Here is a 112717-nt window from a genome sequence, read left to right on the forward strand (position 1 = left end):
TTACATTCCGAACCCGGAAGCTAAGCCTTTCAGCGCCGATGGTACTGCAGGGGGGACCCTGTGGGAGAGTAGGACGCCGCCGAACAATCTTTGAAAAGCTCCGGGCGAAACCATTGGGTTCCGCCCGGAGCTTTTGTCGTATACAGGGCCCCGTGCCAGACCCCCGATACGTTACGGGTAAGGTCATGGAGCATCTGTCAGCACCGTTCCCACAGGAGGCTCCCGGGTGGAGGTCCAGGAGACACGCGTCCAGACCGACCGCGTGCTCACCATCCCGAACATCCTGAGCGCCGCGCGTCTGGCCGGCGTTCCGCTTTTCCTGTGGCTGATCCTGCGGCCCGAGTTCGGTGGGCCGAAGAGTGATCAATGGGCACTCCTCGTGCTGGCGCTCAGCGGTGTGAGCGACTATCTGGACGGGAAGCTGGCCCGTCGCTGGAACCAGGTCAGCAGCCTTGGCCGGATTCTGGATCCGGCGGCCGACCGTCTCTACATTCTGTCTACACTCGTCGGTCTGACCTGGCGCGACATCCTGCCGATCTGGCTGACCGCGGTGCTTCTCGCGCGGGAGCTGGTGCTGCTGGTCATGGTCGGCATCCTGCGGCGCCATGGCTATCCTCCGCCCCAGGTCAACTTCCTCGGCAAGGCCGCGACCTTCAACCTGATGTACGCCTTCCCGTTGCTCCTTCTGAGTGATGGAAGTGGCCCACTTCACACCATCGCTGCTATTTTCGGATGGGCGTTCGCAGGATGGGGTACAACGCTCTATTGGTGGGCAGGAGTCCTCTACGTGGTTCAGGTCCGCCGACTCGTCAAGGCGGACGCTGCGGCCGACTGAGCTCGCTGATGTGGCAGCCCGTAGTGGCGGGGTGCCCGTAATGCGATAGGTGTGGGCCATCGGGGTGCGTCAGTCGGCATGACCGTCGTCTCTTCAAGGAGGACGCTTCCGACATGAAGGCCGTCGTGATGGCGGGTGGCGAGGGTACTCGCCTGCGCCCGATGACCTCGACCATGCCCAAGCCGCTGCTGCCGGTGGCCAACCGGCCGATCATGGAGCATGTGCTGCGGCTGCTCAAGCGGCATGGTCTGTGCGAGACCGTGGTGACCGTCCAGTTCCTCGCATCGCTGGTCAAGAACTATTTTGGGGACGGCGAGGAGCTCGGCATGGAGCTCACGTACGCCAATGAGGAAAAGCCACTCGGCACCGCCGGCAGCGTCAAGAACGCGGAAGAGGCACTCAAGGACGATGCCTTTCTCGTGATTTCGGGTGATGCCCTGACGGATTTCGACCTCACCGAGCTGATCAATTTTCACAAGGAGAAGGGCGCGCTGGTCACGGTCTGTCTGACCCGTGTGCCCAATCCCCTCGAGTTCGGGATCACCATCGTCGACGAGGGCGGCCGGGTCGAGCGCTTTCTTGAGAAGCCAACCTGGGGCCAGGTCTTCTCCGACACGGTGAACACCGGCATCTATGTGATGGAGCCGGAGGTGTTCGACTACGTCGAGCCGGATGTGCCCGTCGACTGGTCCGGTGATGTCTTCCCTCAGCTGATGAAGGAAGGCAAGCCCATTTACGGCTATGTCGCCGAGGGCTACTGGGAGGACGTCGGCACCCACGAGAGCTATGTGAAGGCCCAGGCCGATGTGCTGGAGGGCAAGGTCGACGTCGAAATCGACGGCTTCGAGATCTCCCCGGGGGTGTGGGTCGCCGAGGGCGCCGAGGTGCACCAGGACGCCGAGCTGCGCGGCCCGCTCTACATCGGCGACTACGCGAAGGTGGAAGCGGACGCGGAGATCCGCGAGCACACCGTCGTGGGGTCCAACGTCGTGGTGAAGAGCGGGTCCTTTCTGCACAGAGCCGTGGTTCACGACAATGTGTACGTTGGCCAGCAGGCGAATCTGCGCGGCTGCGTCATCGGGAAGAACACCGATGTCATGCGTGCCGCCCGGATCGAGGACGGCGCGGTCATCGGTGATGAGTGCCTGATCGGCGAGGAGTCGATCGTCCAGGGCAATGTCCGGGTGTACCCGTTCAAGACAATCGAGGCGGGCGCTTTCGTCAACACCTCGGTCATCTGGGAGTCACGCGGCCAGGCCCATCTCTTCGGGGCCCGCGGGGTGTCCGGGATCCTGAATGTGGAGATCACCCCGGAGCTCGCTGTGCGGCTCGCCGGGGCCTATGCGACGACCCTCAAGAAGGGCTCCACGGTCACCACCGCGCGTGACCACTCCCGTGGTGCGCGGGCGCTCAAACGGGCGGTGATTTCGGCGCTCCAGACCAGCGCCATCGATGTGCGCGATCTGGAGAATGTGCCGCTGCCCGTGGCGCGCCAGCAGACGGCGCGCGGCAGCGCCGGCGGCATCATGATCCGTACCTCGCCCGGAGTGCCCGACTCCGTGGACATCATGTTCTTCGACGAGCGTGGGGCCGACCTGTCCGCCGCCGGCCAGCGGAAGCTGGACCGGGTGTACGCGCGCCAGGAGTACCGGCGGGCGTTCCCCGGCGAGATCGGCGACCTCAGCTTCCCCTCGAGCGTCTTCGACTCGTACACCGGGTCGCTGCTGCGCGCCGTGGACACCAGCGGCATCGCCGAGTCCGGCCTCAAGGTCGTCGTGGACGCCACGAACGGCAGCGCCGGGCTCGTTCTGCCCAGTCTCCTTGGCCGGCTCGGTGTCGACGCGCTGACCATCAATCCAGGCCTGAACGAGTCGCGTCCGACCGAGACGGCGGAGGCGCGCCGCTCCGGCCTGGTCCGGCTCGGTGAGATCGTCGCCTCGGCCCGCGCTGCCTTCGGTGTGCGCTTCGACCCGGTGGGTGAGCGGCTCTCGCTGGTGGACGAGCGGGGGCGCATCGTCGAGGACGACCGCGCCCTGCTGGTCATGCTGGACCTGGTGGCCGCGGAGCGGCGCAGCGGGCGGGTGGCGCTGCCCGTGACCACCACGCGCATCGCCGAACAGGTGGCGGCGTACCACGGCACGCAGGTGGAGTGGACGACGACCGCGGCCGACGACCTCACCCGGGTCGCCAGGGCCGAGGGCACCATTTACGGCGGGGACGGGCGCGGCGGGTTCATCATCCCCGAGTTCAGCAGCGTCTTCGACGGCACCGCGGCCTTTGTGCGCCTCATCGGGCTGGTGGCCCGTACCCAGCTCACCCTCAGCCAGATCGACGCCCGCATTCCGCGCGCCCATGTGCTGCGCCGCGATCTGGCCACGCCATGGGCGGTCAAGGGGCTGGTCATGCGCCGCGTGGTGGAGGCGGCGGCCGACCGGTCCGTCGACACCACCGACGGCGTCCGTGTGGTCGAGGCGGACGGGCGCTGGGTCATGGTGCTGCCCGACCCCGCCGAGGCGGTCACCCATCTGTGGGCGGAGGGGCCGGACGACGCGTCCGCGCAGGCGCTCCTCGACGAGTGGTCCGCCGCGGTGGAGAGCGCCGGCCGCTGATCCGTTTCCGCAGGTGAGGAGCGTTTGACAGGGTGTGGCGGGCCCCCGGGGCTACCCGGGGGCCGCGCCGCCCCCGGCCCGCGCCCGGCGCGCCGGTGGGGCCATTCGGCGGCTGCGCCCCCGACGTGCGACGATGTGCGGCATGCCGCAGCAGCCCCCCGTTCGGAGCACAGCTCCGCCGAGCCCTCGTCCACGTCTCGACGCGTCCATGTCGCTGCTGACGAATGTGATGGACCACAGCCTCGACGACGGGTACGCCGAGGCCGCCGCGCGCCATGGCACGGAGGGCCGCCGGGGGCTGCCGCGCTCCCTGCGCGGCAGGCTGGTGCTGGCCGCAGGGCTGGTGCTGGCGGCGGGCGTGGTGACCCTCGGTGCGGCTGAGGCCCGGATGGCGGCGCCGAAGCTGGCCAAGGACCGGGAAAAGCTGATCGCCCGCATCGAGTCGGGGAACGCGAAGGCGGACGACCTCCAGAAGAGCCTGGACCGGCTCCGCAAGGAGGTCGGCGACAGACAGCAGCAGGCGCTGGAGAAACACGGCGGGGCCAAGGGCGAGCTGGTCGCGCTGCTGTCCGGGGCGACCGAGGTGAACGGCCCCGGGGTCAAGCTGGTGGTCAACGACGCCAAGGAGGCCGACCAGGGCGGTGGCGGGGGGCCGCGGGAGAGCGCGGACTTCTCCGACACCGGCCGGGTGCGCGACCGCGATATGCAGCGGGTGGTCAACGGGCTGTGGCAGTCGGGCGCGGAGGCCGTCTCGATCAATGGGCAGCGGCTGACCGCCCTGTCGGCGATCAGGGCCGCGGGAGACGCCATACTGGTCGACAACAAGCCGCTGGCGCCTCCGTATACGGTGCTCGCGGTGGGGGACGGACGGCGGCTGAGCACGGCATTCCAGGACAGTGCCGACGGACAGTACCTGCATGTGCTGCACGAGAACTATGGGATCCGCACCAACATCTCCGTCGAGGACGAGGTGCGGCTTCCGGCCGCGCCGAGTCTGATCGTACGAACCGCAGAACCGATAGCCGGTGGCGCCGGGAAGCGCGGCACCGACACAGGGAAGGGCACATCGTGATCGCCGTATTGGGCCTCATCGTGGGAGTCGTGGTCGGACTTGTCGTCCGACCCGTGGTGCCGACGGTGGTCGAGCCCTACCTGCCGATCGCCGTCGTCGCCGCGCTCGACGCGGTGTTCGGAGGCCTTCGGGCGATGCTCGACGGGATCTTCGACGACAAGGTCTTCGTCGTCTCGTTCCTGTCCAATGTGGTGGTCGCCGCGCTGATCGTCTTCCTCGGCGACAAGCTCGGGGTCGGTGCCCAGCTGTCCACCGGTGTCGTGGTCGTGCTCGGCATCCGGATCTTCTCCAACGCCGCCGCCATCCGCCGCCATGTCTTCCGGGCGTGAGCCGATGACGACCGACGACGCCCCGGAGCAGCCCCAGCGGGCGACCCGCGAGCCGGATGAGACCCGTGAGCCGGGGACGGTTCCCCAGGCGCGACGGGAGGAGCCCCGCAGGCCCGAGAGGCCTGAGAAGCCCGAGAGGCCCGAGAAGTCCGGGCGGGACACCACACCGGACGGTGAGCCGGGCGAGGGCTCCGGCGCGGAGCCCGGTGAGGGGCCCGGAGACGGTGCTGAGGACCGGGGGAGCCCCTCGGCGGCCTCGACGCCCCAGGAGCCGTCCACCGGCCGTCAGCGGCTGGTGAAGGGCCTGTGGCCGCCACGGCTGACGCGGGCTCAACTCATCGTGGCGCTCCTGCTGTTCGGCCTCGGGCTCGGTCTGGCCATCCAGGTGCGCTCGACCAATGAGAACAGCGTGCTGCGCGGCGCGCGGCAGGAGGACCTGGTCCGCATCCTCGACGAGCTGGACAACCGCACCCAGCGGCTCCAGGAGGAGAAGCAGCGGCTGGAGAACCAGCGGAACGACCTGGAGAACAGTTCGGACCAGGCCGAGGAGGCCCGTAAGCAGACGGCCCAGAAGGAGCGGCAGCTCGGGGTGCTCGCGGGCACGGTCGCCGCTGAGGGTCCGGGCATCACCATGAAGATCGACGCGTCGAAGGGCACCGTGGAGTCGGACATGCTGCTCGACGCGGTCCAGGAACTGCGCGCCGCCGGGGCCGAGGCCATTCAGATCGGCGAGGTGCGGGTGGTCGCGAGCACGTACTTCGCGGACGTCGGCGGCGCGGTGGAAATCGATGGACGGAAAGTGACACAGCCGTACGTGATCAAGGTCATCGGCAAGCCGGAGGACTTGGAGCCGGCCCTGAACATTCCGGGCGGAGTGGTGCAGAGCCTGGAGAAGGAGCAGGCCACCGTGTCCATCGAGCGCTCGAAGAAGATCGTCGTCGACGCCTTGCGGTCGGCGAAGCGGCCTGACTACGCTCGGTCGTCGTCGCGGTGAGGCGGTTCGGTATGGGAGTCTCGCGGCGGGACAATGAGGCCGCGGGGGGTCGGCGCACCGGAAGAGTGGCGCGTGATGGAAACTGTCTGGTGGTCACGGACGTTGTGATGGTGTCCGGACCGTCTGGTGTGTGCATCGAGGGTTTGCCCTGCCCCACGGGCGGGTCTGTTTCAGTCAAGGGGAATCGCCCGTGAAGTTGTTCGGGAAGTTGTTCGGCAAGAGCGCACGCCAGGACGGCGGCAGCAGCACTGCCCGCCACCGTGCCCCGCGTGCCGCGGAGGAGAGCGGGGTGAGCGAGGAGCGTCCGCTGTTCCGGGACGGTGGAGGCATTCCGGGTGGTCAGGGCGCGTCTTCTGTTGACCCTTCCGCGTCCGGACGCATAGGTTTCGGGGAGCCATCGACCGCGAACACGGGCGGAGGGGTCGGCTTGCAGGTATGCACGAGGTGCGGCCATCAGAACGCCGTGGCCAGCCGGTTCTGCTCCAACTGCGGTGCGCCGCTGCGGGGCCAGGCGCCGTCCGAGCGTGCCTCGGAGACCACCTCCACCATCTCGATCTCCGGGCTGGAGGCGTACGACTCCGAGGTGACCGGGCAGACTCCGCTGCCCTCGCTCTCGCCGGAGGCCCAGGCCGCTGTCGAGGCGCTGCCCCCGGGGTCGGCGCTGCTGGTGGTCCGCCGCGGGCCCAACTCGGGCAGCCGCTTCCTGCTGGACAGCGATGTGACCACGGCCGGGCGTCATCCGCAGAGCGACATCTTCCTGGACGACGTGACGGTTTCGCGCCGCCATGTGGAGTTCCGGCGCGGCCAGGACGGCTCCTTCACGGTCGCCGACGTCGGCAGCCTGAACGGGACGTATGTCAACCGCGAGCCGATCGACTCGGCCATTCTCAACAATGGTGACGAGGTCCAGATCGGCAAGTACCGGATGGTCTTCTACCCGAGTCTGCGGGGCTTCGGCATCTGACCCGTCAGGGGAGGTCCATGCTTCAGACACCGTCGGGCGGTGCCGACACCGGCACCGCCCCCACGGGCAGCCGGTCGATGAGCATCGGCACCGTGCTGAATCTGCTGCGGGACGAATTCCCCGAGGTCACCGTCTCCAAGATCCGTTTCCTGGAGGCCGAGGGCCTGGTCGAGCCGCGGCGCACGCCCTCCGGCTATCGCAAATTCAGTCCGGAGGACGTGGCGCGGCTCGGCCATGTCCTGCGGATGCAGCGTGACCACTATTTGCCACTGAAGGTCATTCGGGAGCATCTCGACGCCCTGGAGCGCGGCGAGCGGCCACAGCTGCCCGTCGCGGCCTCCGGCTCCCGGCTGCCCGCCTCGGTCGAGGAGGGCCCGGAGAGGGGCGTGGAGCGCCCCACGGCCGCCCGCGTGGGCCGGGCCGAGCTGCTGGCCGCGGCCGGGATCGACGAGGGGAGACTGGCCGAGTGGGAGTCGTTCGGGCTGATCGGGCCGGGAGCGGACGGCGGATACGACATCGAGGCGGTGACGGTCGCCAGGCTCGTCGCGGACCTGGGTCGTTTCGGTCTGGAACCACGTCATTTGCGGATCATGAAAGCCGCCGCGGAGCGCGAGGCGGGGCTGGTCGAGCAGGTGGTGGCGCCCCTGCGACAACACCGAAATCCGCAGACCAGAGCGCATGCGGAGGCCAGCGCCCGGGAGCTGGCCGAGCTGTCCGTGCGGCTTCACGCGGCCTTTGTCCAGTCCGCTCTGCGGGCCGGTTCGCGGTGACCGGCGCGGTCCCGACTATCCAAACCGGCCGGGCACGTCCTAGGGTTGCTGTGTGAACGAGCTCGACGTCGTGGGTGTCCGGGTGGAGATGCCCTCCAACCAACCGATCGTGCTCCTGCGCGAGGTAGGAGGCGACCGCTACCTCCCCATTTGGATCGGACCGGGGGAGGCGACGGCGATTGCCTTCGCCCAGCAGGGCATGGCTCCGGCGCGCCCGCTGACCCACGACCTCTTCAAGGACGTGCTCGACGCGGTCGGCCAGCAGCTCACGGAGGTCCGGATCACGGATCTGCGCGAGGGAGTCTTCTACGCGGAGCTGGTGTTCGCCAGCGGCGTGGAGGTCAGCGCCCGGCCGTCCGACGCCATAGCGCTGGCGCTGCGCACCGGCACGCCGATCTACGGCAGTGACGGGGTGCTGGACGACGCGGGGATCGCCATCCCGGACGAGCAGGAGGACGAGGTGGAGAAGTTCCGCGAGTTCCTCGACCAGATCTCGCCCGAGGACTTCGGCACCAGCAGTCAGTGAGCCGTCGGAGGCGCTGAGGCCGAGTGCGGCCGCCGAGCCGGCAGTGGCCGGTAAGCGGCGGGCATTGAGCTGTCCGCCGATCTTCGCCAGCGCATTCGAGTAGCCTTTCCCGCAAGAGGGGCACGGGAAACCACCCGTAGGGTGATTATCACTCGGCGTGCCGAGTGTGGCGATCGTTGACGCACCCCGGGTGACTGCCTACCGTCGAGATGGCAGGTCGAGGACGGAGGTCGGCGTGAGAAGCAGCGGCGACGGCACGGCGGCAGGCGGTCCGTATGCGCTCCAGGGGAGCGCACCGGCCGAACCGGCACTGAAGGCTCGGGTGGCGGCACAGGCCGCACCGCCGCGCGAAGGCGCCGTGGCGAAGCCCGAGAAGGTGGGGTATCGCGGTCCGACCGCGTGCGCTGCCGCGGGCATCACCTACCGCCAGCTGGACTACTGGGCGCGCACCGGGCTCGTGGAGCCCAGCGTGCGGCCCGCCTACGGCTCGGGCAGCCAGCGGCTCTACAGCTTCCGGGACGTCGTCGTCCTCAAGATCGTCAAGCGGTTGCTGGACACCGGCGTGTCCCTCCAGAACATCAGGGCCGCCGTTCAGCACCTGCGCTCGCGCGGCCTGGACGACCTCGCCCAGATGACGCTGATGAGCGACGGCGCGACGGTATATGAGTGCACCTCGCCCGACGAGGTGGTCGACCTCCTCCAGGGCGGCCAGGGCGTCTTCGGGATCGCCGTGGGCGTGGTGTGGCGGGACGTGGAGAGCGCGCTCGCCCAGCTGCACGGCGAGCGGGTGGACACCGGCGAGACGCTGGTGGGCCACAACCCCACCGACGAACTGGCGCGGCGCCGCAACCGCGCGGGCTGAGACCGTCCGGCCCGGGCCGCGCGCCCGGGCCGCGAGTGTCAGTGGCATGCGGCAGCATCGGTAGGTGTGAGGGGTGCGCCGACCATTCTGCATCTGGACATGGATGCCTTTTACGCCGCGGCGGAGCAGGCGGCCAAGCCCAGCCTGCGCGGCAAGCCGGTGATCGTCGGCGGCCTCGGGCCGCGCGGCGTGGTGGCCACGGCCTCCTATGAGGCGCGGGTGTTCGGGGTCCACTCGGCCATGGCGATGGCCCAGGCCCGCCGCCTCTGTCCGAACGCGGCGTATCTCACCCCCCGCTTCTCCCTGTACCGCCAGGTGAGTGACACCGTCATGGGCCTGCTGGGCGCGCTGTCCCCGCTGGTCGAGCCGCTGAGCCTGGACGAGGCGTTCGTGGATCTGGAGGCGGGCGGTGTTCCGGCCACCTCCGCGGCGGCGCGGGCCGTGGGGGAGCGGCTGCGGGCGGACATAGCGGCGGCGACCGGGCTGACCGGCTCGGTGGGCCTGGCCGGGTCCAAGATGCTCGCCAAGATCGCCTCCGAGCAGGCCAAGCCCGATGGACTGACGCTCATCCAGCCGGGGACCGAGCGGGAGCTGCTGGGGCCGATGCCGGTGCGGACCCTCCCCGGGGTGGGTCCGGCCACCGGGGAGGCGCTGCGCCGGGCCGGGATCCACACGGTCGCCGAGACCCGGGAGGCGGGGGAGGAGGAGCTGGTGCGGCTGCTGGGCAAGGCCCATGGCGCGTCGCTGTACGGCATGGCCTGGGGGCGGGACGACCGGCCGGTGGTCGCCGAGCGGGACGCCAAGTCCGTATCGGTGGAGGACACCTTCGACGTCGACCTCACCGACCGCACGCGGGTGCAGGTGGAGGTGGCGCGGCTCGCCGACCGGTGTGTGCGGCGGCTGCGCGGGGCCGGCCGCTCGGGGCGCACGGTCGTGCTCAAGGTGCGGCGTTACGACTTCTCCACGCTGACCCGGTCCGAGACGCTGCGCGGGCCGACGGATGACCCCACGGTGGTGCGGGAGGCTGCGGCGCGGCTGCTGGAGGGCGTGGACACCACGGCGGGGGTGCGGCTGCTGGGAGTGGGCGTGAGCGGTCTGGCGGACTACACCCAGGAGGATCTGTTCGCCCAGGCCGCGCAGGCCGCCCACGAGGCACAGGAGGACGCGGAGGGGGCGCGGGAGGCCGGAGGGACACCCGAGCCCGCCCCGGCGGTCCTGGAGGGGAGCGACGAGCCCGACGACACCGCCAGGCCGCGCCGCTGGCTGCCCGGCCTCGATGTGCGACACGCCGAGTACGGGGCGGGGTGGGTGCAGGGCAGCGGGGTCGGCCGGGTGACCGTGCGGTTCGAGGAGCCCTGGTCGCGGCCGGGCCGGGTGCGGACGTTCGCGGTCGACGACCCGGCGTTGGAGCCGGGCGAGCCGCTGCCGCTGATCCGGCCCGCCGTGAGCGACGCCCCCGAGGCCGACCCGGCCGAAAGCCAGGTCCAGGGCCAGGGCCCGGGCCGGGGTCAGCCGCTCACGTCGAGACCGTAGTGGTGGTAGAGCTGCAACTCCTGCTCGGGCGACAGATGGCGGCCGACTCCGAAGTCCGGCGCGTCCTTGATCAGCGCCCGCTCGTACGGCACCCGCAGCGTGTCGTCGACGATCTCGCTCGGTTCGAGTGGCACGAACACGTCCCGGCTGAACAGCCCGGTGCGTACCGCGGCCCACTCCGGCTCGCCGGTCGCGTCGTCGAGGTAGACCTCGTCCACGGTGCCGATCTTCGCGCCGTCGCGGTCCAAGGCCTTCCGGCCGATGAGGGTCCGCGGATCGATGTCGGTCTGCACACTCTCTCCCATAGGTGACTGTTTCATCGTCAATGCCGTGATATCTAAGAAAAGCCACAATTCCGTGCCCGTCCACTCGAGCGCTCGCCCAAAACCCCTGGCGGCAGGCTCGCTGGTAGGCTGACGGTGGCTGCAGACCCCGTGCGGGAGAGCTCTTCGACGATGTCGTCGGAGGCGCCGAAGGAGCAAATCCTCCCCGGAAACTCTCAGGCACACGTACCGTGCGGGTGAGGTCACTCTGGAAAGCAGGGTGGGCCACGGGCGAGTACAGCACCGGAACCCCTCCTCACCGACGGTGAAAGCCGGATCGCCGCCCGCGAACCGGTGAAGCTCTCAGGTTGAGATGACAGAGGGGGAGGCCGTTCGGGCACCCCGCGCCGTGGTGCCCCTCGTCGGTCGTACAGACCAGGAGGCCTCGCAGATGACTGCCAACCGCACCTCGCTGACCGAGCTGGAACGCGGTACTCCGTTTGAGCAGCGCCATATCGGACCCGACGCCGAGGCCCAGGCCAAGATGCTCGCGCAGGTCGGCTTCGGCTCGCTCGACGAGCTCACCCAGGCCGCCGTGCCGGACGTCATCAAGAGCGCCGAGGGGCTGGGGCTGCCCCCGGCCCGCACCGAGGCCGAGGTGCTGGCCGAGCTGCGCGGTCTGGCCGAGCGCAACCAGCTGCTCGCCCCGATGATCGGCCTCGGCTACTACGGCACGTTCACCCCGCCGGTGATCCTGCGCAATGTGCTGGAGAGCCCCGCCTGGTACACCGCGTACACGCCCTACCAGCCGGAGATCTCCCAGGGCCGGCTGGAGGCGCTGCTCAACTTCCAGACCGTCGTCGCGGACCTCACCGGGCTGCCCACGGCCGGCGCCTCGCTGCTGGACGAGGCCACCGCCGCCGCCGAGGCCATGGCGCTGTCGCGGCGGGTGGGCAAGGTCAAGCAGGGCGTGTTCCTGATCGACGCCGACACTCTGCCGCAGACCGTCGCGGTCATCCGGACCCGCGCCGAGCCCACCGGCGTCGAGGTGGTCGTCGCCGACCTCTCGGCGGGCATACCGGCCGAGGTGGCCGAGCGCGGGGTGTTCGGCGTGCTGCTCCAGTACCCGGGCGCCTCCGGCGCCGTGCGCGACCCGCGCCCGGTCATCGAGCGGGCCCATGAGCTCGGCGCCGTGGTCACCGTCGCCGCCGATCTGCTCGCCCTCACCCTCCTCACCTCGCCCGGCGAGCTGGGCGCCGACATCGCGGTCGGCAACAGCCAGCGGTTCGGGGTGCCGATGGGCTTCGGCGGCCCGCACGCCGGGTTCATGGCCGTCCGCGAGGTCTACGCCCGCAGCCTGCCCGGCCGCCTGGTCGGCGTCTCCGTCGACGCCGACGGCGACAAGGCGTACCGCCTGGCCCTTCAGACCCGCGAGCAGCACATCCGCCGCGAGAAGGCCACCAGCAACATCTGCACCGCCCAGGTCCTGCTCGCCGTGATGGCCGGCATGTACGCCGTCTACCACGGCCCGGAAGGGCTTTCGACCATCGCCCGGCGCACCCACCGCTACGCGGCCGTGCTCGCCGAGGGGCTGCGGGCCGGGGGCGTCGAGACCGTGCACGGCGCGTTCTTCGACACCCTGACCGCGTATGTCCCGGGCCGGGCCGCCGAGGTCGTCACCGCGGCCCGCGAGGCCGGGGTCAACCTGCGCCTGACCGACGCCGACCATGTGGGCATCGCCTGCGACGAGACCACCGGGCGCGCCCAGCTCGCCGCCGTCTGGTCGGCCTTCGGCGTGGACGGCGGCCTGCCCGCCATCGACGAGCTCGACGCCGCCGCGGCCGACGCGCTCCCCGCCGAACTGCTGCGCACCGACACGTATCTGACCCACCCGGTCTTCCACAAGTACCGCTCCGAGACCGCGATGCTGCGCTATCTGCGGCGCCTGGCCGACCGCGACTACGCGCTGGACCGGGGCATGATCCCGCTCGGCTCCTGCACCATGAAGCTCAACGCCACCACGGAGATGGAGCCGGTCACCTGGCCGGAGTTCGGCGCGCTGCATCCGTTCGCGCCGGTCGAGCAGGCCCAGGGCTATCTGACGCTGATCCGCGAGCTGGAGGAGCGGCTGGCCGAGGTCACCGGCTACGACCAGGTCTCCCTCCAGCCGAACGCCGGGTCGCAGGGCGAGCTGGCCGGGCTGCTGGCCGTGCGCGCCTACCACCGCGCCAACGGCGAGGAGCGGCGCACCGTCTGCCTCATCCCGTCCTCCGCGCACGGCACCAACGCCGCCAGCGCGGTGATGGCGGGCATGAAGGTCGTCGTGGTCAGGACCGGCGAGGACGGCGAGGTGGACGCCGACGACCTGCGCGCCAAGATCGAGCAGTACGGCGACGAACTGGCCGTCCTGATGGTCACCTACCCCTCCACCCACGGCGTGTTCGAGGAGCACATCAGCGAGATCTGCGCGGCCGTGCACGACGCGGGCGGCCAGGTCTATGTGGACGGCGCGAACCTCAACGCGCTGGTGGGGCTGGCCCGGCCGGGCAGGTTCGGCGGTGATGTCTCCCATCTGAACCTGCACAAGACCTTCTGCATCCCGCACGGCGGCGGCGGTCCCGGCGTGGGCCCTGTCGCGGTGCGCGAACACCTCGCGCCGTACCTCCCCAACCACCCGCTCCAGCCGGCGGCGGGCCCGGCGACCGGCGTGGGGCCGGTCGCGGCCGCGCCCTGGGGCTCGGCGGGCATCCTGCCCATCTCCTGGGCGTACGTCCGGCTGATGGGCGCCGAGGGGCTGCGCCGGGCCACCCAGGTGGCGGTGCTCGGCGCCAACTACGTCGCCAAGCGCCTGGAGCCGCACTACCCGGTGCTCTACACCGGCCCCGGGGGTCTCGTCGCCCACGAGTGCATCATCGATCTGCGGCCGCTGACCAAGGCGACCGGCGTGAGCGTCGACGATGTGGCCAAGCGGCTGGTCGACTACGGGTTCCACGCGCCCACGATGTCGTTCCCGGTGGCCGGCACGCTGATGATCGAGCCGACGGAGAGCGAGGACCTGGCGGAGCTGGACCGGTTCTGCGAGGCGATGATCGCCATCCGGGCGGAGATCGAGAAGGTGGGCTCGGGGGAGTGGCCCAAGGACGACAACCCGCTGCGGAACGCCCCGCACACGGCGGCCGCGCTGAGCGGGGAGTGGGAGCACCCCTACACCCGCGCGGAGGCGGCGTTCCCGGCCGGGGTGTCGGCGGCGGACAAGTACTGGCCGCCGGTGCGGCGCATCGACGGCGCCTTCGGGGACCGCAACCTGGTCTGCTCCTGCCCGCCGCTGGAGTCGTACGAGAGCTGACCCGCCGGGCGCGGTCGGGTACGGGGCCGGTGCGGCGGACACGCCGGCCGGCCCCTGATGGAGCGCGGGCCCGGTCGGAGCGCCGGGCCGTGGTGGTCAGACCGCGAGGGTCAGACCGCGATGGTCAGGCCGCGGTGGCGACGCGCTCGGCGCCCAGCGGCCGGCGCGGGGCGATGATCTGTCCGTCCGGCAGCAGCTCGCCGGTGTCCTCGAAGAGCAGGACGCCATTGCACAGCAGGCTCCAGCCCTGCTCGGGGTGGTGCGCCACGAGGTGGGCGGCCTCCCGGTCGGCGGAGTCGGCTGACGGGCACGCGGGCTGATGCTGGCACATGGAAGAGATCTCTCGCTGCGATGTGGAAAGTGTCCTGTGGCTTGCTGCGGCAGTCATGGCCGCCCCCCGTTGGTCAGTCGGTCGGATGCTCCAAGTGTTGCCCTACGGGCCGGTTTCCGCAGGGATTTCACGGCACCGGTACTCGCTTGATAATGACGCATCACACGAGTGGACGGTTCATCCTGACGGGACTGTTACGAGCCCGCAGCGGAGCGCCCCGTGATCCTCGGATCACGGGGCGCTCGGGCGCGGGGCGGCGGCGGGCGCCGCGGGCCGTCAGGCCGACGAGCCGAGCAGCGGCGTCCGCGTCAGCCGGAGCGTGAGCACCGGCAGCAGATCCGCCGCGCGGTACGCGCGGTGGGCGGCGATGCCCGGCGGGGCGGGGGTCAGCGGCACCAGCAGGTCTTCCGCGGCGAGGTGGCCTTCGGAGGCGTCGGCGGTCGGGTCGCCGCGCAGCCACAGCGTCAGCATGTACAGCTCCGGGATGGACAGCAGCCTGGGCTGATGGACCGAGGACAGCGACTCGGCCTGGCTCAGCGCCAGTTCGGCCGACGACACGTACGGGCCTTCGGAGAAGTGCGAGAAGACCCAGCCGTCGGCGGTCAGCATCGCCTCGGCGGAGGCCACCGTCCGCTCGGTGTCGCGGATCAGGAACCGCCATCCGGTGAGCCGCGCCGTCGGCGGGCCGTCGGGGGCGGTGATGTCGTCCAGGACGTGGACGGGGAGCGGGAGTTCGAGCTCGAACGGTCCGTCCAGGGAGCCGAGGAGCGGGGTACGGACGGCGGTGGGAGAGCCAAGGGCCGTGCGGATGCTGTTCAGAGCAGGCGCTGGAGCCGGAGGGACGTGCAGCGGCATGGTGGGTCGCCTCTCACTTCGGAGACACGGTGGAGCGCTGGCGTGCCAGGTGCGGATGGCGCTGTCGGAGTGTGCGGGTCAGAGGGGCCTGACGGGACATCAGGGCGTTGTCTCTCTGCCTCGGTTGCCGAGTTTATACGACAAGTGTTCCCGTCTTGTTTCACGTACCTGTCCCCGGTATTGCGGACAAGCACTTATCCGGCCCGCCGGGGCGAGGGGATTTTCGCCGATTCTCTGCCATATGCACGGATATGACCTGGCATTTTAACCCAGCCGGGGTAGGCTTGAAGTCGCCAGTGTTTTTCATCACGGCAATGCGGGGCTGTGCAGAGCCTATCGGCTGAGGGGTCGGCGCGTGGCGTTATCGATCACATTGGCTGGGCATCATCGAGCGTGATGTACGCGGCCGGGGGCCGTTGATCCACTCGAGGAAGGACGCTTCGATGGGGGAGAAGGTCATAGCCGGGGAGTTCGATCCGTCCGGACGGCAGCGGCAGCGCGTGAGGCTCCGACAGGGTCTCGAAGCGCTGGCCCGGCTCCTGGCCGAGAAGCGATTCGACCGTCCGAAGAATCTCATGGGGCTGGAGATCGAGCTGAATCTCGCGGGCGCCGACGGGATGCCGAGGATGTTGAACGCGGAGGTTCTGGAGAGAATCGCCAGCCATGATTTCCAGACCGAACTCGGGCAGTGCAATCTTGAAGTAAACATCGTGCCCCACCGATTGCACGGAAGGGTTCTCGACCAGTTGGCGGAAGAGCTCCGAACGGGGTTGTCATATGCCGATCGCAAGGCGGGGGAAGTGGCCTCCGAGATCGTTATGATCGGAATTCTCCCCACCCTCGCCGCCCATGACCTGGGCTCCACGAACCTCTCCTACGACGACCGCTACAAACTCCTCAACGAACAGATGCTGGCCGCCCGCGGCGAGGATTTCCTCATCGACATCGAAGGGGAGGAGAGGTTCCGCTACGCCTCCGGCTCGATCGCCCCGGAGGCCGCCTGCACCTCGGTCCAACTGCATCTCCAGGTGACCCCCGGCCGGTTCGCGGCCGTGTGGAACGCGGCCCAGGCGGTGGCCGCCGCGCAGATCGCGGTGGGTGCCAACTCCCCCTTCCTGTTCGGCCGGGAGGTGTGGAGCGAGTCCCGGCCACCGCTGTTCCTCCAGGCCACCGACGTCCGCCCGCCGGAGTTCGCGGCCCAGGGCGTGCGTCCCCGCACCTGGTTCGGCGAGCGCTGGATCAGCGACGCGTATGAGCTCTTCGAGGAGAATCTGCGCTTCTTCCCGCCGCTGCTGTCGACCGCGGGGGACGAGGACCCGCTGCGGGAGCTGGACGACGGCAGGGTGCCGCGGCTGAACGAACTGGTGCTGCACAACGGCACCATCTACCGCTGGAACCGCCCCGTGTACGCGGTCGCCGACGGCGTGCCGCATCTGAGGGTGGAGAACCGGGTGCTGCCCGCCGGGCCCACCGTCGCCGATGTCATCGCCAACGCCGCCTTCTACTACGGCCTGGTGCGGGCGCTCGCCGAGGAGCCGCGCCCGGTGTGGAAGCGGCTGCCGTTCGAGGCCGCGGCGGCCAACTTCGACACCGCCTGCCGCCATGGCATCGACGCGGTCCTGCGGTGGCCCAAGCCGGGCGGCCGCTCCTCGTCGACCGTGCGCATCCCCGCCGTCCGGCTGGTCCAGGAGGAGCTGCTGCCGCTGGCCGCCGCCGGGCTCGACGCCTGGGGCGTCGAGCCGGCCGACCGCGAGCGCTATCTGGGGATCATCGAGGAGCGCTGCCGACTGCGGGTCAACGGCGCGTCCTGGCAGGCCGCCACGTATCACCGGGCGAGGGGGAGGGGGCTCGACCGGGACGGCGCGCTGGCGGCGATGACCCGCCGCTACTGCGAGCTGATGCGCACCGGCGAGCCGGTCCACACCTGGCCGGTCGGCCTCGCCGACTGACCACGGACGCGGTGGACGGGCGGGCGCGTCCCCGCCCGCCTGCTCACCTCGTCCCGGTGCCCGCCTGGCTCGCCGACACGATCGCCTTGAGGATCACCGCGTTGATCTGCGCCGGGTCGGCCACCTGCTGCGCCGATCCGCCCGTCGCCTTCGCGATCTCCTCGCACGCCGACAGATCGGCGTCCGGACCGACGGCGATGGTGATCAGCGGCACCGGGCGGTCCGGGTCGGTGAGCCGGTCCAGCTCTTTGACCAGCGCCCCGAGCGAGATGCTGCCCTCGTCCTGGTTGGACCCGTCGGTGAGGATCACGACGGCGTTGAACTTGCCCTCCGCATAGCCGTCGCGTGCCTTCCGATACGCCGCGAGCGTCGTGTCGTACAGCCCGGTCGCCCCGCCCGCCACCGGCTCCAGGGCGCCGAAGGCGGCCGTCAGCCGATCGCGCTGGGTGGACCCGTCCGCGCTGCTCAGGCCGAGCCTGCGGGTCGGGACCAGCTCGCGGTAGTCCCGGGCGCCGTCGAGCCGCCTGGAGAACTCCCACAGCCCGATCTCGTCCTCCGGCGTGAACTGCGACAGCGCCTGGAGCAGGGACGCCTTGGTGACGTCCATCCGGGACTCGCCGCGCCGCCCGGGCACCGGGGCCGACATGGAGGCCGAGGCGTCCACGACCGTGTTCAGCCGGGCGCTCTGCACGGTGATCGTCCACATGCCCAGCGCGGTGTCCAGCTCCGCGCTCGACGGCCCCGAGCCCGGGACCGCCCGGTACGGCTGGGGCGCCTTGCCGCCGGCCGTACGGGCCACCTCCTCGACCGCCTTGCCGCTCGCCGACCGGAAGCCGTGTCCGGAGAGGATCCGGCGGCTCTCGGCGTCGGCCAGGAAGGTCATGAAGCGGGTGGCGGCCCGGGCGCGCGCGGTGGTGACAGAGTCGCCGCCGCGCACCGTGTACGGGTAGTCGAGCTCGGCGGTGCCGTCCGCGGGGTAGAACAGCCGCAGCCGAGGGGCGTCGCCGGCCCGCGTGTTGTGGCGGTACGCGGCCTGCTCGGACAGGAACAGCGCCTGATTGCGCCGCGGATTCCCCTCCTCCGCGCCCGAGCCGTCACGCGGCAGCGTGGTCAGGACCTGGTCGTCGCTGTCGGAGGTGCGCTCGGAGAGCAGCTTCGCGGCGGCCGCGGCCCGCGTGTCGGCCGGGCCGCCCTTTCCGGGGCCGCCGCCCTCCTCGGCTATTGAGGCGTTGACGCGGGCGAGGGCGAGCAGCCCGGTGGCGCTGCGCGCCGGGTCAGCCGCTCCGAGCCGCAGATCCGTGCTGCCGGTCGCGGCCCCGGCCAGCCGGGCCCAGCTGTACCTCTTCTCGGGCCAGCCGAGCCGCTCCGCGGCCGGCGGGGTCGCCGCCACGCCGACCGGCGAGGACGCGACGCCGCCGAGCGTGTCCAGCGGGACGGCCTTGGGGGCGGAGGACGACACGCGGTCGACCCACACGCTGGAGTCCGGCAGCCACACCTGGAATCCCGGGTCGCGGCCGTCCTTGACGAGCGCGCCGGCTACGTCCCCGGATGCCCGGCTGGTGACCTTCACATCGAGACAGCGGCCGTCGGACCGGACCTGGGCGGACCGGGCGCGCTCGGCGACCTCGCGCACCGCCGGGGCGATGTCCGGGGAGGCGGCCACTCCGAGGCGGACGGCGTCGCTCGCGCAGGACTTCATCGGGGTCAGTAATGCGCCGCGCAGGACCAGCGCGGCACCGATGGCCAGGGCCAGCACGACCGCGGTGCAGATCGCGACGGCCCGGCGGCGGGCTGCGGACCGGGACCCCGTAGGGTCCTGCCGTGGCGAGTGGTCAGGGCCGGTTGAGTCCTCGGGCAGACTGTGACGTCCCATGTGCTGCGTCTCCTGTGAGGATGAAGCTGTCAGGAGTGAGGCGCGCAAGGAGGACAGCGCCCCTTCCCGACGGCCGCGCGCTGTCTTCGGAACTGTTTTCGAGACCCTAGCGGCACACGACCACCCATGAGGCGAAAAAGCGGAATTGGAGGCACGGGTGCAGTCACACGCGCGTGACATGGAGCTTTCCCCGCCCGGGGGCGGCCTCTCGGAACGCACCCTGCGCCAGGAGACGCTCCTGGTCCTGGCGCTGTCGCTGGGCGCGAGCGGTGTGTCGGCGCTGATCAGCTTCATCGGCTCGGTGACCGCGCCCGGCGGGCTGAAGGACAAGGCGGCCACGCTCAACGCCTCACAGGCGCCGGGCCGGCCCTGGCTGGATCTGGCCTGGCAGCTCTTCGGGATCTCCACCGCGCTGGTGCCGGTCGCGCTGGTGGCCCATCTGCTGCTGCGGGAGGGCGCCGGGCTGCGCGCCATCGGCTTCGACCGGCGGCGGCCGGCCTTCGACCTGGGCCGGGGCGCCGCGCTGGCCGCCGCGATAGGCGGCACCGGGCTGCTGCTCTACCTCGGGGCGCGGGCGGCCGGGGCCAATCTGACGGTGGTGCCCGAGGCGCTGCCCGACGTGTGGTGGAAGATGCCCGTGCTGATCGCCTCCGCCGTGCAGAACTCCGTGCTGGAGGAGGTGATCGTCGTCGGCTATCTGCTGCGCAGGCTCGGGCAGTTGGGCTGGACGCCGATGGCCGCGCTGCTGGCGAGCTCGGTGCTGCGCGGCTCGTACCACCTCTATCAGGGCATCGGCGGCTTCTTCGGCAATGTGGCGATGGGCGTGGTGTTCGTGCTGCTCTACCGCCGCTGGGGGCGGGTCGGGCCGCTGGTGGCCGCGCACGCCCTGATCGACATCGTGGCCTTCGTCGGATACGCCCTGTTGGCGGGCAGGGTCGACTGGCTGCCGACGGCCTGACCCGCCCCGCGGGACGACGTTCCGCCCGGGCCTCGTTCAGGCTCCGACGTAGGCGGCGAGGTGCTCGCCGGTGAGGGTGGAGCGGTCGGCGACGAGGTCGGCGGGGGCGCCCTCGAAGACGATCCGGCCGCCGTCGTGTCCGGCGCCGGGGCCGAGGTCGATGATCCAGTCGGCGTGCGCCATGACCGCCGGGTGGTGCTCGACCACGATGACCGACTTGCCGGAGCCGACGAGCCGGTCGAGCAGGCCGAGCAACTGCTCGACGTCGGCGAGGTGCAGGCCGGCGGTCGGCTCGTCGAGCACGTAGACGCCGCCCTTCTCGGCCATGTGGGTGGCCAGCTTGAGCCGCTGCCGCTCGCCGCCGGACAGCGTGGTCAGCGGCTGGCCGAGGGTGAGATAGCCGAGCCCGACGTCGGCGAGCCGGCCGAGGACGCGCTGCGCGGCCGGGCTGCGCGCATCCCCGGCGCCGAAGAACTCCTCGGCCTCGGCCACCGACATCGCGAGCACCTCGCTGATGTCGCGGCCGCCGAGGTGGTACTCCAGCACCGATGCCTCGAACCGCTTCCCCTCGCAGTCCTCGCAGGTGGTGGAGACACCGGCCATCATCGCCAGGTCGGTGTAGACGACGCCGGCGCCGTTGCAGGTGGGGCAGGCGCCCTCGGAGTTGGCGCTGAACAGCGCCGGCTTCACGCCGTTGGCCTGCGCGAACGCCTTGCGGATCGGGTCGAGCAGCCCGGTGTACGTCGCCGGGTTGCTCCGCCTGGAGCCGCGGATCGCGCTCTGGTCGACGGAGACGACGCCCTGGTCGGTGGCCCCCGGCTGTTGCCGCAGCGAGTCGTGTACGAGGGAGCTCTTGCCGGAGCCCGCCACTCCGGTGACCACGCAGAGCACCCCGAGCGGGATGTCGACGTCCACGTTCCGCAGGTTGTGCGTCGTCGCGCCGCGGATCGGAAGTCGGCCCTTGGGCGTCCGCACCGTCTCCTTGAGGCCGGTCCGGTCGTCGAGGTGGCGGCCGGTGACGGTGCCGCCGGCCCGCAGCCCCTCGACGGTGCCCTCGAAGCAGACGGTGCCGCCCGCCGTACCGGCGCCGGGGCCGAGGTCGACGACGTGGTCGGCGATCGCGATGGTCTGCGGTTTGTGCTCCACGACGAGCACCGTGTTGCCCTTGTTCCGCAGCCGCAGCAGCAGGTCGTTCATCCGCTGGATGTCATGGGGGTGCAGGCCCGTGGTGGGCTCGTCGAAGACATAGGTGACATCGGTGAGCGAGGAGCCGAGGTGGCGGATCATCTTGGTGCGCTGTGCCTCGCCGCCCGAGAGGGTGCCCGCCGGGCGGTCGAGGGAGAGATAGCCCAGTCCGATCTCCACGAACGAGTCGAGGGTCTGCCGCAGCGCGGTGAGCAGCGGCGCCACCGACGGTTCCTTGATGCCGCGCACCCATTCCGCCAGGTCGCTGATCTGCATCGCGCAGGCGTCGGCGATGCTGATCTTCTTGATCTTCGACGAGCGGGCGCCCTCGCTGAGCCGGGTGCCGTCGCACTCGGGGCAGGTGGTGAAGGTGACCGCCCGGTCCACGAACTCCCGGATGTGCGGCTGCATCGCCTCCTTGTCCTTGGAGAGCATCGACTTCTGGATCCGCGGGATCAGCCCTTCGTAGGTCATGTTGATCCCCGCGATCTTCATCCGGGTCGGCTCGCGGTGGAGGAAGTCGTGCAGCTCCTTCTTGGTGAACGTGCGGATCGGTTTGTCCGGGGAGAAGAAGCCCGACTCGGCGTAGAGCCGGGAGTTCCAGCCGCCCCCCTTGTAGCCGGGGACAGTGATCGCGCCTTCGGCGAGTGACTTCGTGTCGTCGTAGAGCTGGGTGAGGTCGAGATCGGTGACCGAGCCCCGGCCTTCGCAGCGCGTGCACATGCCGCCGGTGCGGCTGAAGGTCGCCTTCACCGCCTTCTTGGCGCCGCGCTCGACGGTGATCGCCCCGCTCGCCCGGACCGAGGGGACGTTGAAGGCGTACGCGCTGGGCGGGCCGATGTGCGGCTTCCCGAGCCGGCTGAAGAGGATGCGCAGCATCGCGTTGGCGTCGGTGGCGGTGCCGACCGTGGAGCGGGGGTCGGCGCCCATCCGCTGCTGGTCGACGGTGATCACGGTGGTCAGCCCGTCGAGGACGTCGACCTCGGGCCGCGCCGACGTCGGCATGAAGCCCTGCACGAACGCGCTGTACGTCTCGTTGATCAGCCGCTGGGACTCCCCGGCGATCGTGTTGAAGACCAGCGAGCTCTTGCCCGAGCCGGAGACGCCGGTGAACACCGTCAGCCGGCGCTTCGGGATCTCGATGCTGACGTCCTTGAGGTTGTTCTCGCGCGCGCCGTGCACGCGGATCAGATCGTGGCTGTCGGCGATGTGCGGCGCGGGTGACTGCGTGTCCGTCCTCGTGGTCGTGCTCATCGTGTCTCCATCTGTGAGGCGGGGCCGCCTGCGCGAGCTTTGGGTGGTACGTCTGGTTCGTCGGTGCGGTCGCGGCAACGGTACGGCGTTCGTGTGCCGTACGGCTGCTCGATCCGTGGTGGCCAGGCTAGGCGTGGCTCGATGACCGGCGCTTCTTGATTCCTGATCGGTCCGGCCGGTCGCATGGGCCTTGCCATACGATCGGTTCCGATATATCGTCGAAGCATCGTGACAGTTCGACGATGAAAGGAAACGTCATGCGTCACCATGGACATGAACACTTCGGACCGGGCCAGCGCGGACAGCGCGGCCGGGCTGAGTTCGAGGGACGGCGTGCGGCCTTCGGCCCGTTCGGCCCGCCCTTCGGCGGCCCCCCGTTCGGCGGCCGCGGCCGGGGCGGCCCGCGCGGGAGGGCGCGGCGCGGCGATGTGCGCGCCTCGATCCTGGCGCTGCTGCGGGACCGCCCGATGCACGGCTACGAGATGATCCAGGAGATCGCCGAGCGCAGCGCCGGCGCCTGGCGGCCGAGCCCCGGGTCCGTCTATCCGACGCTCCAGCTGCTCGAGGACGAGGGGCTGATCAGCAGCGCGAGCGAGGGCGGGAAGAAGCTGTTCGCCCTCACCGACGAGGGCCGGGTCGAGGCCGAGTCCGGGGCGCAGGCCCCCTGGGAGGAGGTCGGGCGCGGCGTCGACTGGGAGTCGATGCAGGAGATCCGGCAGGCGGGCTTCGGGCTGATGGAGGCGTTCGCGCAGGTCTGGAAGACCGGCTCGCCCGAGCAGCGGCAGAAGGCCGTCGCGGTGATCAACGACTCCCGCAAGCGGCTGTATCTGATCCTCGCCGACCAGGACGACCAGAGCGACGAGAGTTGAGCGGGGGGAGCGGGCCGGGGGTGCGGGGGTGTCTCAGGCGACCAGTCCGCCGAGCTTGCGCAGCGACTCGTTGAGCGCGGCGGTCGCCGAGTCCCTGAGCTTTCCGGCCATGAGGGAGACCGCGGGGCCGGTGAACTCGCCGTCGACGCGGACCGTCGTGGTCTCGCCCTCCGGCGTCAGCGCATAGCGCATGGTCAGATTCACCCCCATGGGGCCCTTGCCCCGGGTGGCGAACACCCGGCCCGGCTCACAGGCCTCGACGGTCCAGGCCACCTCCGCCGGAAAGCCCATCAGCTTCATGTTCTCCTGATAGACCGCCCCCGCTTCGAGGGTGGCGGGGCCGCCCTCCGGGAAGCCGGTGTGGGTGGCGTTCCACCGGCCCCACGAGGTGAAGTCCGTCAGCTGGGCCCACACCTTCTCGGCCGATGCCTCGATGCGCGCCTGGGCGCTGACCTCGGCCATGGGGCCACCCCTTCCGTGGAGTTCCGCGACGCTCGGATCGCCTGGATCGCCCGGGTCGGGCGCTGTGGCCCGGGAGCCCCGGCGGTGTCGCGCAACGTAGCCCCGGCGCCGTCAACATTCAATACTGACGGACCGTCAGGAATATGGTGTGCTCCTCCGCGAGGAGGAGATCCGGCCGTCGATACCCAACTATGGTGGGAGGCCCACATGCTTCCCGGCGGGGATGCTCCGGACTCCGGGGACTGATGGGGTGAGAGCGTGCGAAAAAGTACCCCTGAGACCGGCACCACCCGCGACACCGGCCCCACCGGCCAGGTCGGCGCCGGATTCGAGGGCCGGCTCGGCGAGGAGCTGGCCGCGGTGGTCGCGGGGGCGCGCAGACGGGCGTTCCGCGATGGCGACCGGCAGGTCGACACGGCCCATCTGCTGCACACCCTGCTCGAGGCGGACCCCCGGGCGCGGGCCGCGATAGCCGGCGGCCCGCCGCAGGTCGCGCGGTTGCTCGGCTATCTGGCGCAGCGCGCCATCGGCTACGGCGTGCAGTGGAGCGGGTCGGTGGAGGACTCCGGTGCGGTGCCCCGGATGTGCCCCCGGGATGGTGACGGGGGCGACGGCAGGCTCGGCGGCGGGGCCCTGTCCGGCTGGTCGCCCGCCGCCGCGGCGGCCATGGGCGGAGCGATCGCCCGGGCCGGGGCCCGCGGCGCGTCCCGGGCCGAGGGGCCCGATCTCCTCGCCGCCCTCGCCGGCGACCCGGAGTGTCGCGCGGTGGAGGTGCTGCGACGGGCGGGCGTCGACGCGGAACTGCTGGTCGCGGCCCTGAACGGCGAGATGCGCCAGGAGTCAACGACATGACGGTCATGTCCTGAAGCTGACATGATGATCCGATGCACGACACTCAGGGGCAGGGTCCGGGACGGACGAGAAACGCGGGGCTGGGGCTCGCGCTCACGTCGGCACTCGCGTTCGGCGGGTCGGGGGTGGCGGCCAAACCGCTGATCGAGGCGGGTCTCGAACCGCTCCAGGCCACCTGGTTGCGGGTGGCGGGCGCCGCCTTGATCATGCTGCCGGTCGCCTGGAACCACCGCGCCCTGCCCGCCCGCCGCCCCGCGCTGCTGGTGGGGTTCGGCCTGCTGGCCGTCGCGGGGGTGCAGGCGTGCTACTTCGGCGCGATATCGCGGATCCCGGTCGGTGTCGCGCTCCTCGTCGAATATCTGGCCCCCGCCATGGTCCTCGGCTGGGTGCGGTTCGTTCAGCGGCGTCCGGTGAGCCGCGCTGCGGCGGTGGGGGTCGTGCTCGCGGTCGGCGGGCTGGCCTGTGTGGTCGAGGTGTGGTCGGGGCTGAGCTTCGACGCCGTCGGGCTGTTGCTCGCCCTGGCCGCTGCCTGCTGCCAGGTCGGCTACTTCGTCCTGGCCGACCACGGCGGCGACGGAGAGAACGCCGCCGATCCGCTGGGCGTCATCGCGCATGGGCTGCTCGTCGGCACGGTGGCGCTGACCGTGGTGGCGCGCCCCTGGAATCTGGACTGGTCGGTGCTGGCCGGCCGGGCCGATCTGGCCGGCGCGCGGGTGCCGGCCGTGCTGCTGCTCGGGTGGATCGTCCTGGTCGCGACGGTGGTCGCCTATCTCACCGGGGTCGTCTCGGTGCGCAGGCTGTCGCCGCAGGTGGCCGGGGTGGTCGCTTGTCTGGAGGCGGTCGTGGCCACGGTGCTGGCCTGGGTGCTGCTGGACGAACACCTGTCGCTGCCGCAGCTCGTGGGCGGCGGGGTGGTGCTGGCCGGCGCGTTCATCGCGCAGACCTCGGCGCCGAAGGCGGCCGTGGTGGCCGAGCCGGTGGCAGGGTCGGTGGCGGGGTCGGCGGCCGGATCGGCGCCGGCCGAAGCCGGTGACCGGCGGGCGGCCACCGGCCGGTCGGCGGACTCGGCGACCGCCTGCTGACCGGCCGGGCGTTCGCCGCGGGCGTGCCGGGTTCCGTCAGAGGCGGGTGAGGTAGTCGGGCACCGGCGTGTCGGCCGCCAGGTCGGCCGCGGGCACCGGCGCGCCGTAGGTCCGCGCAACCGGCAGCACCCCGCTCCAGTAGGGGAGCGCCAGGTCCTCGGGGTCGTCGTTCGGGCCACCGGTGCGGATCTTCGCGGAGACCTCGGCGAGGTCCAGACGGAGCACGGCGGTGGCGGCCAGCTCCTTGGCGTTGGCGGGCCGGGAGTCGGCCGCCCGGCCGGGCACCACATGGTCGACCAGGGCGTCGAGGGCCTCGGCGCGCTCGGTCTCGTCGGTCACCTGGCGGGCGGCGCCGTGCACCACCACCGAGCGGTAGTTGATGGAGTGGTGGAAGGCGGAGCGGGCCAGGACCAGCCCGTCGACATGGGTGACGGTCAGACACACCGGCATCCCCGGGTCCTGCGCGCCGCTCGCCATCCGCAGCGGGCGGGAGCCGGTCGAGCCGTGCACATACAGCCGCTCGCCCACCCGCGCGTACAGCGTTGGCAGGACAATAGGGGCGCCGTCGCGGATGAAGCCCAGATGGCAGAGGTAGCCCTCGTCGAGTATCGAGTGCACCACCTCGCGGTCGTACGAGGCGCGCTCGCGGGACCGGGTGGGCACCGTCCGGTCGGTCGGCTCGTAGGCGTCCGGGGCGGGGCTCGCGACGGTCATTTGCCCTCTCCTTTGAACTAGTGCAAAATAGGTTTTGTGCTAGGAGAGTATCGGATCGAAGGGCGTGGCGCAGCCGAGATCGCGGCGAGCGTGGAGCGTGCGGTGGGCGCCGGTGACCTGGAGCCCGGCCAACTTCTGCCCCCCATGCGCGAGTTGGCCGCGACGCTGGGCGTCAATCCCAATACCGTCGCCGCCGCCTATCGCTCGCTGCGCGACCGGGGAGTGATCGAGACCGCGGGCCGCAGGGGGAGCCGGGTGCGCTCGCGCCCCGCCACCACCCCCCGTGAGCAGATCCGCGTCGAACCCCCCGACGGCGTGCGCGACCTCGGGGACGGCAACCCCGACACCGCCCTGCTGCCGCCGCTCGGTGAGGCGCTCGCCGCGGCCGCCGCGCTGGGCGCCGAGCGCCCGGCGCTGTACGGCACGCCCGAGGTCTCCCCGGAACTCGCCCGACGGGCCCGCGCCGCCCTCGACGCGGACGGGGTGCCCGGCGGCCCCGTCGCCGTCACCTCCGGATCGCTGGACGCCGTCGAGCGGGTGCTCGCCGCCCACCTGCGGCCCGGCGACGCCGTCGCGGTCGAGGACCCGGGCTGGGGCAGCCTGCTCGACCTGATCCCCGCCCTCGGGCTGCGCGCCGTCCCCGTCGCGATCGACGACGACGGGCCGCTGCCCGGGCGGGTCGAGGAGGCGCTGCGGGACGGGGCGCGGGCGCTGATCGTCACCTGCCGGGCGCAGAACCCGACCGGCGCGGCGATCGGCGCCGTGCGCGCCCGCGAGCTGCGCGCGGTGCTGGGCCGCCATCCGCACACGCTGCTGATCGAGGACGACCATGGGCACGGCATCGTCGACCTGCCGCTCCACCCGCTGGCGGGCGGCACGGAGCACTGGGCGCTGGTCCGCTCCGTGGCCAAGGCGTACGGCCCCGATCTGCGGCTCGCCGTGCTGACCGGCGATGTCGTCACCCTGGACCGGCTGCGCGGCCGGCAGCGGCTGGGCCCCGGCTGGGTCAGCCATCTGCTCCAGGACGCGGTGGCGTGGCTGTGGCGCACCGGGGCGGTGGACCTCGCGGCGGTGGCCGCCTCGTACGGCGAGCGGCGCGACGCGCTGGTGCGGGCCCTGCGCGAGCGGGGGATCGCCGCCCATGGGCGCAGCGGGATGAACGTATGGGTGCCGGTGTCCGACGAGACCGGTGCCGTCGCCCGGCTGCTCCAGGCCGGGTGGGCGGTCGCGCCCGGGGCCCGGTTCAGGATCGCCTCGCCGCCGGGGGTGCGGTTGACCGTCTCCGCGCTGGGCGCGGACGACATCGGCCCCCTCGCGGACGCGTTCGCGGCGGCGACGGGGCCGATGTCGGCGGGGCGCTATGGCTGAGGCGGCGGGGCCTGGTCGCTCAGGCCCGAGGGGCCTTGGCGCGGGGCCGGGTCTGGGTCAGCGCCGCGCCCACGAGCACGATCAGCGCGCCGACCGGCGTGTTCCAGTCGAGGTGCTCGCCGAGGATCGCCACCCCCGCCGTGGTGGCGATGACCGGGACGAAGTACGTCACCATCATGGCGGTGGTCGGGCCGACCTCCTCGACCAGGCCGTACTGCACCAGGAAGGCGAAGCCGGTGCCGAGCGCGCCCAGCGCGATCACCGACAGCAGCGGCAGCACCGGGAAGGAGTCGGGGGCCGGGGCGAACAGCGGGGCGACGACCGCCAGCTGGGCCGTGCCCAGCAGCAACTGGGCGCCGGACATCGCCAGGTGGGAGTGGCCGGTGCCGGCCAGCGTGCGCCGGACGTACTGCCAGCCGACCGCGTAGCTGAGCGAGGCGGCCAGCGCCATCGCGGTGCCCGCCGGGTCCTGGCCGGAGAAGCCCTGCCACGCGCCGAGCACCACCAGCACCCCGGCGAAGCCGATGCCCAGGCCCGCGACGCGCCGCCGGGTCGGCCGGTCGTCGGAGGCGGCGACCACGGCGAGCAGCATGCCCCACAGCGGGGAGGACGCGTTGCAGATGCCGGCCAGGGTGGAGGGGATGGTCAGCTCGGCGTACGCGAACAGCGAGAAGGGGAGGGCGTTGAGGAAGAAGGCCGCCACGGCCAGATGGCCCCAGACCCGGGCGCCCCGCGGCAGCCGCTCCCGCTTCGCCACCAGGAACGCGACCAGGACGGCGGTGCCGAACACCATCCGCCCCAGCGTGACGTACAGGGGCGCGAACGCCTCGTTGCCGACCTTGATGAACAGGAAGCTGAAGCCCCAGATCAGGGAGAGCGCACCGAAGCGGATCCGCCAGTCCAGGCGCGGGCGGTCGGCGGTCGTGGTGGGGGTGGGGGCGAGAGCGGCCGGGGCGGCGGCCGTGTTGGCGCTGGTAGCGGTGGCGCGCGAGGCGGTCCCTGTGGTCATGGCCCCACCATGGCTCCTCCCGACCGCTTAGGACAAGCGAGAATTTCTGTGCCCTATCGCGTAGCATTGCTTATATGTTGAACCTGGACCGCCTCCGTACGCTGTACGCCGTGTCCCGCCACGGCTCCGTGAGCGGCGCCGCCGAAGGGCTGCACGTCACGACCTCGGCCGTCTCTCAGCAGCTGGCCAAACTGGAGCGCGAGACCGGGCAGCAGCTGCTCGCCAAGAACGGCCGCGGGGTGCGTCTCACCGACGCCGGACGGCTGCTCGCCGACCACGCCGCCCGCATCCTCTCCCAGGTCGAACTCGCCCAGGCCGACCTCGAGGCGCAGCGCGGCCAGGCGGTCGGCGAGCTGCTGATGGGCGCCTTCCCCACCGCCGTCCGCGGCATCTTCCCCGCCGCGCTGGGCAGGCTGCGCGTCGACCACCCCCAGCTGCGCCCCCGGCTCCAGGAGATGGAGCCCGACGAGTCGGTGCCCGCGGTGGTGCGCGGCGACATCGACCTGGCCGTCGTCCTGGACTGGTACAACAAGCCGCTGCCGATGCCCGACGGGCTGGTGAAGGCGCCACTGCTGGACGACCCCGTGGACCTGGCCATGCCCGTCGGCCACCGGCTGGCCGACCGGGACGCGGTGGATCCGGAGGAGTTCGCCGACGACGAGTGGATCTCCTGGCCCCAGGGAGGGTTCTGCTTCGACTGGCTGATGATCACCCTGCGCGGCAAGGGTCTGGAACCGCGGATCTGCCACACCGCGCGGGAGCACCACACCCAGCTCGCGCTCATCGCCGCCGGGCTCGGCGTCGCCGTGGTACCCCGGCTCGGCCGCGGCGCGGTGCCCGAGGGGGTGCGGGTGGTGCCGCTGCGCCAGCACACGATGCGGCGCCACGTCTACGCCATCTGGCGCGCGGACGCCGACCGCAGGCCCTCGATCCGGGCGGCGGTCGACGTCCTGCGGGCGGCGGGCGAGCGGACCGGCGGCTGAGCCGTGACCGCCCCCCGGACACGACCTAGGGGAGCTTGCGGAAGTCCCAGGAGCTGATCGTGTCGGGCGTCAGGCGCAGCCATGCGTGACGGCCGTCGTGCGGCATGGCGGACAGCCCGAAGTACTTGGCCGCGAACAGCCGCTCGGGCGTGTCGAGCTCGGGGCACGGCTCGCCGATGCGCGGCGCCTCGCCGACGATCGACACCCGGCCGGCCAGTTCGACGCCGCGCAGCTCCCCGTACTCGTGCCCGTCGTCGATCACCACGGCGACCCACGGGTCCCGCAGCAGCTGGGCCCAGCGGCGGCTGCGGGTGATGGAGTACAGCCACAGCGAGCCGCCGTCCCAGCCGAACCACAGCGGGCTGATGTGCGGCCGCCCCTCCGCGGACACCGTCGCCACCCGGCAGGTGCGCTGCTCGGTGAGGTAGGAGTCCAGCTCCGCCTGGGTCATCATGACGCGGCGGCCTCGTCGTTGAGTGATGGACATCGGTTCCCGCACCTCCCGGTGACTGATGTGTGTCGCACAGGATGAGGTCTCTTCCACAACACCGCAATGGCCACTAGCCTGCGCGGCCGGACCGGACCGGATCGGACCGCCGCCCGCAGGAGGCCACCATGCCCTCGCCCGCCCGCGAAACCCTGTCCGAGCTGCTGACCCCCGCGAGTTGTGCGCTGCTCACCGTGGAGTGCCAGCGCGGCGTGGTCGGCCCGCGCGGCGCCCTGCCCGAGCTGGCCGCCGCCGCCCGGGACTCGGGCGCGCTCGACACGGTCGCCCGCCTGGTGTCGGCGGCGCACGACACGCCCGTACAGGTCCTGCACGCGGTGGCCGAGCGGCGCCCCGACGGGCGCGGCTCGAACCGGAACGCGCGGCTGTTCCGGGCCGCCGGGCGGCTGCCGGTCCGGCAGCTGACCGGCAGCGACGCGGTACGGATCGCCGAGCCGATCCCGATCGCGCCCGAGGACCTGATCGTGCGGCGGCTGCACGGACTCTCGCCGCTCGCCGGGACGGACGTGGACGCGCTGCTGCGCAACCTGGGCTGCCGCACGCTCGTCATCACCGGCGTGTCGGCCAATGTGGCGATACCCAACGCCGTCTTCGACGCGGTCAACCTCGGCTATACGGCCGTGGTCCCCGTCGACGCCATCGCCGGGGTGCCCGTCGACTACACCCCGGCGATGGTCCGCAACACCCTCGCCCTCGTCGCCACCGTCACCACGGCCGAGGACGTCATCGCCTGCTGGCGCGGGTCCCGGCCGCGGTGAGCCGCACGGCGCCTCAGGCCATCGAGATGGTGTCGCCCTCCACCTTGATCTGCGCGGGGGGCAGCGGCTTGGTCGACGGGCCGCTCTTCACGCTGCCGTCGGCGATGTTGAACTTGCTGTTGTGGAACGGACAGTTGATGGTGCCGCCGGAGACGTCCCCGACCGGGTTTCCCGCGTGCGGGCACACGGAGGAGAACGCCTTGAACTCGCCGGCCTCGGGCTGGGTCACCACGACCTTGTGTTCCTTGAAGACCTTTCCGCCGCCCTCGGGGATGTCGGAGGTCTTCGCCAGCTCCATGCCGCCGCCCCCGCCGGTCTGGTCCGAGGAGCCGGATCCGCTGGTCTTCGACGAGTCCGCGGAGCTCGAGTCGCCGCCGCCGCACGCCGCGAGCGCGGCGGCCAGCCCGGCCGCGCCACACGCGGTGAGAACGGCGCGGCGGGTGGTGCCGCGCCCGGTGGTTGCCGGTTCCGCCATGGTGGTGCCTCCTGATGAGGGTACGTTTGCCAAGACCATACGTGCGCGGCGCCCGCAGCGTTCAGCCGTGGTGTCGAGCCGCCGCGTAAGGCGCTTGCGCACCTCAATAAGCTGGGCGAATGCTCCCTGAAGTCACCGCCACCCGGTATGTCACACCGCTGCGTGAGGGCGGATCGCTGCCCGGCATCGTCGAGGCCGACGACCTCGGCACGTACGTCATGAAGTTCATCGGCGCCGGGCAGGGCCGCAAGACCCTGGTCGCCGAGGTCATCTGCGGACAGCTGGGCCGCCGGCTCGGGCTCCGCGTCCCGGACCTGGTGCGGATCCAGCTGGACCCGGTGATCGGCCTGGGCGAGCCGGACGAGGAGGTCCAGGACCTGCTCAAGGCCAGCGGTGGGCTCAACCTCGGCATGGACTACCTCCCCGGCTCGCTCGGCTTCGACCCGCTGGCCTTCGGGGTGGGCCCCGAGGAGGCCGGGCACGTGGTGTGGTTCGACGCGCTGATCGGCAACGTCGACAGGTCCTGGCGCAACCCGAACATGCTGGTCTGGCACGGCCGGCTGTGGCTCATCGACCACGGCGCCACCATGATCTGGCACCACAGCTGGCGCGGCGCCGAGGCGGTGGCCGCCAAGCCGTACGACGCCTCCGACCACGTCCTGGCGTCCTTCGGCCCCGATCTCACGGCCGCCGCCGAGGCGCTGGCGCCGCGGATCACCGAGGAGCTGCTGACCGAGGTCGCGGCCGACGTCCCCGACGAGTGGCTGGTCGACGAGCCCGGCTTCGACGGCCCGGACGCGGTGCGCCGCCGGTATGTCGAACTGCTGCTGGAGCGCGCCGCTACGATCAGCGACCGGATCACCCTCGGCGAGCAGCGGCCGCCGGAGGGGGACAAGCCGTCCCGGGCCCCGGAGTGGCTGCGGATCTGGGTCGAGGGAAAGGCGTCGAAGTGAGCGGGCGGACAGACGGCCGCGAGGTCTTCGAGTACGCGCTGCTGCGCGTGGTTCCGAGGGTCGAGCGCGGCGAGCAGATCAACGCGGGCGTCGTGGTGTACTGCCGCGCCCAGTCCTTCGTGGCGGCCCGTACCCACCTGGACGAGGCCCGGCTGCTCGCGCTCGACCCCGACGCGGACGTGGCGGGCGTACGGGCGGCCCTCGCGGCCGTGGAGAACGTGTGCTGCGGCGGGGAGCGGGCCGGGCAGGCCGCGGTCGACGACGCGGGGCGCCGCTTCCGCTGGCTGGTCGCCCCGCGTTCCACGGTCGTCCAGCCGGGCCCGGTGCACACCGGCCTGACCAGTGACGCCGAGGCGGAGACCGGGCGCCTGCTGGAGCTGCTGGTGCGCTGACGCCCCTCAGTGGGTCGTTGACATGGCGTAGTGGGGCTTCTAGCGTCTCGTCTGCTGGAGAGACTAAGCGGTCGCTCATCGCCCTCGTCGTCCGGGCGGTGAGCCCCCACCGAGGCGAGGAGAACCCGCATGTCCACCACCGAGCAGCGCGTCGCCATCGTGACGGGCGCCGCCCGCGGCATCGGCGCGGCCACCGCCGTGCGCCTGGCGCGGGAGGGCCGCGCCGTCGCCGTGCTCGACCTTGACGAGGCGTCCTGCGCGGACACCGTGAAGAAGATCACCGAGGCGGGCGGCACGGCCATCGCCGTGGGCTGCGATGTGTCCGACGCGGCCCAGGTGGAAACCGCGGTCGGGCGTGTCGCCGAAGAGCTCGGCGCGCCGGTGATCCTTGTCAACAACGCGGGCGTGCTCCGCGACAACCTGCTGTTCAAGATGAGCGACAGCGACTGGGACACCGTCATCGGCGTCCATCTGCGGGGCGCCTTCCTGATGTCGCGCGCCTGCCAGAAGTACATGGTGGACGCGGCGTTCGGCCGGATCGTCAACCTCTCCAGCAGCTCGGCGCTCGGCAACCGCGGACAGGTCAACTACTCCGCCGCCAAGGCCGGGCTCCAGGGCTTCACCAAGACCCTGGCCATCGAACTCGGCAAGTTCGGCGTCACCGCCAACGCCGTGGCACCCGGCTTCATCGCCACCGACATGACCGCCGCCACGGCCGAGCGCGTCGGCATGGGCTTCGAGGACTTCCAGGAGGCCGCCGCGAGCCAGATCCCGGTGCGCCGGGTCGGACAGCCCGACGACATCGCCAACGCCATCGCCTTCTTCGCCGGTGACGCGGCCGGGTTCGTCTCCGGCCAGATCATGTACGTGGCCGGCGGCCCGCTCAACTGACGGGAGACACCGACCACATGACTGCGGGAACTTCCGACAGCGGCCGCGCCGCGCTCGTCACGGGCGCCAGCCGCGGCATCGGCTACGCCATCGCCGAGGCCCTGGTGGCACGCGGCGACCGGGTGTGTATCACCGGGCGCAACGAGGACGCCCTCAAGGAGGCCGTCGAGCGGCTCGGTGCCGACCGGGTGATCGGCGTGGCCGGCAAGGCCCATGACGAGGCGCACCAGGCGGTGGCCGTCGAGCGGGCGATGGAGGCCTTCGGGCGGCTGGACTTCCTCGTCAACAACGCCGGCACCAATCCGGTCTTCGGGCCGATCGCCGATCTCGACCTGGGCGTGCTGCGCAAGGTCTTCGAGACGAACGTCGTCTCGGCGCTCGGCCTCGCCCAGCGGGTCTGGAAGGCGTGGCAGAAGGACAACGGCGGGGCGATCGTCAACATAGCCTCGGTCGCCGGCCTGTCGACCTCGCCCTTCATAGCGGCGTACGGCGTGAGCAAGGCCGCCATGATCAACCTCACCGCGCAGCTCGCCCACGAGTTCGCGCCCGGGGTGCGGGTCAACGCCATCGCCCCGGCCGTGGTGAAGACCAAGTTCGCCGCGGCGCTGTACGAGGGGCGCGAGGAGGAGGCCGCCGCCGCGTACCCGCTGGGGCGCCTCGGCGTGCCCGAGGACATCGGCGGCGTGGCCGCGTTCCTCACCTCCGACCAGGCGGCCTGGATGACCGGGCAGACGCTCGTCGTCGACGGCGGCATATTCCTCAACGCCGGAGTCGGCTGAGGGCTTGCGTTGGCGCGCACTCCAAGGAGCACAGTCTCAGGTGTCGGATCCGACCGGGTCCGGCACCTGAGACTTCTGCTGACTTCTGTGTGAGGAGAGATGCGTACGATGCGCCATCTGACTCTGGCGGGCGGTACCGGGCCCGAGGTGAGCGCCCTGTGCCTGGGCATTCTCCCGTTCGGCAGCACCGTCGACGAGAAGACGTCCTTCGCGGTGCTCGACCGGTTCGCCGAGGCGGGCGGGACGTTCGTCGACACCGCCAACAACTACTCGATCTGGGCGCCGGGCGGCACGGGGAACGAGAGCGAGGAACTGCTCGGCCGCTGGCTGCGCAGCCGCGGCCGGCGGGAGACCACCGTCGTCGCCACCAAGGTCGGCGCCCGGCCCGACCCCGCGCGGGGGAGCGAGTGGCCGGCCAACTGGCAGGGGCTGGGCGCGGGCACGGTGCGCTCCGGCGTCGAGGACAGCCTGCGACGTCTTGGCACCGACCGCGTCGACCTGTACTACGCGCACATCGAGGACCGCACGGTGCCGATGGCGGAGACCGTCGGCGCGTTCGCCGAGCTCGTCGCGGAGGGCTCCGTCGGGGTCCTCGGATGCAGCAACCACGCCTCCTGGGCGGTGGCGACCGCCCGGCAGTACGCCGCCGACCACGGCCTGGCCCGCTACGCTTGCGTCCAGCAGCGCTACACCTACCTCCGACCGCGGCCCGGGGCCGACTTCGGCACCCAGGGCTTTGCGGGCATCGACCTCGTCGAGTACATCGGCACCCAGGAGGACATGACGCTGCTGGCGTACGGCTCGCTGATCCACGGCGCGTACACCCGCGACGACAAGCGCATCCTGGAGCAGTACGACCACCCGGGGACCGAGCGGCGGCTGAGCGCGCTGCGCGAGGTCGCCAAGGAGACCGGCGCGACCCCGAACCAGGTGGTGCTGGCCTGGCTCATCGGGGCCGAGAAGCCGGTGATCCCGGTGCTGGGGGTGAGCTCCGTGGCCCAGCTGGAGGAGGCGCTGGGCGCCGTCGACCTGGAACTCGACCCCGGGCTGCGGGCGAAGCTGGACGCCGCCTGAGCCGTTGTCGGTGGTCGCCGGTAGGTTCTGGGGCACGTCAAGAGAACGAACACCGGAGGTTGTTGACGTGACCCACATGCTGCCCGAGTCCTGGCGCGGCGTCCTCGGCGAGGAGCTGGACAAGCCCTACTTCAAGGAGCTCACCGAGTTCGTCGAGGAGGAGCGGGCCAGGGGTCCCGTCTACCCGCCGCGCGACGAGGTCTTCGCCGCGCTGGAGGCGACCCCGTACGACCAGGTCAAGGTGTTGGTCCTCGGGCAGGACCCGTACCACGGCGAGGGCCAGGGGCACGGGCTGTGCTTCTCCGTGCGCCCCGGCGTCAGGACCCCGCCGTCGCTGCGGAACATCTACAAGGAGATGCAGGCGGAGCTCGGCCACCCGATCCCGGACAACGGCTATCTGATGCCGTGGGCCCGGCAGGGCGTGCTGCTGCTCAACGCGGTGCTGACGGTCCGGGCCGGCGAGGCCAACTCCCACAAGAGCAAGGGGTGGGAGAAGTTCACCGACGCGGTGATCCGCGCAGTGGCCTCCCGCCCCGACCCGGCCGTCTTCGTGCTGTGGGGGAACTACGCGCAGAAGAAGCTGCCGCTGATCGACGAGGAGCGGCACGCCGTGGTCAAGGGCGCGCACCCCTCGCCGCTGTCGGCCAAGAAGTTCTTCGGCTCGCGCCCCTTCACCCAGATCGACGAGGCGGTCAAGGCGCAGGGGCACGCGCCCATCGACTGGCGGATCCCGAACCTGGGCGCCCAGGCCGGGTGACCGTCCGCACGGGATTCACGGCGTTCACGGCATTCACGGGATGACCGGCATCAGCCCAGGTCGTACTCGAAGCTGTACGGGGTGGTGGACTGGCCGGTCATGGCCACGAAGCCGCCCTTGCCGGTGAGCCCGGCCAGCTCGCCGGTGCCGGAGCCGGGCACCACCTCGAGCGAGCAGTGGATCTTGCCGTCCTCGCCGAAGGTGCCGTGCTGTACGAAGACGAAGCTGCCGGTGCGCCCGTCGAGGGTGCCGGTCACCAGCTCGTAGCCGGTGCAGACGCCCGTCTTGTCGGTGAAGTAGGTGATCGCGTACTCGCAGGTGGTGCGCTCCGCCTCCAAGGTCCCCGAGTAGCTGTTGGTGACCGTGGCGCGGGCCAGCTTCGTGCCGTCACCGGCCTCGCCGACGGTGTTCTCGTCCCAGTTGGCAAAGGCGAAGGTGCCGGTGGCGTGCGTGGTCATGCGGTGTCCTTCCAAGGGTTCCGGGGGCTCCGCGCGATCCGTGCCGCGCGGGCCGAGGAGTACGTTGCCCGCCGTACCTGACATCTTTTGTCAGGTACGGCGGCACAATGGGAGCCATGCGCGCCGACCGCCTGCTCTCACTGCTCCTGCTGCTCCAGAACCGGGGCCGGATGACCGCGCCGGAGCTTGCCGCGGAGCTGGAGGTGTCGGTCCGTACGGTCTACCGGGACATCGACGCGCTCGGCGCGTCCGGCATCCCGGTCTACGCCGACCGCGGCCCGGCCGGCGGCTACCGGCTGCTCGACGGCTACCGCACCCGGCTGACCGGGCTCACCGGCGACGAGGCCGACTCCCTCTCCCTGGCCGGGATGCCCGGCCCGGCCACCCAGCTGGGCCTGGGCGCCGACCTGGCCACCGCCCAGCTCAAACTGCGGGCCGCGCTCCCGGCAGAGCTGGGGGAGCGGTCCCGGCGCATCCAGGAGCGCTTCCACCTGGACGCGCCCGGCTGGTTCCGCGACGCCGAGGAGGTGCCCCACCTCGGCGCGGTCGCCGAGGCGGTGTGGCGGCCGAGCGTGCTGCGCGTGCACTACCGCCGCTGGCGCGGCGAGGTGCGGCGGGACCTCCATCCGCTGGGCCTCGTCCTCAAGGGCGGCATCTGGTACCTGGTGGCACGCGTGGAGAGCGCAGAGGGGGCGGAGGGCGTCCGCACCTATCGCGTGTCACGGATGCTGGCCGCCGAGGTCCTGGAGGAGACCTTCGAGCGGCCCACCGGGTTCGACCTGGCCGCCTACTGGGAGGAGTCGTCCCGGCGGCTGGAGGAGATGCGCTTCCAGGGTGAGGCGGAACTGCTGCTCACCCCGCGCGGACTGCGGCTGCTTCCGATGAGGTTCGGCGCGGCCGGAGAGGCCGCGGCCGCCGCCGCGGGCCCGCCCGACGCGGACGGCCGGGTGCGGGTGGTGCTGCCCGTGGAGTCGCTGCCCGTCGCGACCCACGACGTGCTGTGGCTGGGCGCGGAGGCCGATGTACTCGGCCCGCCCGAGCTGCGCGAGGCGGTCGCCCGCACCGTCACCGAACTGGCCCAGCGCTACGCCCCGTCGGGCTGAGCGCCCGAGCGCGCTGCCCTCGATCGGCGCCGGCCATGGTTAGTTTCGAGGGGAGGGTCGGAACGGCGGGAGGCCGCGATGGCGGGAGCACGGCGCGAGGCGCCCGAGGACGACGCGGTGCCGACCAGGATCGGCCAGGCCGTGATGCTGCACCGCGGCGGCGACCGGGAGGAGGCGCGCAACCGCCTGGCCGAGCTGTGGCGAGAACTCCACGACGGTGGGGTCGGCGGCGACCCCTTCCACCGCTGCGCACTCGCCCACTACATCGCCGACACCCAGGACGACCCGGCCGACGAGCTGATGTGGGACCTGCTGGCGCTCGCCGCGGCCGACCGGATCGCCGGCGCGGACGGCCGCCCCACCGCCACGCGGGTGCGCGCCTTCTACCCCAGCCTTCACCTCAACCTCGCGGCCGACTACGCCAAGCTCGGCCGGCGGGAGGCGGCCCGCGGACAGCTCGCCCTGGCGCGGGCCAGCGCCCGGGGGGCCGGTGACGGCCCGTACGGCGTCGGCGTGCGCGCCGCCATCCACCGGCTCGCGCTGCGGCTGGGCGGGTGAGGACGGGCGCAGCGCACAGCTACGGGTCGTCAAGGACGCGTCGGAGAACCGGAGCCCCGACGGCGCCTGAGCGCGCCCGCGCCCTCCACCGCGCCGAAGCCCGCGAGCGCGCCCAGCGAGCCGTACACGATCCACGGTCCGGTGTGCACATACGGGCTGGTGCCCCGGGCCAGCGGCACCTCGTAGACCATGGCCGCGCTGGTGTCGGTGCCCATCCGGCCGCCCACCGGCTCGCCGCGCGGCCCGAAGACCGCGCTCACCCCGGACAGGGTCGCGTGCACCATCGGCCGCCAGGTCTCCGCGGAGCGCAGCGCGGCCAGCGAGGCGTGCTGCGCGGGCGCCCAGCTGTGCTGGAAGGTGGAGGTCGCGGACTGCACGACCAGCACCTGCGCCCCGTCCCGCGCCAGATTGCGGCTCATGTCGGGGAACGCCGACTCGAAGCAGACCAGCGGCCCGATCCGCAGCCCGTCCGGGAGCCGCATCACCACCTGCTCCATGCCCCGCCTGCGGTCCTCGGGCGCCGCCTTGCCCACCGAGGTGACCCAGCCCAGCACCGAACGGGCCGGGATGTACTCGCCGAACGGCACCAGCCGCATCTTGTCGTACCGCTGATTGGTGGGGCCGTGCGGCCCTATCAGCACCGAGCTCTTGTAGATCCCCGGCTGGTCGCTGCGCCGCGCGTCCACGTTGACCAGCAGGTCGGCGCCGACCTTCCGGGACAGCGCGGCCAGCCGCCGGCTCAGGTCCGGGCGCGCGGCCAGGTCCTGGCCCACGCTGCTCTCGCCCCAGACGACGAGGTCGAGGTGGCGGCCCGCCAGCCGCCGGGTCAGCTGCTCGCTGCGGTCGAAGCGCGGCCCGGGGACGTTGATCACCCCCGGCTGCACCACGGCGATCCGCACCGTGCCGGCCGGCCTGGGCACCGGCGCCCAGCTCCACACCCCGGCGGCCACCGCGGCGCACGCCGTGAGCCCGGCCAGCGCCACCCGGCGCGCCCCGGCCACCGCGACCAGCAGCGCGAACGAGACGTTGACCAGCACGATCAGGAAGCTGAGCAGCCACACCCCGCCCACCGAGGCCAGCCGCAGCGCCGGCGGCACCTGCCACTGGCTGGCGCCGAGCAGACCCCACGGCCCGCCCAGGTACTGCCAGGACCGCACCAGCTCCGCCAGCAGCCACGCCGCGGGCAGCAGCACCAGGGCCGCGGCCGCCCGGCCCGGACCCGGCCGACCGTGCAGCAGCCGGTACGTCAGCCAGCCCCAGGGCAGCCACAACAGCCCGAGCAGCGCCGCGAGCACCACGATGAACACATGCAGGCTCGGCATCAGCCAGTGGTGCACCGCGAGCAGGAAGCCCGTCCCGCCCAGCCAGCCGTCCAGGGCCGCCCGCCGACCGGTGGGGGCCGAGCGGGCCAGCAGGATCCACGGCACCAGGGCCCCGTACGCCAGCCACCACAGCGACGGCTCGGGGAACGCCAGCGCGGGCAGCGCCCCCGCGAGCAGCAGCACGGCGCCGCGGATCCACCGGGAGGCGAGCCCGGAGCGCCACCGGCACTGCGACCGGCTTCGCCACCGGCCGCCGCGGCCGGACGACTTCCGCACGCCGTCCCCCCTCCCGGTGTCCGACCCGCCAGGGCCCGAGGCCCAGTGTGGGACAGGGACACGATCAGGAACAGGGCGCGGGTGCGCCGGGGTGCGCCTCATGACGGAGCCGGAAGGTCCTGCTCGGCCCAGATGAGCTTGCCGCCCTCGGTGTAGCGGGTGCCCCAGCGGCGGGTCAGCTGGGCGACGAGGAACAGCCCGCGGCCGCCCTCGTCGGTGGTGCGGGCGTGGCGCAGCCGCGGCGAGGTGTTGCTGGCGTCGGCGACCTCGCAGATCAGCACGTCGTGCCGGATCAGGCGCAGCCGGATGGGGCCGGTGCCGTGGCGGATGGCGTTGGTGACCAGCTCGCTGACGATCAGCTCCGTGGTGGGCATCAGCTCCTCCAGCCCCCACCCGGCGAGCTGGCGGACCGCCAGGGAGCGCGCGCTGGCGACCACGGCCGGGTCGGTGGGCAGGTCCCAGGAGGCGACATGGCCGGGGCGCAGCGAGTGCGTACGGGCCAGCAGCAGGGCGACGTCGTCGGACGGCGGGCGGGTCAGCAGGGCGTCGACCACCGTGGAGCAGAGGTCCTCCAGGGGCAGCCCGGGCTGGGCGAGCGCGTTGCTCAGGCGGGCCAGGCCAACATCGATGTCCTGGTCGCAGGTCTCGATCAGGCCGTCGGTGTAGAGGGCGATCAGACTGCCCTCGGGCAGCTCCAGCTCCGCGGACTCGAAGGGCAGCGACCCCAGGCCCAGCGGCGGCCCGGCGGGCAGGCTGAGGAAGGTGACCTCGCCGTCCGGGGCGACGACCGCGGGCGCCGGGTGCCCGGCCCGGGCCATGGTGCACCGCCGGGTGACCGGGTCGTAGATCGCGTACAGGAAGGTGGCGCCCAGCAGCGCGGCGGCGATGTTCTCCTCGCCCACCCGTTCCTCGCCGAGCCGCATGATCAGGTCGTCGAGGTGGGCCAGCAGCTCCTCGGGCGGCAGATCCATGTCCGCGAGCGTGTGCACCGCGGTACGCAGCCGGCCCATGCTGGCCGCGGCGTTGATGCCGTGGCCGACCACATCGCCGATGGCCAGGGCCACCCGGGCCCCGGACAGCGGGATCACATCGAACCAGTCGCCGCCCACGCCGTTGCGGATGTCGGTCGGCAGATAGCGCGACGCCACTTCCAGGACCGGGCTGTCGGGCAGGTTGTGCGGCATCAGGCTCCGCTGGAGGGCCAGGGCCGCGGTGTGCTCGCGGGTGTAGCGGCGGGCGTTGTCCACGCACAGCGCGGCCCGGGCGACCAGCTCCTCGGCCAGCAGCAGGTCGTCCTCCTCGAACGGGTCCGGGTGGCGGGAGCGGACGAACGACGCCACGCCCAGGATGGTGCCGCGCGCGCGGATCGGCACGACCATCAGGGAGCGCATCCCGAACTCGCGGACCTTCCGGGCCCGGTCCGGGTCGTCGCCGGTCCACGCGGTGACGGCGACGTCCATCACCGGGTCCAGCAGGGCCCGTCCGGAGAAGAAGCAGGACGCGAAGGGCGAGTCGGGGGAGATGGTGACGGGCTCCCCGGGCGCGGCGACGGACTCGGGGGTGCCCTCGTGGATGGAGGTCTGTCCGGCCCGCCGGAACGCGGGCAGCGTCCGCTGCGCCGGGGGCACCGGCTCCTCGCCGCGCACCACCGACTCCAGCAGGTCGACGGTCACGAAGTCGGCCAGCCGCGGCACCGCGAAGTCGGCCACCTCCTGGGAGGTCCGCATGACGTCCAGGGTGCTGCCGATGTGCGCCCCGGCCTCGTTCAGCAGCGCCAGGCGCTCGCGCGCCCGCCACCGGTCGGTTACGTCCATGCCCATGTAGCACACGCCCACCGGGTGGCCGTCGGAGTTGTCGAGCCGGAAGAACGAGGTCGAGTACGCGTGCTCGCGATACGGATCGGCCATGGTCCAGCCCCGGTACTCGTAGTCGATCACCGGCTTGCCGGTCTCCAGCACCTTGCGCATCTGCCGTTCGAGCGCGTCCGTGTCCAAGCCGGGCAGGGACTCCGCCATCCGGCGGCCCAGCCGCTGATCGCGCGGCACCCCGCCGTAGCGCTCCAGCATGTCGTTCATCCATACGTACCGCAGGTCCGGGCTGAGGACGGCCATGCCGATCGGCGAGCGGACGAGAAACGCCTCCAGCAGCGATCCGCTCAGCGCCCATGAGGGGATCTTGGACAGATCGATCGCGGAGACCAGCCAGCACCCGCTGCCGCTCCACTCGGACGTCCCGGAGAGCCCTTCGATCCCCGAGACCCGCAGGCCGACCTCGACCGGGTGCCCCGAGCGGTGCCGCAGCGTCACCAGACCGCCCCAACTGCCCTGGTCGCGGCACTGCTCCACGATGCTCAGCGCGTTCTGTGCATCCTCGGGCGCCGCCATCAGCTTCGCGGCAGGCTCGTTCAGCACCTCGGCCGCCGGGTAGCCGAGGAGGCGCTCCGTGGCGGCGGTCCACCCGACTACGGTGCCCGCCGCGTCGACCACCGCGGTCGCCGCGTCGGCCATGTCGAACGGGACGTGCGCTTCGGTTGGAACGATTCCCTCGGGGCTGGTCATCGCCCGTCCCATCTGCGGAGAGATTTCCCTTAATACTATGACTCCTGTGCCTCGCCGGTGGTGAGCCTGGCGACGATCAGAGCGAGCAGGATGATGCCGCCGTAGATCGCCTCGATCCAGAACGACGACACCTGGGCGAGGGTGAGCAGGTTCTCCAGCATCCCCAGCAGCAGCGTGCCCAGCAGGGCGCCGAGCAGGGAGCCGCGGCCGCCCCGGAGGCTGATCCCGCCGATCACCGCGGCCGCGAAGACGGTGAAGATCATGCCGCTGCCCTGGTTGGCGTCGACCGCGCCGACCCGTCCGGCGATGACCAGTCCCGCGACGGCCGACAGCGCCCCGCCGACCACCAGCACCGACCAGCCCACCCGCGCCACGCGGATGCCCGCCGCGCGGGCGGCCGGGGCGTTGCCGCCGACCGCGTACACCGCGCGGCCGAAGCGGTGGTAGCGCAGACAGAATCCGGCCACGGCGAAGCACCCGGCGGTCACCCAGACACAGAGCGGCAGGCCCAGCCAGTTCTCGGAGCCCAGAGCGAAGAACGCGGGCGGGGCGTCGAACAGCGTCTTGCCCGAGACCACGCCGATCAGGACCCCGCGCAGCACGATGTTCATGGCGAGCGTGACGATGAAGCCGTTGAGCCCGAGCCCCACGATCAGGGCGGCGTTGACCGCGCCGACCACCGCCCCGGCCACGGGGATGATCAGCAGACCCAGCCACGTCGGCCAGCGGGTGCCGAAGCCGCCGGAGGCGGCGGGGATCACGACCAGGAAGCCGAGCGCGGGTGCCAGGCCCGCGATGGACTCCAGGGACAGATCCATCCGGCCGCTGATCAGGATCATCGCCTCGGCGAGCACCAGCAGCCCGAGCGCCGAGGAGGCGCCCAGGATGTTGATCAGGTTCTCCCGCTCCAGGAAGGTGTCGTTGGTCAGCGCGCCGATCACCAGCAGCAGCACCACCGCGGGCAGCAGCGCGAGGTCGCGGACCCGGAACAGCGCGGCGCGGCGGGCCGGGCCGGGCTGTGAAGCGGCGGGGCCGGGCTGTGAAGCGGCCGGGTCACCCATGGCCGGCCGTCACCCCCTCGACGGCGGCGAGCAGTTCACCGTCCCGCCAGCCCGCCGGGTACTCGGCCGAGACGAAGCCGTTGAACATGACCAGGACGCGGTCGCAGACGCGCAGGTCCTCGAGCTGGTCGGAGACGATCAGCACCGCACGCCCCTCGGCCCCGGCCCGGAGCGCCGCCGTCAGCAGGGTGCGCTCGGCCCGTACGTCCACCCCGGCCGTCGGGTCGATGAGCACCAGCACCCTGGGGTCGGTGGCCAGGGCGCGCGCCAGGACCACCTTCTGCTGATTGCCGCCGGACAGCGCGCCGATCGGCTGGGCGGGCCCCCGGGTGCCGATGCCGAGGCCTGCGATCGCCCGCCGGGCCACGGCGTCCCGCGCCCCGGGCCTGATCAGGCCCAGCGGGCCGAGCCGTCCGCCGATCGGCAGGGTGATGTTCTCGGCCACCGACAGCTGCGGGACCAGCCCCTCGTGATGCCGGTCGCGCGGCAGACAGCCGACCCCGGCGGCCAGGGCCGCGGGCACGCTCCCGGTGCGCAGCGGGCGGCCGAAGATCCAAACGCGGCCGCCGGAGGTCCGGTGCAGACCGGCCACCGCGGCCCCCAGCTGATGACTGCCGGAGCCGGCCAGCCCGGCCAGGCCCACCACCTCACCGGCCCCGACGGTCAGGGAGACGTCGTGGAAGCTCGGACTGCTGAGGTGGTCCAGGCGTACGGCGGCGGGGGCGGTCTGTGTGGGCCGCGGTGGTGCGGTGTGGGGGACCGGCAGACCGCCGCGCTCGCCCGTCATCGCCTCGATCAGCTTTCCCGGGGACATCGCGCCGACCGGCGCGGTGACGATCCGGCGGGCGTCGCGGAGGACGGTGACGGCCTGGCAGACCTCGTACACCTCCCGCAGGTGGTGGGAGATGTAGAGGAAGGTGACCCCGGCCTCCTGGAGCCGCCGCATATGGGCGAAGAGCCGGCCGGTCGCCCGGCTGTCCAGCTGGGCCGTCGGCTCGTCCAGGACGATGAAGCGGGTGCCGAGCGAGAGCGCCCGCGCGATCTCCACCAGCTTGGTCTCCTCGACGCTCAGTCCGCCGGCCCGGGCTGTCTCGTCCACCGGCACGCCCCACTCGTCCAGGAGCGCGCGGGCCTCCCGCCGCATCCGCCGCCGGCTGATCACTCGGGCGCGCGGGGTGACCGGCTGACGCCCCAGGAACAGGTTCTCCGCCACCGACAGCTCGCCGATGGTCGTCGACCGCTGGTAGACGCAGGCCACCCGGCGGCGCCAGGCCGCCCGGTCGGCGACGGCGGGCGCGGGCTCGCCGTCGTAGCGCACGGTGCCGCGCTCCGGCCTCGTCAGCCCGGTGAGGACCGACACCAGCGTCGACTTGCCCGCCCCGTTCCGGCCGACCAGGGCGTGCGACTCGCCCCCCGCGACGGCGATCCCCGCGTCCAGCAGGGCCACCGTGGGCCCGTACCGCTTGGTGATCCCGAGGGCCTCGACGAGCGGCGGCCGGGCGGTGTTCATCGGCGGTTGCCCCACAGCGCCGGGTCGTCGACGTTGTGCCGGGTCACCAGCGGCGCGGGGAGCTGGTCCTGGAGGATGCCCCCGGGCAGCTCGACGACGGTGCTGCCGTGGTCGGTGCGGCCGGTGTGGAAGGTCTTTCCGGCCATCGCCCGCTTGATGTAGTACATGGCGTACTTCGCGTACAGGTCGGCGGGCTGGGAGACGGTGGCGTCGATGAAACCCCGGCGGATCGCGGTCAGCTCCTGCGGGATGCCGTCGTTCGACACGATGGTGATGTGGCGGGGGCTGCCCGCGCGGACCAGCGCGTTGTGGCGCTGGAGGGTCCGCAGGGTGGGCGCCAGATACACCCCGCCGGCCTGGAGATAGATGCCCTTGATGCCGGGGTTGGCGGTGTACAGGGCCTCAAGGCCGGCCGCGGCCTTGTCCGCCTGCCACCGGGCGGGGATGTTCAGCACCTTGATCGCCGGGTAGTGCCGCGCCATGCACCCGGAGAAGGAGGACGTGCGGTCCCGGCCGTTGACCGAGGCCAGATCGCCCTGGATCTGCACCACCTTGCCGGTCTTCACGGCCCGGCCCAGGACCTGGCAGGCCTTGCGGCCGTACGCCCGGTTGTCGGCCCTGACCACCATCGCCACCTTGCCGCTCCGCGGGGCCACGTCGACCGCGACCACCGGGACGTGTGCGCGCTGGGCGGCCCGCAGGCCCGGGACGATGGCGGCGGAGTCGATGGGCGAGACGACCAGGCCCTTGACGCCCTCGGACAGCAGCGTCTGGACGTCGGTGATCTGCTGGCCCGCGTCGCCGTTGGAGTTCACGGTGGGGAGCACACGGACGCCCTGGGCCGCGGCCTGCCGGGGGATGTCCTGGTTGTACGCCTGCCAGAACGGCGAGGTCAGAAACGGGACGACCACACCGACCCGGCCGCCGCCCCGACCACCGGCCGGCCGCCCGCCACAGCCCGCGGCGGCCGGCCCCAGGGCCACGGCGAGGACCGTGGCGACGGCGGCCGCGCGGTGACGCGTGGCGCTCATGCCGTTCTCCAGATCGCGCCGTCCGGGTAGGCGTACGCGCGCAGCGACTCGGGCCGCAGGGTGGAGCTGAACCCGGGGACGGAGGGGGCCGTGTACCGCCCCCGGGCGATCACCGCGGGATCGGTGAAGTGCTCGTGCAAATGGTCGACGTATTCGACGGTCCGGTCCGCGAGCCTGCCGGAGACCGCCACATAGTCGAAGGCGGCCAGGTGACGCACCAGCTCACAGAGCCCGACGCCGCCCGCGTGCGGGCACACCGGAACCCCGAAATCCGCGGCGAGCAGCAGGATCGACAGCAGTTCCGGGATCCCGCCGACGCGGCAGGCGTCCAGCTGGACAACGTCCAGGGCCTGCGCCTGAAGGAGTTGTTTGAAGACCACCCGGTTGGCCGTGTGCTCACCCGCGGCAACCTTCACAGGTGCAACGGCGCGGCGGATCGCGGCGAGGCCCAGGATCTCGTCGGGGGAGGTGGGCTCCTCGATCCAGTACGGGTCGAACCCGGCCAGCGCGCGGGTCCACTCGACCGCCTCGCCCAGCTCCCACCGCTGATTGGCGTCCAGGGCGATCCGCACCCCTGGGCCGACCGCCTCGCGGGCGATCCGGCAGCGCCGGATGTCGTCCTCCAGATCGGCCCCGACCTTCAGCTTGATCTGGGTGAAGCCGTCGGCGACGGCCCGGCGGGCGGCCGAGGCGACGTGGGCGTCGGAGTTGCCGAGCCAGCCGGGGGAGGAGGCGTAGGCCGGATAGCCCTCGGCGCGCAGCCGGGCCTCGCGCTCCGCCCTGCCGGGCTCCGCGCGGCGCAGGATCAGCAGCGCCTCGTCGGGGGGCAGCGCGTCGGCGAGGTAGCGGAGGTCCGCGACGGCCACCAGCTCCTCGGGGGTGAGGTCGGCCAGCAGCTTCCACAGCGGCTTCCCCCGCCGCTTGGCGTACAGGTCCCACAGGGCGTTCACCACGGCGCCGAGGGCCATGTGGGTGACGCCCTTCTCCGGGCCCAGCCAGCGCAGCTGGCTGTCGCCCGCCAATGCGCGGTAGCGGGCGTCCAGGCCGGCCGGGGTTTCGTCGAGCTCCGTCCCGGCCAGGTGGGGGCGCAGGGCGTCGATCGCCGCGACCGCCACCTCGTTGCCCCGGCCGATGGTGAAGCAGAGGCCGTGGCCCTCCAGTCCGTCCGGGGCGTCGGTGCGGATGGCCACATAGGCGGCCGAGTAGTCGGGGTCGGGGTTCATGGCGTCCGAGCCCCAGCCCCACCGCGAGGTGGGGAAACGGATGTCGTGCGTGTCGACGGCCGTGATACGCGCCTTCGTCAGCTGCTGCGTCATGGCTGATCACGCACCTGTCGCTCGTGCCCTCGGCCGGAGCCTCCCGGACGGCGGGGATCGCGCCAAGAAACTCCACATAGAGCATAAGCCGGACAAAAGGCACATTCCGTGGAGTCGGGTGCTCTTTGTTGCGGAACTATTGACAACGCTTCCGTGGCCAGCCGAATATCTGCCCGTGAACTTGTCAGACAGCCAGACAGGCCAGGTCCCGGCAGTCCCGTCAGTCCCTCGCCGTGTGAGCGCCATGGAAGCGGTGCTTGCGCACCTTCGCCGCGCCATTGAGCGGGGTGAATACGCGGTCGGGGACAAGCTTCCGTCCGAGGCGGAACTCTGCCGCCGGCTGGAGGTGAGCCGACCGGTACTCCGGGAGGCGCTCCGGGCCCTTCAGACGATGGGGCTCACCGCCTCGCGTACCGGCAAGGGTACGTTCGTCATCTCGAACGGCCCGGTGGAGGACCCCACCTTCGGCGACTACACGGCGAGCGACCTGCTCGAGGTGCGTCGGCACATCGAGATCCCGGTCGCCGGGTACGCGGCCGTCCGCCGCACCGCCGAGGACCTGGACCACCTGAGCCATCTGCTGGAGCGGATGGAGCGGGAGACCGACACCACCGCCTGGGTGGCGATGGACACACTTTTCCATCTGACCATTGCCCAGGCAGCCCGGAATCCTGTATTCCGCAAGGTGATCGAGGAGATCCGCGACGCCCTGGCACGGCAGTCCGCGTTCCTCAACGAGCTCGGTGGCCGGCGGGAGCAGGCGAACCGGGAACACCGGGCGATCGTCGAGGCGCTGTCCGACGGTTCGGAGCCCGACGCGACGGCGGCGATGTCACATCACCTCCAGCGCGTCGAAACAACCCTCACCTCCATCGTGCGACCAGGCCCCGAGGCCGGGCGCGCGACAGGAGTCATGCAATCCCCAATGGAAGGCCAGCAGGAGTGAGCGAGCAGTCCCTCCGGCAGGATGAACGCCGTCAAGAGCCCCACCCGAAGACGCAGTCCCCCGCGCATGTCGACGCGGGGGACGCCGGGTACAGCAAGTCCCTCAAGGCCCGGCACGTCAACATGATCGCCATCGGTGGCGCCATCGGCACCGGGCTCTTCCTCGGAGCCGGAGGCCGGCTCCACAACGCCGGACCCTCGCTGTTCATCGCCTACGCGGTCTGCGGCGTCTTCGCCTTCCTGGTGGTGCGGGCCCTGGGCGAGCTGGTGCTGCACCGCCCCTCCTCGGGCGCCTTCGTCTCGTACGCCCGTGAGTTCCTCGGCGAGAAGGGTGCCTTCGTCGCCGGCTGGATGTACTTCCTGAACTGGGCCACCACCGGTATCGCCGACATCACGGCGGTCGCGACCTACACGCACTACTGGGGCATGTTCACCGACATCCCGCAGTGGGTGATCGCCCTGATCGCGCTCGCCGTCGTGCTGGCGGTGAACCTCATCTCGGTCAAGTTCTTCGGCGAGATGGAGTTCTGGTTCGCGATCATCAAGGTCGGCGCGCTCGTCACCTTCATGGCGATCGGCATCTTCCTGCTGGTCACCCGCCACCCGATCGACGGCAACACCCCCGGCCCCGGGATGATCTTCGACCACGGCGGCGTCTTCCCGCACGGGGTGCTCCCGATGCTCCTGGTCGTCCAGGGTGTCGTCTTCGCCTACGCGTCCGTGGAGCTGGTCGGCGTGGCGGCGGGGGAGACCGAGAACCCCGAGAAGATCATGCCCAAGGCGATCAACTCCATCATGTGGCGCGTCGCCCTCTTCTACGTCGGCTCCGTGGTGCTGCTCTCCATGCTGATGCCGTACACCTCCTACGCGGACGGCCAGAGCCCGTTCGTGACCGTGCTGTCCAACATCGGCGTGCCCTCGGCGGGCGCGGTGATGAACCTGGTCGTGCTCACCGCCGCGATGTCCAGCCTCAACTCCGGGCTCTACTCCACCGGCCGCATCCTGCGCTCGATGGCCAAGTCCGGCTCCGCGCCCAGGTTCACCGGCGTCATGAGCCGCACCCACGTCCCCTACGGCGGGATCCTGCTCACCGCCTTCTTCTGCGTGCTGGGCGTCGTCCTGAACTACGCGGCGCCGAGCAAGGCCTTCGAGATCGTGCTCAACTTCGCGGCGATCGGCATCCTCTCCACCTGGGCCATGATCATGCTGTGCCACCTGGTCTTCTGGCGGAAGGCCAAGGCCGGTCTGGTCCGGCGACCCGGCTACCGGCTCCCCGGATCGCCGTTCACCGAGATCATCACCATCGCCTTCCTCACCTCCGTCCTGGTCCTGATGTGGGCCGACGGCGGACCCAGCCGGCTGACCGTCATGGCGCTCCCCGCGATCGTGCTGGCGCTGGTCCTCGGCTGGTACGCCGTACGCGGCCGGGTGAACGGCCGGCGATGACCGCGACCGACCGCGACAACACCCCCACCACCCTGAACACCTCTCCGGACGCCTTCCCCTTGAACACCTCCTCCGTGAACACCTCCCCCCACACGTATCCCGACGGCCACCGTCCGCTGCCCGCCGAGGCGCCCGAGATCCGCGAGCCGCGCCATGTGCCGCTCGTCCAGGTGATACGCGGCGGGCTCATCGAAGGCGTCCACCACGGGTCGGCCGTGGTGCTGGCCGCCGACGGCCAGGTGCTCCTCCAGGCCGGCGACCCCGACGTCGCGTTCTACCCCCGCTCGGCACTCAAGCCCGTCCAGGCCGTCGCCCTGGTGCGCGCCGGGCTGCCGCTGGACGGCGAGCTGCTGGCGCTCACCGCGGCCAGCCACTCCGGCCAGCAGCGCCACCTGGCCGGGGCCCGGCGCATCCTCGCGCACGGCCCGATCTCCGAGGACCTGCTGCGCAACGTCCCCGACCTGCCCTACGGCGCCCCCGAGCGCGAGGCGTGGCTGCGCGCCGGGCACGGCCCCTCCCGGCTCGCCCAGAACTGCTCGGGCAAGCACGCCGCGATGCTGCTCACCGCCCAGCTGCGCGGCTGGCCCCTGGAGGGCTATCTCGACCCGGCGCACCCGCTCCAGCAGCTGATCGCCGAGACCGTCGAGGACCTGACCGGCCGGCGCGTCGCCCAGGTGACGGTCGACGGATGCGGCGCCCCGCTGTTCGCCGTCTCGCCGCGCGGGCTGGCCCGCGCCCTCGCGCGGATCGCCGCCGCCCCGGCGGACACCCCCGAGGGCCGGGTCGCGGCCGCCATGCGCGAGCACCCCGAGATGGTCGCCGGGACCGGGCGGGACGTCGCCCGGCTGATGCGCGCGGTGCCCGGCCTCGTGGCCAAGGACGGCTTCGAGGGCGTCCAGGTGGCCGCGCTGCCCGACGGGCGGGCGCTCGCCGTGAAGATCGCCGACGGGGCGGACCGCGCCCGGATGCCGGTGACCGCCGCCGCCCTCGCCCACCTGGGCGTCGACCCCGGGCTGCTCGCCGAGTTCGCCGAGGCCCCGGTGCTCGGCGGCGGCCGGCCCGTCGGTAGCCTGCGCGCGGTGGACTTGCTCCGCCCCACGTCACCCCCCACCCTCAACCCTCACCCCGCCTCACCAAGGGACACCGCACACCGATGACTGCCACCGGCTTTCGCCGAGAACACGACCTTCTGGGCGACCGTGACGTGCCGGCCGACGCGTACTGGGGCATCCACACCCTGCGCGCCACCGAGAACTTCCCCATCACCGGCACCACCATCGCGGCCTACCCGCACCTGATCGGCGCGCTGGCCGCCGTCAAGGAGGCCGCGGCCCGGGCCAACCAGGACCTCGGGCTGCTCGAGGCGCGCAAGGCCGACGCCATCGCGGCCGCCTGCCAGGAGATCCGGGAAGGCCGGCTGCACGACCAGTTCGTGGTCGACGTGATCCAGGGCGGCGCGGGGACCTCGACCAACATGAACGCCAACGAGGTGATAGCCAACCGGGCGCTGGAGCTCCTCGGCCACGCCAAGGGCGACTACACCGAGATCCACCCCAACGAGGACGTCAACCTCAGCCAGTCCACCAACGACGCCTACCCGACCGCGGTCAAGGTCTCCACCATCCTCGCCGTGCAGGGGCTGCTCGCCGCGATGGAGATCCTGCGCCAGGCGTTCGCCGACAAGGCCGAGGAGTTCCGCGACATCCTGAAGATGGGGCGCACCCAGCTTCAGGACGCGGTGCCGATGACCCTGGGCCAGGAGTTCTCCGCGTACGCGGTGATGCTGGAGGAGGACCAGAGCCGGCTGCTGGAGGCCCAGAGCCTCGTACACGAGATCAACCTCGGCGCCACCGCGATCGGCACCGGCCTCAACGCCCCCGCCGGCTACGCCGAGGCCGTGCGCCACCACCTCGCCGACATCACCGGCCTGCCCGTGGTCACCGCCGCCAACCTGGTCGAGGCCACGCAGGACTGCGGCGCGTTCGTCCATCTGTCCGGCGTCCTCAAGCGCATCGCCGTCAAGCTCTCCAAGAGCTGCAACGACCTGCGGCTGCTCTCCTCCGGCCCGCGTGCCGGGCTGAACGAGATCAACCTGCCGCCGGTCCAGGCCGGGTCCAGCATCATGCCCGGCAAGGTCAACCCGGTCATTCCCGAGGTGGTCAACCAGGTCGCCTTCGAGGTGATCGGCAACGACGTCACCATCACCATGGCCGCGGAGGCCGGGCAGCTCCAGCTCAACGCCTTCGAGCCGATCATCCTGCACTCCCTGTCGGAGAGCATCACGCACCTGCGCGCGGCCTGCCTGACGCTCGCCGAGCGCTGTGTCTCCGGCATCACCGCGAACGCCGAGCACCTGCGGGCGACGGTCGAGAACTCCATCGGCCTGGTCACCGCGCTCAACCCGCACATCGGCTACAGCGCGGCCACGACGATCGCGCAGGAGGCGCTGGCCACGGGGCGTGGCGTGGCCGAACTGGTCCTGGAGAAGGGGCTGCTGCCGGCGGACCGGCTCGCGGCGGTGCTCCGTCCGGAGGAGGTCGCCGGCCGCGGCTGATCCGGCCCGGAGCCCGGTCCTCAAGCTCCCCGGCTACCGCTGGGCGGTGCCCCCCGACACGCTAGATATCGGCGTCGCGGAGGCGCGCCACTCCTGGTGCGGCGCTGAAGGGGAGCAGGTCCTGGAGGCGTTCCGGGTGGCGTACGTCGACGTGGAGCCGGTCGGCGATGCGGTAGGGGCGGTGCGCGAGCACCGCCCCGAAGCTGCGGCGCAGCCGGGACATGGCCGCGCGCACGGTCACCGTCCGCGTCGGGTCGCCGAACAGGTCGTCGGCCAGCTGCGCCGCCGTCCGCCCCTCGGGGGACGCGGCGAGAACCAGCAGCATCTCGGCGTGGCGCGCGCTGAGCTGGTGGGTCCAGGTGCCCGAGGGCCCCGAGAAGGTCAGCGACCACTCGTGCGGACGGCGGACGTCCAGCACCAGCCGGCCCGCGCCGCCCGGCCCGTACGCCCCGCCGGGCTCGTCCGGACCGCCGGGCTCGGAGCCGAGTACCCGCAGCAGATGCCCGCCTGGCAGCGGTTCCACCGTGCACGCCCCGAGCGCGGGCAGCCACACCGGCCCGTCGTGCAGCGCCTTGGGCAGCAGCAGCCGGCGGTCCCGCGGGGTGACGCCGGTGACCCCGGCGATCCAGCCGTGCGGGTCGACCACGGCCGCCTTGCCGTGGATCCGCGCGAGCACCGGGGCCGCGACGGCGCGCAGCCGGTCCAGCTCCCAGCTGTGGGCCAGGCGCAGTTCGCCCTCCGCCCACCGGGCCGTCGCGGTGACCAGGGACAGCACGGTCGGGTGGGCGCTGGCGGCCGGGCCGCTGATGTCCACGATGCCCAGCAGCCGTCCGTCCCGGGGGTCGTGGACCGGGGCCGCGGCGCAGCTCCAGGTGTGGAAGGCGCGTACGAAGTGCTCGGAGGAGTGCACCCGGACGGGCGCCCGGACGGCAAGCGCGGTGCCGATGCCGCTGGTGCCGGCGACGTCCTCGGCCCAGTGGGCGCCCTCGGTGAGCGCGATGCCGTCGGCGTGTCTGCGCACCCCGCGGTGGCCGTCGATCCACAGCACCCGGCCGTCGGCATCGGTGATGATCATGATGTGTCCCGCCGCCTCCGCCGCCTCCAGCAGACCGGTGTGCAGGGTGGGCAGCACCTCGACCAGCCGGGTCTGGCGCCGGCGCCGCTCCAGCTCCTCGATGCCCAGCAGCCGCGGGGCGCTGCCGCGCTCCGGGTCCAGGCCCAGCCGCAGCATGCGGTCCCAGGACTGTCCGATCACCGGGCGCGCGGGCAGCGGAAGCCGGCCCCGGCTCAGGGCGGCCTCGCGCATGACGGCCATGAGCCGGGCCGATTCGGCGGGGCTCAGGCCGGCCAGCGGGCCGGCGCCGAGCGAGGCTTGAGTTCGCATGGAGATGCGGCCTTCCGTTCCTTGGGTGCCACGCGCCCCGGCCGAACCGGCTTTGTTTCCTTGGCGATTGTAACGACCTGGGGGCGACAGGGATCGGCGTCGCGACGCCGATCCCTGTCGCCCCCAGGTCGTAAGGGCCGACCTCATTCGGAGGGACCAGGCAGGCCCTGCTCGGCCCAGATCGTCTTGCCGGTGGGACCGTGCCGGGTGCCCCAGCGCCGTGTGAGCTGAGCCACCAGCAGCAGCCCCCGGCCGCCCTCGTCGAACACCCGCGCCCGGCGCAGATGCGGGGCGGTGTCGCTGCCGTCGGAGACCTCGCAGATGAGGCTGCGGTCGTGGATCAGGCGCAGCTGGACGGGGCCTTGGGCGTGCCGGATGGCGTTGGTGACCAGTTCGCTGACCACCAGTTCGGTGGTGAAGACCACCTCGTCCAGGCCCCAGGCCAGCAGCTGGTCGGTGGCGTACTTCCGGGCCCGGGCCACCACGGCCGGATCGGAGGGCAGATCCCAGGTGGCCACCTGGCTCGCGTCCAGCGCCCGGGTACGGGCCATCAGCAGGGCCACATCGTCGGCGGGGCGGCCGGGGACCAGCGTGCCCAGCACGGTGCCGCACAGCTCGTCCAGGGACTCGGCGGGCCGGGTGAGCAGCGCGCGCAGCGCCTCCGCCGCCTCGTCCACATCGCGGTCGGGGGCCTGGATCAGGCCGTTGGTGTAGAGGGACAGGACGCTGCCCTCCGCCAGCTCCACCTCGCGGGATTCGAAGGGCAGGCTGCCCAGGCCCAGCGGCGGCCCGCTGGGCAGGTCCAGGTAGTCCGCGGTGCCGTCGGGCCGGGTCAGCACGGGCTGTGGATGGCCGGCGCGGGCGAGCGAGCAGCGCCGCGAGACCGGGTCGTACACCGCGTACAGGCAGGTGGCGCCGGTGACCCCGGTGACCTCGCCGCCTGGCTCGCCCCCCGCCTCGGCGGACACCCGGGTGACGAGGTCGTCGAGATGGGTGAGCAGCTCGTCCGGGGGCAGATCGACATCGGCGAGCGTGCGCACCGCCGTACGCAGCCGGCCCATGGCGGCGGACGCCTGGACGCCGTGGCCGACCACATCGCCCACCACCAGCGCCACCCGGGCGCCGGACAGCGGGATCACATCGAACCAGTCGCCCCCGATCCCCGCCCGCGACCCGGCCGGCAGATAGCGGAAGGCGGTCTCGACCGCGGCGTGGCGCGGCAGGCTTCGCGGCAGCAGGCTGCGCTGAAGGGCCAGGGCGGCCTCGCGCTGGCGGGTGTAGCGGTGGGCGTTGTCGATGCACACCGCGGCCCTGGCCGTGATCTCCTCGGCGAAGAGCAGATCGTCCTCCCCGAACGGCTCCGGGCTCCGGTGGCGGGCGAAGGCGGCGACGCCCAGCGTCGCCCCGCGGGCGCGCAGGGGGACCGCGATCGTGGAGTGGAAGCCGAATTCACGCAGCCGCGCGGCCCGTGCGGGGTCGTCCTCCTCCCACCGGGCGATGGCCTCGGGCGTCACCTCGAGCAGCAACCCCCGCCCCGCGGCCAGGCACTCGGCCGCGGGCGAGTGCTCCGGGTAGACGGCCAGCTTCCCGAGCTCGATCACCACGTCCGGCCTGCCTTCGAGCGCCGACCGCGCGGCGACGCGGCGCAGTACGACGGTGCCGGGCACCGGACCGGGGGGCGGCCCGTCGCCACCGGGGTGGATCGAGGGGAGCAGATCCACCACCGCGAAGTCCGCGAAGCCCGGGGCGGCCACATCGGTCAGCTCCTGCGCGGTGCGCGCGACGTCCAGGGTGGTGCCGATCCGCACGCCGGCCTCGTTGAGCAGCGCCAGCCGCCGCTGCGCCTCGTACCGCACGGTGACATCGTGACCTGACAGGACCACGCCCAGCACCCGGCCGTCGGCGCCGCGCACCGGGGCCAGCAGGGTCGTCCAGGCCGCCTTGCCGCGCGACGGCAGCAGGCTCATCCGCTGCGGCCGGCCCGTCTCCAGCGCCTCGCGCATCTGCCGCTCGATCTCGGCGCCGCGCCCGTCGGCCACGATCTCCGACATGCGCAGCCCGCGCATCTGGTCCTGGCCGAGCCCGACCACGCGCTCCATGTCCGCGTTCGCCCAGCGCAGGAGCAGCCGTTGGTCGAAGACCGCCGTCGTGCAAGGACCCTGCGCGAACGCGGCCCTGATCAGCCCGTCGTCGTCGGTGGCCGGCTCCGTACGGCCCAGCGGGGAGACCACCAGCCACTCGGCGCCGCCGTCGGCCGTCGTCCTGTGGTGGGCCAGCAGGCCGACCCGCAGCGCACTGCCGTCGTGGCGGAGCAGCGTCAGCTTCCCGCTCCACCTGCCCAGCCGCTCCAGGGAACCGGGCAGGTCCGCGACCGCCCCGTCGGCGAGCAGCAGGGCGGCGGGCCTGCCCACCACCGCCGCGCTCGGGTGGCCGAGGAGCCTGCGGGCCCCCTCGCTCCACCCCGTGACGATGCCCCGCTCGTCGATGGTGGCTCGGGCCGTGGCCGCCTCGTCAAAGAGGTCGGCCGACCGGACGGGCCGATCCCGTGTGGTGTCCGGTCGCCTCATGGTCGTTCATCCCACGCTGCCTGGTACATCCGGGCCGGATACATCCGGCCGAGGTCGTGAGAGCAGGCGCGCCGCCACCTGACCGCGGCGGAAGAGCGCCTGGATACTCACATGTTCAAGTATGCATCGGCTGCTCATCTGGCCATCTGCCCATCCACCGCTCTCTCCAGTGAATACCCGCTCGGAGGAAATACCGACCGCCGGCCCTCAGGGGGCGACCGGAAACTCGTACACCAGCTGATAGCGCCCGGCCGTGACCACGATGTCGGCGGTCTCCACCGCCCGGTCACCGCTGTAGTACGTGCGCTCCAGGGCCTCGACCACCGAGCCCGCCGCGATCTCCAGCAGCCCGGCCTCCTCCGCCGAGGCCGTGCGCGCCACCACCGCCTCCACCGCCCGGTCCACCGGCATCCCGATATACGCCATCCGCGCCACGACCCCCCGCCCGGCCAGCGGGCCCGCCTCCGGCAGCACGACCGGCGTCCCACCGGTCAGCTCCAGCGGCTCCCAGCTGGTGGAGACCATGCTGCGGGCGCTGTCCGTCCAGAAGACATACGCGCTGCGCACCACCTGCGCGCCCGCCGCGAGCCCCAGCCGCTCCGCGATCCCCGGCGGCGCGGCCACCGTGGTGGAGGTGCACTCGCGCCGCCCCGCGCCATGGTCCGGCAGGTCCAGCACATACGGAGCGCCGCTGAGCCTCCCGTCGTGCCAGGAGCGCACCATCCGCCGCAGCGCCGCGGGCTCGCGTACGTACACCCCGCTGCCGGCGCGCCCGTAGACCAGGCCCTCGGCCATCAGCACCCGCACCGCGGCCACCGCCACATTGGGTCCGACGCCGTACTCCTCGGCGAGGCGGGCGCGGGAGGGCAGCCGCTCCCCGGCGGGCAGCAGGCCGTCCTCGATCTGGCGGCGCAGATCCCGGGCCACGCGAAGGTAGGCGGGTGGTTCGGTCATCGCGGTTCTTCCGTCTCCTCCGGGCTCGGGCGGGCCGGTGTGACGGACCACACAGCCGCCTACCTGGTGCACCAGGTGCGTCCGCGCGGCGGCCGACACAACGTCGAAAGCCTGGGCCGTCGCGTCATTCCCGGCGGCCGGGAAATCTGATGCATCAGATTAGCGCGCGTTCTCCCAGGGTTTTCCCGGCGGGCCCCAAGTCAGCATTTGAGATTGCCCAAGCGGGCGTTTGACGTGGCGGTGTGCCGACCGCAAAATTCCCTGGCCTGCCGCCTTTCATCAACAGCCCCTGAAATGTGACATCTTTATGAACGATTCCGCCGCACCGCAGCCGGGGCCCGCCCGCGCCACGGCCGACGCCGTGGTGCTCGGGGCCGGCCCGCGCGGTGTCTCGGTGCTGGAACGGCTGGTGGCGCGGGCCCCGGTGACCGGCCCCGCGCTGCGGGTGACGCTGGTCGACCCGTATCCGCCCGGCGCCGGACGGGTGTGGTGGCGCGGCCAGCCGCCGCAACTCCTGATGAACACCATGGTCGCCGACAACACCGTCTTCCCCGATGGATCGGTGCGTCTCGACGCGCCCGTCGCCACCGGGCCGACGTTCTCCGAATGGCTCCGTGACATCGCCGCGCGGGGCCATCTGGATTCCGCCGCCGCGGAATTCGCCGCGCATGCGGATGACCGCGACTACGCGCCCCGCCGGGTCTACGGCAGCTATCTCATGGACGCCCTGGAGCGGATACGCGCCCTCGGCGGGGACCGGGTGCGGATCGAGGTGCGCACCGCCGCGGCGCGGAGCGTGACCCCCGTGCCGGGCCCGCCGAAATCCGCGGATTCCGGCGGCGGTTACGACATCGCGCTCGACGACGGCACCCGGATCACCGCGCGCGCCGCCGTCCTGGCCACCGGCCACCTCGAGGCGCCGTATCCGGCCCCCGAGGGCCCGTCGCCCGAGGTGCTCCAGCTGCCCGGCGGCCACCCCGCCGACTACGCCGTCGACACCATCGCCCCCGGCGCCGAGGTGCTGCTGCGCGGCGGCGGCCTCAACGCTTTTGACGTTCTGGCCCTGCTGACCCTGGGCCGCGGCGGACGCTTCGACGAACACGGTTACACCCCCAGCGGCCGCGAACCGCACATCTGGATCACCACCCGGCGCGGTGTCCCCTTCCATGCCCGCGTGGACACCCCCGGCGTCCGGGTCCCCAGCGCCTTCCTCACCCCCGAGCGGGTCGCCGCCCTTGCCGCCCGCGAGCGCCTCGACTTCCACGCCGACGTCGTGCCCTGGCTGACCGCCGACCTCGAACTCGCCTGGTACGACCGGGTGCTGACGCTGCACGCAGACGCCCTGCCCGACCCCGACGCGCTGCGCCGCGACCTGACCGCCCTGCCGCCAGGCCCGGACCGCGGCCACGTTCTGCGCGCCGCCGTGCCCGAGCCGCTGCGCCTGGACCTGGACGCGATCGCCGAACCGCTGCGCGACCGCCACTTCGCCGACCCCGCGGAGCTGAACGCCTGGTGGGCCGGGCACCTGGACGCCGACCTGGCCGCCGCCACCGATCCCCGGCTGCCGCCCAGGGCCGCCCTCGCCGTCGCCGTACGCCAGGCGCGCCCCGCCCTGCGCACCCTGATCACCGCCGGAAACCTCAGCGGCGAGTCCTACCGGCGCGATGTGCTCGGCTGGTTCAACGGCTTCGCCAACTTCGTCTCCGGCGGCCCGCCCGCGCTGCGCGTCCGCCAGCTGCGCGCGCTGCTCGCGGCGGGCGTGGTCGCCCTGCTCGGCCCGGTCCGCCCGGGCACCCGCTCGGCATCCGCGGTCGTCGAGGACCTCACCGTGCGGCCCGACGCCGTGATCGACGCCTGGCTGCCGGGCACCGACGTCGGCGCCGACGGGCCCGGACTCGTCCGCCGCCTGATCGCGGACGGCCTCGGCCGGGCCCACCGGCTGCCCGCGGCCGCGCCCGGTGCCGCGCCGCTGCCCACCGGCGCGCTCGACGTCCGGGCCCGCGACGGCCGGATACGGCGCCCCGACGGCACCGTGCACCACGCGCTGTTCGCCGTCGGAGTGCCGCTGGAGGGGGTCCGCTGGACCACCGCCATCGGCGCCCGCCCCGGCACCGACGCCGACTTCTTCCACGAGACCGACCGCGTCGCACGGGAGCTGCTGCGCGGCCTCACCCCGCCCCCGCCCGCTCCCGCGGACGTCGGTGTGAGTGGCACCGCACGCCGAGGCCGCGCATCGGCCGCCCCCGCCGGACACCCCCGACACCCCCACAGTGAGGAGAGCCAGCCGTGACCCGCGCAGCCGCAGCCGTCCCCGCCGCCCACCCCGGCCGCTGGCAGGAGTGGGGCCTGGCCCCGGGGTCGGCCACCGCCGCGGCCGACCCCGCCTATCTCGACCTGGCGGGCGACGCCGCCGAACAGGGCCGGCAGCACGGGCGCGCCGCCCGGGACGCGATCGCCGCCAACATCGCCGCCGTGCGCCGCGACATCGCCGAGCTGTGCGCCGACGAGGCGTCCGTCGCCCGCTACCGCCAGTGCCTGGAGGCCAACGCCGACTTCGTCCGCCACACCGACCCCGAGCAGTGGGCCGAGCTGCTCGGCATCGCCGAGGGCGCCGACGCCCCGCTCGACGACATCCTCGCCCTCAACCTCCCCGCCCACATGGTGCTGCGCTGGGTCCCCCAGGAGTGCAGCCAGCTGGTGGCCGCCGGGGACCGCGCCGCGGCCGGCCACACCCTGCTCGCCAAGACCCGGGACATGGCCGGCCACTTCGTGGAACACGTCGTGCTGCGCCGCCGCTACCCCGACGGGCGGCGGCTGGTCGAGGTCACCGTGGCCGGCAGCGTGCTGTGGCCGGGCAGCGGCGTCAACGACTCGGGGCTCGCGATGTCCACCTCCGGCGTGTGGAGCGAGCGCACGAACGTCGACTGGCGGGCCTCGGCCACCGGATGGATCCTCATCAACTCCCACGACCTGCTGCGCCGGGCCCGCACCGCCGAGGAGTTCGCCGGTCTGCTCCGCGCCCAGCCCAGGCTCAGCGGACTCAACATCGCGCTCGCCGACCCGCGGAGCCGGCTCGCGCTGGAGGCCACCGCCACGGGGGTGACGGTGCGCGACGACGCGGACCACCATGTGCTCACCAACCACTACGAGTGTCCGGCCACCGCCCCGCTCGCGCCCGGCCCGGACGAGAACTCGTCCTCGTACCACCGCGCCGACACCGCGGGCCGGGCCCTGCACGCCGCCCGCGGGCTGACCCCCGGCGCCCTGGCCGAGCTGCTCGCCGACCACGACGGCTATCCGCAGGACTCGCTGTGCCGCCACCAGATCGACGGGGCCGGGTCCGAGACCACCTACGCGTCGATCGCGGTGCTGCCCGACCGCGCCTTCTATGTGACCCTCGGCAACCCCTGCGCCTCCGACCGCACGGTCTTCGCACACCAGGAGGGTGCGATATGAACGCCGCCGTACCGCACCCGCCCACCCCGAGCCCGTCCACCCCGAACCTGTCCGCACCGCACCCGTGGCGCCTCACCCGGCGCGGCGCGCTCGGCCTCGGCGCCGGGCTCGCACTCACCCCCGCCCTGGCCGGCTGTCTGCCCGGCGACACCCCGCGCGGCCGGGCCGGCGCCTCGCGCGTCACCATCGGTCTGTCGGCGGCCGTCACCACCCTCGACCCGATGAACACCACCTCGGTGGGCACCGATCTGTCCGTGCTCTCCAGCGTGTACTCCTCGCTGGTCACCCGCCGCCCCGACCTCACCATCGGCCCGGACGCCGCCACCTCCTGGCGGCGCGCCGAACCCACCCGCTGGCGTTTCACGCTCCACCGGAAGGCCACCTTCGCCGACGGCAGCCCGCTGGACGCCGACGTGGTGGTCTGGAACGTCGAGCGGCTGCTCGACGCCGCCAACGCGCTGCGGATGACCTCCAACTTCCCCAGCCTGAAGGCGGCGCGCAAGGTCGACCGGCACACCGTCGACCTCATCACCGCCACCCCGGACGCCGACCTGCTCGGCGCGCTCTCGTTCCTCTACCTGCTCAGCCCCCGCTGGGCGGCCCGCCACCAGCCCGCCACCCAGGCCATGGGCTCCGGCCCGTACGAGATCACCGACTACAGCCCCGGTGGCACCGTCGAGCTGCGCGCCCGCGACGACTACTGGGGCCGCAAGCCCGCCATCCGGCGTGTCACCTTCCGGATCACCCCGTCCGAGCCCGCCCGCGTCTCCGGCCTGCTCTCCGGCGAACTCGACGCCGTCGCCGGGCTCGACCCCCAGGACCTGGACCGGCTGCGCGCCGACCGGGCGCTGCGCACCCAGCGCCTGGACACCACCCGGATGGCGTTCATCAAGCTCAACACTCTCAAGGGCCCGATGCGGGACGTGCGGGTGCGGCGGGCCGTCAACTACGCGGTGGACAAGGCGGCGATCACCGCGAGCCTGCTCAAGAACACCGTCAGGCCCAGCCCCGGCCAGCTGCTGACCGACTACTACTCCGGCTACACCCAGGGCCTGAACGGCTACCCCCACGACCCGGACCGGGCCAGGGCGCTGCTGCGCGAGGCCGGCTACGGCAGGGGCAACCCGCTGAAGGTGACCCTCCGCGTGCCCAGCGGCCAGTACGTGGCGGGCGAGCTGGTCGTCCAGGCGGTGGCGCAGCAGCTGAGCGAGACCGGGGTGAGCGTGAAGATCGACAGCGTGCCGTTCACCGTCTACATGCAGAAGTATCTGCAGGACAAGGCGATGCCCGACATGCAGTACATCACCCAGGCCTGGCCCACCCTCGCGGCCGGCGGCCTCTACGGCCTGTTCGTCTCCGACAGCCCGTATGCCTACTGGGACGACCGGGAGTTCACCGCCGCCGTCGCCGAGGCCCGCCGCACCGAGGGGCGCGCGGCGCGCGACGCCCTGTACGCGCGGGCCGCCCGGCGCGCCCGCGACCAGGCCCCGGTGCTCTTCCTGTTCCCGCAGCCCGGCGTGTCCGCCACCGCCGAGCGCCTCGACTGGCGCGCCCGGCCCGACGACTGGGTGCGCCCCGCCGACATGTCCTGGAAGGGGGCCGCGGGATGATCCGCTTCCTCACCCGCCGCCTGTCCCTGACGCTGCTGGCCGTCTGGGGCGCGCTGTCCGCCGTCTTCCTGGTGCTGCACTCCTCCGGCGACCCGGCCGTCATGATGGCCCCGATCGGCGCCCCGCCCGAGAAGGTGGCGCAGCTCAGCCACGCCCTCGGCTACGACCGGCCGCTCGCCGAGCAGTACCTCTCCTTCTTCGGCGACGCGCTGCGCGGCCACTTCCCCGACTCGCTGACCTTCCAGCAGCCCGCCATGGAGGTGGTCCTCCAACGGCTCGGCGCCACCACGCTGCTGGCCGGCGTCGCGCTCGCCGCTGCCGCGCTCCTGGCCCTGGCCGTCGGCGTCTGGACGGGGTCGCGGGAAGACGGCGGGGCGCGCCGCGAGTGGCCCATGTGGCTGGTGTTCCTCGCCCAGTCGGTGCCCGGCTTCTACGTCGGCGTCCTGCTGGTGTGGATCTTCGGGGTGCGGCTGCACTGGCTGCCCACCTCCGGCGCCACCACCGCCGCGAGCATCGTGCTGCCCGCCGCCACCCTCGCGTGCGGCGTCCTTCCGCCGCTCGCCCGGGTGTTCCGCAACAACCTGCGCGGCGAACTCGCCCGCCCGTACTCCCGCACCGGCACCGCGCTCGGCATGAGCCGCGCCCGGGTGGTGCGCCACGCCGCGTACGGCTCGCTGCTGCCCACCGTCACCGTCCTCGGCCTGGAGGCGGGCGCGCTGCTGGGCGGCACCGTGATCGTGGAGAGCGTGTTCTCCTGGCCCGGCGTCGGCCAGCTCGCCGTCACCGCGCTCCAGAACCAGGACTACCCGCTGGTCCTCGCCGACCTGACGTTCCTGATCCTCGCCTTCGTCCTGGTCAACCTGATCGTGGACCTGCTCTACGGCGTGCTCGACCCCAGGGTCCGCCACCAGGGAAGGGGCAATCGATGAAGCCGCCGCCACCGCAGACCCCGCCCGCGGCCCGCGGCCGCCGCGCCCGACGCCTGCGTCTCGGCGGCGCCGGGGCGGTCGGCGCCGCGCTGCTCGGACTCGTCGTCCTGCTCGCCGTGTGCGCGCCGCTGCTCGCCCCGCACGACCCCCTCGCCCAGGACCTGGCGCACACCAACGCCGCGCCCGGCGAACACGGCTATCTGCTGGGCACCGACCAGCTCGGCCGCGACCTGCTCAGCCGGCTGCTGTACGGCGCCCGCACCCCGCTGCTGGTCGGCGTGGTCGCCGTGGTGTGCGGCGGCGTCTTCGGCACCCTCCTCGGGCTGGTGTCCGGCTTCGCCCGCGGCTGGGCCGACCAGGTCCTCTCCCGCCTCGCCGACATCCAACTCGCCCTGCCCTCGATCCTGCTGGCCCTGCTGGTGCTGACCTTCGGCGGGCAGAGCACCGCCGTGCTGGTGCTGGTGATCGCGCTCACCGGCTGGCCCGCCTACTTCCGGCTGGTCCGCTCGCGCGTGCTCAGCCTGCGCACCATGCCGTACGTCGAGGCCTCCCTCACCCAGTCCATGCCCACCTGGCGGGTGCTGCTGTACGACCTGCTGCCCGGCGTGCGCGGGCTGGTCGCGGTGACCGCCACCCTCGATCTGTCCCGGGCCGTGCTCATGGAGGCCGGCCTCACCTACCTGGGCCTCGGCGCCCAGGCGCCCGCAGCCGACTGGGGGCTGATGGTGGCCGAGGGCCAGGGTCAGCTGCTGGGCGCCTGGTGGGTCGCCGTGCTGCCGGGCCTGGGCCTGGTGGCGCTGGTGATCGGCGCCAATCTGCTCGGCGAGCGGCTCGCCGGGCGCGGACCGGGGCGCCGCCCGGTCAGGACCGTGAAGAACACCGCGACGGCGAACCCGGCTTTGGAAAAGAGGAGCACCACCGCATGACCCCCGACACCCACACCGTCCGCGCCCGCTGGGCCCGCGTCCAGGCCAATCTGCGCGCCGAGGGCGTCGACGCCATGGTCGTCGTCAAGCCGCAGAACACCTTCTACCTCTCCGGCTATACGCCGATGATCTACTCCCACCCGGTGCTCGTCGTGCTGCCCGCCGAGGGCGAACCGGTCTTCGTGCTGCACGCCCTGCGCGCCCACAGCTCCCGCAAGGTGTCCGCCATCACCGACATCCGCCCCTACGGGCGCTGGGCCAAGGAGATCGGCCCCGACCACTGGTGGCAGGTGCTCGCCGAGGTGATGGCCGAGCGCGGGCTCACCGAGGCCAGGATCGGCATCGAGGGCGAGTTCCTGCCGTACAACTACCAGCGCAGGCTCGCCGAGACGCTCCCCGCCGCCACCTTCACCGACACCGGCCGGGCCCTGATGCGCGCCCGCTACGTCAAGGACGCCGCCGAACTGGAGTCGCTGCGCGTCGCGAGCGAGATCGCCGACGCGGGCATGGACGCGGCGCTGGAGGCGGTCGCCGCGCGCCGCAGCGAGGTCGAGGTCGCCTCGGCGGCCATGCGCACCATGCAGGAGGTCTGGAGCAGCCTCTACCCCGACCGGCTCGCCATGGACTTCGGCAACCTCGAGGGCGGCGTCTTCAACGCCTTGTGGTCCTACTCCCTGATCGGCGACCGGGTCCCGATGAACTCCGCCCCGCCCACCGCCCGCCGCCCGGTCGACGGCGAGATCCAGTGGACCGTCATCTGGACGGCCATCGACGGCATGCACGCCGAGAACGAGCGCAGCGTCGCCGTCGGCCGGCTCCCCGCCGAGCGGCAGCGCGCCTTCGAGGCGCTGCTGGCCATCCGCGAGGAGGTCCAGCCGTATCTGCGGCCCGGCCTGAGCTGCGCCGAGGTGTACGAGGCGGCCCGCGAGAGCTATGTGCGCCACGGTTACGGCGACTACCTCCCCGGCCGCATCGGCCACGGCCTGGGCCTCGGCCCCCACGAGCAGCCGAGCCTGGGCCCGCACGACGACCTGGTCCTCGCCCCCGGCATGGCCCTCACCTTCGAACCGAACCTGCGCATCCCCAGCTTCGGCGGGCTCCAGCACTCGGACAGCCTGGTGATCACCGAGGACGGCCATGAGTTCCTCACCCACACCCGACGCGACCTGATCCAGGTCTGAGCCCAACCCACAGAGAGGACGGCACTGGTGAACCCGCTGCTGGAGGTCTCCGGCCTGAGCGTCGCCTTCCCGGGCGCCGGAGTCCAGGCCGTGCGCGACGTGTCCTGGGAGGTGCACCCCGGCGAGACCATCGGCCTGGTGGGGGAGTCCGGCTCCGGCAAGAGCGCCACCGGACTCGCCGTCCTGGGCCTGCACGGGCCGGGCGCGCGGATCACCGGCAGCATCCGGCTCGACGGACGGGAACTGGTCGGCGCCGGCGAACGGGAGCTGCGCCGGATCCGCGGCCGCCGGGTCTCGATGATCTTCCAGGACGCGCTCGACGCGCTCAACCCGTACCGTCCGGTGGGCGCCCAGATCGCCGAGGCCTACCGGCTGCACCACGACGCCTCCCGGGCCGCCGCCCGCACCCGCGCGGTGGAACTGCTCGAACGCGTCGGCATCGACCGCGCCGAGCGGCGCGCGAAGGACTATCCGCACCAGTTCTCCGGCGGCATGCGGCAGCGCGTCATGATCGCCGCCGCGCTGGTCAACGAGCCGGACCTGGTCATCGCCGACGAACCCACCACCGCCCTTGACGCCACCGTCCAGGCCCAGGTCCTGCGGCTGCTCACCGAGCTCCAGCGGGAGATGGGCATGGCGGTGGTGCTGGTCACCCACGACTTCGGGGTGGTGGGCCAGATGTGCTCGCGCGTCGTGGTCATGTACCGGGGCCGCGTCGTCGAACAGGGCCCCACCGACCGAATCCTGACCGCCGCCCACCACCCGTACGCCCGCGCCCTCGTCGCCTCCGTCCCCCGCATGGACGACCCCCCCGGCAGCCGCCTGCCCACCGTCCCCGAAACGGTGGCGTCCCTGATCGGCCCGATAGACGAAGAGTCCCTGGCCGACCCCGCCCTCCGCATCCCGCAGGCACGGCAGGTAGCGCCCCCGGCCGACGGCCCGGCGCCGGCTCCGGCGGGCGGTGCGCCGTCCCCGGCGGCGGACACCGAGGTGTCGGCCGCTGCGGCCGAACTCTCGGTGGCCGACGCTTCGTCCGCCGCTGACGTCGCGCCGTCAGCGGCTCCCGTGGCACCCGGCGTGGCCGCCATTGAAGGTCCGGCCGATGCGGCTGGCGCCTCGTCGGGGGACGCTGCGGTGGATGCCGCGGTGGGTCCGGTGGCTGGCGCTTCGTCCTCCGTTGACGGCGTGCTGCCTTCGGCGCCGGTGGCACCCGGTACGGCGGCCATCGAGGGTCTGGCTGCTGTGGCTGGCGCCTCGTCGGGGGGTTCTGCGGTGGATGCCGCGCCGGGGCAGGTGGCTGATCCTTCGTCCTCCGCCGACGGCGCCGTCGCCCCGGCACGGGTGGCAGCCGTCGCCGTCGGAGGTCCGGGCGATGCGGCCGGCGCCTCCTCGGAGGGCTCCGCGGCCGACGCCGCGCCGATGTCGGCGGGGGGTGAGACGAACCCGGCGGGTGACGCCGAGCCCTCGGCGTCCGCTGACGGTGCGCCGTCCTCGGCGCCGGTGACAGACGTCGGGGCCGTCGCCGCAGGGGGTCCGGGCGATGTGGCCGGCGCCCGGCCGGGGCGTGCTGTGGCCGCTGCGGCCGAGCCCCCGGCGGCTGACGCTTCGTCCTCCGCAGACGGCGCGCCGTCTGCGGCGCCCGTGACGGCTGGCGCGATCACGGCGTCGCCCGCCGCGCCCGCCGCCTCTGGCGGCCGGGCGGGGGAGGCCCGCTCCGGCGGGGCGGAGGGCGCGGCCGAGAGCGACGGGGGGTCTCGGGGCGGAGCCCCGGGGAGTGGGGAGGGGCGGGGCGGGGAGAACACCCCCACCCCCCTCCTCCGCGTGCGCGACCTCACCGTCACCTTCCCCGGCGGCCTCGGCCGCACCCCCCACCGCGCCGTGGACGGCGTCAGCTTCGACATCGCCCCCGGCGAGTCCTTCGGCCTCGTGGGCGAGTCCGGCTCCGGCAAGAGCACCATCTCCCGCGTACTCCTGGGCCTGCGCCGCCCCGACGACGGCAGCGTCGTCTTCGACGGCGAGGACATCACCCGCCCCGCCCGCCGCCGCGGCCGGGCCCCCGCCGTCCAGATGGTCTTCCAGGACCCGTACGGCTCGCTCAACCCCGACCGCCGCATCGGCCACACCATCGGCGCCCCCCTCGCCCTGCACACCGACCTCTCGCGCGCCGGGCGCCGCGAGCGCGTCGCGTCCCTGCTCAGCGAGGTCGGTCTCGAGCCCGCGCTGGCCGACGCCTACCCCGACGAACTCTCCGGCGGCATGCGCCAGCGCGTCGGCATCGCCCGTGCGCTGGCGCTGGAGCCCCGGCTGCTGGTCGCCGACGAGCCGGTCTCCGCGCTGGACGTCTCAGTCCAGGCGCAGGTGCTCAACCTGCTCACCGAGCTGCGCCGCAGCCGGGGCCTGGCGATGCTGTTCGTGTCCCACGACCTGACCGTCGTACGGCACATGTGCTCACGCATCGCGGTGCTGCACCGGGGCCGGATCGTCGAGGTCGGGGAGCGGGACCAGATCATGGAGCGCCCGGGCAGCGACCACACCCGCGCGCTGCTGGACGCGATGCCCGCCCCGGCCCACCGCGCGTCATGAGAGGCACAGCCATGTCCATTCCGGTCACGCGTGGCCACGACGTCCTGGACCGGTTCGCCGGCGCCGCGCCGGAGGTGACCCGGCTGCGCGCGCTGCGCCCCGAACTGGTGGGCCTGGAGCAGCGCGCGTACGACGAGCTGTTCCATCCGCCGGGTCCCGGCACCGGCGTGTCGGCCGCCGAACGCGCCGCCGCGGCGCTCGCGGTGGCCGTCGAACACCGCCGCGCCCCGGCCGTGTCCCACTACCGGGCGCTGCTCACCGAGGCGACGCAGGACCCGGGCGTGGCGGAGCGGATCGTGGCCCGCGCCCCGCTGGAGGGGCACGCGTCACCACGGACCGCCGCCGCCGTCGCACACGCCCGGCAGCTCACCCGCGCCCCCGCCGAGGCGCGCCTGGACGCCCTGCGGGCCGCCGGGTTCACGGACCCGCAGATCGTCACCGTCTCCCAGGCCGCCGCCTTCGCCCACCACCAGATGCAGCTGGCCGCCGGGCTCCAGCTGCTCGCCACCGGCGACTCGGGCACCGGCACCGACCCCGGCGCGCCGTCCACGACGGTGGACGGCGGGCCGCGGTTCACGACCGACGTGCTGACCTGGCGCCCCGCCATCCGCCCGCTGGCCCGCGAGGAGCTGACCGAGGCGCACCGCACCGCGCTGGCGGGCAAGCGGCCCGACACGCCGTACTTCCGCACCCTGGGCCACGACCTCGGCATCTTGGCCGTCCGCACCGCGATCGACCTGGCCGCCTTCACCGCCGAGGGCGGACTGCCGCGCGCCGAGCGGGAGTTGGCCGCCACCGCCGTGTCGCTGCACAGCGGCTGTGTGTACTGCGTCTCGGTGCACGCCCGGCGCGCCGCCCAGCTGCACGGCGACCCGGAGCCCGTGGACCGCCTTCTGAAGTACGGCAGCACGGCCGTCCTGGGCCGCCGCTGGAAGCTGATCGTCCGCCTGGCCGCCGGACTTGCCCCGGTCCCGGCCACGGCCGCCGACGCCGATGTCCAGGCGCTGCGCGAGCTGGGGCTCTCCGAGCCGGCCCTGGTCGACCTCGTACACTGCGCGTCGTTCTTCGGCTGGGCCAACCGCCTGATGCTGAGCCTCGGGACGGTCGACGGAGAGGCAGGGTGAGGGGAGCGTGACGAAGCGCCCGCCACACAACGGCCACGGTGGGCACAGCGCCCACGCCGCGCCCGGCGTGCCCCGCCCGCACAGCTCCCACTGGGGCGCCTTCACCGCCGCCGCCCGCCCCGGCGGCGGCCTGGAGGTCACCCCGGACCCCGGCGACCCCGAGCCCTCGCCACTGCTGCGCAACCTCCCCGCCGCCCTCGACCCCCGCGCCCGGGTGCTGCGCCCGCACATCCGCCGTGGCTGGCTGGAGCGCGGCCCCGGGCCCGACCCGGCCCGCGGGGCCGACACCTTTGTGCCGGCCTCCTGGGACACCGTGATTCCCCTGCTGGCCGGGGAGTTCGAGCGGGTCCGCGCCGGGCACGGCAACTCGGCGATCTTCGGCGGCTCGTACGGCTGGGGCAGCGCGGGCCGCTTCCATCACGCGCAGAGCCAGATCCACCGGTTCCTGAACTGCCTGGGCGGCTACACCCGGTCCGTCAACACCTACAGCCTGGGCGCCTCCCGTACGCTGCTGCGCCATGTCGTCGGCGACGACGCCCCGATCTCCGCCCCCACCACCTTCCCGGTGCTCGCCGAGCACACCGGCCTGTTCCTCTGCTTCGGCGGGATGCCCGCCAAGAACTCCCAGGTCAACGCGGGGGGCATCAGCCGCCACTCCACCGCGGCGGCGCTGCGCGCGGCCCGCGCCCGCGGCGCGCGCTTCGTCCTGGTCAGCCCGCTGCGCGACGACCTGGCGGCGGAGCTGGACGCCGACTGGCTGGCCCCGGTGCCGGGCACCGACGCCGCGCTGATGCTGGCGCTCGCCCATGTGCTGATCGACGAGGGACGGTACGACGAGGCGTTCTGCCGCCGCTACTGCGCGGGATTCGACACCTTCCGCCGCCATGTCCTGGGCCTGGACGGGTCACCCGCCAAGACGCCGCGCTGGGCCGAGGAGATCTGCGGCATCCCGGCCGCCCGCATCGCCGACCTCGCCCGTGAGCTGCCCCGCCACCGCACCATGATCTCGCTCAGCTGGTCGCTCCAGCGCGCCCACCGGGGCGAGCAGCCGCTGTGGGCGGGCATCGCCCTGGCCTGTCTGCTGGGCCAGATCGGCCTGCCCGGCGGCGGCTTCGGCCATGGATACGGGGCGACCGCCGGGATCGGCGCCGGCAGCCTGCCGTACAAGCTGCCGACCCTGCCCCAGGGCGACAACCCGGTCGCCGACTTCATCCCGGTCGCCAGAATCGCCGATCTGCTGCTCCACCCCGGCTCCATCTGCGACTACGACGGGCAGCGGCTGGTCCACCCGGACATCCGCCTCGTCCACTGGGCCGGCGGCAACCCGTTCCACCACCACCAGGACCTGGCCCGGCTGCGCCGCGCCTTCACCCGCCCGGACACGGTCGTGGTCCATGAGCCGCACTGGACGGCCACCGCCCGCCACGCCGACATCGTCTTGCCCGCCACCACCACCCTGGAGCGGGACGACCTCGGCGGCGCCAGGGAGGACGCGGCGCTGATCGCCATGCACAGGATCGCCGAACCGGTGGGGGAGTCCCGCGACGACTACCGGATCCTCGGCGATCTGGCCCATGAGCTGGGCGTCGGCGCCGCCTTCACCGAGGGCCGCGACGAGCGCGCCTGGCTCGAACACCTCTATGAGAGCTGGCGCGCCGAGCTCGACCCGCGCTACGCGCCCGAGGAGGACTTCGCCGCCTTCTGGCGGGCCGGCCGCATCGCGCTGCGCGGCCGGCGCGAACGCCACACGCTGTACGCCGACTTCCGCGCCGACCCGGACGCCCGCCCGCTGCCCACCCCCAGCGGCCGGATCGAGCTGCACTCCACCACCATCGCCGCCTACGGCTACGACGACTGCCCCGGCCACCCCACCTGGCTGCCGCCCGAGCCGGAGGACGACGACGCCCATCCGCTGCACCTGATCGCCAACAACCCGGCGACCCGGCTGCACAGCCAGCTCGACCACGGCGCGCTGAGCGCCGGCTCCAAGGTCGCCGGGCGCGAACCGCTGCGTCTCCACCCCGACGACGCCGCGGCGCGCGGGCTCCGGGAGGGCGATGTGGCGCGGGTGCGCAGCGCCGTGGGCAGCCTGCTGGCCGGGGTGGTGATCAGCGACGCGCTGCGCCCCGGCGTGGCGCAGCTGGCCACCGGCGCGTGGTTCGACCCGTCCGCCCCCGAGGTGGCCACCTGCGTGCACGGCAACCCCAACGCGCTGACCCGCGACATCGGCACCTCGCGGCTGGCCCAGGGGTGTACCGGCCAGCTGGCCCGGGTGGAGGTCGAGCCGTACGACGGGCCCGAGCCCCCGCCGCCGGTCCGTGCGCACCTGCCGCCCGACTCCTGAGGTACCGTGGGGAGAACGATGGTTCTCTTGCGGTAGGGGCGGATGACGGTGGATCTCGAAGCGACGAAGGAGCGGGTCCTCGACGCGGCCGAGGAGCTCTACTACGGCCGCGGCGTACAGGCGGTCGGCATGGACGCGGTACGGACGGCCTCCGGCGTCTCCCTCAAGCGGCTCTACCAGCTCTACCCCTCGAAGTCCGCCCTGGTCGAGGCGTATCTGCGGCGCCGCGACGCCCGCCTGCTCGACGGGCTCGCGCGGTATGTCGAGGCGGTCCCCGGGCCGCCCGAGAAGCGGTTGGCGCGGTTGTCCGCGGTCTTCGACTGGCTGTACGAGTGGTTCGGCGAGCCCGACTACCGGGGCTGCGCGTTCATCAACTCCTACGGCGAGCTGGGCGCCACCACACCGGAGGTCGCCGCGGCCGCCCGCGCCCACAAGGAGGCCTTCCGGCAGTACGTGGCGGGCCTCGTCGCGGCCGCCGGGCTGCCCGCCCCGCTGGCCGCCCACCTCGCCCTGCTGGCCGAGGGCGCGATCACCACGGCCGCCATATCGGGCTCCCCCGAACCGGCTCGCGAGGCCCGCGAGGCCGCCAGGGTGCTGATGGACGCCGCCCGCGCCTGAGGCGCGGGCGGCGTGATGACCGCCAGGCGTCAGCCGGCCGCGATCGCGGGGTCGCTGATCCCCGCCCGCCCCGTCTCCACGTGGCCGGCCAGCCGGCGCAGGAAGCCGCGGTCGTGGTCGGAGGCGACCGACAGGTCGTACCACTGGTGGCTGCGGCGGAGGCCAGCCGTGTGGACGGCGTGCGCGCCGGGCCGCAGCCGGTAAGCGGCCGGCGCGGCCTTGCCGTACGCGTCGGTCACCGTCAGCGTCACGGTCGTGTCGCCCCCGTTGGTGAGGGTCAGCCGCACCTGCCCGGTCTTCCGGTCGTGGCGCGCGCTCACCTCGGGCCCCCGGCGGCCGGCGGCGGTGTGGCCCGTGAAGCGCCGCAGGAAGCCGCCGGGGCCGTGGACCGTGAAGTCGTAGGCCCCCTGCTCCCGTTCCGCGGTGGACCAGCTGCCGGACAGCCGCTTGCCCGCCTCGACCGTGTAGCCCCAGGGGCCGTCGGCGTCGGTGGCGGAGGTGACGTGGAAGTGCGCGCCCGCCCGGCCCGGGTTGGCGAAGCCGATCCGCAGGGCGTCGCCGACGGCCGTGGCGTCGGCGGCCAGGTCGTACGGCAGCGGCCTGGCGTGACGGGTGCCGGGCTCCTGCGCGGGGAGCGAGCCGTGCGCCGGGGGCTTGGGCTTGTAGTCGGGGTGGCGCTCGCGGTCCGGGGGCAGATAGCCGCTGGTGTCCGGGAAGGCCGGGAGGCCGGGGTCGGTCCGCGCGAAGTCGAACGCCGCGGTCAGGTCGCCGCACACCGCCCGCCGCCACGGCGAGATGTTCGGCTCGGCCACCCCGAAGCGCCGCTCGATGAACCGGATGATCGAGGTGTGGTCGAGGGTCTGGGAGCAGACCCAGCCGCCGGTGCTCCACGGCGACACCACGAGCATCGGCACCCGCTGCCCCAAGCCGTAGGGGCCCACGACCTTCGACGAGGAGCCCGGGAACAGCTCCCCGGTGGTCTCCACGGTCGACGCGCCCTTCTGCGGGGAGGACGGCGGGTACGGGGGCACGAGGTGGTCGAAGAAGCCGTCGTTCTCGTCGTAGGTGATCAGCAGCGCGGTCTTGCTCCACACCTCAGGGTTCGAGGTCAGCGCGTCCAGGACCTGGGCGATGTACCAGGCGCCGTAGTTCGGCGGCCAGTTGGGGTGCTCGCTGAACGCCTCGGGCGCCGCGATCCAGGAGACCTGCGGGAGCCGGCCGGCCTTGACGTCGGCCCGCAGGATGTCGAAGTACCCGTCGCCGTTCTTGGCGTCGGTGCCGGTGCGGGCCTTGTCGTAGAGCGGATCGCCGGGCGCGGCGCCGCGGTACTGATGGAAGTACAGCAGCGAGTTGTCGCCGTAGTTGCCCCGGTAGGCGTCCTCGATCCAGCCCCAGCCGCCCGCGGCGTCGAGGCCGTCGCCGATGTCCTGGTAGATCTTCCAGGAGATCCCGGCCTTCTCCAGGCGCTCGGGGTACGTCGTCCAGGAGTAGCCGGCCTCCGCGTTGTCGAGGACCGGACCGCCGCCGACGCCGTCGTTGCCCGTGTAGCCGGTCCACATGTAGTAGCGGTTGGGATCCGTGTTGCCTATGAACGAGCAGTGGTACGCGTCGCAGACGGTGAAGGCGTCGGCCAGCGCGTAGTGGAACGGGATGTCCTCGCGGGTGAGGTACGCCATGGTGGTGGCGGTCTTGGCCGGGATCCAGTTGTCGTAGGCACCCTGGTGGAAGGCGGATTGGCCGCCGTTCCAGTCGTGGTTGAGGCCCTGGAGGAACTGGAGGCCGAGGTCTTTCGCGTCGGGCCGGAAGGGCAGCACGTCCTTCGCGCCGTCCGGCTGGTACCACACCGGCTTGCCGTTGGGCAGGGACACCGGGTGCGGGTCGCCGAACCCCCGTACCCCGCGCAGGGTGCCGAAGTAGTGGTCGAAGGAGCGGTTCTCCTGCATCAGGACCACGACGTGTTCCACGTCCCGCAGGGTGCCGGTGCGGCGGTTCGCGGGGATCTCCGCGGCCCGCGCGATGCTGTCGGACAGCAGGGACATCGCGGCGGCACTGCCGCCGGCCAACTGCATGAACTGTCTACGGTCCAGGGAAGACATGAACGGCCACTCTCCTCGGCGTCCGGGTGGAGCAGGGGACCGGGGCAGTCTCGCCCGCCCCGGCGGGACCGCGCCACGGGGGACGGCGGAATCCGGAAAGAACCCTGTGTGAACGCCGACCGCCGGAGTGTCGGTGGCGCGCAGTAGGGTTTTCGAGCAAGAACGTTCGAGCAAGAACGTTTCGAGCAAGGACGGGAGACCCGGGGCGGCACCGCGCCGGGGCGGCACGGGGGTTGCATGGCAGCGGCGGTTATCAGGGTCCCGGAGAGCGAGTCGCATCCGGCGATCACCCACGAGGCGACGCGGCGGTGGCTGAGCGAGACGGGCCTGCCGGGCGACAGCGACCTGATGCGGTTCCGGCCGCTCGCCGAGGGGCGGCCGGTGCCCGTCCCGCGGCTGCTCGCCGGCTCCGCCGACCCGGCCGAGCTCGACGAGCACATCGGCGGCCTGCTGGCCATCGGCCACCTCCTCATCGAGGGCGAGGAGGCCGAGCACGTCCTGCTGGACGGGGCCACCGGGCGGGTCTTCAGCATGCTGCTCTTCGAGAAGGACCCCGGCCTGCTCGAGGTCCTGCCCCTGGCGCCGTCGGTGGAGGCCCTCACCCGCTTCCTCGACGCGGCGGCCGAACTGGCCGGGCTCCGGGGCCGGTTCGCCCCCTTCGCCGTGCGCTTCGGCGCGCGGGCGGTGGCGGACGCCTCCGCGCTGTACCTGTCGGTCCTCGAAGAGGCGGACTGGGACGGCGGCGGCTGGGGCAGCGCGGGCGACCCGGAGGAGTGGGAGCACGCCCTCCCCGCGCTCTGGCGCATCGTCGCGCTCGTCCGTCCGCTCGCGCTGATCGCGGGGCCGGGCGGCGGCCTGCTGCTCGACCTGCCCGAGGGGCTGCTGGAGGAGGAGTTCGGGCCGGAGGAGATCGTGCGCTTCGACGCGGCCGAGCTGCCCGCCACCCTCGTCCACGAGCCGACGCGGCGCTTCCTGGCCAGGACCGGGCTTCCCAAGGACGGCCTCATGTTCCACCCGGACACCGACGCGCCGCGGCTGCCCACGCTCGCCCAGTGCCGCGAGGACGGCGAGCGGGGAGAGGAGTTCTACGGCTTCCCGGAGGACATGGCCGTCGCCCCCGACCGGCTGCTGCGCCTGGGATACCTCGTCGAGGACACGGACGTCGTCATCGACGCGGACACCGGCGCGATCCACGCGTGGTTCATCCCCGACGCCGCCCTGCGACCGCTGAACGCGGACATCTCCACGCTGGCCTTCACGACATGGCTGCTGCGCCGCGAGGCCGCGATCGACGAGGAACACGACCTGACCGACGACATGTACCAGCCACTGGCCGACACCATGGCGGCCGTGCTGGCCTCGGTGGACCCGGTGGCCTGCCGCCCGACGGGCGAGGCCGACGACTGGCGCTACTGGCCGGAGGTCTTCCACGACGAGGCGGGCGGGGTGCTGTAAACGGGGAAGCCTGTGACGTACGACGCCACGTACCGCGCGTAGGCCGCGTGAGCCGCGTGGGCCGCGTTCAACGAGAGGGAGAGTGACCCCCGGGTGCCGAACGACGACGACCTCTGCTTCCTGCCCGCGCTGGACCTCGCCGGCCTGCTGCGCCGCCGCGAACTGTCCGCGCGCGAGCTGCTGCTGGCCCACCTCGACCGGATCGAGCGGGTCAACCCCGCGGTCAACGCGATCGTCACCCTCGTCGCGGACCGCGCGCTCGAAGCCGCCCAGGAGGCCGACGAGCGGCTGGCGGCCGGGGCGGACCCGGCCGCGCTGGGGCCCCTGCACGGGCTGCCGATCGCCCACAAGGACACCCACAACACCGCGGGCATCCGCACCAGCCACGGATCGCGGCTCGCCGACGGCGTGCCCGAGCAGGACGACCTGATCATCGAGCGGATCAAGGCCGCCGGGGCGATCACCCTGGGCAAGACCAACGTGCCCGAGTTCGCGGCCGGTTCGCACACCTTCAACCCCATCTTCGGCGCCACCCACAACCCGTACGACCTGGGCCGCAGCGCGGGCGGCAGCAGCGGCGGCGCGGCCGCCGCGCTGGCCTCCGGCATGGTCCCGCTCGCGGACGGCAGCGACACCGGCGGCTCGCTGCGCAACCCGGCCTCGTTCTGCAATGTCGTCGGCCTGCGCCCGTCGCCGGGCCGCGTCCCCACCTGGCCCGCCTCGGCGGCCTGGAGCACGCTCCCGGTCAAGGGCCCCATGGCCCGTACGGTGAGCGACGCCGCGCTGCTGCTGTCCGCCATGGCGGGGCCCGACCCGCGCTCGCCCATCGCCCTGGAAGAACCCGGTTCCCGCTTCGCCCGCCCGCTCGACCGCGATCTGCGCGGGCTGCGGGTGGCCTGGTCGCCCGACCTGGGCGGGCTGGTCCCGGTGGAGCCCGCCGTGGCCCGCGCCGTGGAGTCGGCGGCGAAGGTCTTCGAGGACCTCGGGTGTGCGGTGGAGGAGGCGTGCCCGGACCTCACCGAGGGCGAGGAGGTGTTCCGTACGCTGCGCGCCTGGCTGTTCGAGATCTCCTTCGGCTCCCTGATGGACGGCTGCCCCGAGGACCACCCCGACGCGCTGAAGCGCACCATCCGGGAGAACACGGAGGAGGGGCGGCGGCTGACCGGTCCCGCCCTCGGCCGGGCCGAGGTGGCGCACACCACGCTCTTCCACCGGGTGCGCGCGTTCTTCGAGCGGTACGACGTACTGCTGCTGCCGGTCAGCCAGGTGGCGCCGTTCGATGTGACGGCCGAATACCCGACCGAGGTGGCCGGTGTGCCCATGACGGACTACCTGGACTGGATGCGCTCGGCCTACCTGGTCACCTCGACCGGCAGCCCGGCGCTGTCCGTACCGGCCGGATTCACCCCCGAGGGGCTGCCGGTCGGCCTCCAGATCGTGGGACCGCACCGGGCTGACTTCGCCGTCCTCCAGATCGGCCACGCCTTCGAGCAGGCCACCCAGCACTGGCGCCGCCGCCCGCCCGGCGCGGACACCGACTCAGGTCACTAGTGACCTGTCCGGCGGACGCGATCAGGCGCACCGGCCGCACAGGTATCCACGCCGCACAGCGGACCGAGACCCGGCCAGCCCCGGCACAGGCGCCCACCGGCCGCGGTGTGTCCGGTGCGGCGGCGGACCGTACGGCGACTGCCAGGCCGGCCGGTCGGTTCGACCCGGGCCGCCCATGTCGCGGCGCCGTACGACCGGGTCCTGGAGCAGTTCGGCTATCGGCAGGCAGATGGGTATGAACGCCCAGTTCTTGGACACAGAGTTACACCGTTCCAGTGAGAAGATCGCAGCGAGAAGGAGCACGGCGCACAGGTGCGACGCGCGACGGATCAGCGCTTGGGGAGTCTCACTTGGTGTACAACGGCATGTCCTTGACAGGGTGACTGCGGGCGACAGCACGGTAACGGCACACGGGAGTGCGGTTCCACCGATTTTGTCGAGCGTGACGCCGTGCGGGCCGACGTCACGGCGGCGACTCAGGCTTCGGAGATGGCGCGGCCGTAGGCGGCGAGGGTCACGGCTTCGGGCTCGGGGCCGCCGCGTCGGCCGGTCTCCAGGGCGTCGATGGTGGCGAGTTCGTCGGCGGTGAGCTCGAAGTCGAAGACGTCGATGTTCTCGGCGATCCGCTCACGCTTGGTCGACTTCGGGATGACCGAGCGTCCCCGCTGGAGCCCCCAGCGCAGCAGCACCTGGGCCGGGCTCTTGCCGTGGGCGTCGGCGATGGCGGTGACAGCCGGGTCCTGGAGGACGCTCCTGCGGTTCTCGCCGTAGCCGGGGTAGAAGGTGATGCCTCCGATAGGTGACCAGGCCTGGTTGAGGATGCTGTGCTGGTCGTCGAAGTCGAGGACGGCGCGCTGCTGGAAGTAGGGGTGGATCTCCAGCTGGTTGACCGCGGGGACGACGGAGGCCGCGGCGAGCAGTGCGGTCAGGTGGTCGACCATGAAGTTGCTGACGCCGATGGCGCGGACCTTGCCGTCGGCCAGGAGCTTTTCCAGGGCGCGGTAGGCCGCGAGAGTCCGGTCGAAGTCCGACGGCAGCGCCTGGTGAAGGATCAGCAGGTCGATCTGGTCGACCCCGAGCTTCGCGGCGCTCTTGTCGAAGCCGTGCAGGGTCTCCTCGTACCCGTAGTCGCTGATCCAGATCTTGGTCTCGATGAAGATCTCGTCGCGGGGGACCCCGGAGTCTCGGATGGCCTGACCGACCTCGCGCTCGTTGCGGTAGGCCGCGGCGGTGTCGATGTGCCGGTAGCCGAGTTCAAGCGCGGCGGTGACCGCGGCCCGGGTCTCCTCGGGCGGGGTCTGGAAGACACCGAGTCCGAGGGCGGGCATCTCGACGCCGTTGTTGAGGGTGAGGATCTGCATCACAGAGACCTTTCGATGTGGGCTGCCCGTGAGGGCAGGATGAGCGTGACGACCGCCACGACGGCCAGCGCCAGCAGGACGGCGGAGCCGGTCAGGGCCGCACCCGAGCGGGCCGCGATATCGGCGGCCGCGTGGCCGGCGGAGACGGCGGCGGCTACGGCGGTCAGGATGCTCAGGCTCAGCGCGCTGCCGATCTGATGGACGGTGTTGACCAGGCCCGAGCCGGCCCCCGCGTCTGCGGGGGCGACGCCGTCGACACCGCTGGAGGTCAGCGGCGCCAGCGCGAGCCCCTGGCCGGCGCCGATGAGCTGTGCGGTAATGGTCATCGCGTCACCAGCCTCATCGTCGAATGCCCCGCGCCGGCTCTGGTGATCGCCCCGATGGTGGACGACGCGTCGCTGGGACGCGCCGGAACGACCACCTTGTTGATCTCAGATTGCCTGGTCACGGTCGTACCAGCACCTTCAGGGCCGCGCGCGCGTCCATGGCCCGGTAGCCCTCGGGCGTGCCGTCGAGGTCGACGGTGCGGTCGAAGACCCGGCCGGGCTCGATACGGCCCTCCAGGATGTCGGGGAGCAGCTCGTCGATGTAGGCGCGGGCCGGGGCGGGGCCTCCGGGCAGGGTGATGTTGTGGCCGAAGAGGCTGCCGAAGCCGATCGGGGCTTCCTCGTACTGGGGTGCGCCCACGCGGCTGATGGTGCCGCCGGGGCGGACCACTCCGTAGGCCTGCTCGTAGGCGGGGCGGTGCCCGACCGCTTCGATGACGATGAGGCTGCCGCCGCCGGTGCGGTCGCGAACCTTCTCGATGCCCTCGGTGCCGCGCTCGGCGACCACGTCGGTCGCTCCGAACGCGCGACCGAGGTCGGTTCGGGCGGTGTGCCGGCCCATGAGGACGATCTGCTCGGCCCCGAGCCGCTTGGCGGCGAGCACGGCGAGCAGGCCGACGGCGCCGTCCCCGATCACGGTGACGGTGCTGCCCTGCCGCACCCCACCGCGGACGGCGGCATGGTGGCCGGTGCCCAGGACATCGGAGAGAGTGAGCAGGGAGGGGATGAGCGCGTCGTCGGCGGCGACCGGGAGCTTGACCAGGGTGCCGTCGGCCAGCGGCACGCGGGCCGCCTCCCCCTGGCCGCCGTCGATGCCGTTCCTCGCCCAGAAGCCGCCGTGCGCGCAGGAGGTCTGGAGCCCGGCCCGGCAGAACTCACAGGAGCCGTCCGAGTACGCGAACGGGGCGACGACCAGGTCGCCCTTCTTCACCGAGGTGACGTCGCCACCGATTTCCTCGACGACGCCGATGAACTCGTGGCCCATGCGGACCGGGCCGTCGGAGGCCGACATGGAGTGGTAGGGGTGCAGGTCGCTGCCGCAGATGCAGGCGGTGGTGATGCGGACCAGCGCGTCGGTGGGCTCCTTCAGAGCCGGGTCGGCGACGTCCCCGACGCGGACGTCGCCTGCTGCGTACATGAGTGCTGCGCGCACAGTGTTCCCTCAGGTTGATTGCGGCTTTCAGGCCCGGATTCGGACTGCGATTCCTGGGCCTTTTCCAGAAAACCGCGCGACGGCGCGCAGGTGGGAGTCACTGCTCTTCCAGGTAATGGCAGTACCTCGCAGGCCCTCCCCGACGCATTTACGGTGAAGGAGCCGGCACAAGAATCACGCCGATCAAGAGGAGGCACCCGTGCCCCCGGATTCCCGCCCGACAGCAGCCCGGCGACTCATCGGGGCCGCCAAGGAAGTCTTCGAGATCTGATCATGGCTGACATCGACAAGAAGAGCCTGGCCGCGGAGGTCCGCGACTTCCTGAGCACCCGGCGGGCGCGGATCACCCCGCTCCAGGCCGGGCTGCCGGTCTACGGCGGAAACCGCCGCGTCGCGGGCCTGCGCCGCGAGGAGGTCGCCCTGCTCGCGGGAATGAGCGTGGACTACTACGTCCGGCTCGAGCGCGGGAACCTCAGCGGCGCCTCGGACTCGGTGCTCGACGGCCTCGCTCACGCACTTCAGCTGAACGAGGCCGAGCGCACCTACCTCTACGACCTGGCCCGTGCGTCAACACCCTCGGGCCGGCGTCCCACGGTGACCGCTTCCCGCGTGCGGCCCACGATCCTGCGGCTGCTCGACTCGATGACCGACGTGCCGGCGTATGTACGCAACGCACGGTTCGACATCCTGGCCGCCAACGCGCTGGGCCGGGCACTGTACGCGCCGGTCTTCGACTCCCCGCTGTTCGCCCAGCGCGGGCCGGTCAACACCGCCCGCTTCCTGTTCCTGGACCCGGCCGGCCAGGACTTCTGGGTCGACTGGGACAAGGGTGCCGACGACTCGGTCGCCTTTCTGCGCACCGAGACCGGCCGAGCGCCGCATGACAAGGCGCTGACCGACCTGATCGGGGAGCTCACGACCAAGAGCGACGATTTTGCCCGCCGGTGGGCGCGTCACGATGTGAAGATCCACCGCTCCGGCGTCAAGAACCTGCGCCACCCGCTGGTCGGCGATCTCGCGCTGCCCTACGAGGCGATGGACCTGCCGGCCGACCCCGGCCTCCGCCTCAACTTCTACACCCCCGAACCGGACTCGCCGGAGCGGGAGGCCCTCAGCCTGCTCGCCAGCTGGGCGAGCACCGGCACGGTCGTCCCCTCGCGGAACGACTGACCGCGCGACAAGGAGAACTCCTTCATGTACTACCGACCGCTCGGCCGCACCGGCGTGCAGGTCAGCCCGCTCTGCCTGGGCGCGATGATGTTCGGCCCCTGGGGCAACGAAGACGAGGCCGACTCGATACGGATCATCCATCGCGCCCTCGACGCCGGCATCAACTTCATCGACACCGCGGACGTGTATTCCGGCGGGGTCTCGGAGGACATCGTCGGTAAGGCGCTCAAGAACCGACGCGAAGACGTGTTCCTCGCGACCAAGTTCTTCATGCCGATGAGCCAGGACGACCCGAACCAGCGGGGCGGCTCGCGGCGCTGGATCATCCGCGAGGTCGAGAACTCCCTCAGCCGCCTGGGCACCGACTACATCGACCTCTACCAGGTCCACCGCCCCAGCCCCGGCACCGACGTCGCCGAAACCCTCGGCGCCCTCTCCGACCTCGTGCACCAGGGCAAGATCCGTTACATCGGTTCCTCGTCGTACTCCGGCTCCCAGATCGTCGAAGCTCAGTGGGTCTCCCGGGACCGCCGCCTGGAGCGGTTCGTGACCGAGCAGCCGCCGTACTCGATCCTGGTCCGCGGCATCGAGGAAGACGTCCTGCCCACCGTGCGCCGCCACGGCATGGGCACGCTGACCTACAGCCCGCTGGCCGGCGGCTGGCTCTCGGGCCGCTACCGGAAGGATGCCTCCTCCGGGCCGGCCTCCGCCGCGCGCCCGCAGGCCCGATTCGACATGAGCAGCCCGGCCAACCGCCGCAAGCTCGATGCCGTCGAGCAGCTCGCGCTCCTGGCCGAGCAGACCGGCCTCTCCCTGATCGAGCTGGCCGTCGCCTTCGTGATCAACCACCCCGGCGTCACTTCGGCGATCATCGGGCCGCGCACCATGGAACAGCTCGAAGCGTTCCTGCCCGCTGCCGACGTCACGCTCTCAGCCGACGTACTCGACCGCATCGACGAAATCGTGGCTCCCGGGGTGACCGTCAACCCCGCCGACAACAGCTACGGCGACTTCGAGCTACGGGCCGACCAGCGGCGCCGCTGACGCGAAAGGAACCACCATGACGGACTGGAACGGCACGGACCTGGAAAAGATCGCGTCACCTTCCACGCGGCCGGCCCCGGCGAGTACGTCGGCGTGGACGCCGCCTACCGGAGGAAGTACGGGCGCTACACCAGCATCGTCGAGCACGTCCTGACCGATGCCGCCCGCGCCTCCACCCTGCGCCTCGAACCGCGCTGACCCCGAGGGCCGCCCGCACCCGTGCGACGGCCTTCATCCCCGGCTCACAGAGCCACCGCACGTCACGAAAGGCAAGATCTTCCATGCGTGCCACCTTCATGTACGGGCCCCGAGACGTGCGGGTCGAGAACGTGCCCGACCCCCGGATCGTCGAGCCGACGGACGCGGTCGTCCGCATCACCCTGGCCTGTGTCTGCGGCTCCGACCTGCACCCCTACCACTCCATGGACAAGACCGACGAGGGCGTGCCGATGGGGCACGAATTCCTCGGCGTCGTCGAGGAGACCGGCTCCGAGGTGCACGGTCTCAAGCGTGGTGACTTCGTGGTCTCCCCGTTCGCGTTCGCCGACAACACCTGTCCGATCTGCCGGGACGGCTTCCAGACCGCCTGCCCGCACGGCGGCTGGTACGGCGCCGGCGGTGTCGGGGGCGCGCAGGCCGAGGCCGTGCGCGTACCCCAGGCCGAGGGCACCCTGGTGAAGATCCCCACCGACGTCGACACGGCGCTGCTGCCGTCGCTGCTCGCCCTGAGCGACGTCTACCTCACCGGCTACCACGCCGCCCACATGGGCCGGGTCGAACCCGGCAAGACCGTAACCGTGATCGGCGACGGCGCCGTTGGCCTGTCCGCGGTGCTGGCCTCCCGGCGCATGGGCGCCGAGAAGATCATCCTCATGGGCCGCCACACCTCCCGCACCGACCTCGGCCGGGAGTGGGGCGCCACCGATGTCGTCGCCGAGCGTGGCGAGGAGGGTATCGCCGAGGTGATGGACATGACCGGCGGCGAGGGCTCCCACGTCGTGCTGGAGGCCGTCGGCCTGATGCCCGCCTACGAACAGGCCTACGGCGTCGTCCGCCCCGGCGGGATCATCTCCCGCGTCGGCGTCCCGCAGTACGAGGAGGCCCCGGTCGGCTTCGGGTCGCTGTTCGGGAAGAACGCCCAGCTGGCCGGCGGACCTGCTCCGGTGCGCGCCTACCTCGAACCCGCCATCGCGGATGTGCTCGCCGGTCGCATCGACCCGGGCAGGGTCTTCGACGCCGAGGTCGCCCTGGACGAGGTCGCCGACGCCTACCGGGCCATGGACGAGCGCAGCCGGCTGAAGGTGCTGGTGCGCCCGTGACCGCCCGCAAGCCCAACGCCGCCGCTACAGCCGCGCACGAGCGGCTCTTCCCCGGCCACATCTCCACGCTCGCCGTCACGGATCCGGAGCTGATCGAGTACTTCGACAACTTCGCCTTCGACGAGGTCCTGCGCCACACCGGCGACGTCGACGAGCGCACCCGGCTGATGACGCAACTCGCGGCGATGATCGCCGTCGGCGCGGTGGCCGAGTACCGGGTGATGCTCGGCGCCGCGCTCACCGCCGACGTCACGCCGGTGGAGACCAAGGAGATCGTGTACCAGGCGGTCCCGTACGCCGGGATGGCCCGCGTCTTCGACTTCCTGCACGCCACCAACGACGTCCTGACCGACCGCGGCATCGAGCTGCCTCTCGAGGGCCAGTCCACCACCAGCCCGGATACCCGGATGGAGCAGGGCCTGGCGGCGCAGAAGAGAATCGTCGGCGACCGGGCCGTGGACGCCATGTACGCGAACGCCCCGGCCGACGAGCAGCACATCCAGCGGTTCCTGAGCGGGAACTGCTTCGGCGACCACTACACCCGCACCGGCATCGACGTGCCCACGCGTGAGCTGCTCACCTTCTCGATGCTCGCCGCGCTCGGGGGAGCGGACGCACAGGTGAAGGGACATGTCGCGGCCAACCTCCACGTCGGCAACCCCCGTTCCACCCTGATCGCCGTCCTGACCGGCCTGCTGCCGTTCATCGGCTACCCCCGGACCCTCAACGCCCTGGCCGCCGTCGACGCCACGGCCCCGGCCGACCGCTGACCAGACCTCGCGCCCCGCACGACCCGTACGACCCGCATCACAGCAAGGAGCACCCATGGAGTTCGTCAAGCCGCGACCCACCGGCAAGGGCCCCGCCAACTGGTTCAACGGCGACGTCTGGTTCGACGTCATCCAGGCCGGCACCGAGCCTTCCCGACTGCGCGCCAATATGGTGCGCTTCGCCCCCGGCGCCCGCACCGCCTGGCACCATCACGTCGTCGGCCAGACCCTCCACGTCGTGGCCGGGATCGCCCTGATCGGCACCCGCGACGGCACCGTCTACGAGGCCCACCCCGGCGAGACCGTCACCTGCCCGCCCGGCGAAGAGCACTGGCACGGCGCCACCGAGGACCGCTTCATGCAGCACCTCGCTCTGTGGGAAGGCGGCGCACCCGACGACGACCGGCCCGAGACCACCTGGCTCGAGCACGTCACCGACGAGCAGTACCGCTCCCCGCGTACCCGCAGCCGCTGACTCCCTTCGGGAAGGCCGGGTGGCCGGCCAGGCGGCGTACGTAGGCGTGCAGCCGGTCGTACCGGGGGACGAGCGGCGCGGCGTCGGAGTGGACCAGCGCCACCCACAGATCCACATCCGCCGCGGTCAACTCCTCGCCCAGGACATACGGTCCGGGCCCCAGCCGACGGTCGAGCAGATCGAGCGCCGCGAGCGACGTCGCGGGGCGGTCGGCCCGCGTGATCCGTGTCTCGATGAGCTCCCCGAGGGCCTCGATCTCCGCGGCGAGGGCCGGCGGGCGCAGCCGGGGGAGATGGCCGTGGCCCGGCGTACTCAAGTGGTCGGCGATGTCGCGGAGGATGTCGGGCGTGTGGTTGCTGACGACACGCCCGCTCCAGCGGTCGCACAGCGCGGGCGCGGTCAGCGGGCCGTCGTAGCGGTGCCAGGTGGCCTCGTAGGCCTCGCGCAGGCCCTGGGCGGCGGTCGGGGACGGGAGGCAGACGGTGGTGAGCGAGTCGCGGAGCCGGAGCAGGTCCAGGGTGATCGAGACGCGCAGTGAGCGCGGACAGCCCTGGGAGAGGAACACCTGATAGCGGTGCGGCGCCGGGTAGAAGCCGCCGGCGACATCGACGCCGATGCGGCTGCGGAAGCTGTGGCCGGGGCGGGGGTCGAGCAGCGCCGCCGGTCCTGAACTGCGCGGAATCGTCTCGGGCATGGCTCTCCACGTGCGAAATGGCTGGGCGGGAAGGAGCGGGAGGGAGGGAAGGCCCGGTGTCCGGGGCGACCATGGGGCCGCGATCAGGCCGCGATCCGGCCGGGGCTCGATGACCGGTCGTCGTCGACCGGTCCCGGTCAGGCGGTCGGACTCAGGCGGCGCAGACGCGCAGCAGGTCGATGTGCAGCCGCCGGGTGAGGGAGCGAGGGCGGAGCGGGAGCGTCGACTGGAGAAGCCGCCGGGCTTCCCCGCTCATGCCGACAGTCCAGGGCATTTCCACCGGTCCCATCATCGAGGCTCGCGCGTCGCGAAGCCGTCGCCAACAGTGTCGTGGCGCTCCGCGGGGCCGTCAAGGAGCCAGTTGACGGCGGCTCATGGCACCGGCACCCGCCGACGCCTTCGCCGACGGTCCAGTATGCGACCGGCGGTTGACGTGGCGCGCGATCTCCTGCTGAATGATGGCCATGACTGCCCAGCAGCGTTTGGTCACCCGCGACCACATCGACTTCGGTCGGGTGTGGTCCGCCACCTGTTGCGCCTGACTCGGCAACGGACCGCCGAAGCGGTCCACCTCCGCTCGTGACCGTCGCGGTCCGAGCCTTCGCATCGCGCGCTGTTCCCGTGGACGAGCACTGACTCGCGGCCGGACGGCGCCTTGACCCCGTACGCGCGCGCCGCGGCCACGTTGGCGCCGCCGCGCCCGGGTCACCCATGTGTTCTCCCCGCGCCCGCTCCGCGCCCACCTCCCCGAAAGGCCACTCCCATGCCCGTGGAAAGTCCCAGTCCGGCCCGGGAGCACGGATGACCTCCGTCGCGCAACCGCCGCCCTCCCGGCTGAAACCGCCCGAGCTGACGGTCGTCCAGGCCCCGGTGTCCGACCCGCGTGTGCGGCCGTTGCTGCGCGAGCTGGGCGAGGAGTACTCGGCCCGCTACGGCAAGGACGCCCACGCCGAACTCGCCCGCTACCCCGACGAGGAGTTCACCACGGAGCGCGGTGGGGTGCTGCTGCTGTTGCTGGAGCACGGCGAACCCGTCGCGGGCGGCGCCTTCCGCCGGTACGACGAGAACACGGCCGAGCTGAAGCGGATCTGGACGCACTCCGGGCATCGACGGCGCGGCCTCGCCCGCCGGGTCGTGGCCGAGTTGGAACGCGAGGCGGGCGCCCGGGGCTACCGGCGGATCTTTCTGACCACCGGGCCGCGTCAGCCCGAGGCCCGCGGGCTGTATCTGGCCACCGGCTACACCCCGCTGTTCGACACCGAGGCCGACCCGGAGACCATCGGCCCGCTCCCGTTCGAAAAGCACCTCACCGACCAGGCCCGCACCGGCCATGACGACCTGGCCTCGCTCAAGGTCGTGCCCACCCGCCACTACGCCCGCTGGGCCGCGGCCCTCGCCGTCCTGGTCCTCACGGCCCAGTTCCTCCACGGGCTGGTCACCAACCCCGTCTGGCAGTGGCGGGTCTTCAGCGAATACGTGCTGTCCGAGACCATCGTCACCGCCGTCGGGGTGACGCTCCAGCTGACCGCCTACTCGATGCTGCTCGGCTTCGCCCTCGGCACGGTGCTGGCGTTCATGCGGCTGTCGGCCAGCCCCGTGCTGCGGACCGTGGCCTGGACCTACGTCTGGATCTTCCGCTCCATCCCGATGATCGTCCAGCTGGTCTTCTGGTTCAACCTGGGTGCCCTGTACCGGGAGTTGGGCATCGGCATCCCCTTCGGCCCGGTGTTCTGGTCCGTCAGCAGCAACGACCTGATCGGCACCATCGGCGCGGCCCTCATCGGCCTGACGCTCCACCAGGCGGCGTACTGCGCGGAGATCGTCCGCGGCGGTGTCCTCTCGGTCGACCGGGGCCAGCTGGAGGCCGCGGCGGCGCTCGGCATCCCCAGGCTGCGGCAGATCCGGCGGATCGTCCTGCCGCAGGCCATGCGGGCCATCCTGCCCACCGCGGGCAGCGAGATCATCAGTCTCCTCAAGGGCACCTCGGTGGTCTACGTGATGGCCATCGGCGAGCTCTTCTACCAGGTCAAGGTCATCTACGGGCGCAACGGCATGGTGATTCCGCTGCTGATGGTCGCCACCGCCTGGTACGTGTTCCTGACCTCCGTGCTCTCGGTCGCCCAGTACTACGTCGAGCGCCACTTCGCCCGGGGTGCCGAGCGCACCCCTGGGAGGCGGTCATGGGTGAGGTGATGGTGGAGGTGCGCGGGGTCCACAAGAGCTTCGGGCCGCTGGAGGTGTTGCGCGGCGTGGACCTCCAGGTGCGCACCGGTGAGGTCACCGTGGTCCTCGGCCCGTCCGGATCCGGGAAGTCCACGCTGCTGCGCACCATCAACCACCTGGAGAAGGTCAACCGCGGCTGGATCAGCATCGACGGCGAGCTGATCGGCTACCGCAGATCGGGAAACCGGCTGTACGAGCTGAAGGAGCGGGACGTTCTGCGGCAGCGCACCCATATCGGGTTCGTCTTCCAGGACTTCAATCTCTTCCCGCACCTCACCGTGGAGGAGAACCTGATCGAGGCGCCCATCGCCGCGCTCCGCCGCCCGCGCAAGGAGGCCGTGGCGAGTGCCGCGCGGCTGCTGGAGCGGGTCGGGCTCGCCGACAAGGCAGCCGCGTATCCCCGGCAGTTGTCCGGTGGTCAGCAGCAGCGGGTGGCCATCGCCCGCGCGCTGGCCCTGGAACCCAAGGTGCTGCTGTTCGACGAGCCCACCTCGGCGCTCGACCCGGAACTGGTCGGCGAGGTCCTGGATGTGATCAAGGACCTGGCACGGACCGGCACCACCATGATCGTCGTGACCCATGAGATCGGCTTCGCCCGCGAGGTCGCCGACACGGTGGTGTTCATGGACGGCGGCGTCGTCGTGGAGCAGGGTCCGCCCGCGGCCGTACTCGACGCCCCGCGCCACGAGCGCACCCGCGCCTTCCTCTCCAAGGTCCTGTGACCGGCCCCGGCCCCGGCCCTGGCCTTCGCCCGCATCCCCGTGTTCGTAGAGCAAGGAGATCCACCATGCCCACCCGCCGCTTCGCCACCGCTGCCCTCTCACTCGCCGCGGCGCTCCTCCTCGCCGCCTGCGGCAACCCCTCGGACGGCGGCACGACCGAGGTCGCGGCCAAGGACGGCAGCCGTACGAAGATCAACCTGAGTGCGGACCAGAAACGCATCACCACCCCCAAGGTGGACTCCATCGCCGCACAGGTGCCCGCGGAGATACGCAAGAGAGGCACCCTGGAGATCGTCGACTCCTCCGACTCCGCCGCACCGCTGACCTTCTACGCCACCGACAACAAGACGATCATCGGAGTGGAGCCCGACCTCGCCTACCTGGTGGCCGATGTGCTGGGCCTCGAGCCGCACATCAACACCGTCTCGTGGGAGAACATCTTCGTCGGCCTGGACAGCGGCAAGTACGACGTCGGCTTCAGCAACATCACCGACACCGAGGAGCGCAAGGAGAAGTACGACTTCGCCAGCTACCGCAAGGACGACCTGGCCTTCGAGACGAAGAAGGGCAGCGGCCTGAAGGTCACCGGGCCCAAGGACGTGGCGGGTAGAACCGTAGCGGTGGACACCGGCACCAACCAGGAGAAGCTGCTGGTCGAGTGGAGCGAGGAGAACGTGAAGGCCGGCCGTGAGCCGGTGAAGATCAAGTATTACCAGAACCAGAGCGACACCTACCTCGCGCTCGCCTCCGGCCGGATCGAGCTCTTCCTGGGCCCCAACCCGACCGCCGCCTACCATGTGGCCTCCGCCCGGCAGACCGAGATCGTCGGCACCTACTCCGGCGCCGGGGACACCCTCCAGGGCCTGATCGCGGCCACCACCAAGAAGGACAACGGACTGGTCAAGGCGTTGAACTCGGCGATCAACGAGATCATCGACAACGGCACCTACGCGAAGGTGCTGAAGCGCTGGGGCCTGTCGAGCGAGGCCGTCGAGAAGTCGGAGATCAACCCGCCGGGCCTGCCCAAGACCAATAAGTGACCGATCCGGGGCGCGGGGCCGCACGGCTCTCGCGCCCCACCCCGGTTTGGCACCGTTCAGTTACAGAACGAACATCCCAGGCACACCGTGGTGTACAAGGATGTGCGGATGTCGCCACCGATCTGATTTCACGGAATGTACGGGGGATTCCATGCACCGTTCCATCGCTGCCGCCGCGGCGGTCGTCGCACTCACCGCCGCTCTCACCGCTTGTAATGGGTCGGACGGGGACGGCGACAAGGCCGGGACGACGAAGAAGGGCACCCACTCCAGCGCCGCCGCCGAACCCGGCGGTGAGAAGTCGCCGGAGGCCGCGCCAAGCCAGGCGAGCTCGACGGCCGGCAAGCTCGGCGACACCCTCTCGCTCGTAGGAATCGTGGGCCTGGGTGAAACGACCGCGCCCACGGCCGACATCACGCTGAACAAGTTCGTGGACAACGCGAAGTCCCAGGTCGCCTACTTCGAGGCCGCCGACGGAAACCGCCTGGTCGCAGCGGAGTTCACGATCGTGAGCACCGGCAAGGCCACCTACAGCGACGCCCCGTACACCCCTCCGACGGTCGTCGACACGGCCGGAACGGCACACAACGGCAAACCCGGGGATCCCACCGTCGGCGAGTCCCTGAGCATCACGATGACTCTCTCGCAGGGGGAACGGGCCACCGGCTGGGTGATCTTCGAGGTGCCGAAGAGTGCGAAGATCACGAGCGTGACGTGGCAGATGGACCGCACAGGGCTCGACACGGAACGCATCGGGACGTGGACCCTCTAGAGGCGCCCCTTTTCCCACGGGACGGATGAGACCGCGAGCCGCCCTTGGGATGGGCCGCCGTATGTGCGGATACTGGGCGGTATGCGTATTGAATTCGATCCCGAGGCTGTAGGTCGCACTCCCTTCTACAAGCTGCTGACCTCCGTGGTAGTCCCCCGGCCGATCGCCTGGGTGTCCACCGTCTCGGCCGCCGGGACCTGCAATCTGGCGCCGCACTCCTTCTTCACGGTCGCCTGTGTGGCCCCGCCGATCGTGCAGTTCACCTCCGTGGGGCGCAAGGACTCGCTGCGCAATGTGGAGGAGACCGGGGAGTTCGTGGTGAACTTCGCGCCCGAGCAGCTGTTTGAGCAGATCAACGAGACGGCGACGGACTTTCCGCCCGAGGTCGGGGAGTTCGAGGCGGTGGGCATCGCGCGGGAGCCGAGTCTGCGGGTGAAGCCGCCGCGGGTGGCGGCCTCGTCGGTCGCGCTGGAGTGCGAGCTGCACAGCACGGTGCGGCTCGGGGACTCCACCGTGGTGTTCGGCCGGGTGGTGCACGCCGCCGTCGATGAGCACGTCATGGACGGCGGCCACCCCGAGGTGACCAGGCTGCGTCCGCTGGCCCGGCTGGGCAAGGACGAGTGGGCGACGCTCGGCGAGGTGTTGGAGCGGCCCCGGATCCGGTACGCGGACTGGGACGGCGGCGCGGGCGGCGCCGGGCTGAGTGGTTCGTAGGGCGGGGTCCGCGCCGGCGGCGATCGTCTTCGACATCGGCTCGACTCTGGTACGTGAGGACCGGTACTGGGCGTCGTGGGCCGACTGGCTGGGGGTTCCCCGGCATACGTTGTCCGCGCTGGTCGGGGCGGTGGTCGCGCAGGGGCGGGAGGACGTGGAGGCGATCCGGCTCGTGCGGCCGGGGGCGGACATCCGCGCCGAGTGGCGGGCGCGCGAGGCGGCCGGGCGGGGGGAGCGCCTGGAGGAGGCGGACCTGTATCCGGACGTACGGCCGGCGCTGCACGCGCTGCGGGCGCTCGGGGTCCGGGTCGCCGTGGCCGGGAACCAGACGGAGCGCGCGGGTGAGCTGCTGCGCGCGCTGGAGCTGCCGGTGGCCGAGGTCGCGACCTCGGCCCGGTGGGGCGTCGCCAAGCCCGATCCCCGCTTCTTCGGCCGTGTCGTGGAGCTGGCCCGGGCCGCGCCCCACGAGACCGTGTACGTGGGCGACTACCCGGCGCTCGATGTCCGCCCCGCCAAGGCCGCCGGGCTGCGGGCGGCGCATCTGAGGCGCGGACCGTGGGGGTGTCTGTGGGCGAACTCGGCCGACGCGGCCTTGGCGGACTGGCGCGTCGACTCGCTGACCGAGCTGGTCCGGGTGATCGGGGCGGCGCGGAGCGTCGGGTAGGGCTCGCACGGAGTGTGATGAGTTCACACCCCGTGTGATCAGAGTGCATGCATATATCTACCGCACACCCTCCCGCGCCCCGCGGCACGGTGGTTGAGTCTTCGTACAGCCCGCTCAGGTGCGCCAGACCTGGGCGAAGGGGCCGCCGGACCCCTCCCTCCTCGGCCGGCGGCCCACCCCCCCAAACGCTCAGCCCGCGGACTCGGCCGCGTGCGCGCTCAGCACGCCGAGCGCGACGAGCGCGAACACCACAATGCCCAGCAGCACCCGGTAGATCACAAACGGCATGAAGCTCTTGGTGGTGATGAACTTCATGAACCATGCGATAACGGCGTATCCCACAATAAAAGCGACAACCGTCGCGAAGATCGTCGGGCCCCACGCCGTGTGGCCGTCCGAGGCGTCCTTCAGCTCGTACGCTCCGGAGGCCAGCACCGCGGGCACCGCGAGCAGGAACGAGTAACGGGCCGCGGCCTCGCGGGTGTAGCCCATCAGCAGACCGCCGCTGATCGTCGCGCCGGAGCGGGACACGCCCGGCACCAGCGCCATCGCCTGGCAGAAGCCGAAGATCAGACCGTCCTTGATGCCGAGTTCGCGCAGTGTCTTGCGCTGTACGGGGGCGCGGTGCTTGCCGCCCTTCTCGTCGCGGGCCGCCCGCCAGTCGGCGAAGCCCAGGATGAGGCCCATCACCACCAGCATGGTGGCGGTGAGCCGCAGATCACGGAACGGGCCCTCGATCTGGTCCTTGAGGGTCACGCCGAGCAGGCCGATGGGTATCGAGCCGACGATCACCAGCCACCCCATCTGGGCGTCATGATGGCCGCGCCACTCCTTGTTGAAGAGTGAGCGGAACCACGCCGAGACGATGTTGGTGATGTCCTTGCGGAAGTAGATCAGCACGGCGAGCTCGGTGCCGATCTGGGTGATGGCCGTGAAGGCGGGCCCGGGGTCGCTCCACCCCGCGAAGGCGGCGGTGAGCCGCAGATGGGCGCTGGAGGAGATCGGCAGGAACTCGGTCAGCCCCTGGACCAGTCCGAGAATGAATGATTCGAACCACGACATCGCGTCTACTATCCAAAGCCTGATCATGCACTGACCGGCGCAGCGGCGGGTCAGGCGGGGTGGCCGACGGGGAGGACCGGCCGCTGTGGATCAGCGCCGGTCGTCGGGGCAGCGTACCGTCCCCGGGTAAGAGGCCTACTAAGGCCCTTGCCTTCCGGCCATGGACGGACCCGGTTCGGCCGGTGTCGGCTCGGCGCGGGCGGTGTCCTGAACCGTTTCGCGTGTGCCGCCCAGCCGGCCCCGCCTGCGCCAGGCCATGGCGCATCCCACGAGCGCGGGCACCGCGATACAGGCCAGCGCGGCCAGGAACACCGGCGAGGTCGGGGTGGTGGCACGGCTGCCCGCCACCGCGTACGCGGCGGTGTTCGGCACACTGCCGAGGGCGGTCGCCAGCAGGAACGGGACCCAGCCCATCCGTGACACGGCGGCGCAGTAGTTCGCGGCGGCGAACGGTACGCCCGGGAACAGCCGGATCGCCAGCATGGACCGGAAACCGTGCCGGCTCAGCTGCCGGTCGGCCGCCACCAGCCAGCGGGCGCGCAGCAGCGGCCGCAGCGCGTCCTGGCCCAGCAGCCTGCCCAGACCGAAGGAGATCCCGGCGCCGAGCACCGTCCCGGCCACCGCGGCGGCCAGCCCGGCCGAGGCCCCGAACAGCGCGCCCGCCGCCAGGTTCAGCAGCGGCCGCGGCACCAGGGCCGCGGCACACCCCCCGTACGCGAGCGCGAAGATCACCGCGGCCGTGCCGCCGGACAGCTGCGGCGGCCACCCCTCGGCCAGCAGCCGGTGCGGCTGCCACGCCCAGACCGCGCCGGCGGCGCCCGCCAGCAACACCACCAGCAGGCACAGGCGCAGCCGCGGCGAGAGCAGCGCACGGGCGCGGCGCTCGGCCGGTGTGGCGGGCGGGGCGGCGACATCCAGCATCGAAGGAGCGTATCCGAAGCGGTCCTTGGGCGGCTCCGCGGCCGTCCACCAGACGGTCGGCCGCCGTTCGTCGCCGGGCCCGGCGACGAAGAACCAGGCGAGGAAAAACCATTCGACGGGCGCCCCGCGATACGCGACGATCAGCGGTATGTTCCGGCAGTCCTTCCTCGTGACGACGTCCGCAGTCGCGGACGCGCCGAAGGCTGCCGTCCTTCAGGTCGCACCTCCGATCGCCGCATGCGCGTCCGCCTGCGTCGACGGCGCCCGACTCTGACCCTCCTCGGACACCTCCGACGGGACCCCGCCAGGGGAGGGTCGGTCCGGCCCTGGGGTCCTCCTTTCAGCGTCGCTGTTCCGAGGAGGAACGGATCCATGTCCAAGCAGGCCTATCTGCGCACCAAGCCGCATCTGAACATCGGCACCATCGGCCATGTCGACCACGGCAAGACCACGTTGACCGCCGCCATCACCAAGGTCCTCAGCGAGCGCGGCGCCGGCGGCACCTACGTCCCCTTCGACCGCATCGACCGCGCTCCGGAGGAGGCGGCGCGCGGCATCACCATCAACATCGCGCACGTCGAGTACGAGACGGACACGCGCCACTACGCGCACGTCGACATGCCCGGCCACGCCGACTTCATCAAGAACATGGTGACGGGTGCGGCCCAGCTCGACGGCGCGATCCTGGTCGTCTCGGCGCTCGACGGCGTCATGCCGCAGACCGCCGAGCATGTGCTGCTCGCCCGTCAGGTCGGCGTCGACCACATCGTGGTCGCCCTCAACAAGGCCGACGCGGGCGACTCCGAACTCACCGACCTGGTCGAGCTGGAGGTGCGCGAGCTGCTGTCCGCGCACGGCTACCCCGGCGAGACCACCCCCGTCGTACGGGTCTCCGGGCTGCGCGCGCTGGCCGGGGACCCGCGCTGGACCGGCTCCATCGAGGCCCTGCTCGACGCGGTCGACACCTATGTGCCGATGCCGGTGCGCTACACCGACGCCCCGTTCCTGCTCCCGGTGGAGAACGTCCTGACCATCACCGGGCGCGGCACGGTCGTCACCGGCGCCGTCGAGCGCGGCACGGTCCGCGTCGGCGACCGCGTGGAGGTGCTCGGCGCCGACACCACCACGGTGGTCACGGGCGTCGAGACGTTCGGCAAGCCGATGGAGTTCGCCGAGGCCGGGGACAACGTGGCCCTGCTTCTGCGCGGCGTCGCGCGGGACGCGGTGCGCCGCGGCCATGTGGTCGCCGCCCCCGGCAGCGTGGTGCCCCGGCGGCGCTTCACCGCGCGGGTGTATGTGCTGTCGGCGGCGGAGGGCGGCCGGCGCACACCGCTGTCCACCGGCTACCGTCCGCAGTTCTACATCCGCACGGCCGATGTGGTCGGCGATGTCGACCTCGGCGTGATGGGCGTGGCCCGGCCCGGTGACACCGTCACCATGGACATCGAGCTCGGGCACGCGCTGCCGCTGGAGTCCGGCCTGGGCTTCGCGATCCGCGAGGGCGGCCGCACGGTGGGCGCGGGCACGGTGACCGCGGTCGCTGACCAGAGTTGAGAACACGGCCGCCACGGCGCACCGGGGCGGCCGGAGCCGCGCGTTCCACGCGGCACAATATGAGCGTGGACGAGCCGATACCCGTGATCAGGGACGTGGACCGGGGCACCGCCAAGCTGATGCCGGACGTGGACCGGCCGCGCGCCTGGCTGCTCACGGTGGACGGCTCCCCCCAGTCGTATGTCGACCTGGACGACCCCACCCACCTGGAGTTCGAGTACGCGCGGCGGCTCGCGCACGTCCTGGAGCTCACCGGTGCCCCGGGCACCCCGCTGGACGTGCTGCACCTGGGCGGCGGCGCGCTGACCCTGCCGCGCTTCGTGGCGGCCGTCCGCCCCGGTTCGCGGCAGGAGGTGATCGAGGCCGACGGCGGGCTGCTCGATCTGGTCGCCGAGCGGCTGCCGCTGCCCGCCGCCGCCGGGATCGCGGTGCGCCGGGCGGACGCCCGTACCGCGCTGGAGGCCGCTCCCGGCGCGTCGGCCGATGTGATCGTGGCCGATGTGTTCGGCGGCTCGCGCGTCCCCGCGCACCTCACCTCCGTCGAGTACGCGCGCGCCGCCGCCCGGGCGCTGCGGCCGGGCGGCCACTACGCGGCCAACCTCGCCGACGGCGCGCCCTTCACCTTCCTCCGCTCCCAAGTGGCCACGCTCCAGGCGGCCTTCGCCCAGGTGTGCCTGATCGCGGAGCCCGCGGTGCTGCGCGGCCGCCGGTTCGGCAACGCGGTGCTGGTGGCCTCGGACCGCGAACTCCCGATCGACGGCCTGGCGCGCCGCACCGCCGCCGACACCTTCCCCGCGCGGGTCGAGCACGGCGCGGCGCTGGAGCGCTTCGTCCGAGGGGCCGCGCCCGTACGGGACGTGGACGCGGTGCCCTCGCCCGAGCCGCCGGGCGGCGCCTTCAGTATCGGCTGACCGGCTCCGTCCCGTCCGGCTCCCTGCCGTCCGGCTGTGTCCCGTCCGGCCGCGTCCCGTCCGGCTCGCCGGGGCCGCCCTCCGCGACGGGCGCGGGCCCGGCGGTGCGCCGCCGCAGCTGCCGTACGTCCGGCACCGCCAGCACGGCCAGGGTCAGCAGCACGATCAGCACCGAGCACCCCCACAGCGCGGCGGTGCGGCCGAAGGCGCTCTCGGCCGGTCCGGCGAGCGCCGTGGCGATCGGGACCATGGACACCGAGCCGAACCAGTCGTACGCGGCGACCCGCGACAGCTTGTCCTCGGGTATCTCCTGGTGCAGCGCGGTCATCCAGGACACGCCGAACACCTCGATGGAGACCCCGCCGACGAACATCACCGCGCACAGCGCGGGGACGGGCAGCGGGACGGCGAGCGCGGCCGACGGAAGGGCGAACGGGAACACGCACACCGTGCCGACCAGCAGCAGCCGCCGTGGCTTCCAGCGCGTCATCAGCAGCCCGCCCAGCACGGTTCCCGCGCCGTACGCGGCGAGCGCGAGCCCCCAGGGGCGCGCGCCACCCAGGTGTTCCTCGGCGACCAGCGGCCCGTACACCGCCTCGGCCGCCGCCACCACGGCGTTGACCACCGAGAACTGCACCACGATGCCCCACAGCCAGGCCCGGCTCGCCACCTCCCGCCAGCCGTCGCGCAGATCCCGCAGCAGCCCGCCGCTCTCGCGCTTGGCCACGTGGTCGACGTCGAGGAAGGCCCGCAGGAGGCCCGCGAGGGCGAAGGCGGCGGCGTCGACGGCCAGGACCCAGCCGGGGCCGAAGGCCGCGATGAGCGCGCCGCCGAGCGCCGCGCCGCCGATCTGCGCGCCGTGCGTGCCCATCCGGAACACCGCGAAGGCGCGGCTGGCCTGTTCGCCGTCCACGCTGGAGAGCAGCATGCCCTCGGCGGCGGGGGAGAAGAACGCCTGCCCGGTGCCGCCGAGCGCGGAGAGCAGGGCCATCTGCCACAGCCGTGCCTCGCCGGACAGCACGAGCGCGGCGAAGGCGGCCTGGGACAGGCAGTTGAGGGTGTTGGCCGCGACCATCACGCGGTGGCGCGGCAGCCGGTCCGCGATCGCGCCGCCGATCAGCAGGAAGACGACGAGCGGGACGGTGCGCGCCGCGGCGACGAGGCCCACGTCGCCGCCGTCCCCGCCGGCCTCCAGGACCGCGAACGCCGCCGCGATCAGGGCTCCGGCGTTGCCGAGGCCCGTCACCACGGCGGCGGCGGTCAGCAGGCTGTAGTTGCGGCCGGCCCAGGCGGGGCGGTGTGGTCGCCGGCGTGCGGTTGAAGGGGTAGTCACCAGCGGACTATCCCCGGGGGCGAGCCCCGACGCCAAGCGGATTTCAGCCGGATCGGCCCGGAAGCCGAATCGACGGGGGAGCCGGACCGGCTCAGGAGGTGGACTTCAGTGGCCGCAGCGTGCTCATGATCTTCTTGATGGTCTCGTCCGGGACCTCGTCCTTGACGCCCTTCGCCGCGTAGAGGACCCAGGTCGCGAAGTCGCCGTTGATGTCCGTGTACGTGACGGTGAAGGACTTGCCGTCCGACGAGCACTTGTCGGTCTTCTTCACACCCGTGACGGTGGCCGAGGAGGAGTAGCCCGTGATGCCGTGGTCACTGGTGAACTTCTTCGGCTTGGTGTACTTGAAGGTGCCGGTCTTCTCCTGGTCGAAGACGGCGTAGACCCAGTTGAGCGCCTCGTTCTTGGCGGCCTCGGCCTGGGTCTTGGCGCCCTGGGCGCCCTTGGTGCCCGTTCCGGCCAGGGGGCTGGAGCCGGTGAGGCCGGTCTTCTTGTCCTTGACCGTGCAGTTCTCCTTCTTGTAGTAGGCGGGGCCGGTCATCGAGATGATCGGCTTGCCGTCCTTGGAGTACGAGCTCAAGGTGTCGGGCGACGCCACATACCAGCCCGCGGGGACGTCGAAGGCGTCGTGCCGCTTGGGGTTGACGACCGTCTTCCAGCCGGGGACGACCGGCTTGGCGGTCACGCCCGCGCGCGGGTTGTCCTCCTCGTCGCCGCCGCCGTCCTGAGCGGGTGAGCTCGCGGAGGAGGGCGCGGTGGCGGAGGGCTTCTTGTCGGTCTTCGCCTCGTCCTTTTTGCTGTCGTCCTTGTTCAGCACGAACACGGCGGTCACCCCGGCGGCCGCGACCACCGCCACCGCCGCGACGACGGCGATGACGGCCGTGCGGTTCTTCTTCCGCGGCGGCTCCGGCGGGCCGGGCTGCGCGGCGGGGCCGCCCCAGGCCTGCGTGGGCATGCCATACGCCGGCTGCGGCTGCCCCTGCGGTGGGTACTGCCCCTGCGGCGGCTGTGGCTGCGGGGCCGGTGGCTGTGGCGGCTGGGGTTGCTGCGGCTGCCCTTGCTGGGGCTGCTGATAAGGATTCGGCTGGTGGTAACCCGGCTGCTGGTACGGGTTCGGCTGGTGATACCCCGGCTGCTGATAGGGGTTCGGATCTTGCGGATTCGGCTCGCCCCCGGGCGGCTGCTGTCCTGGCCACATGGCCAGTAACCATAAGGGGGACCAGGGGCGACGGCTATGGCCACCCCTCGGTGCGACCGGCTCTCGCACGCCGCGCCGCTCACCGGGAACCGGGACGGCCCCGCAGACCATCTCCAGGGGAGGGAGCGTCGCGGAGAGCGCGGCGCCCTCATGATCATCAGTGTGGCCTGTGCGATGTGGCGAGCCCGCGCTGATTGAGTAGGCTTCCCGGCGTGCGCCGAATCGGCGCACGCCGGGAAAAGTCCGGCCGTCTGGGGAGGAACCGGCGTTGCATATCGAGGAATGGCTCGAGACCGTACCCGCGGTCAGCGTCTATCTGCTGGTCGGCTTGGTCATCGGCCTGGAGAGCCTGGGTATCCCGCTCCCCGGGGAGATCATTCTCGTCAGCGCGAGCCTGCTGGCGGCCTCCCAGGACCATATCGATCCATACATTCTGGGCGCCTCTGCCGTCGCGGGCGCCATCATCGGCGACTCGATCGGCTATCTCATCGGCCGGAAGGGCGGCCAGCCGCTGCTGAACTGGCTGGGCCGGAAATTCCCCAAGCACTTCAGCGCCGAGCACGTGGCCACCGCCGAGCGATACTTCCACAAGTGGGGCATGTGGGCGGTCTTCGTGGGCCGCTTCATCGCGCTGCTGCGCATCTTCGCCGGCCCGCTCGCCGGATGCCTGCGCATGCCCTACTGGAAGTTCCTGATCGCCAACGTGCTGGGCGGCATCGTCTGGGCGGGCGGCACCACCGCGGTCATCTACTCGGTCGGCAAGGTCGCCGAGGACTGGCTCAAGCGCTTCTCCTGGCTGGGCCTGGTGGCGGCGCTGCTCTTCGGCCTCGGCTCGATGCTCGTGATGAAGCGGCGCGCGAAGAAGGCCGAGGCGGCCAAGCGCGCCGAGTCCGGGGCGGCCGAGCCGGAGCCCGTCCCGGCCGCCGACTGACCCCGCCCGCCCGGTCCGCTCAGGCCCGCCGCTCCCGGTCCTCGCGCTCCAGCACGGCGTCACGGTGGTGGCGGGCCAGCTCCGTATAGCCCGCCGCGTTCGCCCGGATCCCCTCCCGCTCCTCCTCGGTCAGCTCCCGCCTGACCTTCGCGGGCACCCCCGCGACCAGCGAGCCCGGCGGCACCTGCATCCCCTGCGGGACCAGCGCCTGCGCGGCCACCAGGGAGCCGGCGCCGACCCGGGCGCCGTTGAGGACGGTGGCGCCCATGCCGACCAGCACATCGTCCTCGATGACACAGCCGTGCAGCACCGCGTTGTGGCCCACCGACACCCGCTCGCCGACGGTGGCCGGGAACCCCGGATCGGCGTGCACCGTGCAGTTGTCCTGGATGTTGCTCCCGGCCCCCACGCTGATCGCCTCGGTGTCGCCGCGCAGCACCGCGTGATACCAGACGCTCGCCCCGGCGCCCAGCGCCACATCGCCGATCACCACGGACGTCGGGGCGGTGAACGCCTCCGGGTCGACCTTCGGCTCCTTGCCGCCCACACCCGCGATCAACGCCCGCTCGGCCATGGCCCACTCCCTGGTGTCATCCGTCGCCGCCGCACCGTACGGCGCTGAGTGGCACGGTAGCCGCGGGAGGCCCGCCGTACAGTGTGATGGACGTTGGAGTGCACCACACCGCAGTTCGGTTTGCTCGACTCCATCATTCAGAATATTGGACGGACGGATCGTGACGGACCTCGACCAGCTCACCCGGGCCCTCGCCCGCAACCTCAGACGCCGGCGCAATGAGCGCGGTTTCACGCTCGACGCCCTCGCGGCCCGCTCCGGGGTCAGCCGCGGCATGATCATCCAGATCGAGCAGGCCCGTACCAACCCGAGCGTCGGCACCACGGTCAAGCTCGCCGACGCGCTCGGGGTGGGCATCACCACCCTGCTCGACCAGGAGCGCGGCCCCCGGGTCCAGCTGGTATCCGCGGGCCAGGCGGTGCGGATGTGGTCCACCGACGCCGGCAGCCACAGCACCCTCCTGGTCGGCGCGGAGGCGCACGGCCCGCTGGAGATGTGGGAGTGGCGGCTGATGCCGGGCGAGGGCAGCGCGTCGGACCCGCATCCGTCCGGCACCTACGAACTGCTGCACGTCACGGCGGGCGAGGCCATCCTGACCGTCGGCGACGAGACCTATCCGGTGCCGGCCGGCTCCTCGGCGGCCTTCGAGGCGAGCGTCCCCCACGGCTACCGCAACGACGGCACGGAGCCGGTGGTGATGACCATGACCGTCTCGGTGCCCCCGGCGCGCTGAGGCTCCGGTCCGCGAGCCGTGCGGGCGGCGGATCGGCCCCGGACGCGCTGCTAACTTGACCACATGAGTACGCCGATGGACGCCTTCGACGATGCCCGTCCCGCCGTCGAATGCCTTGACCTGCTGACCGCGCCGGTGGCCGACGCCCTGCGCGCCTGGCGCGGCCCGCTGCCCGTGGAGCAGGTGCTGTACGTGGACACGGACCCGGACATGGCCGACACGGCCGCCATCGTGGATCACTACGGGGCCTGGCTGCTGGAGCAGTCCGCGAACTGTGTGGTGGTCGCGGGCAAGCGGGGCGGAGAGGTGACCCTCGCCGCGTGCGTGGTCCTCTCCCACACCCGCGTGGACGTGAACGGCGCGGCGCGCCGCCGGCTCGGCGCCCGCAAGGCCTCGTTCGCGCCGATGGAGACGGCGCTCGGGGAGACCGGCATGGAGTTCGGCGGCGTCACCCCGATCGGCCTGCCCGCCGGCTGGCCGCTCCTGATCGACGCGGCCGTCGCCGACACCCCGAACGTCCTCATCGGCAGCGGCAGCCGCCGCGGCAAGCTCATCCTGCCGGGCAAGGCGCTCGCCGCGCTGCCGGGAGCGGAGGTCCTGGAGGGCCTCGGGGTCTGAGCCCCGGGCGCCGGACCGCCGCTTCGGTGGCGGTCCGGCGAGGGGCAGCCGCCGCGGGGTCAGGCCAGCCGGGGGATCTCGATGGCGGGGCAGTGGTTCATCACCATGGCGAGCCCCGCGCCGCGGGTGCGCTCGTACGCCGCCTCGTCGACCACCCCCAGCTGGAACCACACCGCCTTGGCGCCGATGGCCACGGCCTCGTCGGCGACCTGGCCCGCGAGCTCGCTGTTGACGAACACGTCCACGACGTCCACCGCGAAGGGGATGTCGGACAGCGACGCGTACCCCTGCTCCCCGTGCACCGTCTCGGCCTTCGGGTGCACGGGGACGATCCGCTTGCCGTACCGCTGGAGCACCTCCGCGACCCGGTACGCCGCGCGCGACTGGTTCGAGGAGAGCCCCACCACCGCCCAGGTGTCACCGAGCTCGGTGAGGATCTCGCGGATCTCCGCCGGATCGCCGTACACGCTTGCCTCCTGCTTGGACATCGTCTGGCCGGATGGTCATCTGCGTTCGGCAACGAACACGGGCCCCGGGCCATTCCCCCCGGCGATCTCCGAAAGCCGAAGGCATAGGGTGGTCCGATGCAGGAGCGGTACCGGACGGTCGCGCGCGCGGGCGTGCACGAGATCGAGATCAACAGATCGCGCTTCCTCTGCTCCCTCGCGCCCGCCGCGACCGAGCACGAGGCCCAGGAGTTCATCCGGCGCGTCCGCGACGAGCACCCCTCCGCCACCCACAACTGCTACGCCTATGTCATCGGCGCCGACGGCGGCGTCCAGAAGGCGAGCGACGACGGGGAGCCGGGCGGCACGGCGGGGGTGCCGATGCTCCAGATGCTGCTGCGCCGGGAGATGCGTTACGTCGTGGCCGTCGTCACCCGCTACTACGGCGGCGTGAAGCTCGGCGCGGGCGGGCTGATCCGCGCCTACGGCGGCGCGGTCGGCGAGGCCCTGGACGCGCTGGGCACCGTCACCCGGCAGCGGTTCCGGCTGGCGACCGTCACCGTCGGCCACGAGCGGGCCGGACGGCTCGAGAACGACCTGCGGGCCACCGGACGCGCGGTGCGCGGCGTGCGCTACGCCGAGGCGGTGACCATCGAGCTGGGGCTCCCCGACGCGGACGTCGACGCCTTCCGCGGCTGGCTGGCGGACGTCACCGCGGGCACCGCCGCCCTCGAACTGGGCGGCGAGGCGTACCAGGACGCCGCCCCGGGTGACTGAGACATCGTTTGTACGAGGTTTGCAACAGTGGACGACGCGACCCCTGATCATGGGATCCTACGAGGGTACGGTGACCTGGGATGTCGTTGATGCACACAGCTGGTGAACACAGCTGGTGAACACAGTTGGTGCACACAGCTGATGAACACAGGTGACACGGGAACGGGGGGCCCATGGAACTGGCAGAGCACATAGCCGCGGTGCGCGCGGGTGCGGGTGATCCCGCCGCGATGGTCGGCGAGTTCCGGCGCACGGCCGTCCTGGTGCCGGTGGCCGATGACGGTTTCATGACGGCCGAGTACGGCGGCATCCGCTGGATCTACGCCTTCACCGACGAGTCCGCGCTGGCCCGGTTCGCCACCGCGCGCGGCTCCGCCCCGGGCCAGGAGTGGGAGTACGCCGCCGTGCTCGGCGCGCGGCTGCTGGATGTGATGGTTCCGGAGATGGGCCGCCCCGCGGGCGTCGCGGTGGACGTGGCGGACGAGGACGGGTCGATGATGTTCCCGCCGGTGCGGGGGATCGTCCCGGACGAGGTCGCGGTGGACATGGACGACGACGGGGCCGACGGCGGAGTCGGCGGCGAGCGGGCACAGGGGGCCGGACAGTGAGCAACGACGGGGATCTCAATGTCGGCAAGGAGTCCGTGGACCTGATCACCAAGGGTCTGCGGGCGGCGATCGGCGAACTCAAGGACGTCGGGGACAACACCGGCGCGCTTCAGGGCTCCGGGTTCTCGGACATGACGATGTCCAAGATGGAGGCCGGGGGCAAGGGCCTGGCCGATGCCTTCGAGGGGTTCTGCGACCGCTGGGAGTGGGGCGTCCGGGCGCTCGTCCAGGACGCGAACGAGATAGCCAACCGGCTGGGCCTGGCCGCGGGTCTGATGTGGGAAGAGGACCAGTACTGGGGCAACACCCTGAAGGTGACCGTGAACGCCCTCTCGCCGACCGGGAATCCGCACCTGACGGAGGAAGAGGTCGCGCAGCAGGGCTGGGGCGACATCTTCACCCCCGACATGCCGGACTACAGCGCGGCGTCCTGGGAGCGGGCCGGTGACGAGATGGGTCAGACCTGGAAGGACACCGGGCGCGCCCTGCTCACCGAGGGCAACGGCGGAATGCGCACCGACATGATGAACGACCTGCTCGGGATCGACGACCAGCAGTTCAACCAGCAGCTGGACGAGACCTTCGGGCCCTCTCCCGAGGAGCGCGCCCGGCAGCAGGAGCAGCAAGAGGGACAGTAGCGGCCGCTGCCCGCGGTACGACACGGGACACAGGACGGCACAGCAACACGACAGCCAAGGCAAGGCGGCTGGCACATCCACGCTGATCGGGGGATAAGCGTCCATGGGGCTTGGGGATTTCGTTCCGGACTCGTTGGAGGACTGGGTCGAGGACCGGGTGGAGGACGTCGGTGAGGCCATCGACGTCGCCGGTGACTGGACGGCGGACCGGCTGGACGATGTCGGCTGGGAGAGCGGTGCGGACTGGGTCCGGGAGAAGACCGACTCGGCGGCGAACGCGCTGGGCGCGGATGTCGACGAGATGCAGTTGGGCGAGTCCGAGGATCCCAAGAAGCTGGTGCACGGCAGCCCGGAGAAACTGCGCTCGACCGCGAACCATCTGAAGGACTTCCAGACCGCGTTCGACAATGTGGGCAAGGGGTTGCAGGGGCTGGACGCCGCTCATCTCAAGGGCAAGTCGGCGGATGCTTTTCGGGAGAGTGTGTCGGTCGAGCCGAAGAAGTGGTTCACGGCCGCGGACGCGTGCGAGAAGGCGGCCGGGGCGCTGGAGAACTTCGCGGGAACGGTGCACTGGGCTCAGAAGCAGGCCGAGACCGCGATCGCGCGTTACAAGAAGGGCAAGAAGGCGTCGGACGACGCGCGGTCGGCGCACAACGACAAGGTGTCGGCGTACAACACGGCGGTGGACGCGTACAACGCGAAGCCGTCGGACAAGCGTGACAAGTCGACACTGCCGGAGAAGCCGGGGGAGTTCCATGACCCGGGGACGGCGGATGTCCAGGCCGCGCAGGACATTCTGAAGGAGGCGCGGCGGCAGCGGAACGAGGCGCAGACGACCTCGAAGGCGGCGGTGGAGACGGCGCGTGACAAGGCGCCGGCCAAGCCCTCGTACGCCAGGCAGCTGATGGACGGTGTGAACGGGCTGAACCTGGACGCGTCGCATTTCGTGGGCGGCATCGTCAAGGGGACCGTCGGCATCGCCAGCTTCGCCCGGCAGCTCAACCCCCTGGATCCGTACAACATCACCCACCCCGCGGAGTACGTCACCAGTCTCAACAACACGGCCGCCGGTCTGGTGCGTGTGGCCAACGACCCGTGGGGGACGTTGGGCGGCATGTGGGACACCTTCCAGAAGGACCCGGGTGAGGGGATCGGCCGGCTGGTGCCGGAGCTGATCGGCACCAAGGGCCTGGGCGGTGTCAAGAAGGCCATGGGTCTCGGCAGGCGGGCGGCGGAGGTGAAGCCGCCCGGCCGCGCCCATCTGAACGAGAACGGTCCTGAGGGACCGTCGACGCCCAACCGGAAGAAGGAGAAGGAAGGTTCGGACCCGATCGACTTCGCCACGGGCCGGATGTTCCTGCCGCAGCGGGATGTCGCCCTGCCCGGCGTGCTGCCGCTGGTGTTCCGGCGTCAGGTCGAGTCGGGCTACACGGCGGGCCGGTGGTTCGGCCCGTCGTGGGCGAGCACGGCCGACCAGCACCTGGAGATCGGCCCGGAGGGTGTGATCTTCGTCTGCGAGGACGGACGGCTGCTCGACTATCCGCACCCGGCGCCCGACCTGCCCACCCTGCCGAAGGCGGGGGTCGCGCGCTGGCCGTTGGAGCGCTCGCCGGAGGGGGACGCGTACACCGTCACCGACACCGACGCCGGCCTCACCTACCTCTTCACCGCGCCTCGGGACGGTGCCGACGGGATCGCGCCGATCGAGGAGATCCGCGACCGCAACGGCAACCGGATCGCCTTCCACCACGCCCCCGACGGCACGCCCACGGACATCGTCCACTCGGCGGGCTACCACCTGAAGTTCACCACCGAGGGCGGCCGGATCACCGCCCTGTGCCTGTCCGGCGCCGCGTCCGACGGCTCGGATCTGACGCTGGTGCGCTATGGCTACACCGACGGCAACCTCACCGAGGTCATCAACTCCTCCGGTCTGCCGCTGCGGTTCGAGTACGACGACGAGCGCCGGGTGATCTCCTGGACGGACACCAACGACCGCCGCTACGACTACGTCTACGACAACCGCCACCGCTGCATCGCCGAGGGCGGCACCGAAGGCCATGTCTCCATCCGGGTCGACTACCACGGCGTCGACCAGCGCACCGGCCACCGCATCACCACCGTCACCACGGCCGCAGGCCACACGATGAAGCACCTGGTCAACGACGCGTGCCAGGTCGTCGGCCGGATCGACCAGATGGGCGCCCGCACCCACACCGAGTACGACCGCTACGGCCGAATGCTGGCCCACACCGACGCACTTGGCCGCCGTACGGAATACCGCTACAGCGAATCCGGCCGCCTGGTCGCCCTCACCCGCCCCGACGGCGAACAGTCGCACGCCACCTACAACGACCTGGGGCTGCTGACCACGTTCACCAGCGTGGACGGGGCTTTGTGGATCCAGGAGTACGACGAGCGCGGCAACCGCGTCGCCACCACGGATCCCACGGGGAACATCGCCCGGTACACCCACGACGAGCTGGGCCGTCTGGCATCGGTCGGCAACGCCCTGGGCGAGATCACCCGGGTGAGCTGCGACTCCGCGGGCCTGCCGGTGGAGATCACCGATCCCCTCGGCGCGGTCACCGCCTACCGCCGGGACGCGTTCGGCCGCCCCGTCGCCATGGTCGACCCGCTCGGCGCCACGACCCGCCTGGAGTGGTCGGTCGAGGGCAAGCTGCTGCGCCGCACCCATCCCGACGGCGCCCAGGAGACCTGGACGTATGACGGCGAGGGCAACTGCACCAACCACGTCGACGAGACAGGTGGGGTGACCTCGTACGAGTACACCCACTTCGACCTGCTCGCCGCCGAGACCCACCCGGACGGCGCGCGCTACGAGTTCGAGCACGACGCGGAGCTGCGCCTCACCAAGGTCACCAACCCCAAGGGGCTCACCTGGAGTTATGAGTACGACCCGGCGGGACGGCTGATATCCGAAACCGACTTCGACGACCGTACACCGCGCTATGAGCACGACGCTGCGGGGCAGATGGTCGCGCGGATCACCCCGCTGGGCGTGCGTATCGCCTACACGCGCGATGTGCTGGGCCGCGTCGTCGCCAAGGACGCCGACGGCCTGACCACCACCTACGCCTACGACCCGGCCGGACGTCTGGTCTCGGCCGCGGGCCCGGACGCCGAGATCGTCCTCCAGCGGGACCGAATGGGCCGTGTGAAGTGCGAGATGGCGGACGGGCGCGTGCTGACGCACAAGTACGACGCCCTGGGCCGCCGCATCCGCCGGACCACCCCCGGCGGCGCCACCACCACCTACGCGTACGACGCGGCGGGCCACCGCACCACTCTCACCGCCTCCGGCCGCACCCTCGCGTTCGAACACGACGCCTCCGGACGTGAGATCGCCCGCCATGTCGGGGGCGGCCTGTCCCTGTCCCAGGCCTGGGATCCGGCGGGCCGCCTGGCCGAGCAGGCCTTGACCGGGCCCTCGGCCGGAACGGTGCAGCGCCGCGCCTACACCTACCGGGCCGACGGCCATCTGGTCGGCGTCGAGGACCAGTTACGCGGCCACCGCTCCTTCGAGCTGGACGCGATGGGCCGGGTCACCGCCGTTCACGCCAGGCGGTGGAGCGAGACCTACGCCTACGACCAGGCGGGCAACCAGACCCACGCCACGTGGCCCGCCAAGCACCCCGGCGCCGACGCGACCGGCGAGCGCGCGTACACCGGCACCCGCATCACCCGCGCGGGCCGCGTCCGCTACGAACACGACGCGGCGGGCCGGGTCACCCTGCGGCAGAAGAACCGCCTGTCGAAGAAGCCGGACACCTGGCGCTACGCGTGGGACGCCGAGGACCATCTGACCTCCGTGACCACCCCTGACGGCACGGTGTGGCGCTACCTCTACGACCCCCTCGGCCGCCGCACCGCCAAGCAGCGACTGGCCGCCGACGGCGAGACGGTTCTGGAGCGGACCGACTTCACCTGGGACGGCGCCACCCTCGCCGAGCAGACCACCACCGTCCCGGGCGGCTCCGACCTGGTGACCCTGACCTGGGACCACGACGGGACACGGCCTCTCGCACAGTCCGAGCGCATCACGGACACCACCGGGCAGCGCGAGGTCGACCGGCGCTTCTTCGCCATCGTCACCGACCTGGTCGGCACCCCGTCCGAACTCGTCGACGAGACAGGGGATATCGCCTGGCGTACCCGCACCACGCTGTGGGGCACCACGACCTGGGCCCGCGGCAGCACCGCGTACACCCCGCTGCGCTTCCCGGGCCAGTACTACGACCCCGAAAGTGGCCTCCACTACAACCTCCACCGCTACTACGATCCCGAGACCGCCCGCTACACCGCCCCGGATCCACTCGGCCTGGAGCCCGCCCCCAACCCGGTCGCCTACGTCCGAAACCCTCACACCTGGACCGACCCGCTGGGACTGAGCCCCGACTACGAGAAGGAGGGCGATGGAAAGAACGACAGCGGAGGGAACAACGGGGGAGACAGCGGCGGAGACAACGGGGGAACGAACCAGCGCGATGTGCACGGGCAGCTCCGGCGCGGCCAGCGGGGAGTGGACGTCGACCACGTATGGGGCAACGGGACCATGTACTTCCAGGAGGACGGCCAGATCGTGAAGGTCCTGGACAACGGAAACGGCACCTACGACATCGTGGTACGTGACATGGGCAACCCCAGCGGAGCTCCGACGACGACCATGAAGGACGCCACCGCGCGGTATGTTCAGAACCAGATCGACAAAGGGCGGTGGGAATGACGACGGAAGGCGGCGGCTCCGGAAAGCTGGAGCGACTCCGCTGCTGCTTCTGCGGCACGGACACCGAGGGCGCGGAGGACTACGTCCTGCTGACGCTGGAGTCCGACGCGGCCCCGACGCGTCAGTACCTGGGCGCTCATGCCGCGTGCATGAACCGCGTCCTCGCCAAGGGTTTCAGTGTCGAGGTTCACCTGATGTGAGGCCGGCACCGCCCGGGTGAAAACCGAGGTGTGCGACAAGTGGGGCACCCGGCGGGGATAACGTAGGGCGGGCCGGGCACGGTGGGTCGGCGGAGGGTGTACCAGGAATGCGGGGCGGGGCCGGGCTGTGAGATTTCTGCACACATCGGACTGGCACCTGGGGCGGTCCTTCCACCGGGTGAACCTGCTCTCCGAGCAGCGGCGGTTCATCGACCACCTGGTCGAGACCGTGCGCGAGCAGCGGGTCGACGCCGTGCTCGTCGCGGGCGACGTCTACGACCGGGCGGTGCCGCCGCTCGCCGCCGTCGAGCTCTTCGACGACGCCCTGCACCGCCTCGCCGACCTCGGCGTGCCGACCGTGATGATCTCCGGCAACCATGACTCGGCCCGGCGGCTCGGCGTCGGCGCCGGGCTGATCGAGCGGGCCGGAATCCATCTGCGCACCGACCCCGCGGGGTGCGCCACCCCGGTCGTCCTGGCCGACGACCACGGCGACGTCGCGTTCTACGGCCTGCCGTACCTCGAGCCCGCCCTGGTGCGGGAGGCGCTGGGAGCCGAGGCGGCCGGGCACACCGCGGTGCTGCGCGCCGCCATGGACCGGGTGCGCGCCGACCTCGCCGCCCGGGCGCCCGGCACCCGCTCGGTCGTCCTCGCCCACGCCTTCGTCACCGGCGGCGCGCCCAGCGACAGCGAGCGCGACATCACCGTCGGCGGCGTCGACTCCGTCCCCGCCGAGATCTTCGACGGCGTCGACTACGCGGCGCTCGGACATCTCCACGGCTGTCAGTCCATCACCGAGCGGATCCGCTACTCCGGCTCGCCGCTCGCGTACTCCTTCTCCGAGGCGCGGCACCGCAAGTCCATGTGGCTCGTCGACCTCGGCCCCGGCGGCGCCGTGGCCGCCGAGCGCGTCGACTGCCCGGTGCCCAGGCCGCTGGCCCGGATCAGGGGCCGGATCGAGGAGCTGCTCAGCGACCCCGACCTGGCCCGGCACGAGGACGCCTGGGTCGAGGCGACCCTCACCGACCCCGCGCGCCCCCACGAGCCGATGCCCCGCCTGGCGCGGCGCTTCCCCCATCTGCTGAGCCTGGTGTTCGACCCCGAGCGGGCCCCCGAGGACCCGCTCGCCTCCTACGCACAGCGGCTGCGCGGCCGCACCGACCGGCAGATCGCGGAGGACTTCGTGGCCCATGTGCGCGGCGGACGCGGCCCCGACGAGGCCGAGCGCGCGGTGCTCGGCGCCGCGCTGGACACCGTACGGACCGCGGGGGAGGCGCCGGAATGAGGCTGCACCGCCTCGCCATGACCGCCTTCGGCCCCTTCGGGACCACCCAGGAGGTCGACTTCGACGAGCTGTCGTCCGCCGGGCTCTTCCTGCTGCACGGGCCGACCGGCGCGGGCAAGACCTCCGTGCTGGACGCGGTCTGCTACGGCCTGTACGGGCAGGTGCCCGGCGCCCGGCAGGGCAGTGGGCTGTCGCTGCGCAGCGACCACGCCGACCCGCACACTCCCACCGAGGTCGTCCTCGAACTCACCGCCGGCGGACGGCGCCTGGAGATCACCCGCCGCCCCGAGCAGCCCCGCCCCAAGAAGCGCGGCACCGGCACCACGCGCGAGAAGGCGCAGAGTCGGCTGCGCGAACACCTCCCCGGGGCCGGGGAGTGGAAGGCGCTCAGCCGCTCGCACCAGGAGATCGGCGAGGAGATCAGCCAGCTGCTCGGCATGAGCAAGGAGCAGTTCTGCCAGGTGGTGCTGTTGCCCCAGGGCGACTTCGCCCGCTTCCTGCGCGCCGACGAACTGGCCCGCGGCAAGCTGCTCGGCAAGCTCTTCGACACGGGCCGCTTCGCCGCCGTCGAGGAGCGCCTCGCCGAGCTGCGGCGCGCCGCGGAGAAACAGGTCGTCGGCGGCGACGAACGGCTGCTCGCCCTGGCCCACCGCATGGCACAGGCCGCGGGGCCCGCCCTCGATGTGCAGCAGCTGCCCGACCTCGCCCCCGGCGAGCCGGGGCTGGCCGGCGCCGTCCTGGAGTGGGCCGCCGTCGCCCGTACGACCGCCCGCGAGCGACAGGACATCGCGCTCGCCGCGCTCCACGCCGCCGAGACCGCCCACCGGGCCGTCCGGCGAGCGGCCGACGCCGAACGCGAACGCGCCCGCCTCCAGCGCCGCCACGCCGACGCCCGGCACCGCGCCGACGCACTCGAACAGCAGCGCCCCGAGCACGACCTGACCCGCGAGCGCCTGGAGCGGGCCCGCGCGGCCGAGGCCGTCGTCCCCGCCCTGGACCTCCACGCGGCCGCCGAACGCGACCACACCACCGCCACGTCCGCCGACCACACCGCCCGCACCCGCCTCGCGGCGGAGCCCGGCCTGGAGCTTCAGCGGATGGGCTCGGTGGACACCCCCGCGCCCGGCGGGATCGGGCTCCCGGGGCCGCGCACGGGGGCGGGGGCCGAGCGTCCGACGGCGGGCGCCGCGGACGAATCAGCGGTCCCCGGCCCCGGACCGGGCCGCCCCGCCGGGGCGCCGGGTCCGGCGGGCGACGAGTCCGGGCAGCGGGTGGTGACGGAGCCGCCGCGTGCGGACGGCGTCGGTGCGTGGCCGGCCGCCGACCGGCGAGGGCCGCATGCGCGGGGGAAGTTCCACGGCCGCTCCGGGGCGGGCGATGAGTGGCCCGCCGAGGGGCATGTGGGCGCGGACCCCGCGCCGGGCGCGCGGGGGGTGTCGGAGCCGGGGGCCCGATGGGGCGCCCACGAGCCGGGCCAGGCGGCTGACCGCGCCGGGCGGCCCGCCGATGGGCGGGCAGGAGCTGACTCCGGGCGGGGGCGCGGCGGGCCGCAAGGTGTGGCGCGGCCCGCCCACGGGCAGGCCGACGCGGGGTCCGGCCAGACGGCCCGGGCCTGCGCCGGCACGTCGGGGCATGCGGGCGCGGACGTCGCGCCGTCGGCCGACGAGGAGCGAACGCCGGGTGTGCCGCCGCGGGCCCACGGGCTTCAGACGGCGGAGGGCGTGCCGACGGAGTCCGGAGGGCTCGCCGACGCGCCGGGCGTGGCGGGCGGTGACTCCGGGCGGCAGGGCGCGGCCTCTGCGTGCGGAGCGCTCGCGGTGCCGGAGCAGGGTTCCGGGGAGCGTGGTGGGACGCCGGGCGCACCGGACCTCGCGGGCGGCGACGCCGGGTGGCTGGCCGGTGAGGAGCGGCGGCTGCGGGAGGAGTTGGGGTCGCTGGGCGCGGCGTGGCGGGCCGAGCGGCGGGCGGGGGAGGTGGCCGACGAGGTCGCGCGGCTCGACCGGCAGGCGCGTGCCGACGAGGAGGCGATCGAGGAGGCCGGGCAGTGGCTCGCCGGGTGGGAGACGGCGCGCCAGGCGCATACGCGGCGCGTCGAGGCCGCGCAGGACGCGGTCACCCGGGCCGAGCAGCTCGCGGGGCAGCTCGCCCCGGCCCGGCAGCGGCTCGACGCCGCCCGGCGGCGGGACCTGCTCGCCGGGCAGGCGACCGAGGCGGACCAGCGCCTGCTGCGCTCCCGTGAGGAGGCCGCCGCGGCGCACGAGACATGGCTGGACCTGAAGGACCGGCGGCTGCGCGGCATCGCCGCCGAGCTCGCGGCGGGGCTGCGCGGCGGCGAGCCCTGCGCGGTGTGCGGGGCGACCGAACACCCCCGCCCCGCCCGCCCGGGC

98 protein-coding genes, 1 rRNA gene, 1 pseudogene and 2 riboswitches (1 of these 102 cut by a window edge) are annotated in these 112717 nt (G+C 72.4%); of the genes and pseudogenes, 69 read left to right on the plus strand and 31 right to left on the minus strand.

Annotated elements, in window-relative coordinates; all coding sequences use genetic code 11:
• The 11 genes from rrf to ACZ4WQ_RS29790 all read left to right on the plus strand — a co-directional run.
• Positions 1–85 (plus strand): 5S ribosomal RNA (gene rrf / locus ACZ4WQ_RS29740); the annotation flags it as partial.
• Positions 86–226: 141 nt separating this feature from the next.
• Positions 227–835: a CDP-alcohol phosphatidyltransferase family protein gene (locus tag ACZ4WQ_RS29745; protein ID WP_311729601.1), complete on the plus strand. Its 609-nt coding sequence runs from the start codon at positions 227–229 to the stop codon at positions 833–835.
• Positions 836–948: 113 nt separating this feature from the next.
• Complete coding sequence (locus tag ACZ4WQ_RS29750; protein ID WP_311729600.1) at positions 949–3444, plus strand: mannose-1-phosphate guanyltransferase; 2496 nt, start codon at positions 949–951, stop codon at positions 3442–3444.
• 133 nt (positions 3445–3577) lie between these two features.
• Positions 3578–4516, plus strand: coding sequence for a DUF881 domain-containing protein (locus ACZ4WQ_RS29755; RefSeq protein WP_311729611.1), 939 nt, complete (start codon positions 3578–3580; stop codon positions 4514–4516).
• A complete protein-coding gene (locus ACZ4WQ_RS29760; RefSeq protein ID WP_003984969.1) occupies positions 4513–4845 on the plus strand; it encodes a small basic family protein in 333 nt (110 codons plus the stop codon). Before ACZ4WQ_RS29755 ends, ACZ4WQ_RS29760 begins: the two co-directional genes overlap by 4 nt.
• A gap of 4 nt (positions 4846–4849) precedes the next feature.
• Positions 4850–5839, plus strand: a complete 990-nt coding sequence (locus ACZ4WQ_RS29765) for a DUF881 domain-containing protein (RefSeq protein ID WP_398373043.1) — start codon at positions 4850–4852, stop codon at positions 5837–5839.
• A 130-nt stretch (positions 5840–5969) separates the two neighbouring features.
• Positions 5970–6803: an FHA domain-containing protein gene (locus ACZ4WQ_RS29770; protein WP_358849294.1), complete on the plus strand. Its 834-nt coding sequence runs from the start codon at positions 5970–5972 to the stop codon at positions 6801–6803.
• Between the two features lie 17 nt (positions 6804–6820).
• Entirely contained in the window at positions 6821–7573 is a 753-nt protein-coding gene (gene ftsR / locus ACZ4WQ_RS29775; protein WP_398373046.1) for a transcriptional regulator FtsR, read from the plus strand.
• 52 nt (positions 7574–7625) lie between these two features.
• Positions 7626–8099, plus strand: a complete 474-nt coding sequence (locus ACZ4WQ_RS29780; protein WP_014181304.1) for a bifunctional nuclease family protein — start codon at positions 7626–7628, stop codon at positions 8097–8099.
• A 235-nt stretch (positions 8100–8334) separates the two neighbouring features.
• Positions 8335–8961 (plus strand): MerR family transcriptional regulator, encoded by a 627-nt coding sequence (locus tag ACZ4WQ_RS29785; RefSeq protein WP_311729596.1) that lies wholly within the window; start codon positions 8335–8337, stop codon positions 8959–8961.
• 66 nt (positions 8962–9027) lie between these two features.
• Positions 9028–10494, plus strand: a complete 1467-nt coding sequence (locus tag ACZ4WQ_RS29790) for a DNA polymerase IV (RefSeq protein ID WP_311729595.1) — start codon at positions 9028–9030, stop codon at positions 10492–10494.
• Here the strand turns inward: ACZ4WQ_RS29790 and ACZ4WQ_RS29795 are convergent.
• Complete coding sequence (locus ACZ4WQ_RS29795; RefSeq protein WP_311729594.1) at positions 10470–10799, minus strand: PRC-barrel domain-containing protein; 330 nt, start codon at positions 10797–10799, stop codon at positions 10470–10472. The genes ACZ4WQ_RS29790 and ACZ4WQ_RS29795 overlap by 25 nt on opposite strands.
• A gap of 122 nt (positions 10800–10921) precedes the next feature.
• Positions 10922–11019, plus strand: a riboswitch (glycine riboswitch).
• Positions 11020–11147: riboswitch (glycine riboswitch) on the plus strand.
• Between the two features lie 61 nt (positions 11148–11208).
• Here ACZ4WQ_RS29795 and gcvP point away from each other — a divergent pair.
• Complete coding sequence (gene gcvP, locus ACZ4WQ_RS29800; protein ID WP_398373050.1) at positions 11209–14103, plus strand: aminomethyl-transferring glycine dehydrogenase; 2895 nt, start codon at positions 11209–11211, stop codon at positions 14101–14103.
• 124 nt (positions 14104–14227) lie between these two features.
• On the opposite strand, the gene ACZ4WQ_RS29805 is transcribed toward gcvP, so the two are convergent.
• The gene (locus ACZ4WQ_RS29805) at positions 14228–14434 is read right to left on the minus strand and encodes a DUF5999 family protein (protein ID WP_352132752.1); all 207 of its coding nucleotides are present in this window, start codon (positions 14432–14434) and stop codon (positions 14228–14230) included.
• Between the two features lie 276 nt (positions 14435–14710).
• Positions 14711–15289 carry a hypothetical protein gene (locus ACZ4WQ_RS29810; protein WP_311729591.1) on the minus strand — a complete coding sequence of 193 codons (579 nt, stop codon included), beginning with the start codon at positions 15287–15289 and terminating at the stop codon, positions 14711–14713.
• A gap of 443 nt (positions 15290–15732) precedes the next feature.
• On the opposite strand from ACZ4WQ_RS29810, the gene ACZ4WQ_RS29815 reads away from it, so the two are divergent.
• Positions 15733–17238, plus strand: coding sequence for a glutamate-cysteine ligase family protein (locus ACZ4WQ_RS29815; protein ID WP_398373055.1), 1506 nt, complete (start codon positions 15733–15735; stop codon positions 17236–17238).
• Between the two features lie 43 nt (positions 17239–17281).
• Here ACZ4WQ_RS29815 and ACZ4WQ_RS29820 read toward each other — a convergent pair whose 3' ends face one another.
• The gene (locus ACZ4WQ_RS29820) at positions 17282–19111 is read right to left on the minus strand and encodes a substrate-binding domain-containing protein (RefSeq protein WP_398373057.1); all 1830 of its coding nucleotides are present in this window, start codon (positions 19109–19111) and stop codon (positions 17282–17284) included.
• 178 nt (positions 19112–19289) lie between these two features.
• On the opposite strand from ACZ4WQ_RS29820, the gene ACZ4WQ_RS29825 reads away from it, so the two are divergent.
• Positions 19290–20069: a CPBP family intramembrane glutamic endopeptidase gene (locus tag ACZ4WQ_RS29825; RefSeq protein ID WP_311729588.1), complete on the plus strand. Its 780-nt coding sequence runs from the start codon at positions 19290–19292 to the stop codon at positions 20067–20069.
• Positions 20070–20105: 36 nt separating this feature from the next.
• Here the strand turns inward: ACZ4WQ_RS29825 and ACZ4WQ_RS29830 are convergent, their stop codons facing one another.
• Positions 20106–22508 carry an ATP-binding cassette domain-containing protein gene (locus ACZ4WQ_RS29830; RefSeq protein ID WP_398373059.1) on the minus strand — a complete coding sequence of 801 codons (2403 nt, stop codon included), beginning with the start codon at positions 22506–22508 and terminating at the stop codon, positions 20106–20108.
• Positions 22509–22765: 257 nt separating this feature from the next.
• Here ACZ4WQ_RS29830 and ACZ4WQ_RS29835 point away from each other — a divergent pair, with 257 nt between their 5' ends.
• Positions 22766–23377, plus strand: coding sequence for a PadR family transcriptional regulator (locus tag ACZ4WQ_RS29835; protein ID WP_361189835.1), 612 nt, complete (start codon positions 22766–22768; stop codon positions 23375–23377).
• A 33-nt stretch (positions 23378–23410) separates the two neighbouring features.
• Here ACZ4WQ_RS29835 and ACZ4WQ_RS29840 read toward each other — a convergent pair whose 3' ends face one another.
• Complete coding sequence (locus tag ACZ4WQ_RS29840; RefSeq protein ID WP_398373062.1) at positions 23411–23839, minus strand: type II toxin-antitoxin system Rv0910 family toxin; 429 nt, start codon at positions 23837–23839, stop codon at positions 23411–23413.
• A 258-nt stretch (positions 23840–24097) separates the two neighbouring features.
• Here ACZ4WQ_RS29840 and ACZ4WQ_RS29845 point away from each other — a divergent pair, with 258 nt between their 5' ends.
• Both ACZ4WQ_RS29845 and ACZ4WQ_RS29850 read left to right on the plus strand, forming a co-directional pair.
• Positions 24098–24691: a Clp protease N-terminal domain-containing protein gene (locus ACZ4WQ_RS29845; protein WP_385348772.1), complete on the plus strand. Its 594-nt coding sequence runs from the start codon at positions 24098–24100 to the stop codon at positions 24689–24691.
• 32 nt (positions 24692–24723) lie between these two features.
• Positions 24724–25773: an EamA family transporter gene (locus tag ACZ4WQ_RS29850; RefSeq protein WP_398373064.1), complete on the plus strand. Its 1050-nt coding sequence runs from the start codon at positions 24724–24726 to the stop codon at positions 25771–25773.
• 36 nt (positions 25774–25809) lie between these two features.
• On the opposite strand, the gene ACZ4WQ_RS29855 is transcribed toward ACZ4WQ_RS29850, so the two are convergent.
• A complete protein-coding gene (locus tag ACZ4WQ_RS29855) occupies positions 25810–26487 on the minus strand; it encodes a pyridoxamine 5'-phosphate oxidase family protein (protein ID WP_398373066.1) in 678 nt (225 codons plus the stop codon).
• Positions 26488–26523: 36 nt separating this feature from the next.
• Between ACZ4WQ_RS29855 and ACZ4WQ_RS29860 the strand changes: the two genes are divergently transcribed.
• Positions 26524–27855, plus strand: coding sequence for an aminotransferase class I/II-fold pyridoxal phosphate-dependent enzyme (locus ACZ4WQ_RS29860; RefSeq protein ID WP_398373068.1), 1332 nt, complete (start codon positions 26524–26526; stop codon positions 27853–27855).
• Positions 27856–27874: 19 nt separating this feature from the next.
• Here ACZ4WQ_RS29860 and ACZ4WQ_RS29865 read toward each other — a convergent pair whose 3' ends face one another.
• On the minus strand, positions 27875–28864 hold the full coding sequence (locus ACZ4WQ_RS29865; protein ID WP_398373070.1) for a DMT family transporter: 990 nt from the start codon (positions 28862–28864) through the stop codon (positions 27875–27877).
• A gap of 74 nt (positions 28865–28938) precedes the next feature.
• Here ACZ4WQ_RS29865 and ACZ4WQ_RS29870 point away from each other — a divergent pair, with 74 nt between their 5' ends.
• The gene (locus tag ACZ4WQ_RS29870; protein ID WP_398373072.1) at positions 28939–29847 is read left to right on the plus strand and encodes a LysR family transcriptional regulator; all 909 of its coding nucleotides are present in this window, start codon (positions 28939–28941) and stop codon (positions 29845–29847) included.
• Between the two features lie 25 nt (positions 29848–29872).
• Here the strand turns inward: ACZ4WQ_RS29870 and ACZ4WQ_RS29875 are convergent, their stop codons facing one another.
• Positions 29873–30334, minus strand: coding sequence for a pyridoxamine 5'-phosphate oxidase family protein (locus ACZ4WQ_RS29875; RefSeq protein WP_361189817.1), 462 nt, complete (start codon positions 30332–30334; stop codon positions 29873–29875).
• A 128-nt stretch (positions 30335–30462) separates the two neighbouring features.
• On the opposite strand from ACZ4WQ_RS29875, the gene ACZ4WQ_RS29880 reads away from it, so the two are divergent.
• The gene (locus tag ACZ4WQ_RS29880) at positions 30463–31110 is read left to right on the plus strand and encodes an isochorismatase family protein (protein ID WP_398373075.1); all 648 of its coding nucleotides are present in this window, start codon (positions 30463–30465) and stop codon (positions 31108–31110) included.
• A gap of 13 nt (positions 31111–31123) precedes the next feature.
• Here ACZ4WQ_RS29880 and ACZ4WQ_RS29885 read toward each other — a convergent pair whose 3' ends face one another.
• Positions 31124–31585, minus strand: coding sequence for a Rieske (2Fe-2S) protein (locus ACZ4WQ_RS29885; protein ID WP_311729576.1), 462 nt, complete (start codon positions 31583–31585; stop codon positions 31124–31126).
• 119 nt (positions 31586–31704) lie between these two features.
• On the opposite strand from ACZ4WQ_RS29885, the gene ACZ4WQ_RS29890 reads away from it, so the two are divergent.
• The 6 genes from ACZ4WQ_RS29890 to ung all read left to right on the plus strand — a co-directional run bounded on the left by ACZ4WQ_RS29890 (position 31705) and on the right by ung (position 36431).
• Entirely contained in the window at positions 31705–32538 is an 834-nt protein-coding gene (locus ACZ4WQ_RS29890) for a HipA family kinase (protein WP_311729575.1), read from the plus strand.
• Positions 32535–32930: a DUF3037 domain-containing protein gene (locus tag ACZ4WQ_RS29895; RefSeq protein ID WP_398373078.1), complete on the plus strand. Its 396-nt coding sequence runs from the start codon at positions 32535–32537 to the stop codon at positions 32928–32930. Before ACZ4WQ_RS29890 ends, ACZ4WQ_RS29895 begins: the two co-directional genes overlap by 4 nt.
• A 129-nt stretch (positions 32931–33059) precedes the next feature.
• Positions 33060–33821 carry a 3-oxoacyl-ACP reductase FabG gene (gene fabG, locus ACZ4WQ_RS29900; RefSeq protein ID WP_358848516.1) on the plus strand — a complete coding sequence of 254 codons (762 nt, stop codon included), beginning with the start codon at positions 33060–33062 and terminating at the stop codon, positions 33819–33821.
• A 17-nt stretch (positions 33822–33838) separates the two neighbouring features.
• Positions 33839–34600 carry an SDR family oxidoreductase gene (locus tag ACZ4WQ_RS29905; RefSeq protein WP_398373080.1) on the plus strand — a complete coding sequence of 254 codons (762 nt, stop codon included), beginning with the start codon at positions 33839–33841 and terminating at the stop codon, positions 34598–34600.
• A 108-nt stretch (positions 34601–34708) separates the two neighbouring features.
• Positions 34709–35674, plus strand: coding sequence for an aldo/keto reductase (locus ACZ4WQ_RS29910; protein WP_311729571.1), 966 nt, complete (start codon positions 34709–34711; stop codon positions 35672–35674).
• 76 nt (positions 35675–35750) lie between these two features.
• Entirely contained in the window at positions 35751–36431 is a 681-nt protein-coding gene (gene ung, locus ACZ4WQ_RS29915; protein WP_311729610.1) for a uracil-DNA glycosylase, read from the plus strand.
• A gap of 50 nt (positions 36432–36481) precedes the next feature.
• Here the strand turns inward: ung and ACZ4WQ_RS29920 are convergent, their stop codons facing one another.
• Positions 36482–36889, minus strand: coding sequence for a DUF3224 domain-containing protein (locus ACZ4WQ_RS29920; protein ID WP_398373083.1), 408 nt, complete (start codon positions 36887–36889; stop codon positions 36482–36484).
• Positions 36890–37005: 116 nt separating this feature from the next.
• Here ACZ4WQ_RS29920 and ACZ4WQ_RS29925 point away from each other — a divergent pair, with 116 nt between their 5' ends.
• Positions 37006–37992, plus strand: coding sequence for a helix-turn-helix transcriptional regulator (locus tag ACZ4WQ_RS29925; RefSeq protein WP_468022565.1), 987 nt, complete (start codon positions 37006–37008; stop codon positions 37990–37992).
• A gap of 78 nt (positions 37993–38070) precedes the next feature.
• Positions 38071–38550 carry a hypothetical protein gene (locus ACZ4WQ_RS29930; protein WP_311729568.1) on the plus strand — a complete coding sequence of 160 codons (480 nt, stop codon included), beginning with the start codon at positions 38071–38073 and terminating at the stop codon, positions 38548–38550.
• 29 nt (positions 38551–38579) lie between these two features.
• Here the strand turns inward: ACZ4WQ_RS29930 and lnt are convergent, their stop codons facing one another.
• From lnt to ACZ4WQ_RS29960, 6 genes are read right to left on the minus strand one after another with little or no spacing between them, the layout of a single operon-like run.
• On the minus strand, positions 38580–40250 hold the full coding sequence (lnt, locus tag ACZ4WQ_RS29935; RefSeq protein WP_398373086.1) for an apolipoprotein N-acyltransferase: 1671 nt from the start codon (positions 40248–40250) through the stop codon (positions 38580–38582).
• Positions 40247–42706 (minus strand): SpoIIE family protein phosphatase, encoded by a 2460-nt coding sequence (locus ACZ4WQ_RS29940; RefSeq protein WP_311729566.1) that lies wholly within the window; start codon positions 42704–42706, stop codon positions 40247–40249. Before ACZ4WQ_RS29940 ends, lnt begins: the two co-directional genes overlap by 4 nt.
• Positions 42707–42741: 35 nt before the next feature.
• Complete coding sequence (locus ACZ4WQ_RS29945; protein ID WP_468022566.1) at positions 42742–43767, minus strand: ABC transporter permease; 1026 nt, start codon at positions 43765–43767, stop codon at positions 42742–42744.
• Complete coding sequence (locus ACZ4WQ_RS29950) at positions 43760–45277, minus strand: sugar ABC transporter ATP-binding protein (protein WP_468022567.1); 1518 nt, start codon at positions 45275–45277, stop codon at positions 43760–43762. Before ACZ4WQ_RS29950 ends, ACZ4WQ_RS29945 begins: the two co-directional genes overlap by 8 nt.
• Complete coding sequence (locus ACZ4WQ_RS29955; RefSeq protein WP_311729563.1) at positions 45274–46308, minus strand: sugar ABC transporter substrate-binding protein; 1035 nt, start codon at positions 46306–46308, stop codon at positions 45274–45276. Before ACZ4WQ_RS29955 ends, ACZ4WQ_RS29950 begins: the two co-directional genes overlap by 4 nt.
• Positions 46305–47624 carry an enolase C-terminal domain-like protein gene (locus tag ACZ4WQ_RS29960; protein WP_385348743.1) on the minus strand — a complete coding sequence of 440 codons (1320 nt, stop codon included), beginning with the start codon at positions 47622–47624 and terminating at the stop codon, positions 46305–46307. Before ACZ4WQ_RS29960 ends, ACZ4WQ_RS29955 begins: the two co-directional genes overlap by 4 nt.
• A 175-nt stretch (positions 47625–47799) precedes the next feature.
• On the opposite strand from ACZ4WQ_RS29960, the gene ACZ4WQ_RS29965 reads away from it, so the two are divergent.
• Genes ACZ4WQ_RS29965 through aspA form a run of 4 tightly spaced genes read left to right on the plus strand, consistent with a single transcriptional unit; the run spans position 47800 to position 52569 of the window.
• Positions 47800–48570, plus strand: a complete 771-nt coding sequence (locus ACZ4WQ_RS29965) for a FadR/GntR family transcriptional regulator (RefSeq protein ID WP_468022674.1) — start codon at positions 47800–47802, stop codon at positions 48568–48570.
• A complete protein-coding gene (locus ACZ4WQ_RS29970; RefSeq protein WP_361189787.1) occupies positions 48567–50015 on the plus strand; it encodes an amino acid permease in 1449 nt (482 codons plus the stop codon). The genes ACZ4WQ_RS29965 and ACZ4WQ_RS29970 overlap by 4 nt, the downstream gene beginning before the upstream one ends.
• Positions 50012–51172, plus strand: coding sequence for an asparaginase (locus ACZ4WQ_RS29975; protein ID WP_311729560.1), 1161 nt, complete (start codon positions 50012–50014; stop codon positions 51170–51172). Before ACZ4WQ_RS29970 ends, ACZ4WQ_RS29975 begins: the two co-directional genes overlap by 4 nt.
• Positions 51169–52569 (plus strand): aspartate ammonia-lyase, encoded by a 1401-nt coding sequence (aspA, locus tag ACZ4WQ_RS29980; RefSeq protein ID WP_311729559.1) that lies wholly within the window; start codon positions 51169–51171, stop codon positions 52567–52569. The genes ACZ4WQ_RS29975 and aspA overlap by 4 nt, the downstream gene beginning before the upstream one ends.
• A gap of 61 nt (positions 52570–52630) precedes the next feature.
• Here aspA and ACZ4WQ_RS29985 read toward each other — a convergent pair whose 3' ends face one another.
• The 3 genes from ACZ4WQ_RS29985 to ACZ4WQ_RS29995 all read right to left on the minus strand — a co-directional run bounded on the left by ACZ4WQ_RS29985 (position 52631) and on the right by ACZ4WQ_RS29995 (position 57474).
• On the minus strand, positions 52631–53953 hold the full coding sequence (locus ACZ4WQ_RS29985) for a GAF domain-containing protein (protein WP_398373099.1): 1323 nt from the start codon (positions 53951–53953) through the stop codon (positions 52631–52633).
• Between the two features lie 143 nt (positions 53954–54096).
• Positions 54097–56520: a SpoIIE family protein phosphatase gene (locus ACZ4WQ_RS29990; protein WP_468022568.1), complete on the minus strand. Its 2424-nt coding sequence runs from the start codon at positions 56518–56520 to the stop codon at positions 54097–54099.
• A 207-nt stretch (positions 56521–56727) separates the two neighbouring features.
• Positions 56728–57474 carry a GntR family transcriptional regulator gene (locus tag ACZ4WQ_RS29995; RefSeq protein ID WP_311729556.1) on the minus strand — a complete coding sequence of 249 codons (747 nt, stop codon included), beginning with the start codon at positions 57472–57474 and terminating at the stop codon, positions 56728–56730.
• A gap of 307 nt (positions 57475–57781) precedes the next feature.
• Here ACZ4WQ_RS29995 and ACZ4WQ_RS30000 point away from each other — a divergent pair, with 307 nt between their 5' ends.
• From ACZ4WQ_RS30000 to ACZ4WQ_RS30045, 10 genes are read left to right on the plus strand one after another with little or no spacing between them, the layout of a single operon-like run.
• The gene (locus ACZ4WQ_RS30000) at positions 57782–59764 is read left to right on the plus strand and encodes an FAD/NAD(P)-binding protein (RefSeq protein ID WP_468022569.1); all 1983 of its coding nucleotides are present in this window, start codon (positions 57782–57784) and stop codon (positions 59762–59764) included.
• A complete protein-coding gene (locus tag ACZ4WQ_RS30005; protein WP_361189776.1) occupies positions 59761–60930 on the plus strand; it encodes a C45 family peptidase in 1170 nt (389 codons plus the stop codon). The genes ACZ4WQ_RS30000 and ACZ4WQ_RS30005 overlap by 4 nt, the downstream gene beginning before the upstream one ends.
• Positions 60927–62540: an ABC transporter substrate-binding protein gene (locus ACZ4WQ_RS30010; protein WP_311729552.1), complete on the plus strand. Its 1614-nt coding sequence runs from the start codon at positions 60927–60929 to the stop codon at positions 62538–62540. The genes ACZ4WQ_RS30005 and ACZ4WQ_RS30010 overlap by 4 nt, the downstream gene beginning before the upstream one ends.
• Complete coding sequence (locus tag ACZ4WQ_RS30015; RefSeq protein ID WP_311729551.1) at positions 62537–63469, plus strand: ABC transporter permease; 933 nt, start codon at positions 62537–62539, stop codon at positions 63467–63469. Before ACZ4WQ_RS30010 ends, ACZ4WQ_RS30015 begins: the two co-directional genes overlap by 4 nt.
• A complete protein-coding gene (locus ACZ4WQ_RS30020; RefSeq protein WP_361189771.1) occupies positions 63466–64395 on the plus strand; it encodes an ABC transporter permease in 930 nt (309 codons plus the stop codon). Before ACZ4WQ_RS30015 ends, ACZ4WQ_RS30020 begins: the two co-directional genes overlap by 4 nt.
• Positions 64392–65576: a M24 family metallopeptidase gene (locus tag ACZ4WQ_RS30025; protein WP_311729549.1), complete on the plus strand. Its 1185-nt coding sequence runs from the start codon at positions 64392–64394 to the stop codon at positions 65574–65576. The genes ACZ4WQ_RS30020 and ACZ4WQ_RS30025 overlap by 4 nt, the downstream gene beginning before the upstream one ends.
• A 27-nt stretch (positions 65577–65603) precedes the next feature.
• Positions 65604–68159 (plus strand): dipeptide ABC transporter ATP-binding protein, encoded by a 2556-nt coding sequence (locus ACZ4WQ_RS30030; RefSeq protein WP_468022570.1) that lies wholly within the window; start codon positions 65604–65606, stop codon positions 68157–68159.
• 11 nt (positions 68160–68170) lie between these two features.
• Complete coding sequence (locus ACZ4WQ_RS30035; RefSeq protein ID WP_468022571.1) at positions 68171–69283, plus strand: peroxidase-related enzyme; 1113 nt, start codon at positions 68171–68173, stop codon at positions 69281–69283.
• Between the two features lie 7 nt (positions 69284–69290).
• A complete protein-coding gene (locus ACZ4WQ_RS30040) occupies positions 69291–71627 on the plus strand; it encodes a molybdopterin-dependent oxidoreductase (RefSeq protein WP_468022572.1) in 2337 nt (778 codons plus the stop codon).
• 42 nt (positions 71628–71669) lie between these two features.
• Entirely contained in the window at positions 71670–72245 is a 576-nt protein-coding gene (locus ACZ4WQ_RS30045; RefSeq protein WP_385346247.1) for a TetR/AcrR family transcriptional regulator, read from the plus strand.
• A gap of 29 nt (positions 72246–72274) precedes the next feature.
• Here the strand turns inward: ACZ4WQ_RS30045 and ACZ4WQ_RS30050 are convergent, their stop codons facing one another.
• Positions 72275–74341, minus strand: coding sequence for a phosphocholine-specific phospholipase C (locus tag ACZ4WQ_RS30050; RefSeq protein ID WP_468022573.1), 2067 nt, complete (start codon positions 74339–74341; stop codon positions 72275–72277).
• A gap of 237 nt (positions 74342–74578) precedes the next feature.
• Between ACZ4WQ_RS30050 and ACZ4WQ_RS30055 the strand changes: the two genes are divergently transcribed.
• The gene (locus ACZ4WQ_RS30055) at positions 74579–75796 is read left to right on the plus strand and encodes an SUKH-4 family immunity protein (protein ID WP_468022574.1); all 1218 of its coding nucleotides are present in this window, start codon (positions 74579–74581) and stop codon (positions 75794–75796) included.
• Positions 75797–75889: 93 nt separating this feature from the next.
• The gene (locus tag ACZ4WQ_RS30060) at positions 75890–77347 is read left to right on the plus strand and encodes an amidase (protein ID WP_311729608.1); all 1458 of its coding nucleotides are present in this window, start codon (positions 75890–75892) and stop codon (positions 77345–77347) included.
• 476 nt (positions 77348–77823) lie between these two features.
• Here ACZ4WQ_RS30060 and ACZ4WQ_RS30065 read toward each other — a convergent pair whose 3' ends face one another.
• From ACZ4WQ_RS30065 to ACZ4WQ_RS30075, 3 genes are all read right to left on the minus strand, one after another.
• On the minus strand, positions 77824–78708 hold the full coding sequence (locus ACZ4WQ_RS30065; RefSeq protein WP_468022575.1) for an aldo/keto reductase: 885 nt from the start codon (positions 78706–78708) through the stop codon (positions 77824–77826).
• On the minus strand, positions 78708–79034 hold the full coding sequence (locus tag ACZ4WQ_RS30070; RefSeq protein ID WP_385346257.1) for an MFS transporter: 327 nt from the start codon (positions 79032–79034) through the stop codon (positions 78708–78710). The genes ACZ4WQ_RS30065 and ACZ4WQ_RS30070 overlap by 1 nt, the downstream gene beginning before the upstream one ends.
• 118 nt (positions 79035–79152) lie before the next feature.
• Positions 79153–80187: an alcohol dehydrogenase catalytic domain-containing protein gene (locus ACZ4WQ_RS30075; RefSeq protein WP_468022576.1), complete on the minus strand. Its 1035-nt coding sequence runs from the start codon at positions 80185–80187 to the stop codon at positions 79153–79155.
• A gap of 273 nt (positions 80188–80460) precedes the next feature.
• On the opposite strand from ACZ4WQ_RS30075, the gene ACZ4WQ_RS30080 reads away from it, so the two are divergent.
• The 6 genes from ACZ4WQ_RS30080 to ACZ4WQ_RS30105 all read left to right on the plus strand — a co-directional run bounded on the left by ACZ4WQ_RS30080 (position 80461) and on the right by ACZ4WQ_RS30105 (position 84965).
• Positions 80461–81357 carry a helix-turn-helix domain-containing protein gene (locus tag ACZ4WQ_RS30080; RefSeq protein ID WP_311729538.1) on the plus strand — a complete coding sequence of 299 codons (897 nt, stop codon included), beginning with the start codon at positions 80461–80463 and terminating at the stop codon, positions 81355–81357.
• 24 nt (positions 81358–81381) lie between these two features.
• A complete protein-coding gene (locus ACZ4WQ_RS30085) occupies positions 81382–82401 on the plus strand; it encodes an aldo/keto reductase (RefSeq protein ID WP_358847990.1) in 1020 nt (339 codons plus the stop codon).
• A 24-nt stretch (positions 82402–82425) separates the two neighbouring features.
• A complete protein-coding gene (locus ACZ4WQ_RS30090; RefSeq protein WP_468022675.1) occupies positions 82426–82599 on the plus strand; it encodes a DUF2255 family protein in 174 nt (57 codons plus the stop codon).
• Positions 82600–82682: 83 nt separating this feature from the next.
• Positions 82683–83720 carry an alcohol dehydrogenase catalytic domain-containing protein gene (locus ACZ4WQ_RS30095; protein ID WP_385346262.1) on the plus strand — a complete coding sequence of 346 codons (1038 nt, stop codon included), beginning with the start codon at positions 82683–82685 and terminating at the stop codon, positions 83718–83720.
• On the plus strand, positions 83717–84490 hold the full coding sequence (locus tag ACZ4WQ_RS30100; RefSeq protein ID WP_468022577.1) for a carboxymuconolactone decarboxylase family protein: 774 nt from the start codon (positions 83717–83719) through the stop codon (positions 84488–84490). The genes ACZ4WQ_RS30095 and ACZ4WQ_RS30100 overlap by 4 nt, the downstream gene beginning before the upstream one ends.
• A gap of 55 nt (positions 84491–84545) precedes the next feature.
• A complete protein-coding gene (locus tag ACZ4WQ_RS30105) occupies positions 84546–84965 on the plus strand; it encodes a (R)-mandelonitrile lyase (protein ID WP_311729534.1) in 420 nt (139 codons plus the stop codon).
• On the opposite strand, the gene ACZ4WQ_RS30110 is transcribed toward ACZ4WQ_RS30105, so the two are convergent.
• Positions 84922–85659: a glutathione S-transferase C-terminal domain-containing protein gene (locus ACZ4WQ_RS30110; RefSeq protein WP_468022578.1), complete on the minus strand. Its 738-nt coding sequence runs from the start codon at positions 85657–85659 to the stop codon at positions 84922–84924. The two genes, ACZ4WQ_RS30105 and ACZ4WQ_RS30110, sit on opposite strands and share 44 nt — an antisense overlap.
• An 801-nt stretch (positions 85660–86460) precedes the next feature.
• Here ACZ4WQ_RS30110 and ACZ4WQ_RS30115 point away from each other — a divergent pair.
• The 7 genes and pseudogenes from ACZ4WQ_RS30115 to ACZ4WQ_RS30145 form a co-directional block, all read left to right on the plus strand.
• Positions 86461–86901: pseudogene (locus tag ACZ4WQ_RS30115) on the plus strand (GNAT family N-acetyltransferase); the annotation flags it as partial.
• 36 nt (positions 86902–86937) lie between these two features.
• Positions 86938–87852 (plus strand): amino acid ABC transporter permease, encoded by a 915-nt coding sequence (locus tag ACZ4WQ_RS30120; RefSeq protein ID WP_449658056.1) that lies wholly within the window; start codon positions 86938–86940, stop codon positions 87850–87852.
• A complete protein-coding gene (locus tag ACZ4WQ_RS30125; RefSeq protein WP_358847995.1) occupies positions 87840–88604 on the plus strand; it encodes an amino acid ABC transporter ATP-binding protein in 765 nt (254 codons plus the stop codon). The genes ACZ4WQ_RS30120 and ACZ4WQ_RS30125 overlap by 13 nt, the downstream gene beginning before the upstream one ends.
• A gap of 65 nt (positions 88605–88669) precedes the next feature.
• Positions 88670–89644, plus strand: a complete 975-nt coding sequence (locus ACZ4WQ_RS30130) for an ABC transporter substrate-binding protein (RefSeq protein ID WP_398373139.1) — start codon at positions 88670–88672, stop codon at positions 89642–89644.
• A 151-nt stretch (positions 89645–89795) separates the two neighbouring features.
• Positions 89796–90416 carry a DUF4352 domain-containing protein gene (locus ACZ4WQ_RS30135; RefSeq protein WP_468022579.1) on the plus strand — a complete coding sequence of 207 codons (621 nt, stop codon included), beginning with the start codon at positions 89796–89798 and terminating at the stop codon, positions 90414–90416.
• 81 nt (positions 90417–90497) lie between these two features.
• Positions 90498–91130, plus strand: a complete 633-nt coding sequence (locus ACZ4WQ_RS30140) for a flavin reductase family protein (protein ID WP_311729529.1) — start codon at positions 90498–90500, stop codon at positions 91128–91130.
• Entirely contained in the window at positions 91120–91794 is a 675-nt protein-coding gene (locus tag ACZ4WQ_RS30145; RefSeq protein ID WP_468022580.1) for an HAD family hydrolase, read from the plus strand. The genes ACZ4WQ_RS30140 and ACZ4WQ_RS30145 overlap by 11 nt, the downstream gene beginning before the upstream one ends.
• Before the next feature lie 189 nt (positions 91795–91983).
• On the opposite strand, the gene ACZ4WQ_RS30150 is transcribed toward ACZ4WQ_RS30145, so the two are convergent.
• Positions 91984–92856, minus strand: coding sequence for an undecaprenyl-diphosphate phosphatase (locus tag ACZ4WQ_RS30150; protein ID WP_311729527.1), 873 nt, complete (start codon positions 92854–92856; stop codon positions 91984–91986).
• Between the two features lie 138 nt (positions 92857–92994).
• Complete coding sequence (locus tag ACZ4WQ_RS30155) at positions 92995–93777, minus strand: TVP38/TMEM64 family protein (RefSeq protein WP_468022581.1); 783 nt, start codon at positions 93775–93777, stop codon at positions 92995–92997.
• A 372-nt stretch (positions 93778–94149) separates the two neighbouring features.
• Between ACZ4WQ_RS30155 and tuf the strand changes: the two genes are divergently transcribed.
• On the plus strand, positions 94150–95331 hold the full coding sequence (tuf, locus tag ACZ4WQ_RS30160) for an elongation factor Tu (protein WP_468022582.1): 1182 nt from the start codon (positions 94150–94152) through the stop codon (positions 95329–95331).
• 65 nt (positions 95332–95396) lie between these two features.
• Complete coding sequence (locus ACZ4WQ_RS30165) at positions 95397–96242, plus strand: spermidine synthase (RefSeq protein ID WP_311729525.1); 846 nt, start codon at positions 95397–95399, stop codon at positions 96240–96242.
• Here ACZ4WQ_RS30165 and ACZ4WQ_RS30170 read toward each other — a convergent pair.
• Together ACZ4WQ_RS30170 and ACZ4WQ_RS30175 are read right to left on the minus strand one after the other, a co-directional pair.
• Complete coding sequence (locus ACZ4WQ_RS30170) at positions 96229–97575, minus strand: MFS transporter (RefSeq protein WP_398373151.1); 1347 nt, start codon at positions 97573–97575, stop codon at positions 96229–96231. The two genes, ACZ4WQ_RS30165 and ACZ4WQ_RS30170, sit on opposite strands and share 14 nt — an antisense overlap.
• 91 nt (positions 97576–97666) lie before the next feature.
• Complete coding sequence (locus ACZ4WQ_RS30175) at positions 97667–98530, minus strand: DUF8017 domain-containing protein (protein WP_311729523.1); 864 nt, start codon at positions 98528–98530, stop codon at positions 97667–97669.
• Positions 98531–99041: 511 nt separating this feature from the next.
• Here ACZ4WQ_RS30175 and ACZ4WQ_RS30180 point away from each other — a divergent pair.
• A complete protein-coding gene (locus ACZ4WQ_RS30180) occupies positions 99042–99704 on the plus strand; it encodes a DedA family protein (RefSeq protein WP_311729522.1) in 663 nt (220 codons plus the stop codon).
• Positions 99705–99723: 19 nt separating this feature from the next.
• Here the strand turns inward: ACZ4WQ_RS30180 and ACZ4WQ_RS30185 are convergent, their stop codons facing one another.
• Complete coding sequence (locus tag ACZ4WQ_RS30185) at positions 99724–100278, minus strand: gamma carbonic anhydrase family protein (protein ID WP_385346281.1); 555 nt, start codon at positions 100276–100278, stop codon at positions 99724–99726.
• A gap of 160 nt (positions 100279–100438) precedes the next feature.
• On the opposite strand from ACZ4WQ_RS30185, the gene ACZ4WQ_RS30190 reads away from it, so the two are divergent.
• Complete coding sequence (locus tag ACZ4WQ_RS30190) at positions 100439–101011, plus strand: helix-turn-helix domain-containing protein (RefSeq protein WP_385346282.1); 573 nt, start codon at positions 100439–100441, stop codon at positions 101009–101011.
• A 63-nt stretch (positions 101012–101074) separates the two neighbouring features.
• Positions 101075–101629 carry a YbaK/EbsC family protein gene (locus tag ACZ4WQ_RS30195; protein WP_385346284.1) on the plus strand — a complete coding sequence of 185 codons (555 nt, stop codon included), beginning with the start codon at positions 101075–101077 and terminating at the stop codon, positions 101627–101629.
• Positions 101630–101688: 59 nt separating this feature from the next.
• Here ACZ4WQ_RS30195 and ACZ4WQ_RS30200 read toward each other — a convergent pair whose 3' ends face one another.
• Positions 101689–102096, minus strand: coding sequence for a CoA-binding protein (locus tag ACZ4WQ_RS30200; protein ID WP_311729604.1), 408 nt, complete (start codon positions 102094–102096; stop codon positions 101689–101691).
• A gap of 117 nt (positions 102097–102213) precedes the next feature.
• On the opposite strand from ACZ4WQ_RS30200, the gene ACZ4WQ_RS30205 reads away from it, so the two are divergent.
• The 7 genes from ACZ4WQ_RS30205 to ACZ4WQ_RS30235 form a co-directional block, all read left to right on the plus strand.
• Entirely contained in the window at positions 102214–102852 is a 639-nt protein-coding gene (locus ACZ4WQ_RS30205; RefSeq protein ID WP_311729518.1) for a YigZ family protein, read from the plus strand.
• Positions 102853–103025: 173 nt separating this feature from the next.
• Positions 103026–103460, plus strand: coding sequence for an SseB family protein (locus tag ACZ4WQ_RS30210; protein WP_311729517.1), 435 nt, complete (start codon positions 103026–103028; stop codon positions 103458–103460).
• Positions 103457–104098, plus strand: a complete 642-nt coding sequence (locus ACZ4WQ_RS30215; RefSeq protein ID WP_311729516.1) for a hypothetical protein — start codon at positions 103457–103459, stop codon at positions 104096–104098. Before ACZ4WQ_RS30210 ends, ACZ4WQ_RS30215 begins: the two co-directional genes overlap by 4 nt.
• Before the next feature lie 103 nt (positions 104099–104201).
• Entirely contained in the window at positions 104202–108845 is a 4644-nt protein-coding gene (locus ACZ4WQ_RS30220) for a putative T7SS-secreted protein (protein WP_398373158.1), read from the plus strand.
• Complete coding sequence (locus ACZ4WQ_RS30225; protein ID WP_385346291.1) at positions 108842–109045, plus strand: hypothetical protein; 204 nt, start codon at positions 108842–108844, stop codon at positions 109043–109045. The genes ACZ4WQ_RS30220 and ACZ4WQ_RS30225 overlap by 4 nt, the downstream gene beginning before the upstream one ends.
• A 127-nt stretch (positions 109046–109172) precedes the next feature.
• Positions 109173–110330, plus strand: coding sequence for an exonuclease SbcCD subunit D (locus tag ACZ4WQ_RS30230; RefSeq protein ID WP_398373160.1), 1158 nt, complete (start codon positions 109173–109175; stop codon positions 110328–110330).
• Positions 110327–112717: the 5' portion of an AAA family ATPase gene (locus tag ACZ4WQ_RS30235; protein ID WP_398373162.1), read on the plus strand. The gene runs 1431 nt beyond the window's last position; 2391 of the gene's 3822 nt are visible here — the first part of the coding sequence; the start codon lies at positions 110327–110329; its stop codon lies beyond the right edge, outside the window. The genes ACZ4WQ_RS30230 and ACZ4WQ_RS30235 overlap by 4 nt, the downstream gene beginning before the upstream one ends.

This window comes from Streptomyces sp. NPDC028305 (genome assembly GCF_055569495.1).

Bases quoted from the DNA above. Each gene is read 5' to 3' on its own strand.
- ACZ4WQ_RS29755 (WP_311729611.1), top strand. From the start codon at position 3,578: ATGTGCGGCATGCCGCAGCAGCCCCCCGTTCGGAGCACAGCTCCGCCG.
- ACZ4WQ_RS30050 (WP_468022573.1), bottom strand. From the start codon at position 74,341: ATGTCTTCCCTGGACCGTAGACAGTTCATGCAGTTGGCCGGCGGCAGT.
- ACZ4WQ_RS29945 (WP_468022566.1), bottom strand. From the start codon at position 43,767: ATGGGTGACCCGGCCGCTTCACAGCCCGGCCCCGCCGCTTCACAGCCC.
- ung (WP_311729610.1), top strand. From the start codon at position 35,751: ATGCTGCCCGAGTCCTGGCGCGGCGTCCTCGGCGAGGAGCTGGACAAG.
- ACZ4WQ_RS30000 (WP_468022569.1), top strand. From the start codon at position 57,782: ATGAACGATTCCGCCGCACCGCAGCCGGGGCCCGCCCGCGCCACGGCC.
- ACZ4WQ_RS29820 (WP_398373057.1), bottom strand. From the start codon at position 19,111: ATGGGACGTCACAGTCTGCCCGAGGACTCAACCGGCCCTGACCACTCG.
- ACZ4WQ_RS29795 (WP_311729594.1), bottom strand. From the start codon at position 10,799: ATGGGAGAGAGTGTGCAGACCGACATCGATCCGCGGACCCTCATCGGC.
- ACZ4WQ_RS30010 (WP_311729552.1), top strand. From the start codon at position 60,927: ATGAACGCCGCCGTACCGCACCCGCCCACCCCGAGCCCGTCCACCCCG.
- ACZ4WQ_RS30015 (WP_311729551.1), top strand. From the start codon at position 62,537: ATGATCCGCTTCCTCACCCGCCGCCTGTCCCTGACGCTGCTGGCCGTC.
- ACZ4WQ_RS30175 (WP_311729523.1), bottom strand. From the start codon at position 98,530: ATGCCCACGCAGGCCTGGGGCGGCCCCGCCGCGCAGCCCGGCCCGCCG.
- ACZ4WQ_RS30095 (WP_385346262.1), top strand. From the start codon at position 82,683: ATGCGTGCCACCTTCATGTACGGGCCCCGAGACGTGCGGGTCGAGAAC.
- ACZ4WQ_RS29910 (WP_311729571.1), top strand. From the start codon at position 34,709: ATGCGCCATCTGACTCTGGCGGGCGGTACCGGGCCCGAGGTGAGCGCC.
- ACZ4WQ_RS29855 (WP_398373066.1), bottom strand. From the start codon at position 26,487: ATGACCGTCGCGAGCCCCGCCCCGGACGCCTACGAGCCGACCGACCGG.
- ftsR (WP_398373046.1), top strand. From the start codon at position 6,821: ATGCTTCAGACACCGTCGGGCGGTGCCGACACCGGCACCGCCCCCACG.
- ACZ4WQ_RS30080 (WP_311729538.1), top strand. From the start codon at position 80,461: ATGGCTGACATCGACAAGAAGAGCCTGGCCGCGGAGGTCCGCGACTTC.
- ACZ4WQ_RS30195 (WP_385346284.1), top strand. From the start codon at position 101,075: ATGAGTACGCCGATGGACGCCTTCGACGATGCCCGTCCCGCCGTCGAA.
- ACZ4WQ_RS30105 (WP_311729534.1), top strand. From the start codon at position 84,546: ATGGAGTTCGTCAAGCCGCGACCCACCGGCAAGGGCCCCGCCAACTGG.
- ACZ4WQ_RS30125 (WP_358847995.1), top strand. From the start codon at position 87,840: ATGGGTGAGGTGATGGTGGAGGTGCGCGGGGTCCACAAGAGCTTCGGG.
- ACZ4WQ_RS29985 (WP_398373099.1), bottom strand. From the start codon at position 53,953: ATGCGAACTCAAGCCTCGCTCGGCGCCGGCCCGCTGGCCGGCCTGAGC.
- ACZ4WQ_RS29870 (WP_398373072.1), top strand. From the start codon at position 28,939: ATGTTGAACCTGGACCGCCTCCGTACGCTGTACGCCGTGTCCCGCCAC.
- ACZ4WQ_RS29880 (WP_398373075.1), top strand. From the start codon at position 30,463: ATGCCCTCGCCCGCCCGCGAAACCCTGTCCGAGCTGCTGACCCCCGCG.
- ACZ4WQ_RS29890 (WP_311729575.1), top strand. From the start codon at position 31,705: ATGCTCCCTGAAGTCACCGCCACCCGGTATGTCACACCGCTGCGTGAG.
- ACZ4WQ_RS29850 (WP_398373064.1), top strand. From the start codon at position 24,724: ATGCACGACACTCAGGGGCAGGGTCCGGGACGGACGAGAAACGCGGGG.
- ACZ4WQ_RS30055 (WP_468022574.1), top strand. From the start codon at position 74,579: ATGGCAGCGGCGGTTATCAGGGTCCCGGAGAGCGAGTCGCATCCGGCG.
- ACZ4WQ_RS30210 (WP_311729517.1), top strand. From the start codon at position 103,026: ATGGAACTGGCAGAGCACATAGCCGCGGTGCGCGCGGGTGCGGGTGAT.
- ACZ4WQ_RS29875 (WP_361189817.1), bottom strand. From the start codon at position 30,334: ATGTCCATCACTCAACGACGAGGCCGCCGCGTCATGATGACCCAGGCG.
- ACZ4WQ_RS29925 (WP_468022565.1), top strand. From the start codon at position 37,006: ATGCGCGCCGACCGCCTGCTCTCACTGCTCCTGCTGCTCCAGAACCGG.
- ACZ4WQ_RS29930 (WP_311729568.1), top strand. From the start codon at position 38,071: ATGGCGGGAGCACGGCGCGAGGCGCCCGAGGACGACGCGGTGCCGACC.
- gcvP (WP_398373050.1), top strand. From the start codon at position 11,209: ATGACTGCCAACCGCACCTCGCTGACCGAGCTGGAACGCGGTACTCCG.
- aspA (WP_311729559.1), top strand. From the start codon at position 51,169: ATGACTGCCACCGGCTTTCGCCGAGAACACGACCTTCTGGGCGACCGT.
- ACZ4WQ_RS29805 (WP_352132752.1), bottom strand. From the start codon at position 14,434: ATGTGCCAGCATCAGCCCGCGTGCCCGTCAGCCGACTCCGCCGACCGG.
- ACZ4WQ_RS29765 (WP_398373043.1), top strand. From the start codon at position 4,850: ATGACGACCGACGACGCCCCGGAGCAGCCCCAGCGGGCGACCCGCGAG.
- ACZ4WQ_RS30045 (WP_385346247.1), top strand. From the start codon at position 71,670: ATGACGGTGGATCTCGAAGCGACGAAGGAGCGGGTCCTCGACGCGGCC.
- ACZ4WQ_RS29920 (WP_398373083.1), bottom strand. From the start codon at position 36,889: ATGACCACGCACGCCACCGGCACCTTCGCCTTTGCCAACTGGGACGAG.
- ACZ4WQ_RS30155 (WP_468022581.1), bottom strand. From the start codon at position 93,777: ATGCTGGATGTCGCCGCCCCGCCCGCCACACCGGCCGAGCGCCGCGCC.
- ACZ4WQ_RS29905 (WP_398373080.1), top strand. From the start codon at position 33,839: ATGACTGCGGGAACTTCCGACAGCGGCCGCGCCGCGCTCGTCACGGGC.
- ACZ4WQ_RS30070 (WP_385346257.1), bottom strand. From the start codon at position 79,034: ATGACCATTACCGCACAGCTCATCGGCGCCGGCCAGGGGCTCGCGCTG.
- ACZ4WQ_RS30020 (WP_361189771.1), top strand. From the start codon at position 63,466: ATGAAGCCGCCGCCACCGCAGACCCCGCCCGCGGCCCGCGGCCGCCGC.
- ACZ4WQ_RS30185 (WP_385346281.1), bottom strand. From the start codon at position 100,278: ATGGCCGAGCGGGCGTTGATCGCGGGTGTGGGCGGCAAGGAGCCGAAG.
- tuf (WP_468022582.1), top strand. From the start codon at position 94,150: ATGTCCAAGCAGGCCTATCTGCGCACCAAGCCGCATCTGAACATCGGC.
- ACZ4WQ_RS29990 (WP_468022568.1), bottom strand. From the start codon at position 56,520: ATGAGGCGACCGGACACCACACGGGATCGGCCCGTCCGGTCGGCCGAC.
- ACZ4WQ_RS30140 (WP_311729529.1), top strand. From the start codon at position 90,498: ATGCGTATTGAATTCGATCCCGAGGCTGTAGGTCGCACTCCCTTCTAC.
- ACZ4WQ_RS30110 (WP_468022578.1), bottom strand. From the start codon at position 85,659: ATGCCCGAGACGATTCCGCGCAGTTCAGGACCGGCGGCGCTGCTCGAC.
- ACZ4WQ_RS30035 (WP_468022571.1), top strand. From the start codon at position 68,171: ATGTCCATTCCGGTCACGCGTGGCCACGACGTCCTGGACCGGTTCGCC.
- ACZ4WQ_RS29885 (WP_311729576.1), bottom strand. From the start codon at position 31,585: ATGGCGGAACCGGCAACCACCGGGCGCGGCACCACCCGCCGCGCCGTT.
- ACZ4WQ_RS29950 (WP_468022567.1), bottom strand. From the start codon at position 45,277: ATGAACACCGCCCGGCCGCCGCTCGTCGAGGCCCTCGGGATCACCAAG.
- lnt (WP_398373086.1), bottom strand. From the start codon at position 40,250: ATGAGGCGCACCCCGGCGCACCCGCGCCCTGTTCCTGATCGTGTCCCT.
- ACZ4WQ_RS30135 (WP_468022579.1), top strand. From the start codon at position 89,796: ATGCACCGTTCCATCGCTGCCGCCGCGGCGGTCGTCGCACTCACCGCC.
- ACZ4WQ_RS29810 (WP_311729591.1), bottom strand. From the start codon at position 15,289: ATGCCGCTGCACGTCCCTCCGGCTCCAGCGCCTGCTCTGAACAGCATC.
- ACZ4WQ_RS29830 (WP_398373059.1), bottom strand. From the start codon at position 22,508: ATGAGCACGACCACGAGGACGGACACGCAGTCACCCGCGCCGCACATC.
- ACZ4WQ_RS29825 (WP_311729588.1), top strand. From the start codon at position 19,290: ATGGAGCTTTCCCCGCCCGGGGGCGGCCTCTCGGAACGCACCCTGCGC.
- ACZ4WQ_RS29995 (WP_311729556.1), bottom strand. From the start codon at position 57,474: ATGACCGAACCACCCGCCTACCTTCGCGTGGCCCGGGATCTGCGCCGC.
- ACZ4WQ_RS30205 (WP_311729518.1), top strand. From the start codon at position 102,214: ATGCAGGAGCGGTACCGGACGGTCGCGCGCGCGGGCGTGCACGAGATC.
- ACZ4WQ_RS29865 (WP_398373070.1), bottom strand. From the start codon at position 28,864: ATGACCACAGGGACCGCCTCGCGCGCCACCGCTACCAGCGCCAACACG.
- ACZ4WQ_RS29975 (WP_311729560.1), top strand. From the start codon at position 50,012: ATGACCGCGACCGACCGCGACAACACCCCCACCACCCTGAACACCTCT.
- ACZ4WQ_RS29750 (WP_311729600.1), top strand. From the start codon at position 949: ATGAAGGCCGTCGTGATGGCGGGTGGCGAGGGTACTCGCCTGCGCCCG.
- ACZ4WQ_RS30025 (WP_311729549.1), top strand. From the start codon at position 64,392: ATGACCCCCGACACCCACACCGTCCGCGCCCGCTGGGCCCGCGTCCAG.
- ACZ4WQ_RS30150 (WP_311729527.1), bottom strand. From the start codon at position 92,856: ATGTCGTGGTTCGAATCATTCATTCTCGGACTGGTCCAGGGGCTGACC.
- ACZ4WQ_RS29940 (WP_311729566.1), bottom strand. From the start codon at position 42,706: ATGACCAGCCCCGAGGGAATCGTTCCAACCGAAGCGCACGTCCCGTTC.
- fabG (WP_358848516.1), top strand. From the start codon at position 33,060: ATGTCCACCACCGAGCAGCGCGTCGCCATCGTGACGGGCGCCGCCCGC.
- ACZ4WQ_RS30130 (WP_398373139.1), top strand. From the start codon at position 88,670: ATGCCCACCCGCCGCTTCGCCACCGCTGCCCTCTCACTCGCCGCGGCG.
- ACZ4WQ_RS29815 (WP_398373055.1), top strand. From the start codon at position 15,733: ATGGGGGAGAAGGTCATAGCCGGGGAGTTCGATCCGTCCGGACGGCAG.
- ACZ4WQ_RS29960 (WP_385348743.1), bottom strand. From the start codon at position 47,624: ATGACGCAGCAGCTGACGAAGGCGCGTATCACGGCCGTCGACACGCAC.
- ACZ4WQ_RS30065 (WP_468022575.1), bottom strand. From the start codon at position 78,708: ATGCAGATCCTCACCCTCAACAACGGCGTCGAGATGCCCGCCCTCGGA.
- ACZ4WQ_RS29955 (WP_311729563.1), bottom strand. From the start codon at position 46,308: ATGAGCGCCACGCGTCACCGCGCGGCCGCCGTCGCCACGGTCCTCGCC.
- ACZ4WQ_RS29840 (WP_398373062.1), bottom strand. From the start codon at position 23,839: ATGGCCGAGGTCAGCGCCCAGGCGCGCATCGAGGCATCGGCCGAGAAG.
- ACZ4WQ_RS30225 (WP_385346291.1), top strand. From the start codon at position 108,842: ATGACGACGGAAGGCGGCGGCTCCGGAAAGCTGGAGCGACTCCGCTGC.
- ACZ4WQ_RS30220 (WP_398373158.1), top strand. From the start codon at position 104,202: ATGGGGCTTGGGGATTTCGTTCCGGACTCGTTGGAGGACTGGGTCGAG.
- ACZ4WQ_RS30085 (WP_358847990.1), top strand. From the start codon at position 81,382: ATGTACTACCGACCGCTCGGCCGCACCGGCGTGCAGGTCAGCCCGCTC.
- ACZ4WQ_RS29835 (WP_361189835.1), top strand. From the start codon at position 22,766: ATGCGTCACCATGGACATGAACACTTCGGACCGGGCCAGCGCGGACAG.